Source organism: Mesorhizobium sp. LjNodule214 (assembly GCF_964252735.1).
In the GTDB taxonomy this organism is placed as follows: domain Bacteria; phylum Pseudomonadota; class Alphaproteobacteria; order Rhizobiales; family Rhizobiaceae; genus Mesorhizobium.
This window is the reverse complement of the sequence record NZ_CAXUPE020000002.1, coordinates 1292304-1401851: the sequence shown is the minus strand read 5'-3', so window position 1 is coordinate 1401851 and position 109548 is coordinate 1292304. Positions and strand designations below refer to the sequence as shown.

At 61.5% G+C, this 109548-nt stretch carries 116 protein-coding genes and 3 pseudogenes (2 of these 119 running past the window's edge); 49 read left to right on the top strand and 70 right to left on the bottom strand.

From position 1 onward, the window contains the following. From ACSQ3Z_RS20525 to ACSQ3Z_RS20505, 5 genes are all read right to left on the bottom strand, one after another. A protein-coding gene (locus ACSQ3Z_RS20525; RefSeq protein WP_436173111.1) for a DEAD/DEAH box helicase family protein crosses the window boundary here: on the bottom strand, nt 1–1936 show its 5' portion. Its footprint begins 1493 nt before the window's first position; only the first 1936 of its 3429 coding nucleotides appear in the window; its start codon is at nt 1934–1936; its stop codon lies beyond the left edge, outside the window. After that, entirely contained in the window at nt 1936–2208 is a 273-nt protein-coding gene (locus tag ACSQ3Z_RS20520; protein ID WP_436173110.1) for a hypothetical protein, read from the bottom strand. The genes ACSQ3Z_RS20525 and ACSQ3Z_RS20520 overlap by 1 nt, the downstream gene beginning before the upstream one ends. A 337-nt stretch (nt 2209–2545) precedes the next feature. Next, nucleotides 2546–3379, bottom strand: coding sequence for a DUF3883 domain-containing protein (locus ACSQ3Z_RS20515; protein WP_436173109.1), 834 nt, complete (start codon nt 3377–3379; stop codon nt 2546–2548). A gap of 2 nt (nt 3380–3381) precedes the next feature. Further along, the gene (locus ACSQ3Z_RS20510) at nt 3382–4572 is read right to left on the bottom strand and encodes a restriction endonuclease subunit S (RefSeq protein WP_436173108.1); all 1191 of its coding nucleotides are present in this window, start codon (nt 4570–4572) and stop codon (nt 3382–3384) included. After that, nucleotides 4569–6146 carry a type I restriction-modification system subunit M gene (locus ACSQ3Z_RS20505; RefSeq protein WP_436173107.1) on the bottom strand — a complete coding sequence of 526 codons (1578 nt, stop codon included), beginning with the start codon at nt 6144–6146 and terminating at the stop codon, nt 4569–4571. Before ACSQ3Z_RS20505 ends, ACSQ3Z_RS20510 begins: the two co-directional genes overlap by 4 nt. A 301-nt stretch (nt 6147–6447) precedes the next feature. Here ACSQ3Z_RS20505 and ACSQ3Z_RS20500 point away from each other — a divergent pair, with 301 nt between their 5' ends. After that, the gene (locus ACSQ3Z_RS20500; RefSeq protein ID WP_436173106.1) at nt 6448–6879 is read left to right on the top strand and encodes an XRE family transcriptional regulator; all 432 of its coding nucleotides are present in this window, start codon (nt 6448–6450) and stop codon (nt 6877–6879) included. 193 nt (nt 6880–7072) lie between these two features. Here the strand turns inward: ACSQ3Z_RS20500 and ACSQ3Z_RS20495 are convergent, their stop codons facing one another. Beyond that, nucleotides 7073–8068: a DUF1194 domain-containing protein gene (locus tag ACSQ3Z_RS20495; protein ID WP_436173105.1), complete on the bottom strand. Its 996-nt coding sequence runs from the start codon at nt 8066–8068 to the stop codon at nt 7073–7075. 11 nt (nt 8069–8079) lie between these two features. On the opposite strand from ACSQ3Z_RS20495, the gene ACSQ3Z_RS20490 reads away from it, so the two are divergent. Beyond that, complete coding sequence (locus ACSQ3Z_RS20490; RefSeq protein WP_436173104.1) at nt 8080–9183, top strand: helix-turn-helix transcriptional regulator; 1104 nt, start codon at nt 8080–8082, stop codon at nt 9181–9183. Between the two features lie 43 nt (nt 9184–9226). Here the strand turns inward: ACSQ3Z_RS20490 and ACSQ3Z_RS20485 are convergent, their stop codons facing one another. The 4 genes and pseudogenes from ACSQ3Z_RS20485 to ACSQ3Z_RS20470 form a co-directional block, all read right to left on the bottom strand. After that, on the bottom strand, nt 9227–9724 hold the full coding sequence (locus ACSQ3Z_RS20485) for an N-acetyltransferase family protein (protein WP_436173103.1): 498 nt from the start codon (nt 9722–9724) through the stop codon (nt 9227–9229). A gap of 328 nt (nt 9725–10052) precedes the next feature. Then, nucleotides 10053–11074, bottom strand: a pseudogene (locus ACSQ3Z_RS20480) (LuxR family transcriptional regulator). A gap of 9 nt (nt 11075–11083) precedes the next feature. After that, nucleotides 11084–11269, bottom strand: coding sequence for a hypothetical protein (locus ACSQ3Z_RS20475; protein WP_436173102.1), 186 nt, complete (start codon nt 11267–11269; stop codon nt 11084–11086). Between the two features lie 1799 nt (nt 11270–13068). Then, nucleotides 13069–13815 (bottom strand): NYN domain-containing protein, encoded by a 747-nt coding sequence (locus ACSQ3Z_RS20470; protein WP_436173101.1) that lies wholly within the window; start codon nt 13813–13815, stop codon nt 13069–13071. Between the two features lie 302 nt (nt 13816–14117). Here ACSQ3Z_RS20470 and ACSQ3Z_RS20465 point away from each other — a divergent pair, with 302 nt between their 5' ends. Both ACSQ3Z_RS20465 and ACSQ3Z_RS20460 read left to right on the top strand, forming a co-directional pair. Continuing rightward, nucleotides 14118–14612: a hypothetical protein gene (locus ACSQ3Z_RS20465; RefSeq protein WP_436173100.1), complete on the top strand. Its 495-nt coding sequence runs from the start codon at nt 14118–14120 to the stop codon at nt 14610–14612. A gap of 94 nt (nt 14613–14706) precedes the next feature. Beyond that, nucleotides 14707–15123, top strand: a complete 417-nt coding sequence (locus tag ACSQ3Z_RS20460; RefSeq protein WP_436173099.1) for a hypothetical protein — start codon at nt 14707–14709, stop codon at nt 15121–15123. 305 nt (nt 15124–15428) lie between these two features. Here the strand turns inward: ACSQ3Z_RS20460 and ACSQ3Z_RS20455 are convergent, their stop codons facing one another. After that, nucleotides 15429–16706, bottom strand: coding sequence for a PAN domain-containing protein (locus tag ACSQ3Z_RS20455; protein WP_436173098.1), 1278 nt, complete (start codon nt 16704–16706; stop codon nt 15429–15431). A 204-nt stretch (nt 16707–16910) separates the two neighbouring features. Between ACSQ3Z_RS20455 and ACSQ3Z_RS20450 the strand changes: the two genes are divergently transcribed. The 3 genes and pseudogenes from ACSQ3Z_RS20450 (at nt 16911) to ACSQ3Z_RS20440 (ending at nt 19395) form a co-directional block, all read left to right on the top strand. After that, complete coding sequence (locus tag ACSQ3Z_RS20450; RefSeq protein ID WP_436173097.1) at nt 16911–17339, top strand: MucR family transcriptional regulator; 429 nt, start codon at nt 16911–16913, stop codon at nt 17337–17339. Nucleotides 17340–17680: 341 nt separating this feature from the next. Then, nucleotides 17681–17915: pseudogene (locus ACSQ3Z_RS20445) on the top strand (hypothetical protein). A 1186-nt stretch (nt 17916–19101) separates the two neighbouring features. Continuing rightward, on the top strand, nt 19102–19395 hold the full coding sequence (locus ACSQ3Z_RS20440) for a hypothetical protein (protein WP_436173096.1): 294 nt from the start codon (nt 19102–19104) through the stop codon (nt 19393–19395). A 45-nt stretch (nt 19396–19440) separates the two neighbouring features. On the opposite strand, the gene ACSQ3Z_RS20435 is transcribed toward ACSQ3Z_RS20440, so the two are convergent. From ACSQ3Z_RS20435 to ACSQ3Z_RS20420, 4 genes are all read right to left on the bottom strand, one after another. Further along, nucleotides 19441–19602, bottom strand: a complete 162-nt coding sequence (locus ACSQ3Z_RS20435; protein ID WP_436173095.1) for a hypothetical protein — start codon at nt 19600–19602, stop codon at nt 19441–19443. Continuing rightward, nucleotides 19599–19904 (bottom strand): hypothetical protein, encoded by a 306-nt coding sequence (locus tag ACSQ3Z_RS20430; RefSeq protein WP_436173094.1) that lies wholly within the window; start codon nt 19902–19904, stop codon nt 19599–19601. Before ACSQ3Z_RS20430 ends, ACSQ3Z_RS20435 begins: the two co-directional genes overlap by 4 nt. A 341-nt stretch (nt 19905–20245) precedes the next feature. Then, nucleotides 20246–20437 (bottom strand): hypothetical protein, encoded by a 192-nt coding sequence (locus ACSQ3Z_RS20425; protein ID WP_436173093.1) that lies wholly within the window; start codon nt 20435–20437, stop codon nt 20246–20248. Nucleotides 20438–20953: 516 nt separating this feature from the next. Continuing rightward, nucleotides 20954–21784 carry an ATP-dependent DNA ligase gene (locus ACSQ3Z_RS20420; protein WP_436173092.1) on the bottom strand — a complete coding sequence of 277 codons (831 nt, stop codon included), beginning with the start codon at nt 21782–21784 and terminating at the stop codon, nt 20954–20956. 370 nt (nt 21785–22154) lie between these two features. Between ACSQ3Z_RS20420 and ACSQ3Z_RS20415 the strand changes: the two genes are divergently transcribed. The 4 genes from ACSQ3Z_RS20415 to ACSQ3Z_RS20400 all read left to right on the top strand — a co-directional run bounded on the left by ACSQ3Z_RS20415 (nt 22155) and on the right by ACSQ3Z_RS20400 (nt 24060). Continuing rightward, the gene (locus ACSQ3Z_RS20415; RefSeq protein ID WP_436173091.1) at nt 22155–22487 is read left to right on the top strand and encodes a hypothetical protein; all 333 of its coding nucleotides are present in this window, start codon (nt 22155–22157) and stop codon (nt 22485–22487) included. Between the two features lie 142 nt (nt 22488–22629). After that, nucleotides 22630–23001 carry a sunset domain-containing protein gene (locus ACSQ3Z_RS20410; protein WP_436173090.1) on the top strand — a complete coding sequence of 124 codons (372 nt, stop codon included), beginning with the start codon at nt 22630–22632 and terminating at the stop codon, nt 22999–23001. A 44-nt stretch (nt 23002–23045) separates the two neighbouring features. Further along, nucleotides 23046–23432 (top strand): hypothetical protein, encoded by a 387-nt coding sequence (locus ACSQ3Z_RS20405; RefSeq protein WP_436173089.1) that lies wholly within the window; start codon nt 23046–23048, stop codon nt 23430–23432. Between the two features lie 40 nt (nt 23433–23472). Further along, nucleotides 23473–24060, top strand: coding sequence for a hypothetical protein (locus ACSQ3Z_RS20400; protein ID WP_436173088.1), 588 nt, complete (start codon nt 23473–23475; stop codon nt 24058–24060). A gap of 310 nt (nt 24061–24370) precedes the next feature. On the opposite strand, the gene istB is transcribed toward ACSQ3Z_RS20400, so the two are convergent. The 9 genes from istB to ACSQ3Z_RS20355 form a co-directional block, all read right to left on the bottom strand. Then, on the bottom strand, nt 24371–25105 hold the full coding sequence (gene istB / locus ACSQ3Z_RS20395) for an IS21-like element helper ATPase IstB (protein WP_436173087.1): 735 nt from the start codon (nt 25103–25105) through the stop codon (nt 24371–24373). Beyond that, a complete protein-coding gene (gene istA / locus ACSQ3Z_RS20390) occupies nt 25038–26606 on the bottom strand; it encodes an IS21 family transposase (RefSeq protein WP_436173950.1) in 1569 nt (522 codons plus the stop codon). The genes istB and istA overlap by 68 nt, the downstream gene beginning before the upstream one ends. A gap of 475 nt (nt 26607–27081) precedes the next feature. After that, nucleotides 27082–27447, bottom strand: a complete 366-nt coding sequence (locus ACSQ3Z_RS20385) for a sunset domain-containing protein (protein WP_436173086.1) — start codon at nt 27445–27447, stop codon at nt 27082–27084. 56 nt (nt 27448–27503) lie between these two features. Beyond that, nucleotides 27504–28136 (bottom strand): glutathione S-transferase family protein, encoded by a 633-nt coding sequence (locus tag ACSQ3Z_RS20380; protein WP_436173085.1) that lies wholly within the window; start codon nt 28134–28136, stop codon nt 27504–27506. A gap of 9 nt (nt 28137–28145) precedes the next feature. Next, nucleotides 28146–29471, bottom strand: coding sequence for an MFS transporter (locus ACSQ3Z_RS20375; RefSeq protein WP_436173084.1), 1326 nt, complete (start codon nt 29469–29471; stop codon nt 28146–28148). Nucleotides 29472–29501: 30 nt separating this feature from the next. Next, nucleotides 29502–30248 carry an SDR family NAD(P)-dependent oxidoreductase gene (locus tag ACSQ3Z_RS20370; protein WP_436173083.1) on the bottom strand — a complete coding sequence of 249 codons (747 nt, stop codon included), beginning with the start codon at nt 30246–30248 and terminating at the stop codon, nt 29502–29504. A 138-nt stretch (nt 30249–30386) separates the two neighbouring features. Further along, on the bottom strand, nt 30387–30788 hold the full coding sequence (locus ACSQ3Z_RS20365; RefSeq protein ID WP_436173082.1) for a DUF427 domain-containing protein: 402 nt from the start codon (nt 30786–30788) through the stop codon (nt 30387–30389). Between the two features lie 34 nt (nt 30789–30822). Beyond that, nucleotides 30823–31686 carry an alpha/beta fold hydrolase gene (locus ACSQ3Z_RS20360; RefSeq protein ID WP_436173081.1) on the bottom strand — a complete coding sequence of 288 codons (864 nt, stop codon included), beginning with the start codon at nt 31684–31686 and terminating at the stop codon, nt 30823–30825. Nucleotides 31687–31740: 54 nt separating this feature from the next. Beyond that, the gene (locus ACSQ3Z_RS20355) at nt 31741–32487 is read right to left on the bottom strand and encodes an SDR family NAD(P)-dependent oxidoreductase (protein WP_436173080.1); all 747 of its coding nucleotides are present in this window, start codon (nt 32485–32487) and stop codon (nt 31741–31743) included. 153 nt (nt 32488–32640) lie between these two features. On the opposite strand from ACSQ3Z_RS20355, the gene ACSQ3Z_RS20350 reads away from it, so the two are divergent. Further along, complete coding sequence (locus ACSQ3Z_RS20350; protein ID WP_436173079.1) at nt 32641–33540, top strand: LysR family transcriptional regulator; 900 nt, start codon at nt 32641–32643, stop codon at nt 33538–33540. On the opposite strand, the gene ACSQ3Z_RS20345 is transcribed toward ACSQ3Z_RS20350, so the two are convergent. Together ACSQ3Z_RS20345 and ACSQ3Z_RS20340 are read right to left on the bottom strand one after the other, a co-directional pair. After that, complete coding sequence (locus ACSQ3Z_RS20345; protein WP_436173078.1) at nt 33537–33836, bottom strand: hypothetical protein; 300 nt, start codon at nt 33834–33836, stop codon at nt 33537–33539. The genes ACSQ3Z_RS20350 and ACSQ3Z_RS20345 overlap by 4 nt on opposite strands. Further along, nucleotides 33785–34072, bottom strand: a complete 288-nt coding sequence (locus ACSQ3Z_RS20340; protein ID WP_436173077.1) for a TetR family transcriptional regulator — start codon at nt 34070–34072, stop codon at nt 33785–33787. Before ACSQ3Z_RS20340 ends, ACSQ3Z_RS20345 begins: the two co-directional genes overlap by 52 nt. 307 nt (nt 34073–34379) lie before the next feature. Between ACSQ3Z_RS20340 and ACSQ3Z_RS20335 the strand changes: the two genes are divergently transcribed. Beyond that, nucleotides 34380–35183, top strand: a complete 804-nt coding sequence (locus ACSQ3Z_RS20335; protein WP_436173076.1) for a hypothetical protein — start codon at nt 34380–34382, stop codon at nt 35181–35183. A gap of 8 nt (nt 35184–35191) precedes the next feature. Here ACSQ3Z_RS20335 and ACSQ3Z_RS20330 read toward each other — a convergent pair whose 3' ends face one another. Beyond that, nucleotides 35192–36769: an anti-phage dCTP deaminase gene (locus ACSQ3Z_RS20330; protein WP_436173075.1), complete on the bottom strand. Its 1578-nt coding sequence runs from the start codon at nt 36767–36769 to the stop codon at nt 35192–35194. A 99-nt stretch (nt 36770–36868) separates the two neighbouring features. Here ACSQ3Z_RS20330 and ACSQ3Z_RS20325 point away from each other — a divergent pair, with 99 nt between their 5' ends. Then, on the top strand, nt 36869–37045 hold the full coding sequence (locus tag ACSQ3Z_RS20325; RefSeq protein WP_436173074.1) for a hypothetical protein: 177 nt from the start codon (nt 36869–36871) through the stop codon (nt 37043–37045). A 271-nt stretch (nt 37046–37316) separates the two neighbouring features. Here the strand turns inward: ACSQ3Z_RS20325 and ACSQ3Z_RS20320 are convergent, their stop codons facing one another. From ACSQ3Z_RS20320 to ACSQ3Z_RS20295, 6 genes are all read right to left on the bottom strand, one after another. After that, complete coding sequence (locus ACSQ3Z_RS20320; protein ID WP_436173073.1) at nt 37317–38762, bottom strand: DUF5939 domain-containing protein; 1446 nt, start codon at nt 38760–38762, stop codon at nt 37317–37319. Between the two features lie 282 nt (nt 38763–39044). After that, a complete protein-coding gene (locus tag ACSQ3Z_RS20315) occupies nt 39045–39527 on the bottom strand; it encodes a DoxX family protein (protein ID WP_436173072.1) in 483 nt (160 codons plus the stop codon). Then, complete coding sequence (locus tag ACSQ3Z_RS20310; protein WP_436173071.1) at nt 39527–40315, bottom strand: HvfC/BufC family peptide modification chaperone; 789 nt, start codon at nt 40313–40315, stop codon at nt 39527–39529. Before ACSQ3Z_RS20310 ends, ACSQ3Z_RS20315 begins: the two co-directional genes overlap by 1 nt. After that, nucleotides 40299–41324, bottom strand: coding sequence for an MNIO family bufferin maturase (gene bufB / locus ACSQ3Z_RS20305; protein WP_436173070.1), 1026 nt, complete (start codon nt 41322–41324; stop codon nt 40299–40301). The genes ACSQ3Z_RS20310 and bufB overlap by 17 nt, the downstream gene beginning before the upstream one ends. Before the next feature lie 44 nt (nt 41325–41368). Then, a complete protein-coding gene (locus tag ACSQ3Z_RS20300) occupies nt 41369–41638 on the bottom strand; it encodes a BufA1 family periplasmic bufferin-type metallophore (protein WP_436173069.1) in 270 nt (89 codons plus the stop codon). A gap of 230 nt (nt 41639–41868) precedes the next feature. Further along, nucleotides 41869–42723 carry a patatin-like phospholipase family protein gene (locus tag ACSQ3Z_RS20295; protein WP_436173068.1) on the bottom strand — a complete coding sequence of 285 codons (855 nt, stop codon included), beginning with the start codon at nt 42721–42723 and terminating at the stop codon, nt 41869–41871. Between the two features lie 171 nt (nt 42724–42894). Here ACSQ3Z_RS20295 and ACSQ3Z_RS20290 point away from each other — a divergent pair, with 171 nt between their 5' ends. The 6 genes from ACSQ3Z_RS20290 (at nt 42895) to ACSQ3Z_RS20265 (ending at nt 47326) form a co-directional block, all read left to right on the top strand. Beyond that, nucleotides 42895–43227, top strand: coding sequence for a hypothetical protein (locus tag ACSQ3Z_RS20290; RefSeq protein ID WP_436173067.1), 333 nt, complete (start codon nt 42895–42897; stop codon nt 43225–43227). A 193-nt stretch (nt 43228–43420) separates the two neighbouring features. Beyond that, nucleotides 43421–43696 (top strand): hypothetical protein, encoded by a 276-nt coding sequence (locus tag ACSQ3Z_RS20285; protein ID WP_436173066.1) that lies wholly within the window; start codon nt 43421–43423, stop codon nt 43694–43696. 236 nt (nt 43697–43932) lie between these two features. Further along, nucleotides 43933–44847, top strand: coding sequence for a LysR family transcriptional regulator (locus ACSQ3Z_RS20280; RefSeq protein WP_436173065.1), 915 nt, complete (start codon nt 43933–43935; stop codon nt 44845–44847). A 192-nt stretch (nt 44848–45039) separates the two neighbouring features. After that, nucleotides 45040–45522, top strand: coding sequence for a cupin (locus ACSQ3Z_RS20275; protein ID WP_436173064.1), 483 nt, complete (start codon nt 45040–45042; stop codon nt 45520–45522). 92 nt (nt 45523–45614) lie between these two features. Beyond that, nucleotides 45615–46817 (top strand): MFS transporter, encoded by a 1203-nt coding sequence (locus tag ACSQ3Z_RS20270; RefSeq protein ID WP_436173063.1) that lies wholly within the window; start codon nt 45615–45617, stop codon nt 46815–46817. Between the two features lie 44 nt (nt 46818–46861). Continuing rightward, nucleotides 46862–47326: a DUF302 domain-containing protein gene (locus tag ACSQ3Z_RS20265; RefSeq protein WP_436173062.1), complete on the top strand. Its 465-nt coding sequence runs from the start codon at nt 46862–46864 to the stop codon at nt 47324–47326. Nucleotides 47327–47390: 64 nt separating this feature from the next. Here the strand turns inward: ACSQ3Z_RS20265 and ACSQ3Z_RS20260 are convergent, their stop codons facing one another. Further along, nucleotides 47391–48302, bottom strand: a complete 912-nt coding sequence (locus tag ACSQ3Z_RS20260) for a LysR family transcriptional regulator (protein WP_436173061.1) — start codon at nt 48300–48302, stop codon at nt 47391–47393. Nucleotides 48303–48573: 271 nt separating this feature from the next. Here ACSQ3Z_RS20260 and ACSQ3Z_RS20255 point away from each other — a divergent pair, with 271 nt between their 5' ends. From ACSQ3Z_RS20255 to ACSQ3Z_RS20235, 5 genes are all read left to right on the top strand, one after another. Continuing rightward, nucleotides 48574–49356, top strand: coding sequence for a 3-hydroxybutyrate dehydrogenase (locus ACSQ3Z_RS20255; RefSeq protein ID WP_436173949.1), 783 nt, complete (start codon nt 48574–48576; stop codon nt 49354–49356). 26 nt (nt 49357–49382) lie between these two features. Next, nucleotides 49383–50540, top strand: a complete 1158-nt coding sequence (locus ACSQ3Z_RS20250; RefSeq protein ID WP_436173060.1) for a patatin-like phospholipase family protein — start codon at nt 49383–49385, stop codon at nt 50538–50540. Nucleotides 50541–50585: 45 nt separating this feature from the next. Beyond that, complete coding sequence (locus ACSQ3Z_RS20245; RefSeq protein ID WP_436173059.1) at nt 50586–51980, top strand: NAD(P)/FAD-dependent oxidoreductase; 1395 nt, start codon at nt 50586–50588, stop codon at nt 51978–51980. Between the two features lie 19 nt (nt 51981–51999). Then, entirely contained in the window at nt 52000–53346 is a 1347-nt protein-coding gene (locus tag ACSQ3Z_RS20240) for a dihydrolipoyl dehydrogenase family protein (RefSeq protein ID WP_436173058.1), read from the top strand. A 140-nt stretch (nt 53347–53486) separates the two neighbouring features. Continuing rightward, entirely contained in the window at nt 53487–54191 is a 705-nt protein-coding gene (locus ACSQ3Z_RS20235; RefSeq protein ID WP_436173057.1) for a peroxiredoxin-like family protein, read from the top strand. Here the strand turns inward: ACSQ3Z_RS20235 and ACSQ3Z_RS20230 are convergent. Beyond that, the gene (locus ACSQ3Z_RS20230; RefSeq protein ID WP_436173056.1) at nt 54175–55080 is read right to left on the bottom strand and encodes a LysR family transcriptional regulator; all 906 of its coding nucleotides are present in this window, start codon (nt 55078–55080) and stop codon (nt 54175–54177) included. The two genes, ACSQ3Z_RS20235 and ACSQ3Z_RS20230, sit on opposite strands and share 17 nt — an antisense overlap. Before the next feature lie 210 nt (nt 55081–55290). On the opposite strand from ACSQ3Z_RS20230, the gene ACSQ3Z_RS20225 reads away from it, so the two are divergent. Continuing rightward, a complete protein-coding gene (locus ACSQ3Z_RS20225) occupies nt 55291–55692 on the top strand; it encodes an MAPEG family protein (RefSeq protein ID WP_436173055.1) in 402 nt (133 codons plus the stop codon). A 27-nt stretch (nt 55693–55719) separates the two neighbouring features. On the opposite strand, the gene ACSQ3Z_RS20220 is transcribed toward ACSQ3Z_RS20225, so the two are convergent. Both ACSQ3Z_RS20220 and ACSQ3Z_RS20215 read right to left on the bottom strand, forming a co-directional pair. Further along, nucleotides 55720–57234: an amino acid permease gene (locus tag ACSQ3Z_RS20220; protein WP_436173054.1), complete on the bottom strand. Its 1515-nt coding sequence runs from the start codon at nt 57232–57234 to the stop codon at nt 55720–55722. A gap of 89 nt (nt 57235–57323) precedes the next feature. After that, nucleotides 57324–57668 (bottom strand): hypothetical protein, encoded by a 345-nt coding sequence (locus ACSQ3Z_RS20215; protein ID WP_436173053.1) that lies wholly within the window; start codon nt 57666–57668, stop codon nt 57324–57326. 376 nt (nt 57669–58044) lie between these two features. Here ACSQ3Z_RS20215 and ACSQ3Z_RS20210 point away from each other — a divergent pair, with 376 nt between their 5' ends. Next, the gene (locus ACSQ3Z_RS20210) at nt 58045–58308 is read left to right on the top strand and encodes an XRE family transcriptional regulator (RefSeq protein WP_436173052.1); all 264 of its coding nucleotides are present in this window, start codon (nt 58045–58047) and stop codon (nt 58306–58308) included. Continuing rightward, nucleotides 58305–59399, top strand: coding sequence for a tyrosine-type recombinase/integrase (locus ACSQ3Z_RS20205; protein WP_436173051.1), 1095 nt, complete (start codon nt 58305–58307; stop codon nt 59397–59399). The genes ACSQ3Z_RS20210 and ACSQ3Z_RS20205 overlap by 4 nt, the downstream gene beginning before the upstream one ends. 44 nt (nt 59400–59443) lie before the next feature. On the opposite strand, the gene ACSQ3Z_RS20200 is transcribed toward ACSQ3Z_RS20205, so the two are convergent. Together ACSQ3Z_RS20200 and ACSQ3Z_RS20195 are read right to left on the bottom strand one after the other, a co-directional pair. Then, nucleotides 59444–60163 carry a response regulator gene (locus ACSQ3Z_RS20200; RefSeq protein WP_006202527.1) on the bottom strand — a complete coding sequence of 240 codons (720 nt, stop codon included), beginning with the start codon at nt 60161–60163 and terminating at the stop codon, nt 59444–59446. Further along, nucleotides 60150–60683, bottom strand: coding sequence for a MarR family winged helix-turn-helix transcriptional regulator (locus tag ACSQ3Z_RS20195; protein ID WP_436173050.1), 534 nt, complete (start codon nt 60681–60683; stop codon nt 60150–60152). Before ACSQ3Z_RS20195 ends, ACSQ3Z_RS20200 begins: the two co-directional genes overlap by 14 nt. Before the next feature lie 248 nt (nt 60684–60931). On the opposite strand from ACSQ3Z_RS20195, the gene ACSQ3Z_RS20190 reads away from it, so the two are divergent. The 3 genes from ACSQ3Z_RS20190 (at nt 60932) to ACSQ3Z_RS20180 (ending at nt 63106) form a co-directional block, all read left to right on the top strand. After that, a complete protein-coding gene (locus tag ACSQ3Z_RS20190) occupies nt 60932–61825 on the top strand; it encodes a branched-chain amino acid aminotransferase (protein ID WP_436173049.1) in 894 nt (297 codons plus the stop codon). 145 nt (nt 61826–61970) lie between these two features. Continuing rightward, a complete protein-coding gene (locus tag ACSQ3Z_RS20185) occupies nt 61971–62288 on the top strand; it encodes a hypothetical protein (RefSeq protein WP_436173948.1) in 318 nt (105 codons plus the stop codon). Nucleotides 62289–62464: 176 nt separating this feature from the next. After that, nucleotides 62465–63106: an MBL fold metallo-hydrolase gene (locus tag ACSQ3Z_RS20180; RefSeq protein WP_436173048.1), complete on the top strand. Its 642-nt coding sequence runs from the start codon at nt 62465–62467 to the stop codon at nt 63104–63106. Nucleotides 63107–63194: 88 nt separating this feature from the next. On the opposite strand, the gene ACSQ3Z_RS20175 is transcribed toward ACSQ3Z_RS20180, so the two are convergent. From ACSQ3Z_RS20175 to ACSQ3Z_RS20165, 3 genes are all read right to left on the bottom strand, one after another. Next, nucleotides 63195–63614, bottom strand: a complete 420-nt coding sequence (locus ACSQ3Z_RS20175; RefSeq protein WP_436173047.1) for a BA14K family protein — start codon at nt 63612–63614, stop codon at nt 63195–63197. Nucleotides 63615–63807: 193 nt separating this feature from the next. Further along, a complete protein-coding gene (locus ACSQ3Z_RS20170) occupies nt 63808–64020 on the bottom strand; it encodes a cold-shock protein (protein WP_006202521.1) in 213 nt (70 codons plus the stop codon). 248 nt (nt 64021–64268) lie between these two features. Then, entirely contained in the window at nt 64269–64481 is a 213-nt protein-coding gene (locus ACSQ3Z_RS20165; RefSeq protein ID WP_006202520.1) for a cold-shock protein, read from the bottom strand. A 484-nt stretch (nt 64482–64965) separates the two neighbouring features. Between ACSQ3Z_RS20165 and ACSQ3Z_RS20160 the strand changes: the two genes are divergently transcribed. Together ACSQ3Z_RS20160 and ACSQ3Z_RS20155 are read left to right on the top strand one after the other, a co-directional pair. Continuing rightward, entirely contained in the window at nt 64966–65376 is a 411-nt protein-coding gene (locus ACSQ3Z_RS20160; RefSeq protein WP_436173046.1) for a Kazal-type serine protease inhibitor family protein, read from the top strand. A 274-nt stretch (nt 65377–65650) separates the two neighbouring features. Next, nucleotides 65651–67285, top strand: a complete 1635-nt coding sequence (locus tag ACSQ3Z_RS20155; protein WP_436173947.1) for a tetratricopeptide repeat-containing sulfotransferase family protein — start codon at nt 65651–65653, stop codon at nt 67283–67285. A gap of 57 nt (nt 67286–67342) precedes the next feature. Here ACSQ3Z_RS20155 and ACSQ3Z_RS20150 read toward each other — a convergent pair whose 3' ends face one another. From ACSQ3Z_RS20150 to ACSQ3Z_RS20120, 7 genes are all read right to left on the bottom strand, one after another. Then, entirely contained in the window at nt 67343–67696 is a 354-nt protein-coding gene (locus ACSQ3Z_RS20150; RefSeq protein ID WP_436173045.1) for a DUF1428 domain-containing protein, read from the bottom strand. A gap of 187 nt (nt 67697–67883) precedes the next feature. Beyond that, nucleotides 67884–68309, bottom strand: coding sequence for a VOC family protein (locus ACSQ3Z_RS20145; RefSeq protein WP_436173044.1), 426 nt, complete (start codon nt 68307–68309; stop codon nt 67884–67886). A 191-nt stretch (nt 68310–68500) separates the two neighbouring features. Continuing rightward, a complete protein-coding gene (locus ACSQ3Z_RS20140; protein WP_436173043.1) occupies nt 68501–68674 on the bottom strand; it encodes a hypothetical protein in 174 nt (57 codons plus the stop codon). Nucleotides 68675–68803: 129 nt separating this feature from the next. Continuing rightward, complete coding sequence (locus ACSQ3Z_RS20135; RefSeq protein WP_436173042.1) at nt 68804–70330, bottom strand: ABC-F family ATP-binding cassette domain-containing protein; 1527 nt, start codon at nt 70328–70330, stop codon at nt 68804–68806. A gap of 317 nt (nt 70331–70647) precedes the next feature. Beyond that, entirely contained in the window at nt 70648–70926 is a 279-nt protein-coding gene (locus ACSQ3Z_RS20130) for a hypothetical protein (RefSeq protein WP_436173041.1), read from the bottom strand. A 108-nt stretch (nt 70927–71034) separates the two neighbouring features. Next, nucleotides 71035–74181: an excinuclease ABC subunit UvrB gene (uvrB, locus tag ACSQ3Z_RS20125; RefSeq protein ID WP_436173040.1), complete on the bottom strand. Its 3147-nt coding sequence runs from the start codon at nt 74179–74181 to the stop codon at nt 71035–71037. A 119-nt stretch (nt 74182–74300) separates the two neighbouring features. Next, nucleotides 74301–75551, bottom strand: coding sequence for a hypothetical protein (locus ACSQ3Z_RS20120; RefSeq protein ID WP_436173039.1), 1251 nt, complete (start codon nt 75549–75551; stop codon nt 74301–74303). Nucleotides 75552–75718: 167 nt separating this feature from the next. On the opposite strand from ACSQ3Z_RS20120, the gene ACSQ3Z_RS20115 reads away from it, so the two are divergent. After that, on the top strand, nt 75719–76774 hold the full coding sequence (locus tag ACSQ3Z_RS20115; protein WP_436173038.1) for a CapA family protein: 1056 nt from the start codon (nt 75719–75721) through the stop codon (nt 76772–76774). 75 nt (nt 76775–76849) lie between these two features. After that, nucleotides 76850–77818 (top strand): hypothetical protein, encoded by a 969-nt coding sequence (locus ACSQ3Z_RS20110; RefSeq protein ID WP_436173037.1) that lies wholly within the window; start codon nt 76850–76852, stop codon nt 77816–77818. On the opposite strand, the gene ACSQ3Z_RS20105 is transcribed toward ACSQ3Z_RS20110, so the two are convergent. Then, nucleotides 77815–78114, bottom strand: coding sequence for a SemiSWEET family sugar transporter (locus ACSQ3Z_RS20105; RefSeq protein WP_436173036.1), 300 nt, complete (start codon nt 78112–78114; stop codon nt 77815–77817). The genes ACSQ3Z_RS20110 and ACSQ3Z_RS20105 overlap by 4 nt on opposite strands. A gap of 268 nt (nt 78115–78382) precedes the next feature. Between ACSQ3Z_RS20105 and ACSQ3Z_RS20100 the strand changes: the two genes are divergently transcribed. After that, nucleotides 78383–78571: a hypothetical protein gene (locus tag ACSQ3Z_RS20100; RefSeq protein ID WP_436173035.1), complete on the top strand. Its 189-nt coding sequence runs from the start codon at nt 78383–78385 to the stop codon at nt 78569–78571. After that, the gene (locus tag ACSQ3Z_RS20095; RefSeq protein ID WP_436173034.1) at nt 78528–79010 is read left to right on the top strand and encodes a hypothetical protein; all 483 of its coding nucleotides are present in this window, start codon (nt 78528–78530) and stop codon (nt 79008–79010) included. Before ACSQ3Z_RS20100 ends, ACSQ3Z_RS20095 begins: the two co-directional genes overlap by 44 nt. A gap of 10 nt (nt 79011–79020) precedes the next feature. Here ACSQ3Z_RS20095 and ACSQ3Z_RS20090 read toward each other — a convergent pair whose 3' ends face one another. Continuing rightward, entirely contained in the window at nt 79021–79536 is a 516-nt protein-coding gene (locus tag ACSQ3Z_RS20090; protein WP_436173033.1) for a hypothetical protein, read from the bottom strand. Between the two features lie 913 nt (nt 79537–80449). Here ACSQ3Z_RS20090 and ACSQ3Z_RS20085 point away from each other — a divergent pair. Next, on the top strand, nt 80450–81388 hold the full coding sequence (locus ACSQ3Z_RS20085; protein WP_436173032.1) for a diacylglycerol/lipid kinase family protein: 939 nt from the start codon (nt 80450–80452) through the stop codon (nt 81386–81388). A 92-nt stretch (nt 81389–81480) separates the two neighbouring features. Here the strand turns inward: ACSQ3Z_RS20085 and ACSQ3Z_RS20080 are convergent, their stop codons facing one another. The 3 genes from ACSQ3Z_RS20080 to ACSQ3Z_RS20070 are packed head-to-tail and all read right to left on the bottom strand — an operon-like array spanning nt 81481 to nt 85219. Continuing rightward, a complete protein-coding gene (locus ACSQ3Z_RS20080) occupies nt 81481–82398 on the bottom strand; it encodes an NAD(P)-dependent oxidoreductase (protein ID WP_436173031.1) in 918 nt (305 codons plus the stop codon). Then, nucleotides 82395–83606: a mandelate racemase/muconate lactonizing enzyme family protein gene (locus ACSQ3Z_RS20075; RefSeq protein ID WP_436173030.1), complete on the bottom strand. Its 1212-nt coding sequence runs from the start codon at nt 83604–83606 to the stop codon at nt 82395–82397. Before ACSQ3Z_RS20075 ends, ACSQ3Z_RS20080 begins: the two co-directional genes overlap by 4 nt. Next, nucleotides 83603–85219 (bottom strand): GMC family oxidoreductase, encoded by a 1617-nt coding sequence (locus ACSQ3Z_RS20070; RefSeq protein WP_436173029.1) that lies wholly within the window; start codon nt 85217–85219, stop codon nt 83603–83605. The genes ACSQ3Z_RS20075 and ACSQ3Z_RS20070 overlap by 4 nt, the downstream gene beginning before the upstream one ends. A gap of 212 nt (nt 85220–85431) precedes the next feature. On the opposite strand from ACSQ3Z_RS20070, the gene ACSQ3Z_RS20065 reads away from it, so the two are divergent. After that, a complete protein-coding gene (locus ACSQ3Z_RS20065; protein ID WP_404280287.1) occupies nt 85432–85827 on the top strand; it encodes an acyl-CoA thioesterase in 396 nt (131 codons plus the stop codon). A 502-nt stretch (nt 85828–86329) separates the two neighbouring features. Here the strand turns inward: ACSQ3Z_RS20065 and ACSQ3Z_RS20060 are convergent. Continuing rightward, the gene (locus ACSQ3Z_RS20060; protein WP_436173028.1) at nt 86330–86698 is read right to left on the bottom strand and encodes a winged helix-turn-helix transcriptional regulator; all 369 of its coding nucleotides are present in this window, start codon (nt 86696–86698) and stop codon (nt 86330–86332) included. A 93-nt stretch (nt 86699–86791) separates the two neighbouring features. Between ACSQ3Z_RS20060 and ACSQ3Z_RS20055 the strand changes: the two genes are divergently transcribed. Continuing rightward, complete coding sequence (locus tag ACSQ3Z_RS20055) at nt 86792–87397, top strand: NADPH-dependent FMN reductase (RefSeq protein WP_006202495.1); 606 nt, start codon at nt 86792–86794, stop codon at nt 87395–87397. Nucleotides 87398–87451: 54 nt separating this feature from the next. Here ACSQ3Z_RS20055 and ACSQ3Z_RS20050 read toward each other — a convergent pair whose 3' ends face one another. Further along, complete coding sequence (locus ACSQ3Z_RS20050) at nt 87452–87853, bottom strand: winged helix-turn-helix transcriptional regulator (protein ID WP_436173027.1); 402 nt, start codon at nt 87851–87853, stop codon at nt 87452–87454. Nucleotides 87854–87945: 92 nt separating this feature from the next. Between ACSQ3Z_RS20050 and ACSQ3Z_RS20045 the strand changes: the two genes are divergently transcribed. After that, the gene (locus ACSQ3Z_RS20045) at nt 87946–88926 is read left to right on the top strand and encodes a quinone oxidoreductase family protein (protein ID WP_436173026.1); all 981 of its coding nucleotides are present in this window, start codon (nt 87946–87948) and stop codon (nt 88924–88926) included. 67 nt (nt 88927–88993) lie between these two features. Here the strand turns inward: ACSQ3Z_RS20045 and ACSQ3Z_RS20040 are convergent, their stop codons facing one another. Then, the gene (locus ACSQ3Z_RS20040) at nt 88994–90295 is read right to left on the bottom strand and encodes a glucoamylase family protein (protein ID WP_436173025.1); all 1302 of its coding nucleotides are present in this window, start codon (nt 90293–90295) and stop codon (nt 88994–88996) included. A 348-nt stretch (nt 90296–90643) separates the two neighbouring features. On the opposite strand from ACSQ3Z_RS20040, the gene ACSQ3Z_RS20035 reads away from it, so the two are divergent. Further along, on the top strand, nt 90644–90934 hold the full coding sequence (locus ACSQ3Z_RS20035; RefSeq protein WP_436173024.1) for a hypothetical protein: 291 nt from the start codon (nt 90644–90646) through the stop codon (nt 90932–90934). A gap of 2 nt (nt 90935–90936) precedes the next feature. On the opposite strand, the gene ACSQ3Z_RS20030 is transcribed toward ACSQ3Z_RS20035, so the two are convergent. The 9 genes and pseudogenes from ACSQ3Z_RS20030 to ACSQ3Z_RS19990 all read right to left on the bottom strand — a co-directional run bounded on the left by ACSQ3Z_RS20030 (nt 90937) and on the right by ACSQ3Z_RS19990 (nt 99810). After that, the gene (locus tag ACSQ3Z_RS20030) at nt 90937–91224 is read right to left on the bottom strand and encodes a hypothetical protein (RefSeq protein ID WP_436173023.1); all 288 of its coding nucleotides are present in this window, start codon (nt 91222–91224) and stop codon (nt 90937–90939) included. Nucleotides 91225–91965: 741 nt separating this feature from the next. Continuing rightward, the gene (locus ACSQ3Z_RS20025) at nt 91966–92739 is read right to left on the bottom strand and encodes an HD domain-containing protein (RefSeq protein ID WP_436173022.1); all 774 of its coding nucleotides are present in this window, start codon (nt 92737–92739) and stop codon (nt 91966–91968) included. 131 nt (nt 92740–92870) lie between these two features. Then, on the bottom strand, nt 92871–93479 hold the full coding sequence (locus tag ACSQ3Z_RS20020) for a 2-hydroxychromene-2-carboxylate isomerase (RefSeq protein ID WP_436173021.1): 609 nt from the start codon (nt 93477–93479) through the stop codon (nt 92871–92873). Nucleotides 93480–94034: 555 nt separating this feature from the next. Then, a pseudogene (locus ACSQ3Z_RS20015) lies at nt 94035–95073 on the bottom strand (IS110 family transposase). A 199-nt stretch (nt 95074–95272) separates the two neighbouring features. Beyond that, nucleotides 95273–96583, bottom strand: a complete 1311-nt coding sequence (locus ACSQ3Z_RS20010) for a hemolysin family protein (RefSeq protein WP_436173020.1) — start codon at nt 96581–96583, stop codon at nt 95273–95275. A 102-nt stretch (nt 96584–96685) separates the two neighbouring features. Next, on the bottom strand, nt 96686–97393 hold the full coding sequence (locus tag ACSQ3Z_RS20005; protein ID WP_436173019.1) for an LssY C-terminal domain-containing protein: 708 nt from the start codon (nt 97391–97393) through the stop codon (nt 96686–96688). 74 nt (nt 97394–97467) lie between these two features. Further along, nucleotides 97468–98292 carry an extensin-like domain-containing protein gene (locus tag ACSQ3Z_RS20000; RefSeq protein ID WP_436173018.1) on the bottom strand — a complete coding sequence of 275 codons (825 nt, stop codon included), beginning with the start codon at nt 98290–98292 and terminating at the stop codon, nt 97468–97470. Nucleotides 98293–98405: 113 nt separating this feature from the next. Further along, nucleotides 98406–99308: an extensin family protein gene (locus ACSQ3Z_RS19995; RefSeq protein WP_436173017.1), complete on the bottom strand. Its 903-nt coding sequence runs from the start codon at nt 99306–99308 to the stop codon at nt 98406–98408. A 76-nt stretch (nt 99309–99384) separates the two neighbouring features. Next, nucleotides 99385–99810, bottom strand: coding sequence for a DUF3775 domain-containing protein (locus ACSQ3Z_RS19990; protein WP_006202487.1), 426 nt, complete (start codon nt 99808–99810; stop codon nt 99385–99387). Between the two features lie 180 nt (nt 99811–99990). On the opposite strand from ACSQ3Z_RS19990, the gene ACSQ3Z_RS19985 reads away from it, so the two are divergent. Together ACSQ3Z_RS19985 and greA are read left to right on the top strand one after the other, a co-directional pair. After that, the gene (locus ACSQ3Z_RS19985) at nt 99991–100521 is read left to right on the top strand and encodes a tetratricopeptide repeat protein (protein WP_436173016.1); all 531 of its coding nucleotides are present in this window, start codon (nt 99991–99993) and stop codon (nt 100519–100521) included. A gap of 272 nt (nt 100522–100793) precedes the next feature. Beyond that, on the top strand, nt 100794–101270 hold the full coding sequence (greA, locus tag ACSQ3Z_RS19980) for a transcription elongation factor GreA (RefSeq protein WP_436173015.1): 477 nt from the start codon (nt 100794–100796) through the stop codon (nt 101268–101270). A gap of 255 nt (nt 101271–101525) precedes the next feature. On the opposite strand, the gene waaC is transcribed toward greA, so the two are convergent. From waaC to rfaD, 3 genes are read right to left on the bottom strand one after another with little or no spacing between them, the layout of a single operon-like run. Further along, on the bottom strand, nt 101526–102500 hold the full coding sequence (gene waaC, locus ACSQ3Z_RS19975; protein ID WP_436173014.1) for a lipopolysaccharide heptosyltransferase I: 975 nt from the start codon (nt 102498–102500) through the stop codon (nt 101526–101528). Next, the gene (gene waaF, locus ACSQ3Z_RS19970; protein ID WP_436173013.1) at nt 102497–103504 is read right to left on the bottom strand and encodes a lipopolysaccharide heptosyltransferase II; all 1008 of its coding nucleotides are present in this window, start codon (nt 103502–103504) and stop codon (nt 102497–102499) included. Before waaF ends, waaC begins: the two co-directional genes overlap by 4 nt. Then, the gene (gene rfaD / locus ACSQ3Z_RS19965; RefSeq protein WP_436173012.1) at nt 103477–104427 is read right to left on the bottom strand and encodes an ADP-glyceromanno-heptose 6-epimerase; all 951 of its coding nucleotides are present in this window, start codon (nt 104425–104427) and stop codon (nt 103477–103479) included. The genes waaF and rfaD overlap by 28 nt, the downstream gene beginning before the upstream one ends. A gap of 167 nt (nt 104428–104594) precedes the next feature. Between rfaD and ACSQ3Z_RS19960 the strand changes: the two genes are divergently transcribed. From ACSQ3Z_RS19960 to ACSQ3Z_RS19945, 4 genes are all read left to right on the top strand, one after another. Further along, entirely contained in the window at nt 104595–105227 is a 633-nt protein-coding gene (locus ACSQ3Z_RS19960) for a LysE family translocator (RefSeq protein WP_436173011.1), read from the top strand. Between the two features lie 144 nt (nt 105228–105371). Then, on the top strand, nt 105372–106859 hold the full coding sequence (gene rfaE1 / locus ACSQ3Z_RS19955) for a D-glycero-beta-D-manno-heptose-7-phosphate kinase (RefSeq protein ID WP_436173010.1): 1488 nt from the start codon (nt 105372–105374) through the stop codon (nt 106857–106859). An 8-nt stretch (nt 106860–106867) separates the two neighbouring features. Beyond that, a complete protein-coding gene (locus tag ACSQ3Z_RS19950; RefSeq protein ID WP_436173009.1) occupies nt 106868–107440 on the top strand; it encodes a D-sedoheptulose-7-phosphate isomerase in 573 nt (190 codons plus the stop codon). Next, a complete protein-coding gene (locus ACSQ3Z_RS19945) occupies nt 107433–108083 on the top strand; it encodes a D-glycero-alpha-D-manno-heptose-1,7-bisphosphate 7-phosphatase (protein WP_436173008.1) in 651 nt (216 codons plus the stop codon). Before ACSQ3Z_RS19950 ends, ACSQ3Z_RS19945 begins: the two co-directional genes overlap by 8 nt. On the opposite strand, the gene ACSQ3Z_RS19940 is transcribed toward ACSQ3Z_RS19945, so the two are convergent. Next, on the bottom strand, nt 108070–108549 hold the full coding sequence (locus ACSQ3Z_RS19940) for an Lrp/AsnC family transcriptional regulator (RefSeq protein ID WP_436173007.1): 480 nt from the start codon (nt 108547–108549) through the stop codon (nt 108070–108072). The genes ACSQ3Z_RS19945 and ACSQ3Z_RS19940 overlap by 14 nt on opposite strands. Nucleotides 108550–108793: 244 nt before the next feature. Here ACSQ3Z_RS19940 and trxB point away from each other — a divergent pair, with 244 nt between their 5' ends. Then, nucleotides 108794–109548: the 5' portion of a thioredoxin-disulfide reductase gene (trxB, locus tag ACSQ3Z_RS19935; RefSeq protein ID WP_436173006.1), read on the top strand. It continues 220 nt past the right edge of the window; 755 of the gene's 975 nt are visible here — the first part of the coding sequence; the start codon lies at nt 108794–108796; its stop codon lies off the right edge, out of view.

The window sequence follows — 109548 nt, the reverse complement described above, 5'->3', positions numbered from 1 at the left end:
CCACGGAGGGATACGCTGCGTTGAACCGGGCTTCGATATAGACGGCGTGCGCCTGGTTCTTGGCGAAGACGATAGTCTTGCCGAGCCGATCGCCACCTTCGACCTTCAACCCGTTCTGCATCAGGTGCGCGATAACCTGGTCGACAGTGTCCTGGTTGAATAGCCGCTTGTTGACTTCCGCTGCCTCGACCGTATCGGGGATCTCATCCTCGCCCCATTCCAGCATGTCCCATTGGTCCTTCTCCTCGTCGGAGAGGTCGTCGTAGCGCAGACCGGAGCGCACGATCTTCAAAGGCACGGAGATTGCCACGGGCGGCACGAGATGGCCGTAAGTAACTGCTTCCTCGAGGCTGTAGGCGTCTGTCGGGACGCCGTCTTCCAGGTCGAACAGCGAATAGGTGTTCTTGTCGATCTCATCCTTGGGCGTCGCGGTCAGGCCGACGAGGAAGCTGTCGAAATACTCGAAGATCGCGCGATAGCGCTGGTAGACCGAGCGATGCGCCTCGTCGATGACGATGAGGTCGAAGTGGCCGGGCCCGAACTTCGCGTTGCCCTCCTGCCTGCCATCGATGAGGTTCATCATGGTCGGATAGGTCGAGAGGAACACGCGGCCCTCGCCGGTGCGTTCCGTGACCAGATTGACCGGCGCCGAATCCGGCAAATGCGCCTTGAAGGCGCCGGCGGCCTGGTTCACCAGCGCGACACGGTCGGCGAGGAACAGCATACGTTTGAGCCAGCCGGCGCGCATCAGCAGGTCGACCAGCGCGATCACCGTGCGCGTCTTGCCTGAGCCGGTGGCCATCACCAGTAGAGCCTTGCGCTCGCCCTCGTCCTCGAAGGCCTTGGCGATGGCGCGGATAGCGCGCTGCTGGTAGGGGCGCTTGTCGCCGGCGATCTTCGTGTTGAGCTTCGTCTCCGCAAGCTTCCTTCGGCTCGTGCGGCGCTGAATCAGCAGCTCCAACTCGTCACGCTTGTAGAAGCCGCCTATCTGGCGAGGCGGATAGCGCACATCGTCCCAGATCCAGTGCTCGTAACCGTTTGAGTAGAAAATCACCGGCCGCTGGCCGTAGCGCGCCTGCAGACGGTCGGCATAGAGTTTTGCCTGCTGCTGGCCCTGGCGAGCATCCTTGCGAGTGCGCTTGGCCTCGACCAGGCCGAGCGGCTTGCCGTCCGCGCCCCACAGCACATAGTCGACGAAGCCGACGCCCTGCTCGTTGGGCATGCCCTCGACGCGGAATTCGATGTCTTCCGGCTTGTCCAGCGCCCAGCCCGCCTCACGCAGCAGTAGGTCGATAAAGCGGTCGCGGGTTTCGGCCTCGTTGTAGTCATGCGTGGAAGGCGTCGCCTCGGCGGCATGCCTAGCCGCCGCGACTTCGGCGCGCAGGCTCTGCAATTCGGCATCGAGGTTCTGCCTGTCGGAAAGCAGCTTGGTCAGTTCGCCGTTCTTGGCGTCGAGCTCGGCTTGCTGCGCCTTCAGATGCGCGAAGGCCTTCTTCAGCGTCTCGTCACGGCGCGCCAGCACCGAGGCGTCGAAGGCCAGACCGTCGGGTGGCCTTGCCTTGCGCGCATAAGTGCGCGCCAGCCAGAAACAGACGTGGAACAGTTCCTTGACCGCCCCAGCGGCGTCGCCCGGCCGGATGGTCTTTTCCTCGTGCACAGCGCGATTGCGCAGCGTGTTGATGAATTTCGCCTTGGCGAACACCGCCTCGCCCGCCGCGCGGCGAAAGCTCGGTTCATGCAGCAGGGCGGCGATATTGTCCTGGTAGGGCAGCTTCAGGCCAGGGTCGTTACGGAACGCCCATTTGACCGCGAGCTCAACCGTCTTTCCGGCGAAGAACGCCGCTGCCGTCGGCGACACGCCCGCCTGCCGCTCGGCCTCAACCGCCGCCTCGTGGACGGTTGGAAACTCGGCGGCAAGGAAGGTGAAATTGGACATCACGCTACATCTGCCAGTTTTGGAAAATGTTCCGCAAACGCCGTTCTTACTGGCGGCCAATCGGTCTCGGTAATCGGGGCATTGGCATTGACTGTGTTCATTACCTCGTAGCCAGCACTATGCAGTGCTTCAGCAAGCTTGCGTTCCAGGGCCGCCATTCGATCGCGATAGGGGTTATGAAGGTCGAGTGCCGACTGCCAATGTGGCTCTACTCTGTAACCGAATTCGGGATGCCGTTCGACTTCCGGAAAAATCGGACCGTAGGAGACCATGCGAAAATTCTCGTATGAGTGAATTTAGCGATTCTCGAATCTACCCTTTAAGTGGCGGAGCAAAGCATTGGTGTTATCAGCATCGCCAAGGTGCTGCCCCATCCTACGATACACAGACGAGGCATAAGGACTCGAGTTGTCTCCGGTGCGGCCGACATAAAGAACCTCGTCCGCTTCGACTTTCACTTCCCAGACGTAAAGCCAAAAACCCCTCTCCGTCATACCGCCAGGTAGATCTAGCTCGTAGATCGACGGCATCTTATCCCCTGCCTTTGGTTCTTCCGGAAACAAATCCAAATAGTAGCTATAGTTTCATATCTTCATAGCGCAATCGCGTTCAGAACTGAGCCCGCCAGGTTGCGGCTTTCAACAGCACCGATTTATCCAATGGTGGAGTGAGTTCAAAAGCGCGTGGCGTGCGAGCGAAATCGAAGAGCCGCACTAATCGGAAAGCATCCGGCCGCTCCTCTGAGAAGGATCGTTCATTCTCCGAAAGCAGGAACGGAGTCTGCTTGTGACCCGTGGTGGTCTTCACCTCGATCAGCCGCTCCCGTCCGGCCGGATCGAACGAGCGGATGTCATAGCCGGCGCCATCGCCATCCTCCACTGACACCCAGCGAACCTTCCGGGCAAGATCGTCGCGCCCGGCCACGCGCAGGCCGGACTGCTCGGCAAAGAAGATGAGCTCCTCGCCGCTCTTGCCCAATTGTCGGTTGCGAGCGTCCCGTAGTGCCGGATCAAACTTCCGCACGATCCGTTCCAGCGCGAGCGGCACCGCCTCGAAAGCCGCGACAGGCGGCGCTTCGAAGAACAGGGGCTGGCTTTCTTGCAATTCGGGTGATGGGGCAGCCGAGATCGGGTTCTCGAACAGCGCCGGATTTCGGGCGATATGGCGCTCGACACCGTCGACCAGCGCGTGCTGGAAATTGCGCCGCGGCACGTAGCCTCTCAGCCAAATCATGCCGAGCCGATCTAGCACAGCACTGATGTTGTGGTGCTTGAACTCGATCGAGCCGCGGCTGCGGCCAGTCAATTCCTGAAGCTGCGCGTTGCGCTGCGCCTTGACGAACAGGCGGCCCTCCAATTCCAATGACCGCATGTCGAAATAGTCGGCGACGATCAGGTCGATTTCGCGGTCCGACCAGTCATTGCCGGCTGGCGTGTCGGACATGATCAAAGCTGGTCAGAAAAGGCGTGGGCTTGGAGCGAGGAGAATTGTGCTTCCAGTAGCGCGTTCTGGGCGATTGAAGCACTGGCTCCGTCAGCAATTCGCCGATTAATATCCACGAATCGATCCTGATCAACGCGTGACGGCAATGCGAGTGGTATCTGTAGAACTTTTTCCTTTGAAATGTTCTTCATAGATCCGCTCGTTCCCGTTGCTCTCTTGGAGACCTCTTGGCGGAATCCGGTAGAGCTAAAGAGGGCATGAACAAAGTTTGGGTTTGGCGGGTTTGTCGAACTCCAGATAAATCGCCAGATTTTATCCGGAAGAACCAGCCGATTATAGTCTTGATCAACAATCGCAGTTGCACCTATCAGTTCTGCAGTATTCGCTCTGCTGAAAAGCATGTCACCACGACGCACCAAATGATCTAGAGGTGGCGTATAGGTAAGAGGAAGCGGCTTAGACTCCGAGGGAACAAAGCGGCCGCTGGTAACCGCACTCACCTTCAGAACGCGATAGCCGTCTGACTTGTCATCTGGGTCAGGCGCCAAGTTTTTGCCAGTAGCAAAGTCCGCCACCCAGCTCCTGATTGTTCCGCGAGGATATTGCCTGCCATTGAGTAGATCGCCAAACATCTCCAGAAAGATCGACTGGGTGAGACTGTCGAGCAGTTCGATGGCGCGCTTGCGCTTGCGGCGTAGCGCATCCGCCTTGTCCAGGATCGTCGCAATCCGCAGTTGCTCCGAAAAAGACGGGAGCGGGATAGGTGTTCTGGAAATTTCTCCTGAACGAATCCGCGGCAACTGCCCCGGGGCAGTATTAACTGGCGCGATCCTCAAAAATTCTGCGCTACGCAGAAAATGCGCAACATAGTTTAGGTCAATTCCTTTGCGGACTGAAAAGACATGTTGATCCACTGAGCATAAACCGTCGAATTCGGCGATCCAAACTTTATTGAGATAGGGTCGGAGATATCCATAGACGATATCTCCCTTCTGAAAGCGTGCACGTCGCCCTGTCATCTCCGACAGTTCGATCTCCTCAGCACCAATCCGCATTCCAGTGTGCGGTTCGATATGCTCAAGCCCCACGAAAGTCACTCGTCCGCGCGGCATGTCTCGTGGATGAACAATGTCGTTCCGAAAGTTCAGAACCTCTCCCAATGGCACGGTGGGCTTTCGGCCGGCGACATTCATGACAACATCGCTTCCAACTCCTTCAGCCCTTCAGCTATCTCCTTCTCCAATGCCTTTAATTCTACGATAATTTCCTTCGGCGGGCGGTGCCTCTTTGCCTGATGCACCAGCTCCTTGTAGCGGTTGATAGAAAGATCGTAGCCGGCCGCCACGATATCGGTCTTCGGCACGCTGAAGCTTTGCGCGGTGCGCGGGCGGTCGCGCTCGGTTCCGTTTCGCTCCGCCCAGCGCAAAGCGATATCCGGCAGGTTGTTCTTCGCGAGTTCTTTGTCGGTCAGCGTCAGGTTGACGAGATCTCCTGCCTGGTGGTGGCCCGGCGTTGGCCCGAGCTTTTCGCCCGGCAGCAAGGCATTGCGCTTATCGTCCAGCGAAAAGCCATCGGCCTGGCAGTCGTAGAACCAGACGTGACCCGTGCCACCGGAATTGGTTTTGGTAAAAAGAACGATCGCGGTCGAGACGCCGGCATACGGGCGGAACACGCCGGACGGCAGCTTGACAATACCGTCGAGCCGATGGTCCTCGACCAGCATGCGGCGGACTTCCTTGTGCGCTGTGGAGGAGCCGAACAGCACGCCGTCCGGCACGATCACCGCCGCGCGCCCGCCGGGTTTCAACAGCTTCAGGAACAGCGCCATGAACAGAAGTTCGGTCTTCTTGGTCTTGACGATCGCGAGCAGATCTTTGGCGGTAGTGTCGTAATCGAGCGAGCCGGCGAAGGGCGGATTGGCCAGCACCAGCGAATAGCGGTCCTCGTCGCCGGCATGCTCCCGGCTGAGCGAATCCTTGTAACGGATGTCGGGATTCTCGACGCCGTGCAACGTCATGTTCATCGAGCCGATGCGCAGCATGGTATTGTCGAAGTCGAAGCCGTGGAACATTTCCTCGTTGAAATGGTCGCGGCTCTCCTGGTCGATGAAGAGCTTCGGATGGTTGTCGCGCAGATATTCGCCGGTCGCGACCAGGAAGCCGCAGGTGCCGCAGGCGGGGTCGCAGATGATGTCCTTCGGCGTCGGCGCCGTCATCTCCACCATCAGCGCGATGATGTGGCGCGGGGTGCGAAACTGGCCGTTCTGGCCGGCGCTGGCGATCTTGCTCAGCATGTATTCGTAGAGATCGCCCTTGGTGTCGCGGTCCTGCATCGGCAGCTTGTCGATGAGGTCGACCACCTTCACCAGCAGCGCCGGCGAGGGAATGGTGAAGCGCGCGCCCTTCATGTGGGTGGCATGCGCGGTGCCGTCCTCAGCCATCGTGCGCAGGAACGGGAAGACGTGTTCGGAAACGAGCCCGAACATCGTGCCGGCGTCCTTGTTCTTCAGGCGCGACCAGCGCATCTCCGCATAGGCAACGCCGCCGTTCTTGCCGATGCCATCCTTCCCATCCTTGAAGATGCGGCGGCGCATCGGCTGGCCAGTTCGCGTCGAGCGATTCTCCTCGAGCTGCTCGGCATCGTCCAACCCGCGCATGAACAGCAGGTAGGTGATCTGCTCGATGACTTCGAGCGGATTGGCGATGCCGCCCGCCCAGAAGGCGTTCCAGACGGCATCGATTTTCGAGCGTAGTTCACCGGTGAGCATAGTTACCCTCGTTTAGACAGTTGGGGGCACCATACGGATCAGAGCAACGGCGACAAGTCCAATTGAGCGACCACTCCCACGCTGACGCTGGCAAGCGATACGGTCCGCGTCCGACTTGGAATGCGACCGGTTTGCGAGACGTTCTAATCGATGGTTGATTGTAGATTCGGGGAAGGCAATAGAGGATCAATTTATACTCGCAGAGTGCGATCGCATGCGCTGAGATATGTTTGAGTTTTCCCATGATGTTCTCGCTATATAGAAGACATAGTTTAGATATCTCAAGAAAGCGAGAAATAACATGAAGACACCTTCGGGTCGTCCAAATGCGAATACGGAAATCGCGAAGTTCATAGATGGTCGCGTCGATCAGCTAAAGGGGCGAAAAAGCCAGAAGGACGTTGCCGTTGAAGCTGGGTTCACCAATGTTAATGTCCTCTCGATGATGAAGTCGGGCGCCACCAAGGTCCCATTCGACCGCGTTCCCGGGCTCGCGAAAGCGCTGGAGTGCGACCCGGCGAGGCTCTTTATCATGGCGCTTGAGCAATATTTTGAAAGCAGCGCATTGGTGGCGATCAAGCAAATTTTCGGAACTGTCGTGAGCCAGAATGAGGTTTCATGGATTGAGGCACTTCGCAAAGCTTCGGACAACACTGATCCTCCTTTAACCGCGAAGCGCGCAAAGATCTTGCGCGCGATATTTGGAAAGATCGGACCATACCCGGGGCAATGATAGCTGCTGTGGGAGTGATCCATCGTAGCGGTGTCGAACCCCTGCCCATATGGCCGGCGCGCCAATTGCATGCGAACATGCGAACCGTGGTGCCAATGGTCACAGGTGCCAAGTGTCGAAACCCGATCACTGTGAACGACCGACCAATACAGACCTTCCGCAGTCGGACTATGCGAGGCGGACCGGCGCAGCCCTATCGTCCGGGAGCTGCTCCGATCGTGACGCAATCGACAACAGCTCGTGAGCGGATCTGATAGGCCGCAGGCTGCACACCGGCCGACAGACCGGCTATTTCATTCACGAGCTTCTTCCGAATTGCCTTTGCAAACTCGGCTGTGCTGTCGACGCTGACGATGAAAGCGTCGGAACCGCCGATGACGCAGCTCTCATAATACAGCTCGACATAGCGCGGACCGAAGATGTCGAGCGTGTCGGCCGCGTGCAGCGAGATCGCCAGTCCGTTGATGGTCACGCCGGCGGCAATGAGTGCGTCGCGCACGTCTTGAAGCGGCAGACCGGCATTGTTGGGTCCGTCGCCAGAGACATCGATTACCCTGCGGTCGCTTGCCGGCCCTTCGGCCAGTAGCTTGCCCGCCGCCAGGAGCGCCCCTGAGATTGAGGTGCCGCGTCCTCTCGCGATCGGCCGAGCCCGCAGCACCTCGCCGAAGGCGGCCGCATCTTCGGGCTCATCGAGAACAGTCCATGGTATCAGCACCCTCTGGTGATTTGGGCCTGCCCACTCGACATAGGCTACGGCAATTCTGCCGCGCCGGCCGGATTCAATGGACTGCAACACTGCGGGATCGCGCAACGCGCTGATATATCCTTCCCGCTGCAGCCGTTGTTCGGCCTCGCTCATTGAAGACGATACATCGACGCAAAGAACCAGTTCGAGATCCACTGAGGAAACCTGCTCCGCCGTGGCCGACAGCGACGTTGTCAGGCTCACCGCCAGAGCGAATAGCCCGCCTCGTGCCCGTCCAGGTTCTTCTCGCCCGGCGAAGCGTGGAACGAAGGACCTCATCTCGGCGCGTCCATCTGGTTGGTCGAACGGGAGGATGCTGCCGGCGACTTTGTCTCGCATCACCCGTATGGGTGAACTGGGACTGCGCTTTTGCTGGTAGTGTGCGTCACAGCGCGCTGTCTCCCCGAGGCACAACGTGCTACTGAATCTTGCCTTCCCGACCACGGAGTTGGTCGATGCGTGTGGAACGAACTGAGCGGGCCATCGAGGCCTGTTACGATGCGGTCCTGGCGCCAGCCGAGTGGCCTCGCGCCTTACAATTGCTTGCAGAGTCGCTAGGCGCCGAAAGCTGCACCTTCTTCTCAGACGATGAAGAGGTGCCGCCCAAGATGCCCATCTCCACCGAACACGCCGAATTCCACGAATTGTGGCTGCGCAACGAATGCGATGCTCCGGATCCGCACGTCAGAAGAGCGCCCGCATTCCGCCGGGCAGGCTATACGACGCTCATCGAAGATCAGATCTCCACGAAGGAGGAACGCAGGACGCTGCCCTATTACCAGGAGATTGCTCGTCCCGGGGCACGGGATTGGTATGCGTCAACTCCCTTTATGGTCGATGAAAATCGCTGGAGCATGCCTCTTTATCGTGGCGCGCGCCGTGGCAGATTCTTCCCCGAGGAAACCCGCTGTTTCGCGAAAGTTGGCCCGCATCTTGGCAGGATCGTAAGGCTCGCCAAGCGGTTCGCAACGTTCCAGCAGGCGTCGGAACTCTCCTCGCTTGAACGAGCAAGCTGCGCGGCCATTCTGCTCGACGAAGAGGGCCGCGCGAAGGACTTGAACGTTTCGGCACAGAAGCTGATTGGCGAGGAGTTCTACCTTGTGAGAGGTCGCCCGGCGACCGATGACCCCAGCAGCAACGACCGTCTGCGGCGGCTGCTCCCCGGCGGTCTGCGTGGCCGGCGGGACGGAGCTCCTCCGGCCGCACCGGTGGTCATCAGCCGTGGCGAAAGGCCGTGGCTACTGGCGGAGGTGATGCCGCTGAGCGCGTTCGGCAGTGATCTGTTCACGGCTGGCTGCGCCGTCCTCCTGCTGACCGACCTGAGGTCTCTGGTGCGCCCGGATGCACTGCGCTTGCGCGCCGCATTTGGCTTGACGGCAGCCGAGGCTAGGCTGGCCGCGCGCCTCGCGTCGGGCGATGGCATCAATGCCGCGGCAATTGCACTCGGCATCAGCCGCGAAACGGCGCGCACCCAGCTCAAAGCGGTATTCGCTAAGACCAACACACACCGCCAGGCGGAACTCGCCACGCTCGTCACCCGCCTTCGGCCGAACCCATGACGTCGGCTTCTGGCGAATTGGTGCTTTCGGGCAGACCTAGGCCTCAACCAACATAGGAAAGGACCACGAACTGTGTGCCGTTGTGGTCAAACTCAGCGACTTCGCGCATGCCCATCCTGGCGTGCGCCCGCAGTGAGGCCGCGTTGTCGCACCGGATAAACAGAACGCCTTCGCGCCCTGGTAGCTGCGCCCGGAGTGAAGCAAACATGGCGTTTGCCACACCTTGGCCGCGCTCAATCTCGTCCACGCATATCGGGCCATAGATATAGGCGTCGGATGCGCCGCGATAAGCTTCGAGCATCGCTTGGACGACAGCGACCTCCGTGAATGCAGCGACCGGCGCCGATACCAAATAACCCACCAGCCGGCCAGCGCGCCTAGCCACGACGACGGGCATTGCCGCCATGGCCGTCTCGAACCACCCGCGAGAGAGGCACGCCGACAGAGTCCCGCCTCTCTTGGGCAGATTGCGTTCCTGAAGATCGAGAACGGCGTCAAGGTCATGCTCAGTCGCCAAGGCAATCTCGTAGGGTTCTTCCATAAAGGTCTTCTCTATTGAAATTGGAAAGCCATGGGCTCGTGTAGAATTATCACGGCAGTTGCCTGCTGCGAATTCGTCCGAGCATCCATTAGTCGTGAATGACTCCCATGACGCTACTTGCTCGTTCCGGAAGAAAGCCCGAACGGCAACTTTCCGCCCCAATGCGGTCGCTCAGTTGCGAGCGTCGCATGACGCGATCTGACCCTGAGCCGCCCTTCATCATCACGTTTCGCAACCCGATAGCCGACCTTCGCAGGAACCGGTGGGGTTCGGTGGAGGCCATGGCCTCGGGCGGTGGTGTCGCTCAAAACCTGATGCCGCCACCGTGCTACTTGTTCGGGGCCTCAGCGCTGAGCAGGGAACGCATCAGTGCAGCCTGGCTACGCACCCCGGTTTTGTCGAAAATGCGCTGTAGCTGGGTGCGCAGCGTATTGACGCTGACTGCAAGGAGGTCGGCGGCGCCCGCGAGGTCGTGGCCATCGACGATCAGGCGCGCAAGTCTGACCTGCGCGGGCGAGAGACCATAGATTTCCCGCGCCCCATCGAGCCGGCGTGCGACCGTCGCGGCATCGTCGAACGACACCAGCGCCTTGCCATCCTCGAGAAGGACCCAGCAGTAGAGCGGCACCCCTGCCGCGTCCTCGCCGAGCGCCACCGCCCAGGCCTGCTTCGGCGCGATGTTCAGCGGTCTCTGGCTCTGCAACTCGCGGAAGGCTATGCGCACGGCGTCACGAAGCGCGGCGTCGCGCTCGCGACGCCGGGCGCGCAGGCGGCCGGCAGCGGCAACGAGCCCCGGATGGCCGCGCATCCGCTCCCGCGCCAACCGGTTCGTCCAGAGGATCCGCGCATCCGCGTCGACCTCGATCAGCGGGCAGTTCGCCTGTTCGACGGTGCTCTCCATCAACACCATGCAGCCGATCTTCCAGACACCGTCGACCCGGTGCATGATTTTGAGCAGGCGTTTCAGATCGTCGTCGGTATCGGCGCCGATCTGGTCGTAGGTGACCCAGGCCATATTCCCAGCGACGATGACGTTGACCTTCTCCCACCGAACGCGCTCCGCGAAGGCGTGTTTCTCCGGGAAGCGCTCCACGATCTTCTTAATTCGCGCGGCGATCGCGTCCCAGCCTTCGTCCACCCGGATGCCCAGCGAGGCGAAGGCTTCCATCCGCCGGTCTGCGGCGACTGCACCCAGTGGCTCGCCAAGGCTTCGAAGTCCCGCTGCAGCCAAGCCTCGGTCTCGCCGCGGATCACCGCCAGGATCGCGGCCTTGTCGGCCTCGCTTTCGTCCATCCCGTGATCTCCGGTGACGTCGGGTCTCAGCATAACACGGCTGACATCTCGTCGCATAAGGCAGCCTCAGACCAGGGGTATGCCGAGGATCAGGATTACGCCGGCCGTTATCGCGATCGACCCAAGCAGTCCCGGGCTCAAGTGCGGCAGGGCGATCTGGTTCGAGTAGTAGCGCTCCTCTGCCCGGGCACTCATCGGCGCCGGTCGGGCACCAGCGTGAATGTTTGTGACGGCGACACTGTAGATGTCCATAACGTCCTCCGGTCATGGCGCTCTCATCTCACGCATCCTGGCACGGACAGGCGCCCTGACCTGTCATGCGCGCGGACGACAGCCGACAGGCTTCTGCCGGGCTGGGGGATACGAACGGTCACGGGTGGACATGCCTAGTAGGCGCCTTGCACCCTATCGGCCCCTGGCGGGTCCCCATCGCAAGCGTCCGCTTCTGGCGCTGTGGACGGCTCACTATTTGGGCTCGCCGACAAGATGGCGCGGATGATCTAGGCTATCAGGACGAGCGGCGAACGTTACAGAGAGCCGCAGGTCGCGGAAGCATAGTCCACCGGGAGGCCGTCGGATTTTGAGTTTGGGAAGGGCAAACGCGATGCAATGCGGAGACGGTCGACACTCGGAGATCGGAAAACCCACTTGCGCCAGAGCGCTTTAAAGCGCGCGTCCACACATGGCGCTACTTGCTCCTTCCCATCGACGAGCCGAATAGCAAAATTCCGCCCATCTGAGCCATTGGCAGCAGCCAGCTGATTCTCGACACTATTACCCTCAAGCTCGAGCGCGGACCGGGAGCATGGAGCGCATGTTCGGTCAGTCCCACTAGTCCAGCCGGGTCGGCGAAGTAGGCGCGCGTCAGCGAGTTCACCATCGGGTGCCGATTCTGGATGCCATGGGAGGAGGCTGCAGACGATCGCCGGGGTTCCTAGGAACCAACGGACATTATTTCTAGCCTGGGATGAACCCCATAGATGGAAGTCCTAGGATCGGCGTGGTCAGCCTATGGGGATGGCTCCAGTTGCGGCAGACAAATATCCCTCTATGCACCGCTCCGTGTGGGATCTCAGAGGGACAGATCCTTGACCTCCGTTCTTCACCGGCTAGTTTCAGCCGGCCATGCCTTTCAATTGCGCTGACAAAAAGACCCGCACGTCCTGGTCAGTGACCGTGCGGGTCCATTTCATAGCCCTCTAGGAAACGAGGAGCCTGGGTGAAAGCCCTGGGCCTCCACTCCAGAGTTGAACATAACCCCAGTTGAATATCGCGGCAAGGCTTCGCGCACAGGTAAAACCGAAGGTCTAGGTTGACAATGTCAACTTGACCACTCGCTATCGGCGATCCGCTGCCCAATTCTGTCAACCAGAAACGTGCGTTCTCTTAGGCCGGTAAGAGAGCGCTTTACATTAAGTTTGCCCTAAGTTGACAAAGCGGGCCGAAATTCACTTTTTGGAAGCTGTCAACTTTCGCCCTTGGTTGCGGTCGCGCTGCCCAAGCTGATTGCGGCCCTGGGGCGCTGGAGTCATAGGCCTCGCGCGCCGATGGTCTTCGACAGGCCGGAAAAGCTATTTCCTTGCGCCGTCCAATAGTTGTTCCTGAAACCGCCCAAACCTCTGAAAGAGCATGATTAAATAGCTAATGTCATTGTGAGTCGGAGAGCCTGGGTGCAGGCAACAGATCGGGGGCTAGCCCAGCGCTTTCATCGTCCGTTTCCTTGCCTGGAGACTCGGATAAGTTGCGTTGGGGTCTCCGTGTCCTCTCGTGGCTCTCGCCTTCCATGGCTCATTCATTCGCGGCCAATCGTCTTCAAGAGCCGGCGAACCGCCGTGAACTGACCAATGTCTTAGAAATCGGTGAGGTGTCGCAAGCGTGCATCGGGGCTCAGAGCTCCCGCAATATGCTTGGCGTCGTCAGGGGAGCTCGTCAGAGAGCACCGGAGTGCGCTGGCGATCAAGTCCAACAAGCCGATGCTCGAACTCTCCAGTGTGCGCGCCTGCGAACGCGTCGCTCGTCGTGTCAGACTTCATCCGGCTTCTGCCGAAGGGCTAGTTAGTCGCTCGCATTGTGCCGGAGGTGGTCTTCAGGCGCACGCGGATGTGGCCTGTATCTGATTGGCCGACATCCAGGACTTCTATCTTGCGGACGAGATCGCTGAGCTTTTTATATCCGTAGGTTCGCGGGTCAAAATCAGGCGCGAGATTGGCAAGTAAGTTGCCGAGCTGTCCGAGGCTTACCCAGCCGTCGTCGCTTTCATTCTCTGCCATGATCCTCTTGAGGATACGGGATGCATGAGCCATCGGCTCCAGAGGCTTCTTGGCTTTGACGTTGGCGCCTGTTGTAGTCGTCTCTGGAAGCAGATTCTCGGTGTAGATAAATCGCCGGCAAGCCTGCCGGAAGCTCTCAGGCGTTTTCTGCTCACCGAATCCGAAGACATCTATGCCGTGCTCTCGAATTCGCGCTGCGAGGCGCGTGAAGTCGCTGTCAGACGAGACCAGGCAGAAGCCGTCGAATCGACCACTATGCAGGAGGTCCATTGCGTCGATGACGAGCGTAATGTCGGACGCATTCTTGCCGGTCGTGTAAGCAAACTGTTGCTGAGGCATGATGGCATGCTTGGACAGGACGTCGGCCCAAGCCTTAGAGCGCGGGCTAGAAAAGTCTCCGTAAATTCGCCGAACACTCGCTTCGCCGATCTTGGCGATCTCCTCGAACAGTCCATCGGCGATTTTCGCAGACGCGTTGTCGGCGTCGATCAAGACTGCCAACCGAGGGGAGCGCTGTTCTGTAGGCATGATGGCCTCCAATGCAATGCAACGATGTTTGCCAGTCCAAGCCCTCAGAGAGGGAGATTGTGGCACGATGATCGGGAAATATCCGGGAGGCAAGCTACAACGGCTGCGCTCGCAAAATGCGTCCTTTCGAATTCCCTATCGGATGCGCCGCAGTGGTGCGCGCCCTGGACGCTCAGTGAGAATCTCTCCGCACTGAGATATCCGGCGAGGATCCGGCGGCCTAGAGGCGGCGGGCCTGCTCTGTTTTCTCTTGCTTATTCTTATGTGATAGTGTAAGAGTAAGGAATCACGGAGGTTGACTCATGGCACTCACAAACGCCGAGCATCAGCGGCTCTACCGCGAGCGCAAAAAGCAGAGGCAGAAGGCAGCAGCGGAAGCCACGACAAATTACCTGAAGCTGCCCTTCAGTGACTATTTCTCGAGGGCCGATTGGAGTGTCGGTCAGCAATGCTTGGACGAAGTTGGGGTAGCGCCGCCCACCTTTGACGCCGACGAAGATCCACAGTGGCGCGAAGATTGGAACGAATACGGCGGCATGGAGTATCGCGGGTCCATCGGCCGTGCAGAGCGCATGGTCGGCGCATTTCTTGACGCCGCAACGGACCTCGCCAGGATCATCAACCAATACAAGCTGGAGCAGATTGATCAGGCGATTTCAGAATTAGGCGACCTCGACATCAGCGACTCTGCCCGCCGAAGGAAGGCGTTCGAAGAGGCCGCGCGCCTACACAATATCCGCGACCGCCTCGACAGGACCATTCGATGGTCGTTGCGGGAATACCAGATCAAGGACTGAATCGTCTTTGGGAATGCCCTGACCGGGGAGGCTCGACGGCAAATCAACGCCACCCCGGCAGGTTCAACATCGCCAACCAAAAGGAGATTTTGCGATGACTAATTTTAGCACTACACCGAGAGCGCCGGCAACGGTTTCCGAACAGCAGCTGTTTTCGGAATTTCTAAGAGAGGGGATTACAACGTTCAGTCCTAGCGGTAAGGCAAAATCTTGCCTTTCAGCTGATCAGATGTTCGATCCAGGATTCGAAACTTTAGAGTTTCTTCCGCACTGCCTTGAAGTTTTGCGAGATCAGGCGAGCGCCGACGAATCGCCCTCGATCATGCTCGAATTTGCCGAAGCCGATCTGATGATGGCGGCCAAAACCATCGCGATGATGCGAACGCACTTCGGAGAGATGATGTCAGAGCGGGTTGTCCACAACGACCACGGGGACGAAGACCGCTATCTGGCTGGTGATCCAAATGCCCAACCTGAAGCCGGCGTTGAACCGAAAGCGTTTCAGAAATGACTATGAGTCCCGCATTGCTAAAGCACGTGCAAAAGCCAGGATCGAAATATCCTCCAATTAGCGTTAACGAGGCTCTCGCCCGTGCCTTCGATAAGGAAGCGGATAAGCTGATCGTTCAATGTTATCGTTTGCGTCGAAAGGCCGACGCGTTGGAACGAGTCAAGCTTTCACTTCAAAAAGAAGTTGAAAGCCTACACCCTGGCTACTACAGCCAGTGGCTCTAGTGAAATATTCAACGGGGGCGTGGATTCCACCGCGCCCCCTAGTAACGCGCCCCGTGAGCCGTTCTAAACTCTCCTTCGATGTCATTCGAGGCTGATGATCGACGCGGGCGCAAAGGTCGTCATCTTCTTCAGACCGCTGATCATGCCCTCGCCATAGCGCGGCGCGCCGACTGCGCCTTTGAGCCAGCATTGGCTCTTGCGCTTCATGTAGGTGAATCCAATGCAACGATCGTTTGCGACGCACGCCAACCTGCACTGCGATGCGGTCACTTTCCCCCCGTGGGGCCTCCGTGACAGATCTCCGCCAGGAAGGTCGACGTTTTCGAACAAGGCCGTCTTGGGGTCGATCACACCCATCGAGAATGTGTTGGGATCGGGATCAACGCTGCTCAGAAATTTGCCAGAGATGGCCGCCGAGTTGCCGTCCGCTCTACCTTGGCTGGCCTTCAGGAAGCAGTTTGGACCCGCCCCAACGTGCGGATCGACATTGAATGTGAATGCCTTGCACTGGCCGCCCATGGATAGACATGCTCTCGCGCAATTCGCGGCGTTGTCGGTTCGCTGCGAGCTGATGTCATCTCCGTAAAGGTCCAAGCCGGTAAAGACCGCCATTCGTGTCGGGCGGCGGGTGTATTCCTCGATTGAAGAAAGTTTGGACAGTGACGGGCCGTCGCCTGTATCCGAATTCGGGGCCGGGGCTGCTGTTGGTGCGGTCGCAGCCGAAGGCGGATCCGCGGCTCCTGCCGAACGGATTCCCCCATTCGGGGCGGTGGCTGTCGGACTGTCTCGTCTCCGATCAAGGCCATAGCGTGCGACTTCGTCAGGAGTGAAGATATGCATGTCCTTCGGAGGTGTCTTGAACATCACCGTTAGGACCTCGACCGGGGTATCGAAACGATTGAGAACGTCGATGATGTCCGAGATGGAAAGCTGAGCGCTGACCAGGTCAGTGGAGTCAGACGAGATCTGATGGACGCCCAGTTCACCATCGACTTGGCGCTCTACACCCGCAAGGAAGACAAATGCGCATGCGGAATAGCAGCCTGCTTCTTTGGGAATGTAGGTCGCGAGTTTCCGCTCGTGGACGTCGTCTGCGATCAAAAGTGCGATCTGAACCGCACCGCCAGGACTGTTGAGAACTACCAGTTTGGCATTGGGTGCAGCCTCGGCTGCGCGGCGGAAGTCAAGTGCCGCCCCTGAATCAATCTCACCGTTGAGCGAAATAATATCCGAATGGGCGTCGTCGACCGTAAAGGGGCCAAACGATCGCACTGCGGCGTGGGCGGAACACAGCTGCAACACCAACAGCCAAACGACCGGCAGCAACCGGCTCACGCAATATGAAAAGGAACTCAGCACTTTCGCCCCCCAGCGGCGAATTCTTAGTCTATGAAACACCCAGCAGACCAACAAGCAAGTGTCATCTGAGGACATTTTGATCAACCGGTTAACCGCATGCTCGGCTCTCATCCGACGCCTTGCTCCACCAGCCCTAATAGAACCCTATCGACAACAGGAAAGGGAAGCAGGATGTCCGAGGAAGCTGACCGAAACGCCGATTAGATGAGTTTGACCGCCGATATTGTTGCGGCGTTTGTCCAAAACAATTCGGTCCCCGTGGCTGGGCGGCCGGATCTTATTTCTTCAGTGAACGCCGCTCTGTCGAACCTGGATCAGCCAGCGTTTATCGAACCGCCAGCACAGACGCCAGCGGTCAATCCCAAGCGGTCAGTGTTTCCCGACTTTATCGTTTCGCTGGAAGATGGCCGGAAGTTCAAGTCGATGAAGCGTCACCTCGGCTTGTTGGGTATGACGCCAGATCAGTATCGAGCCAAATGGGGCCTGCCGAGGGACTATCCCATGGTGGCACCAAACTACGCCGCCCAACGATCTGAATTGGCCAAGTCTATCGGGCTGGGCCGAAAGCCTGCCGCGAAAGCCGCTACCAAAAGGGCGCCGGCGAAGAAGGCAACAAAGCGTGCGAAGGCCTGACAGATCGGCGACTGCAATCGGGAGAATTGTGTTCTTTTGGCGCATTGATTGCTTTGCTGACGTCGCCTGCATGCGCACAGTCAACATTCGACGGCGACGATTGCACTGAAGATTGTTCAGGTCACCAAGCTGGCTACGATTGGACGGAGCGGAACGACATCTCTGATGCCAGTGACTGCGACGGCAACAGCCAATCGTTCAACGAGGGCTGCCAAGCCTATGTTGAGGAGCAGTATCCTCCTGAGGATGAAGATAGCGACGAGGACAATCCCGGATAGAATGTGTGACTAGGCGCTTCCTTCGCTGAAGAACTCGAAAGTGCTGCAGACCGCATTGCGGACATGTCGCGCGCGGATCTGCAAATCATCCTTCGTCGCGCGGCCTTAATGCTCAGAAACGTTGCTGGCTTCCCCCCTAGAGCCTCCCACCGCGGATGCACTGGATTCGATCGCTGCCGAGATGGGAATTGTCCGGGCGGACCTTATTCAGATCGTATTGCGGGAGTGGCTGGAGACCAACGCCTATCTGCCGGTGCGCACGATCGATGAAGAAAGCGAGACCGGCGGGAACGCGTAGGCGCAGTCGGCCACGATCAAGAATCCGCTGTTTTGATCTGCCGGCGACATGCGTCCTGACAATCGAAAAACGGCGCGCATTGGACCAAGACGGGATTCCTTATACGAGAGCTTGTGCTAGCCGATGAACGACGAAATGCAAGACTTGAAACAAAAAAGAGCGCGAGGCGTCCAAGCCTCTTCTGGACTCTTCATCGAAACAGTTGCAAAGCTCGACCCGCGAAGACGGGCGGCGTCGAGTTCATCGCCGAGAATGGCGGCGGCGCCGGAGTGAGGCTGCGGAAGGGTGGCGGGATAGACGGTGGCGGCTAGAGGTTCCTAGCGCTTCCGAACCTCGGCTTCTATCTCGCCCAGCGACCGCTCAACGCAGGCCTGCCACTCGGATCTTCTCGCCTCGCGTTGGAGGGGTGGAGCAGGAGCGTCGTCGACTTTCGAGAGCGCCAACTCTGCGGCTAACAGTTCTTCGCACATGTCACGAAAGCACTCGCTCCTCTCCATGAGTTCATGGATTGCGAATTCATGCTGCGGAAGCCGGCGTGCTACCGCCGAAGCCAGCTTTCGTCTATGTGCCCGTTCGCCTTCGAATTCCATCGGATGCATGCCGGAAAAATAATCTGAGGAAGGCGGCCGGCGGAAGGTAATTTACGTGGGATGACGCGTGCAGCGATAGCGCCCTGGCAGCGCGCGTTCCTGCCGGCCGCTGTCCTACGCCGCCGAAGCGAAAGCTATTGTGATCGACATCTCTGCGAAAACAGCTCGGCGGTGATTTCGTCTCTGTCCCCACTATGCCTAGCGATCAAAGCCAGCGCTTCCTGGCGGCCAATGTTGCCGAGCTTCATGAGGTAGGGAACCTCAAACGTTCTCTTTTTGAAGCGCCATTCTGGCACGTAACGTGTTGCTACTTTTCGCGATGTCGTTCCATCTTGACGCATCATTTGACTCCTCTTCCTTGATATGATGATGCAGTCGCAAATTCCGTGCCTCTTGCTCCCGCTTGTCGTGACACTTGCGGGCTATATTAGCATCATCCTAGCGCGGCGGCGGGGCGCGATCGAATGTCGGTTTCCAGTTGCGGTTCCGCTCCCTGCGGTGGCGCCATTTACCGGTGGACGACCACAGAGTGTGATTTGCGCGGCGGCCCATATGCCCGCTTACTCCTTGGAAACCAAAAAGGGGAGGCAGTTCACATGGAGGCATGCCGCAGTTTCGTCGTTGTCCCGCCGCACGGTGCCAAGTTCGACAACTTATCCCTCCAGATGCGTATCGAGGAGGAGCTGATGGTTGAATTCGCCGGCTTCAAATTCGTCGTCACGACCTTTGGACCAGGCCGTTACGAGGATTTCTCTTTGATCCCGATCCTTGGCACGGCCAATGATCCCGCTGGCGCCTCGTTGGCGGCTATTCCTGACTTTCAGGTGTTCTCGGCCATAGCGTTCTTTCTCGCCCGCTACATAGACGAAGAACGTCCCAGGCTGAATTGAGGGGAACCGGCCCTGAGCCCGCCCACGTTTTGATCGTGGCAAAGTTCATTTGTTCGGCTTTGGCGTGATCTCTTCAACCCGCGCCTTGTCGCCGATCTCTCTCGCCCAGGCCAGAGCCTTTGCCTTGTCCTTGGTCGTCAACACGGTGCGCCAATTTGGCTTTTCGAACACGCTCACGATGTAGGTTGTCACCGGCTTGTCGGTCATTGCGTCGCCTTCCGGTAGCCAGTCGGGCTGGTGTCGGGGGTATAGATCAGCCCGACTTTCCTGCCGCCACATCTGCCGCATTTCAGCTTTCGAACGAGGTCTTCGGCCATTGCCGGCGCGTCCGGTCCGAATCGATCGCGAAGCTTCACCAAATCCAGCGGTTTGCTGTTGTTGCAGGGCGCGTAATGGCAATACGCCGTCACCGTCGTCTTCGCGTCGATCAGCGATTGGAACGTCCAGCCCTTACCCATGAGCCGATATAGCGCGACGAGCGTCGCCAGAGTTGGCCGAATTCGACTCACATGCCTCATCCGATTTGAGGGGAGCCGAACACCGTTTTGCCAAGTAGTGGTGCTGCTTGACGGGCCTATAACCTCGCCAGCCGGCGAGCCTGCCGGTTAGGCCCGGCGGTCAAGCCCAAGCGCCCCAGCCCCCAACCGTCGGGCCGCCGGCCGTGGCCGAAACCCCGCTACGGCTGGGCAGCCTGGCTCGCCTTACGTCTTTGTGCCTAGCGACCTTAAGCCTTCGGTCTCATTTTAGAGATTGCTAATCTGCTATAAAATGCGTCCAGAGCGAGGTTGCTAGTCTCGCATGGCCGGTGCAGTTGGGGCTTGGCTAGGGTGCTGCACCGGCCTTTTCTGTCTTAGCGGCCTTTAGCCCGGTCTGGCACATTGGCGAGGCGCTTCGGAGTTCGAGCGTCTTTGAGCATTCTCAAAGCCTCCTCTTTGGTGAGGCCGAACTTGCGGGCATGATAAGCAGCCTCGATCGCCATTTCGCGATCTTCCAAGGGTTCACTAACGCTCTGCTTTGCCTTCTTGCCCACGACGCGAATCATAGCACATCGCGCCATGAAAAGCCCGCCAGCGGCGGGACCACGGGCGGGCTTTCAATTCGAGCGGCTACATTCCTGAGAAATCGACCGCTAGGGATTTATACACCATACGCGCGCCGATTCCAGAGGAATTTTAGAGGTCTCTTATATTCCCAGACCGCGCCTTGGGTGCAGTGGGGCTCTACAGGCCCGGTGAACTAGACCCTTTCGGCCCCGGCGAGCTAGGGCATTCAGTCTTAATTGAGCGCGTTCTAATGTGCCTATAAATTAGTCGGCGCGGGTAATGTTGCCACCACCCGCAGTGGCCGGTGCGGCGAGCCCCTCGAAGGGCGGCCCGACTGCATCGGCCATCTATCTACCGCCGGGTAAGGATGCAGTCTTTGCGGAGGGTAGTGCAGAAACCCGCGCTCGCCTTGAACGGGGATAGCGCGGGCCAGCTGCCACCTGAGATGCAATTCACCAATGGTGAAGGCACGCCGACACAACCATTGACCTGTGCAAATGTCTAGACAGGACTTTTCATTCTTCCCTGAAATCCTGCAGCGACGCATGCCGCAGGTCTTCCTCGCCGCGAAGATGCTTGACCCGGCCGATCAGCCCGGGCTTGACCCATTGCGTGGCCGGTCGCCTCATGCCCTTCGGCCGCGGCCCTGCGTGTTCCTGGACACGTCTCCAGAGGCGTTCCCGCATCTCCCGGTTCAAGGTTATGAAAGCCGAGCCGACATAGCGGCCTGTGCCTCGCTCGGCCATCAGGGCAAAGGCAGGCTTGCCGGCCTCACGCTCGACGCCAAGCAGGTCGTATTCGTCGATCGTGAAGGACTTCGTCTTCAGCCAGGCCTTTGAGGGTCCGCTACGATACTTGCTGTCCCGGCGCTTCGAAACCATGCCCTCGAGCCCGGCCTTGTCGACCAGATGAAAGATCGACTTGGCGTCGCCCGGCAGCGCCTGGCTGAATTGGATGCGACCACCCTCCGGGATCAACTCGTCCAGTATCTCGCGGCGATCCTCCAGCGGCATGTCGCGCAGATCATGGCCGTTGAGGTGGAGGAGATCGAAGTCGACGAAATAGAGGTCGTGCTGCCGCCTGGCGATCGCTTTCCGAAGTTCCCCGAAATCCGACAGGCCAGCGTCGTTCAAGACAACGATCTCGCCGTCCATGATAGCGCTTTTCACCTCTAGCTCAGCGGCGGCCTTGGCGAGGTCACGATATTTCGATGTCCAATCCAGACCGCGGCGGGTGAAGATGCGCACGCCCTCGGCATCCCTGACGATCTGGGATCGGTAGCCGTCGAACTTCACTTCATGAATCCATCCGTCACCTTCCGGAGGCTTCTCCACAAGGGTCGGCATCAACGGCTCAATGAATTCCAACCGGCCAACGCCAGCACTCACTCGTTTACGCATGGAATCAACTCAGGGCGCGGTCTATCTGGCGGCCGTGGCAAGGAACATGGATCATTTTACTAAATTAGCAATGACGCATGAAGGGTTTATAATACGGTCCCAGCCGGCGTCGCTCCTCACGCCACGCCGGTCAGGCCCGGGGCTCCTGCTGGCCTACCCCGCCGCGCGGGTGCCGGGCCGCTACCAGATGTCACGGCACGGGGCCGGTGAATTAGCGGGTAGATGTGCGACGGAAAAACAAAGTGATTTCGGGCGTTGCAAATCGTCCGAAATCGAAGTGTTGTTCGACCGTGACCTTGAGACGATGGAGACCTGAATGAAGCTGCCTGTTTTTGCCTTCGCCGGCGCAATTTTGTCGCTGACCTTCGGCGCCCAAGCAGCGCCGATGACAATTGGCGCGCCGGCCCACCACGGCCTGGTCCAGCAGGCGCGAGTGACATGCGCTTACCTAACCCGGGATGGCTATTGCGTGCGGCCGCACAAAGCGCACAAGAAACATACGAAGCACCGGTATTACTACCAGCGCGCCTATCGGACCTATGAGCCGCAGCCGCCAGATGAATACATCTGGCGCTACGAAGATCGACGGCCGATTGTCCGGATCGTTCCTGACTATCCACCACTTGACGATGATGGTTGGGACGACTGAGCAGCTCTTGCCGTCCCTTCAAGCTCCCCATGGGCGTTGGCCTTGGACTGACACTAGGCCGCTTAGCCGCCTCCTTTAGCCGTAGCTAAGCTCTCTGGACTCTCTCCCGCAATGGAAGCATTCTCCTCTCGGGAGAAGGGGCGTGGGCAAGGTCCAGCGTCATCAAGGTGCCAATCAGGCTGACCGTTGGCGGAAGCATCTCGGGAAGCGACGGCGGAGTTCGTGGCGCCTGCCATATATATTTCCGCTGGTGATGGTTCCCCTCGATGCCTTTTTCACTTTCAGCCCAAGCAGCCTCGAAAGCGTCACCAGCGTAGTGCCCAACGGTTGGCTCGGCAGCGCGGGCGGTTGCGAGATCAAGGGCAATATCAGCATCAACACCGGGGAGCGGATCTACCATGTCCCCGGCCAGGAACATTATTGGGAGACCAAGATCAGCCCTCAGTATGGCGAACGCTGGTTCTGCAGCGAGGCCGAGGCGCGAGCGGCTGGTTGGCGGAAGGCAAGGCGATGAGAGCAACAGAGGGGAGTTTCTATGAAGGGATTTACGGCTGCTGAATGGGAGAGCCTGCGGAGACACATCGAGGACCAACTCCGCACCCAGAAACCGCAGGATGGCGTATCGGATTATCGGGCTCTGATATCGCTAAAACGAAGCAACAGGCCCTTGGCGCCAAGGTGTGGTCGCGTCCGGAAATCTTATCCTTCGCGCAACAGATGGGTTTCGGGGTTGGCCGCCGTCCTGGCGCCAAATACGGTCAAATCTTTTGGCCGAATGGGGGAGAGATGACAGAGAGGACCGACCAAGAGATTATCGCCGAATTCGAGAGGCTTGTTGAGGAATCGGAGAAGTCGCCGGATTTCAAAATCATTGCCAAAGCCGTCATTACCGAAATGCGTTTCTATCGCGCGCGTCAAAACCAGCCGGCCGGCGGAAGCAACTAATTTCAATTCACGGGAGGGATGTCGATCGGGGATAGGGGGCGTGGGTGAAGACCGGGATCATCAAGGCGAGAAAGGTGCTCGCTGGCGAAGACAACTGCGCGCTTTGGCTACCCCGCGCACGGCAATTCCGGTTTACACGCCTAAGGACTATCCCCATATCCGAGAACAGCCTGGCGCCGACGATATGCCCGCGACCTGGGAAGAGTGGGCCGTGCTTTTCGATGCATCGCAGATAAGGCGAGCGAGAGAGGGTCAGTTTTACTACGACAAGGTTCGCATCAGACCCGACCTATTCAAAGCATGGCTGGACGCCAATTCGCTTTCGGCATCGGAGCGCTCGAGACAGCTCTATGCGCAGGAGCTGAATGATGCGCGAGCGGCTCGACGAATAGCTTCGGAACAGGAGAGACTTGCCCGAGAAAAAGCTGAGAGAGTGGCTGTGAACGCACCGCCGCCGCCTGCGCCTTGGTCGCATAGAGCGATCGAGGCGTGCGCGCTGATCCTGTTTGCGACGGCGGTCTCTTCCGACGTGGTCGTTGGCGCGATGCTCGCCACGTCGACGGGGTTCTCTATCACCAAGAAAAAGCGACTGGCGGGGTCGTGTGTCACTATTTCACTGCAACAGTGACGTTCGCGACGCCAAGCTATTCAGTGACCGGCTGCCCGCGGTTTATCAATGTGGATCGGCAGAGGTGGTCGACCGCAGGTCGTCCCCGGGCTCGCCGGAGATCGGCGGGAAGTCCCTCAATCGATCAGGTCGATCTCAAATTCTGGTAACCGCTGCCACTTGTCAATCACCACGGAATCGGGACCCTGGTTTTTCATGTAAAAGGGACCCTGGTTTGGGGTGGTGAAGGGCACGCCGGTTAGCGCCCGATCAGGCGAAGCTGGTCGGGGTTGCACAGCCTGATCGGGTGCGGCTGATTGGCTTTTCGACTTCAGCTTTGAGATCGGCTTTTGAAGCGCCAGGATTCGTTGCCAGTCTCGGCGATCTCGCAGTGATGAGTGAGGCGGTCGAGCAGCGCGGTTGTCATCTTGGCGTCGCCGAAGACGCTTGGCCATTCCCCGAAGGCGAGATTGGTGGTGATGATGACACTGGTGCGTTCGTAAAGCTTTGAGACCAGATGGAAGAGCAACTGCCCGCCGGCCTGGGCGAACGGAAGATAGCCGAGTTCATCGAAGACGACGAAGTCGAGCCGGGTAAGATGATCGGCAATGCGGCCCTGCCGGCCGGCACGGGTCTCGGTCTCGAGCCTGTTGACGAGGTCGACAACGTTGAAGAAGCGCCCGCGTGCGCCGTTGCGGATGAGAGAACGGGCAATGGCGATCGCCAGATGCGACTTGCCGGTGCCTGTCCCGCCGACCAGGACGACATTGCGCTGATCGGCGACGAAGGCGCCGGCGGCGAGGTCGCGGATCAGGCTCTCGTTGACCGGCGTGCCGGCAAAATCGAAGTCCTCGATATCCTTGGCCAGCGGAAGCTTGGCGACGGTGAGCTGGTACTTGATGGAGCGGGCCTGCTTCTCCGATATCTCGGCCTGCAACAGATCGCCGACGATCTTCGGCGGTTCGTGCTGCCGCTTAATGGCGACGCCCATGATCTCGTCATAGGCCGAGCGCATCCCGAAGAGTTTCAACGCCCCCATCAGTTCCAGTACTTCGGTGCGTTCCATGGCTGTTCGTCCTCCTGAGGCTGTCATAACGGGCGCAGTCGGCGATCGGCTCGTGAGCCAGCTTCAGCGCCTGTGGAATGGAAAGGATCGTGCCCGGCGCCGGATCGCGGCTGCGGGCCAGGATGTTGAGGATCACCGCCGCCGACGAGACGCCGTGCTCAATGGCTTCCTGGCAGGCGGCCTCGACCGCGCTCAATCCGTCGGTCAGCACGCAGGTGAGGATCGACACCATCTGCCGGTCGCCGTCATCAACCGCCTTGAGCTTGCGGCGCACCTTCTCCATTGCCGACGGCAGGACCCAGCCAAGGAACGGCGCGCCGTTGCGCAATCCGCCCGGCTTACGGGCCAGCACCGGCACGTAGTGCCAGGGATCGTAGATGACCTCGTTGCGGCCGAAGCAGCGGGCATGCTCGCCCACGACCACGCCGTCCTGGCGGATAATGATCCGGTCGGCATAAGCATGGATCTCGACCGGCCGGCCGACGGCACTCGACAGCACCGAGTATTTGTTGTTGTCGAAGCGCACCGTGCAGGTCTTCGACACCGACGCGGGAATGCAATGGAAGCCGTCGAAGCGACCGGCATAGGGAATGAAGCTGGCGCGCTCTTCTTCGAATACGTCCCAGACCGTGCGCTCGCCCTGTTCGGGATGCCGATGCGCCTTGGCATAGGCAACGCATTTGTCGGCCAGCCAGCCGTTGAGATCCTCCAGCGTCTTGAAGCGCAGCCTCGGTGTGAAGAAGCGCTCGCGCACCAGCCCGACCTGGTTCTCGACTTGCCCCTTCTCCCAGCCGGCCGCCGGCGTGCAGGCCTCCGGCTCGACAAGGTAATGCCCGCACATCTGCGCAAAGCGGCGGTTGTAGCGGCGATCCCTGCCGATGAAGATCGCGTCCACCGCCGTCTTCATGTTGTCGTAGATGCCGCGCGTGCAGGCGCCGCGGAAGAAGCTGAACGCCCGGTCATGGGCGTCGAACACCATCTCCTGCGTTTCGCGCGGATAGGCCCGCACGAAGAACATACGGCTGTGGCAAAGCCGCATGTGCGCCACCTTCACCGTTACCGTCACGCCGTCGAGTAGAACGATCTCGTGGCTCCAGTCGAACTGGTAGGCCTCGCCCGGCGCAAAGCTCAACGGAATGTAGGCTTCGGCCGCGGCGCTGCCGCGATCCGCCTCCCAGCTCTGAGCATGTCGCCACACCGAACTGTAGCTGCCGTCATAGCCGAGGCCGCGAAGCTCCTCAAAGATGCGGATCAGTGTCAGCCGCTCCCGCTGAGACTTGGCCGCATTCGCCGACAGCAGCCGATCCAGCTCGTCACGCCAGGCGCCCATCCGGGGATAAGGCTGATGCTTGCGCTCGTAGCGGAACTCTGTCTCCTCGGAACGCAAAACCTTGCGCACCACCTTCCGGGAGATCTTCAGCTCCCGGCAGATCGCTTTGATCGACTTCCCCTGCACCAGCGACAGCCGGCGTATCTTTGCAATCGTCTCCACAACCAACATCCAAAACACAAATGCCTCCGACCAAACCGGAGGCATCTTGATGACCCCACGTTAAGGGGTCCCGTTTGGACGAAAATCACCCCTTAAACAGGGTCCTCATTCCACGAAAAATCACAGCCACTCCCGCAACGGTGTTTCGCGCCGCCAATATTCCAGCACCCTAATTGCCTCGGCACTCACATCGCCGTTCTCGGCGTGCAGACCTGCTGGTGGATCTCCCACCGGAAGCTATCGGCGCCGGCTCAACAGTTCGGCTCTTTCGAATTGCTCGGTGTAGCCGCATATCAATTGTTGGTATTCGGGACCACCGCGAGCACGAGCCAATACGAGGACGCATTCTCTGCCGGACCCACCTGGACGGAAAGGGGCATAGCGCGGCACGCCGTATCTATCCCACCAAATCGGTTCTCTGTTGATCAACGATTGGATGTCGTCATAGGCGTCGTGGTGCATAAGCCTCTGGCTCCTCGCGCTCTTACACCTTGGCCTTACGCCAGCCGGCCCACCACGCGTCCCACTGGGAGCAAAACCAGCGCTCTCCCCGCGCTGGGTTTATTCGCGTGGCCGAATAATACTCCTGCCCCGGCATATGGTAGATATGCTCGCCCCACTCGTTGATGTTGCCCTTGATATCGCAGCCGGCCTTGTGGACGGCAGCTCTGCTGTTCGATGAACCGCTTGCGTAGTGAACGCGCGGCAGATCGTTCCGATCGTCGACAGCAAAGTAGGCTGCGGACGCGATCCCAAGCATGGCCAGAACGGTCGCGAGACGATGAGCGAGAAGCGAGCGCCACCAAGCACTTCGCCGTTGAATCCTCCCGGCATGAACAATATTGCCCATGATCCCTTCCCCGCAGGAAGAATGCGTCCTTTGAGGACGGGAGTCCAGTTCGACAACTACGCTCTGGCACTCGGACGTGCCGCCACTGTCTCATACCAGCGCTGCACGGCTCGGGAGCCGTCGGGGATGGACATCTTCAATGCCGCCGTTGCGAAATCGACGGTGACAAGGGCGGTGATGTCGGCAGCCGAGAAGGCGGCCCCAGCCACGAAGGGCACTTGCTCAAGGTGTGTGTCGAAGTCCGCATAGAAATCGGCGACACGCCGCTTGCTGCGTTCGACCAACTCGGGGATTTGGTCATAGTCGTGCGGACCTGACAGTGCGCGGCCCTTGAGGCCGGCCGCGGCATTGCGAACCCCTTCCATTGTCGGGGCGAAACCATCGAGTTCAGCCCGGCGCTCCCACATGGTGACGAGAGCCCTGCTGGTTGCGTCGCTCCCCAGCAGCGGATGCTCTGGATAGGTTTCCTCGAGAAAGCGCCAGATTGCCGGGACTTCCGCGACCGTTGTGCCGTCGTCAAGAACGAGCGCCGGCACCTGCCGGCGCGGATTGATCGCCTTGAACCAGTCCGAGAACTGTTCCTTCTCGCCCAGGTTCACGGGCTCGAGCGGGATCGATATCCCTTTCTCAGCTACGAATACCCGGACCCGGCGAGAATTGGGGGACGACGTTGAATGGTAGAGTTTCATGATCTGCTCCTAGGGTTCGATCGATGACTTGTCGCTATCGGTCGTGGTGGCGGTGGCGGAAAATGGTAGCGGCACTGTCGAAGAAGCAGCTGGCGCATTCGCGCCCATAGTCCGGGTCATAACCAAGCCGATCGTGACGAGGCTGAGCAGGGTGATGATGCCGGCTCCAAGGTCGACTGCGAGACCGAGCCCTCGTTGTGAGGCAACAGCGCCCAACACGAGTGCCACGATGCCAAGCGACAGATAGGCGGACAAATAGAGCGCCGAGAGCACACCGCCGCGGTGTTCGGTGGGAATCGCGCGGTTGATCAACGCCAGGCCACCAAGGAAAAGCAGGCTGTAGCCGATGCCGCTCACTGCCGTCGCGGCGAGGAAAAGCGCCAATCCGTGCAGTGCGACGGACAGGGCGAGCAGCCCCATGCCAACGGCCGAGGCTGTCGCCCCCAGCATCATCGCCGGCCTTGGACGAAGGTTACGGGCCATGATCCCGAGAACGCCGGATGTGATTGCGAACAGCGAGAGCGCAGCGCCGTTGACCAGAGCGTTGGGTGAACCGACGAGGTCACGGGCGACCTGCCCGCCGAGCGACAGGATCAGCACGCCATGGGTATAGGCCGTCGTCACGGAGATCGACGCCAGCGCGAACACCGGCCACATACCGGATGGGAGGGATGGAAGCTTCGGACGCCAGCGGCTGGAGACCTGGCCACCGATATGGCGAGGCAGGAACCAGGTCGCGGTGAACAGCAGGGCGAGAAGGGCGAGCAGGGCCCAGAAGCTGAGACGGGTTGGCCACGGCGCGTATTGCGCCAACCCGCCGCCTAGCAGCAGAGCCGCGGCCAGGCCAAAGGCCTGCGCGGCGGCCGTGATGGACGCGGCCCGCTTCGCCTGTCCCTCGGCGCTGAACTCCAGCACTGCCGCAGTCGAAGGTCCGGCGGTCAGGCCGACGCCAACGCCCATGAAGGCACGACCGGCGAAGAGCCAAAGCACGTTGGGCGCGACCGCGAACAGGAACAAGCCGGTGAGCGATGCGCCAAGTCCCAGCAGCATCGTCGTCCGGCGGCCGATATGGTCGGAGATGTCCCCGAAGAGGATAAGGATAGTGACGACGACAACGGGATAGATGGCGAATATTCCCGTCGTCACCGTAAGGGTCAGGTGCCATTCCTCGGCATAGAGTTGGTAGGTCATGGCTGGTGCGGCGCTGGTCCAAAGGGTGTGAGCGACCACGCCTGCCGACACCCAGAAGCTCGCCTGTCGCCCGAGCGTCAGAGGTCCGGACCGCCTTGCGGGACGGTTTGACGACCTCTCTCTTTGGACGACTGACCTCGACATCGGATCGCTCCTGGCGCAGGCCGAAAGACTTCAGAGCTTCGAGCCGCCGTCGACCCGGACGGTATCGCCGCTGATCCAACGCGCGTCGTCGGAGGCGAGGAAGGCGACGACACCGCCGATATCGTCCGGCTGGGCGAGACGCTTCAGCGCCTGGATGCCGAGCGCGAAAGCCTGCCCCGCGTCCGTCTTGGCAAAGTTCGACATGTCGGTTGCGACAATGCCTGGCGCCACCGCGTTAACGCGGATGCCGCGCTCACCGAGCGCGGCGGCGAAATACTTCACCAGCGTGTCGATCGCGCCCTTGGTTGCCGCATAGGCCGCAAGCGTCCCGACGGCGGCATGGGCTGCCAGCGATGAGACGAACACGATGCTGCTGTCCGTGCACATGATTGGCAACAACTGCTGGACGAGGAAGAACGGCGCGCGGACATTGACCGCGAAGAGCTTGTCGAAATCCTCGACCGTGGTTGCCTCGATGGTCGCCGACTTCGAGATTCCGGCGTTGGCGACCAGAATGTCCAGCCGGTCGCCGATCACGGCGCGGACCTGGCTTGCAAGCTTGTGTGCACCGTCCGGCGCTGAAAGATCAGCGGCAACGGTGTCGGCGCGTCCGCCCGCCTTGCGGATCTCGGCGACGACCGCTTCCGCTTCTTTCGCGCCGCTGCTGTAATGGACCAGAACCTGCGCACCCATTCTGGCGAGAGCCAGCGCGCTGGCACGACCCAACCCACGCGAGGCGCCGGTGACAAGAGCGGTCTTTCCTGAAAGCTTGGTCATTGTCGTGTCTCCTTTGTGGCAACTCTTTTCAGGGTTTCCTCGGCACGCGGCCGGGCATTCGCCCCGCGAGCTTGGGGCGGTGATCAGCGGTGAAGATCCGCATTGCTGCTGGCCGCGGCTTTCTTCGGAAGGCAGGGCCTAGCTGTCGGAGCGCTCCTCGATCGCATCCATCCGCTCCGGGTAAAAGGCGAGGTGGTTCCTGATGGCCGCCACCGCGTCGTAGGGAGCCTCGTAGGTCCAGACGGCATTGATGGCGCGCTCCCCGCCTGACGGGATGCTGAAATAGGCGCAGTCGCCCTTGTAGGGGCAGTAGGTCGCATGAGCGCTCCGCTCGAGCAGCGCCATATCGACATCCTCGCGCGGGATGTATTGGACTGCCGGGTAGCCAGCCTCGCGCAAGATCAGCGCATTGCGGCTGTCGGCCAATACTGCGCCGCCGATCGAGACCATGACCCGTTTGAGGTTGCTCTCGATCGTGATGGGATGATCGGGTCCCGGGATCTTGATCGTTCTCGTCGAGGTATTCGTCTGTTCGGACATGGTTCATCTCCTGCAATTGTCGCCGGCACGGTGCTCAAGCACCGCGGCCCTGTTCCTCCAGGAACATCGAGACATGGCGGACGAAGAGTTCGGGATATTGGTAGAGCGAGCCGTGATTGGCGTCGGGGTAGAGGATGAGCTGGGCGTTCGGGATGTTCTGCTGCAGGATGAACGAGTTCACCGTGTAGATGATCACATCAGAGCCGCCATTCACGACCAGTGTCGGCTGAGCGAGCGCCTTCAGATACTCGTGCGGATTCTCTCGCGGCGCCCCCCATTTCATGAGGGCTTCGATCTGCGCCGGAGCGACCTTCTCGCTGACCTCCGGATCGCGGCCTTCACTGCGCAGCCGGAACCGCTTGAGGAAATCGCGGCCGGCGGCCTGGCTGCGCTGCGAGGGCGAGAAGTGCACCCGTAACCAAAGGTGGTCCGGATTTTCATAGGTGGCGCCGAAGATCTCCTGCGCTTCCGGCGTCAGCGTGGCCATGCCTTCGCCGCTGCGCGGGCCGGTGCCGACCAGCACCAGGCGTCGGACCAGTTTCGGTTCGGCAACGGCCAGCGTCTGTGCGACGAGGCCCCCCAGCGAAAAGCCGAGCACATCGACCTCGGTAAGGCCGAGCGCCTTGATGAACGCGGCGGCGTCGGCAGCCATCTCCTCGATGGAGGTCGGGACCTCTCCCGAGCTCGACGAGATGCCAGCATTGTCGAACAGGATGACCTCGCCATTTCTGGCGAATCCATCCGTCACCGCCGGGTCCCAATGATCCATCGTGCCGGTGAAATGCATGTTGAACACGAGCGGCACGCCGCCGGGTTTGCCGAACCTCCGGTAAGCGAACGGGATACCTGCGACGTAGACGAACTGCGTCGGTGCGGAGTGGTGATTGTGTGGCGTCATTGAAATTTCCTCTGCGATGTGGCGGGCGCGGAGCCGAGCCCCGCGCCCAACGGATCAGTTGGCGCTGTGTCCGCCGTCGACGTTGAGGATGTGACCGGTTATGAACCTGGCCTCGTCCGACGCAATGAAGACGATGCCGTCGGCGACCTCTTCGGAGAGGCCGAGTCGACCTAGCGGAACCTGTGCGGCCAGGGCCGCCTTGTTCTCCGCTGTTTCGGTGAAACGAGTAAGCATGCCGGTGTCGGTGGGGCCAGGCGCGACGGCATTCACCCGAATTCCCGACTTGGCGAGTTCGAGTGCCGCCGATTTGGTGATGCCTTCGACGGCGTGCTTGGCGCCGACATAGAGCGAGGCACCTGCCGCACCCTCATGTCCGTAGGTCGAGGAGATGTTGATGATGCTGCCGCTGCCCTGGGCCTTCATGGCGCGCACTTCGTGCTTCATGCTCAGGACCACGCCGAGAACGTTGGTGTCGAACGTCGTGGCAAAGCTTTCGGATGTCTGCTCTGTGATCAGTCCGCGATCACCTTCGGTCGCGGCGTTGTTCACCGCCACATCGAGGCGCCCGAACTGCGCGACGGTCTTGTCGACCATGGCGCGGACGTCGTCCTCCTTGCGGACGTCAGCGTTGATGAACTCTGCCTCCGAACCGAACGAGCGCAGCTCCTTGACGAGCGCCTTGCCGGCCTCATCACGCCGGCCGGCGACGACCACCTTGGCGCCCTTCCTGGCGAAGGCGACGGCGGCGGCGCGCCCGATGCCGGTCAGTCCACCGGTGATCAAAACTACTTGAGTGCTCATGGTTCCAGTCCTTCGACATATGGCTTGCGCCCTTGGCGCGAGCCCGTTGGGGCCAGCGACAGATCATTTCTGCTGCCTTGAGGTAGGTTCGGCTGGCGCCATGGAAAAAGACTTTGTAGGTTGGTCTCCATACCTCAAAGGCATGGGATACCCATGGAGCTGAGACATCTTCGTTATTTCGTCGCCGTCGCCGAGGAGGGCAATCTGACGCTTGCGGCCAAGAAGAGGCTGCACACGGCGCAGCCCTCCCTCAGCCGCCAGATCCGCGATCTCGAATACGAGGTCGGCGTCCCGTTGATGGAGCGCAGCGTGCACGGCATCGAATTGACCGCCGCGGGCAAGGCCTTTCTCGATCATGCTCGGCTGGCGCTGGCGCAGGCCGATGCCGCGGTGGAAGCGGCGCGCAGGGCCGCACAGCCTGCCCGAAAGACATTCGCCATCGGCTTCCAGACCGGTCACGAGATGAACTGGCTGCCGCGTGCCATGCATGTGCTGCGCGACGAGTTGAAGAACATCCAGGTCACGATCTCGAGCGATTATTCACCCGAACTCGCCGAGGCGCTCGTGCGCGGCCGGCTCGACGTGGCTTTTTTGCGCGCCGAGCCGACCTTCGACCTGTGCTACCAGGTCGTGGACCGCGAGCCGCTGATCGTCCTGATGCCAAGTGACCATCGCCTCACCAGCCGCGAAGCAATTCACCCGCGGGAATTGGCCGGCGAGATATTCATCGGCGGTTCGAACAAGGCCACGGTGCTGGCCGCCGTAACCGAGGACTATCTCCGTCGCCGCGGGTTCGACATCAAACTGGATTATGGGGTGGACAATTTGGCAATGGCCATATCGCTGGTTGCCTCCACCCGCGGGTTGGCGCTTATGCCCGCCTACGCGAAGAACCTGCTGCCTTGGTCCGTAGTCAGCCGTCCGCTGGAAGGTGAACCGCCAACGATCGATCTGGTTATCGGCTACAACAAGGCGAACGCATCGCCGACCCTCAAACTATTCCTTTCACGAATGGACGAATTGATCGCTGGCGTATCGGAACAGTCGGGCTAACCAGGCGGATTCCTCTGCGGTTTGGGAACTTGGCTCAAACGCTCATCGAGCGATGCGAGCACATCTCGCTTGGCGTTTTTCAGGATCTCGTTCGAAAGCTCCGGCGCAGCCTGCGCGACGGACCGTGAAAGGACCAGCGCGCCCACCATTTCGCAATGCAAGCTAATTGCCTGTTCGCGCAAGGTCCTACGCCGGCCTGCCGCAGCTGTAGATCCGCTCTCGGCGATCAGCTCAGCCAGAATCGTTATCTGATCGTCCAAACCGTTGGCGAAATGCGACTGTGCGCCGGCGTCCAAGCGGGGAGCATCGCCAGCAAACCCGGCGACAGGGCAGCCGTCATCGATGTTGTCGCGGTGGGCCCGCGATAGATGCGCCGAAGGGCGGTGGTCGATTCATCGACGGGCGCCTTTGCGGTCTTGACGAGCTCGGCATTCTTCGCAGCCATCGCCGAAGCAACCACCTCGGCAACGAGAGCGGCCTTCGATTCAAAGTGGTTGTAGAAGCCGCCTTGCGTGAAGCCGGCATGCTTCATGCCAGTCACCACACAACGTCTCGGTCCCGAACAGGTTTGGACCTAGGACGCCGTCCTTAAGTGGATTCACAAAGCCGCGGGGCGCCTTCAATAGGCAAAGCCACGAATGAACGGATCCTGTCGGCCAACATGGTTTTCAGCCCACTGACCAGTTCCTACGAACCGTTGTCGGGTTGAGGAAGCCCGTTTAGGAGCGAATTCTTATGTCCTGATGGCAGTTGAACCTGTCGGATTCAAATACGGCCGGCTTTTATGCTATTGATGATCTGAGATTCATCGATGGTTGGTTATATTCTAGGGGGGATGCATGGAACCGAACGCGACTACACCCATTGCAGCTTCACATACTAGGCTTCGCATCGCGATTACGGCCGGGGCGTTAATTGCAGTAGTGCTTCGCATAACCTTCCCGGCACTTTTCGAGCGAATAGATTCGGTTAGTGTTGCTCTGATCGTGGTAGCGATTATCCCATGGCTCTCTCCGATCGTTTCCAAGATATCCATTCCAGGCTTGATTGAAACGGAGTTGCGTGAACTCAAGCAAGAGGTTCAAGAGGCGAAAGACGAGGTGGCATCTGCCTCCAAGATTGCCCTTCGGTCGCAAGATATAGCCCTCCTTTCCGGAGCTGAGCGCGGGCTCGGAGCCACAAACCGTGATGGATCCGTCCAAAGCTTGGTGGAATTGGCAAAGGACTATGCCGCAGTTCGAGGAAATATGCCGAGTGGGCCGGCCCGAACAACTGCTATGGATAAATTGTTTGGTCAGATGCTACAGGAAGCGGGCAGGCTTGAGAGGAACTGGCCGCAACACAATGAAGCTCTCCGCAGCAAGGAGGCTGGTGAGCAGCTGGGTGCTATTGCATATGCATTTGCATTTCCAGAGTCCGTTGATTTCAGCGGGCTGATTGAATCCGTCGAAATCGCGAAGCAACCTTTTGTGCAATATTGGGGGTTAAGAGCGATCCAGCGGGCCGTTGATGTGGGTGTTGAATACAGCGTCAAGGACGTAGAGCGGCTTCGAATTCTTGCTTCTGCGTTTCGCTCTGGAACAGATCGATTCCTGATTGCAAGTTCAATTTCCCGAGCATTAGACAAGAAGCTAGCAGACTGATGTTCCAGTTATGCCGGATGGGATGTTTGCTCCCCTGCCTCGCCTGCCGGCGTTGCCTTTTCATCATAAGAGCCGGTCAGTGAGAGAAGTTCTCCTGCCTCCGTGTCCAGATATGTGCCGAGGCCTGCATCAAGCATCGGTGATGGGGCCCCGTTGAGCCAACTCGCGGCAGTGCCGTCGGAATTCTTACGCCGCCCTTTCTGGAAGATATCGCGATAGCGAAACGGCGAGATGCCTATGAATGGCACGAAACTGACCTTATCGAGACTCTCGCTTTCTAGTGAGACCTCGTGTCCGTGCAATTCTTGCGCCCGGCTCTTAGGATACGGCTCGATGTATACGACCCTTCTAATGCCGGACGCGATGATGTGCTTGGTGCAGTTGTGACAGGGGAAGGTGGTGCAAAAAAGGGTTCCCCCTCTAACACTACGCCCGAGGCGGGCGGCGTCGCAGATCGCACACATTTCAGCATGCACGATTCGACCGTATTCGGTCAGATCCATCATAGCGGCGTCCGCCAGGGGACCTTTGGTTACCCCCTGACCATCTTTTTTCTTTGCCGTTAGCGCTGCCACAATCGAGTCCACCGGTCCCAGAGATTTGGCGTTGTCGGATAGCATTCCTGCGTCATGTAGCCTTTCGACCACGTCTTTGAGGAGTTGCTTCTTAAGGGTCTCATTGGGATCATAGCCGAGCTTCACGTCTCTGAAGTCAGGCTGCTCTTGATCCCAGTAGGTGCCACCAAACGCCTTAGGCACCTCGTTACATCCTTGCGTTATAACCTCTCCCGCATCGGAGAAAATGGCTGCGCCCACCTGGCGGGACAAATCGGCTGATCGGAGCGAAGCCGATTTTGCCGCATACATTCCATACTCGTCTTTCGTGGGGGTTACATCCGTCTTCCCGAAAAAGCCTTTGATAAAGCGATCTAGGGTGCGGTCCATGTCTTGCCGGGTGTTCCCGTCGACAAAAACGTCCGCTAGGTGGAACGTATCTCGTATGTGCTGGCCATTAACGTCGTCTTCGTCGGCGTCTCGTTCCAAAATCTTATCGGTTTCGAACTTCACCTCAGCTGTCGTGGCGCGCGTAGAGATCGACCGCTGGATACGCTCGAAAACTCTGTTGAACCGCTCCTCAACGGCTGTGTAGGCCGAAACGAGCACAAACTGCTTTCCGTAGACACGTCTGAGCCGATCGATCTCATCCGGCCGCTTTAGCTGCCGAATTATGTAGGCAGTCGCATCCTTGGGAGTCTTCTTAATTGAACCTGTCAGCTCTCCTCGACGGCGCTGGATCGCGTCGATCGCTATCAGTGCCATCGTTGCTGGGCCACCATATTTACGGCAGAGAGCCGTAGCATAGTCCATTTTAGCTGCGATCAGGTCGTGGTAGGCCGATGACGCTGACGGCGTTGTGTCAGCTGTGTAAGCCTGCATCTCATCTGTTAACTTGATGCTAACCGCGTGGTAGCCTACTGATCTCAGTGATTGCGTGAGGCTGTCGCTGAGCGCATCAAGGTCGACACCAAGCGGTCCGGCGAGTCCGAACACGAGTTCGGGATGTTCAATAAGTGGTGAGTTTGACATCCTCGGGAACCTAAATGGAGTCGGATGATTTCACTAGCCTCGGTGATTCACTGAGAACTATGGTGATGATCAGCGATTCGTAAACTCTGGGAGAGGAGCATGAACCAGCCCATGACCCTACGTGAAGAGCAAGAGTCAGCAATTCGCGAGGCCGCAGAAAGGCTCGCTGAAAGGTTCAATCAGGCGTTTAATTTTGATCCGCAGAAGCTGGAGGACTTTAGAACCTCGAAGAGTGATCGTCAGGTCAGACAGCAGCAGGCGTCTAAAAACCTTTAGACTACGCAGCCCTACCGGCGAGGCGAGAATCCGGGTCCTGCAAGAGGCTCGAGGCACGCTTCAACCGTCGTTGTGTTCTCAGCTGGCGGGACAGAAACACCGGATACCCGTCGGCCCCATAGAACTCAAATGAAAATACCGGTCATTTGGCGGCGCGTCACAATGTTACAAAATGTCACGTAACGCATTGATTTTGTTGGTGTGAGCTAGAGTTCAATCCTCGCGCAGCACCAGCCTATCCATTGAATTGCTCATTGGCAATTAATCGTGCCTATCCCCGCATAATGCGATAGACAGTTGCATCACCTTCGACACCTCGAAGAGGAACGTCAAAAGCTACCACGCGATGGCCGCCAAGCATTTCGCTAACCCCGGGTGCGGAATGGAGGGCCTCGGAAATGCAGACCTGTCCGGCTTCTGCCAAGGACTGCACGCGCGCGGCGACATTCACGGTCTGGCCGAAATAGTCGAGGTTGTCGTTGAGCGTCACGGCGATCGACGGCCCACAGTGGGCACCCATCTTGAGGATGATCCCCGGCCCGTCATGGTCGCCGTTGAAGCGATCGATTTCTTCAAAGATGTGGAGTGCAGCCGAAATCGCATCCGCCGGCTGCGAGAATACAGCCATCACCGCATCCCCAATCGTCTTGACCACCGCTCCGGAATGTTGCCGAACCGCCGCGTTGACCAGAGCGAAATGCTCGCGGACCAAAGCATAGGCGTTGAGGTCACCCAGGCGCTCATACATGGCGGTCGAACCCTTGAGGTCCGTGAACAGGAAGGTGATCTGCCGGATGCCGAGCCCCTCCTTCTCGTCGACACGTTCGGATCGGAAGAGTTGGCGGAAGGTTTGCCGCGCAAGCAGCGCTCCACCGGAAACGTAAGGGTCGAAATCGAGCGCCGGCTTGTTAGACAGTGCGACAAGCTCGGGGGGCCAGTTGATGACAAGCAACGAACCTCGCACTGGCCCCCTATTCGCTACCTCAATGACAACCGGACCAGGTGGCACAGCGGGTAACGCCGGCAAGAAGCGCTTGCCGTCATAATCGATCTTCAGAAGTGTCGGCGCCAACACCGGATCGCCTGATATTGGCACAGCGAATGCGGCCTGCGTCTGCACGTTGACGCCTGAAAGGGCGCCCGGTCCTAGGTCGGCGCGGAGCACTGTGGTCGTGCCGGGCGGCAGAAACGTCATGCCCCGAACGAAGCCGCGCAGAACGTCAAGAAAGCGAACGTCTTGCCCCGGTAGCCGCCCGTCATGTCCGAAGTGGAGTTTCCAATGAAAATCCTCGACAGGGAGCGTCTCGGGGTCATGATACGGCAGGCGCCGTAACTTTGGCGATATCGAGAAGGTGACCTCGATGAAGTCGTCGAGGTCGGTGTCGCCCGATACGTCGCACAGGCCACAGACGTAGTGGGTCTTCAGCGTGCGCAGGGCGCCGAAACTATCGAGCACCATCCCGGACTGGGGACAGAGCACATCCCAGCTCATGTCGAACAAGCCACAGCGCGCGGCATGAAGGAAGAGGTCGATTGCTTCAGGCTCGGCGATTGCGCGGTCGCGGGCGAAGGCCAGCGGATTGACACGATAGAGCGCCTGGTCGTCGGCGCTCTTGATCAGCGTCTCGAACTTCGAGACGACGCGTGGGCTCCAGGCTCGCGCCTGCTCCACCTTGGTCATCTTGCTTTCGAGAAGACGATCGTTGACTGCCGTCACGCCGGATCCTCAACCTTGTCTTGCGACAGCCTACTAAAAAACCAGCGCGATGCGAATGGATTGAATTCCATTGTTGTAGGACAGTCCTGTCTAAGAGGCTCAAAATGGCACGCGGCGCACCAGACGCGCCGAAACGTGATCATTGATGCGCCGTTCGGCAGACTCAAACCGGCTTGGCGTATAGCTCGGCGCTCAGGGCGCCGTTGAAACTGTTGGGCTCGGGATGGGCAAGAACGATGAAGATGCGCACCGGGATTCCTAACTCGGTTGAAATGTTCATTCTCAAGATGCAGAGAAAGTCCGGTCGGCGACATAATCGAGCGAGAAAATGCCCGCACCTCGTGTCAGCACGAGAAGCAGCAACGAGGCCCAGAGCAGATGCTCGGCCCAGTTCTCGGGGAAAACGAAAATCTGGATGACCGACACGACACCGAGGAGCATCAAGGCGCCGAGGCGCGAGAATAGCCCCAGGAAGAGCAGCACCGAGCCGGTGATTTCGGCGGTCGTTGCCAAAGGTGCCGCGATCGACGGATCGATGAACGGTAGATTGTATTCGCTGGCGAACAGCTGCAGCGTTACCGGCCAGGATGCCAGCTTGCTCTGCGCCGATTGCCAGAAGACATGGGCCACCGCCACACGAGCCGCGAGCTGAATCAGCGAGAATGGGATGTTTTCGGGCAATTTGATCACACGTCTATAGGAACCGACTAAACCGGCCTGGCTCGTCGAGGAATGCTCTGAAATTGCGGTCATGACTGTCTCCATCAGTTTGAAAGGGGAGGCACGGTGATGCGCACGTTTGTGACGAACCCGTCGGCGAACAGGCGCACGAGCGCGGAAACGAGGTCGAAGTTAGGTTCGAGCGCATGCGCGCGGCTTGCAGCATGTTCGAGGCCGAGGCCGTGCTTGAGAGAATGGCGGAAGGCGAAGTCTGCGCGGTCGAGAAGAACCAGGCGAACGCTGTTCCCGGCCCGCCACAACGCCACGCGTTCGGGGCGTCTCGTCCAAGTGCAATGCCGGTCGACAGCTGTGCCCTGCTGGTGCGCTGTCCACACCGACAGGATCGACCAGTGTGAAACGATCAGCCTGAGCGATGGCTGCAGCAGGATATCGGGTGAAGGCCCCAGGTCGGTCTTGTCATAGTCCGCAAGGGTGCGGGGTGGCAGCGAAGCAGTATCGAGAGCCTCCGCGATGGCCCATTCGAGCCGAGCCGTTTCGGCGACGATCGGCATGTCGGACAGCGTGTCGATCGTCTTGAGGAAGCGCGGGAAGCCGGCGCCATAGCGCGCAAGGCGCGATTCAACAGGCGGATGGCGTCGAATGAACTCGCTCGCCACATAGCGGAAGTAGCGTTCGTCTACCAGCTGAACCGTGACCGGAAAGACCGCCACCAGCACCGCGGTTAAGGAACTGCGGGTGTTGTTCTGGTAGATGCGCAGGCGGGCCATTGGATCGGCCTTGCCGGCGGTCAGCATTTTTGAGGAGACCGTCGGTTCCATGGCGAGCACCGAGCGCGCCATGGTGGTCTGCAGGTGTTCAAGCGGCAACATCATATCCTCCCTCCATTGGCGTCAACGCCACCGGTTTGGCTGGTCCCGCCTTGGCGGCGGCAAATGCCGCAAGCACGGGCATGCTGGTCCTCACGCTTTCGAAGGGAGTGAGGGACACCGGCCGGGGCTTGGCTGCCGCGGCTTGCCTCGCGGCCTGCTTGCGATTGAACATGATCGAAGCGGTGAGCATGTCGGCCCACATGGCTTCGCCAAGCAGCACGTCGAGAACCGGAACGTCGGTATCCCATTCGATCAGGGTGGGGCGCGGTCCCAGCCGGTTTATGGCGTGCTCATAGAGTGCCCAAACGACCGGCGGGACCCGCGAGCCATGGTCGTCGATGAGCACAGTGTCGGCCCCGACCTGATTGGTCGCATGACCGGCAAGATGGATCTCGCCGATCGCGCCCGCCGGCAGTGCATCGATGAAGGCCTTTGCATCGTATTGCAGGTTGTGTGCCGAGACCTGAACGTTGTTGACGTCCAGCAGCAGGCCACAGCCGGTCCGCGCGACGAGCTCGGCCAGGAATTCGGCCTCGTTCATGGAGGAATCCGCAAAGGCGATATAGGCAGACAGATTTTCGATCAGCACCTGCCGCTTCAGCGTGCCCTGGACAGTCTCGACATTGCGCGCCACGATCGCCAGCGCCTCTTCGTCATAGCGCAGCGGCAGCAGATCGTTCAGGTAGGCGCCGTCGGCGATGCTCCAGGCGAGATGCTCGGAAACGAGATCCGGCTGGAAGCGCTCACAGACCCTGCGCAGTCGCTCCAGATGATCGCGGTCAACTCCACGCGCGCTGCCGAGCGACAAGCCAACGCCATGCACCGAAAGCGGGTAGATCTGGCGTAGCCGTTCCAGCGCCTCGATGCCGGCGCCGTCTCCCATGTAGTTCTCGGCATGAACCTCAAGCCAGCCAGCGGAGGGTCTGCGGGTCAGCATTTCGCTGATGTGAGGAGAGCGAAGACCGATGCCCGCTGATGCAGGGATCGTGAGGGGCTGAAATGCACGGGACATCGGTCTGCTCCTTTCCAAGGGGGTTGGCTCGAAGTCTGGATCGGTCAGGCTTTCGACTTGTCGCTGCCGCCGGTAATCTTGGCGCAGCTGCCGGCAGGCACGTAGAGCCAGGAATCCGGCTGGTTGTCGGCGGTCGAGGTGCCGGCGCAGGAATGCGTCGCGGTCTGGCAATCGTTCTGGCCGGCCTTGACGACGCCGTAGCACTTCTCGAACGAGAAGTTGGGCTGGGCGGCCGGGCCGCTATAGGCCGCCGTGGCGGCCAGCGAAGTGGCGGCCGCGAGGGCCGATCCGATGAGGGTCCTGGTGTTGATCACGGTCGTGTCTCCTGTTTGCGTTTCGAGGGAAAGACTGACCTTGCGGCCTGTCTGCAAGCAGTGTCCCCGATCCGGCCGCCGAGCTGAAATGCTGTCTCGGCATGGATTTGATACGCGGTCACTATGTTGAAGGGCCCTAATGCAAAAAGCCCTCCGGCGGGGAACCGGAGGGCTTGGCGCCTGCGCTCGTTTGCGGGGCGAAGCAGGCGCGGCTAGGCGGGAGGAGGCGCCTAGACGTATCGGGTTTTGCTGTCGACGGCCGAGCAGCCGTCTACAACGTGATGATCGGCCGGAAGCCAATCCTCGGCTCGTTCGCGTCCTCTGTCTCGCATGTCGGTCAACTCACCCCAGTCGGTCCATGGCCGTGTGAACAGCGCCGAGGCGGCCCGATGCTGGCTGTCGAAGATCGTGTGAGTTGGCGTGCACGTCATCGCACAGGGACTGGCGGCGAGACGGCGATCCTGACAAGGCGCCATGAACAATAAGGGCTTGCCGGTGACGATCAGCCGATGGCCGGTTTCAAACGGCTGAACCAGCGGCAAAGCCGAAACGTCGCCATCGCCCCAATACGTGTCACCGTCGATCTCGACGGCCGGGAAGAGGAAGGGGATCGTGGCCGCCGCCAGGACCGCGTCAATCGACAATTGATCGCTGGTGAAAATCTTCATCGCATCGGTGCGGGCATTCGAAGCTTGGATGCTAAGTCTCACGGGGCAGCTTTCCTTGCGGATCTCCGCAATGTCGATCGACTGTTCCAGGATCGATCTCAGCGGATTGGCGGTATCGGCCGCGAACATCGTTGCATGACTGATGCGTCGCCAGAAGTTGGTGAGCGCCGTTCGTGCGCCACGCCGGCCGCCCAGGGCCAGGCCGTAGGCCAGAACCGCCGCCTCCATCGCGCCGAAGCCGGAAGCGGTGATGTTGCCGAAGGAAAGGCCGGGCTCATCGAGCAAGCGGTCGAGCACACCCCAGACAAAGGCGCCGTGTGCGTCGCTTGCCAGGACAATGTCCACGCGTTGCCGCTCTTCCGCTGCAGGTCTTGCAATGACGGCTTGGTCAATTTCGGTTCCGGTCTGGATATGCATCTTTCAGTCTCCATCCCAAACGCCAGGTGGGGCGTTGATGGAGAGACTGCCGCATCATCTCCTGTTGGCGAAATGCCAAGGTGGCATGGAGTCCATAGGCAGATTGCATTGGCTGCGATGCCTCGCGCGTCGCAAGCTTTGCCAGGCAGGCAGGATACTACGATCTTTGCCTTGAACAGCGACGCGACGGTCGCCGGCAAGCCTTCAGCACAGATAGAGGAGCGTGTCATGAGAATACGAACTGTCTGCCTGGGGGCGATCGCTCTCGGTCTTTTGGCTGGGGCTGCCTCCGCCGATGCTTTCAGCGATCTGGCGTCGCTCCCGACATTCTATACGGACGCCAGTATGAAAACGATGAAGCCAATGTCCGGTTTCAAGAAGGCTTGGCTGGCCACGCCCCGGGGTGATCGGGACACGATGATGAAGATGTGCAATGACGCAGCCATGAGCAAACCCCACGCTGCGTTTTGCGCCAATGTATTGGCGCTTGGCGGCGCCAATTGACTGTGGCGCCGGCCAACCCGCGCGGAATGCAGAGCCGGCATAAACTCCATAGGCGGATGGCATTGGCAAGTTGACGGCCGATTGCACCAAAGTTCGTCTCGGCAAGCAGGAACCGCAGAGTTTTAGATTGCTGCCGATTATTTGCCGCAGTCGTCGATGGGACGATTGCTTAACTCCAGAGAAGGATCAAACCATGAACATCAAAGCTATCTGCCTCGGCGCCTTTGCACTCTCCGTTCTGAGTGGCGTTGCGTTCGCCGGTGCGCTCGACGAACCGGACAACATGGCACCCTTCTTCACCGACGCCAGCATGAAGACGATGAAGCCCAAGGCCGAATTCAGGGCCGCCTGGGATGCGATGTCGAAGGACAAGCAGGGCGCGATGATGAAGGAATGCCAGGATGCGGCAATGAGCAAGCCGCATGCCGAATTCTGCGCCAATTTGCAGGCGCTCGGCGGCGCCAACTGAGCTGCCTCGCCCGTCCCAGGCAACACCGGCACGACACGATGGCGAGCGGCCTGCTCGCCATCATCTTTTCGGCGGGTCCCAGCTACCGCGCCGCGCACGATGCGAGCCACGCGCGATCATCGCGCCATGACGGACCGCTATCGACTTTATAGCCGCAGTGCATTGGCGCCGAGACAGGCTTTGCGGCAGGCTCCGATGCTACGAAAAGCCTCGTTTGCAATTCGGGACAAATCGGCATGGACATTCATCACATCCGCTACTTCCTTGCCGTGTGCGAGACGCGAAACTTCACGCGCGCCGGGGAAAAGTGCAATGTCACCCAGCCGGCGCTATCGCGCGCCATCCAGCAGCTCGAGGACGAGGTCGGCGGCCTGCTGTTTCGCCGCGAACGAAACCTGACCCACCTGACCGATCTGGGCGTGCTGTTGCGCCCCCGGTTCCAGCAGATCCTCGACGAGCTGACTGGAGTGCGGCAGGAGGCGTCGCGGTTTTTGTGCCTGGAAAACGCCAACCTCAAGGTCGGCGTCATGTGCACCATCGGTCCGCGCCGCTTCACCGGCCTGCTGACCGACTTCAACCGACGCCAGCAGGGCATCCAGCTGCAACTGGTCGAAGGCGTGCCGGCATCGCTCTCCCAACTGCTCGAGTCAGGTGAGATCGACGTCGCCATCATGGCGTCGAGCGACAGTTTTCCGGACCGGTTCGATGTCACCCCGCTTTATCGCGAACGCTTTGTTCTGGCCTTTCCAAACGGCCATCGGCTGGCCCGCAACGATAATGTCGCCATCTCCGAACTCGACGGTGAAAACTATCTCAGGCGTCTCAACTGCGAGTATCGTGATCACCTCGCGGGCTTGTGCAATGATCGCGGCGTGAAGCTCAGGATCTCCTACGCAAGCGAGCGCGAGGACTGGATCCAGAACATGGTTTCCGGAGGGCTTGGCATCTGCTTCATCCCGGAGTTCAGCGCAGTGATCCCCGGCCTGCAGGTCCGGCCGGTCATCGACCCCGAAGTCTGGCGGGAGGTATCCCTGGTCGTCGTGGCGGGACGCAGGTTCTCGCCCGCGGCCTCGGCCTTCGTCAACAGCGTCAAGGCGCATGGCTGGCCGGAAAGCGCCATAGTCCAAGCGATCCGCAAGACCGCAGCCTGAAGCAAAACGAACAAATTCTGGTAGCGCGCGACAAGTCTTGTCGTGCGTTTTTTTGCAGTTGCGATGGTCGATGATAGTTTTCAGGTATCGAATTGAGAGCCAGTCAGCATTTCTCTTTCCTTGCCGCGCCGGTCACTCTCCTTGCCATGCCCCGCCTCCCGCGTTTGGGCACCGACAAAGGAGAAATACAACATGGCTTCCAAGAAACTCAATCTTGCGCTTGCGGTCGGGCTGCTTTCCGCAACCGCTGCGTTTTCCGCTGCTCCGGCCGTCGCCGGCGACTGCCCTGCCGGCCAGGCTGCCACGACCGACGTCCAGGAACATCCCAGCAAGCCGGTTGGCGTTACCGACACGGTTCTCTCGGCGATCGATCTGAGCAGCAAGGGCGAAGCCTGGAAGGGCAACATGCTGCGCCTTCGCAAGCTCGTCGTTCAGCCCGGCGGCGTCGTGCCGTGGCATGAGCACAATGTCCGCCCCGCCAACATCCTGATCGTCGAGGGTTCCATCACCGAGTATCGCAGCACCTGCAAGGTTGGGATCGAGCATCCGGCCGGCGACGTGACCGCCGAGTTCGGCCAGCTCGCCCATTGGTGGAAGAATAACGGCAAGGTGCCCGCAGTGCTCTATTCGGCCGACGTCCTGCCGCCTGCGATGCCCGACGACCACATGATGTGAACCGCACATCGCGGTGAGCAAATCCCAGCATCAGCAACTGAAAACACGTCCTCAGGCGGTCGCCTGAGGACGTGTGGCCACGGAGCCCTGTCATGACGATGAGTGAACACACGGAACCGACTCGGCTGCGCATGGTGGCTGCCGACAGCTGGCGCTTCGGCCTCGTTGCCCTGATCGCGTTTCTCACACTTGTCGATCTGTTCGCCACCCAGGCCATCCTGCCTTCGCTGGTGATAAAATTCGGCGTCAGCCGCGCCGCCATGGGCTTCGCCGTCAATGCCAGCACGTTCGGCATGGCGGTGGCCGGGATCGCGGTCGCTCTTTTCGGACGCGGCATCGATCGCCGCAATGGCATCTGGATCAGCCTGACCATCCTGGCGATCCCGACGACACTGCTTTCGCAGACGGACAGTATTGTGGTCTTCGCCCTGCTGCGCGTGGCGCAAGGCCTGTGCATGTCGACCGCGTTCACGCTGACGATGGCCTACCTGGCCGAGCATTTTTCGGCGCGGCAGACGACGAGCGCGCTTGCGGCCTATGTGACCGGCAATGTCGCCAGCAACTTTTTCGGGCGGCTGATGTCTGCCGCCGTCGCCGACACGTTCGGCATCTCCACCAACTTCCTGACCTTCGCCGCCCTCAATCTGTTCGGTGCCGCTCTTGTCTGGCTTACGCTGCAAAAGACATCCGCAATGATGCGCGCCGACACGACAGGCGAGCCTGCCCGCGCGGCCTGGAAGGGGCTGCTGGACAACGCCGAGCTGCGCGCCTGCTTCGCGATCGGGTTCCTGATCCTCTTCGTCTTCATCGGCACGTTCACCTATGTGAACTTCCAGCTCGTCGCCGCGCCACTATCGCTGTCGTCGATGGCGCTGGGGCTGGTGTATTTCGTCTTCCTGCCCTCCATGCTGACCACGCCGCTCGCCGGGCGTGTCGCTGCGGGCCTCGGCCCAAGGATCGGCGTCGGCGCAACACTTGCGCTGGCGATCCTCGGTCTGCTGCTGTTGCTCACGACCAGCCTGCCGGTCGTTCTTGCCGGGATGGCGCTGGTCGCCATCGGCACCTTCCTGGCGCAGGCGATAGCCACGGGGCACGTCAGCCGGACAGCCTCGCGCGACCGCGCCGCCGCAAGCGGCATCTACCTCGCCTCCTACTATGCGGGCGGGCTCGCCGGCAGCTTCGTCATCGGCCAGATCTACGACCGGATCGGCTGGGCCGTATGCGTGGCCGTGCTCGTCACGGTCCTCGCCGGCGCGATCGTGGTCGCGCGCGTGCTGCAAACGCCAAAGGCGTGAGATCCAACGACCGAAAATTTGACCATTCAACAAAGGAGACTGACATGACCACCTACCTGAAAACCTTGCTTGCCGGCGCCGCCATGCTGATGGCGATCGTCATCTCGGCCGCCGCATCGGATGGCGTCGTCACGGTCAAGAGCGACTATTCCGTCGCCGAGACCGTTGCCCGCATCAAGAAGGATGTCCTCAAGAAGGGTATCAAGTTCTTCGGCGTCATCGACCAGGCAAGGCTTGGCAACAATGCCGGCAATGATGTCAGGCCGTCGCGGCTGGTGATGTTCGGCAACCCGGCGCTTGGCACGACCTTCATCACGTCCAATCCCGAAGCCGGTCTCGACTGGCCGGTGCGCGTGCTGGTCTATCAGACACCGGATGGTGCGGTTTACGCCGCCTACAGCGATTTCGACTGGATCGCCAAGCGGCATGGCATTGCCGACCGCGCGCCGCAGTTCAAGATGGCGACCGAAGTCATCCAGTCCGTGACCTCGACGATCAAAAAGAACTGAGCGCGGATATGTGCCGGAGTTCCGCCGCTCGGGCGTGCGATGCAGGTTGTTTCGAGCAGCGAGGCTACTCGGCGGCGGACAGTGCCTTCGCCCGCTCGCCGAACCACTTCTTCTGCGTGGCCTCGCGCACCAGTGCGCCAACCGCCGGCGAATGCCTGCGGCCGCGCACGGTGACGAGATTGACCTCGCGCCAGAATTCCGGCTCGGTGATCGGCAAGGCCACCACGCCCGGGTGTTTGGCGGTATGCTCGGGCATGAAACCGAAACCAAGCCCGGCTGCGATCATCGCAAGTGTCCAATCGTCACGATCGCTCCAGTAGACGGGACTGACGGTAACGCCCTGCTCGGCGAGAATAGCATCCGCATAGCCGGCGAACTCGCAGTTGTTGCGGTGGATGTAGCTTTCATTGCTCATGTCCTTCACCCGCACACTGCGCTGGTTGGCCAGACGATGAGCCAGGTGAACAGCCATCACCATCTGCTCTTGAAAAAGCGGCAGAGAGTGCACTTCCTCGTCAGGCACATTCGACGGCAACGCATAGATGGCTGCCTCGAGATCGCCCTCAAGCAACCGTCGCCGCAAGCTCTTGGCGTCCGCGTCGCAAAGATGAAGCTCCACGCCAGGGTGATGGGCGCGGACGGATGAGATGAGCTCGATGATCTCGTCCGGTGCGATGGTGCTCATGATGCCGACCCTGAGCGGCGTCCTCTTCAGATGCACATATTGCTCGGCGATCTGCTTTGCCTGGCGAGAGTTCTCGAAAACACCCTCGAGATAGGTCTCGACCATGCGGCCGAGTTCCGTGAGGTGGGTGAAGCGTCGCTCACGATGAAAAAGCGCACCGCCAAATTCGTCTTCGAGCAGCTTGATCGCGCGTGAGAGCGCCGGCTGCGTGACATTGCACTGCTCGGCCGCCCTGGTGAAGTTCAGTTCCTTGGCAACTGCCAAGAAATATCTGACTTGGCTGATCTCCACTGCCGCTCCCATCGGGCCAACATACGGCACGACCCGTGTTGCGGCGCGATCTTACTAGCTGCCCTAACGTCAAACAAGCCAAGGCGGCTGAAGCGACGGCGTCGAACTGACGATCTGACCGTCGGCTATCGAATCCATGTCTCAACGGCATTTCCGCTGCCTCGAGCGGCTCGCCATACTTGGCCCAGAACTCGAGACCTGGGCGCGGAAGACCGTTGCCAGCAGCCGTGTGCCGGACATTCGGCAGCAGCTCCAACTGAAGGAAACGACGATGCTCAGAGGAAAGACAGCACTCATCACAGGCTCGACCAGCGGCATCGGCCAAGGCATCGCCGAGGCCTTCGCGGCCAAGGGCTGCAACATCGTCCTGAACGGCTTCGGTGATACCGGCGAGATCGAACTGCTGCGGGCCAAGCTCGCCGCCGACCATGGGGTGACCGTTCGCTACGACAATGCCGACATGAGCAAGGGCGGCGCGATCACCGCGATGATGGACAAGGCGATCGCCGAGTTCGGCGCGGTCGACATCCTCGTCAACAATGCCGGCATTCAGCATGTCGCGCCGATCGACGACTTCCCGATAGAGAAATGGGAGGCTGTCGTGGCGATCGATCTGATGTCGTCGTTCTACACGATCCGGCGCGCACTGAAGGCGATGAAGGCGCGCAAATGGGGCCGCATCATCAACGTTGCGTCCGCCCACGCCCTTGTCGCATCGCCATATAAATCCGCCTATGTCGCCGCCAAGCACGGCGTCGCCGGCTTGACCAAGACGGTTGCGCTGGAAGTCGCCGAGCAGGGCATCACCGTTAATGCGGTTTGCCCCGGATACGTGCTCACCCCGCTGGTCGAGAAGCAGATACCGGATACGGCCAAGGCACGCGGGATCACCGAAGAACAGGTCATCAAGGATGTGCTGCTTGCGGCCCAGCCGACCAAGCAGTTCGTGACCGTAGCCCAGGTAGCGGCACTCTGCCTGTTCCTGGCCTCGGATGACGCGGCCTCGATCACCGGCGCAATCATGCCGATCGAAGGCGGCTGGACCGCCCATTGAAACCGGCAACAAGGAGCGCAACGACCATGAACAAGATCACCCGAAATCCTTCGACGTCGGAACCTGCCCCGGAGGCCCGCCACGTCGCCGACGGTTCGGTCCAGCGCCAGACTGTTCTGGTGCTGCAGGGCGGCGGCGCTCTCGGAGCCTATCAGGCCGGCGTCTACCAAGCGCTGGTAGAGGGCGGCATCGAGCCGGATTGGGTCATCGGCACCTCAATTGGCGCCATCAACGCGGCGCTGATTGCCGGAAACGAGGTGCAAGACCGCCTGCCGAGGCTTCAGGAATTTTGGGACGGCGTCAGCCGGAGCAGCCCGCTCGACGAGTTTTTCCGGATGATGGTTCCAAGCAACGTCTTTGCCAATATGGGCACGGTGATGCGCGGCATACCGGGCTTCTTCGAACCGAACCCGAGCGCCATGTTCGGGGTGAACCGCGAAGTGGGTGTCGAGAACGCCTCCTACTACACCACCGATCCGCTCAAGCGGACCCTGAACAACCTGATCGACTTCGACTATCTCAACCGGCGCCATACGCGGCTGACGGTCGGCGCGGTCAACGTCAACACTAGCGAGCTCAAATACTTCGACAGCCGTGAGATGACCCTCTCGCCCGCGCACATCATGGCGTCGGGCGCCCTGCCGCCGGCCTTTCCGGCGGTCTGCATCGACGGCGAGCCCTATTGGGATGGCGGCATCTATTCGAACACGCCGATCGAGGTCGTGCTGGACGAGCGTCCGCGCCGCGACGCGCTGATCTTCGCCGTCAACATGTGGCAGCCCCGCGCCACAGAGCCGAAGTCCATCTGGCAGGTCATGGGGCGGCAAAAGGATCTTCAATACGCCAGCCGCGGCCGCAGCCACGTGGCGCGGCAGGAGCAACTGCATCGTCTGCGGCACGTCGTGCGTGAAATGGGAAGGCTCGTCCCCGAGGAGCGGCGCGAGGATCCGATGTTCAAGGAACTGGCGTCCTATGGCTGCCCGTCGGTCATGCATCTCGTGCGCCTGCTTTCACCGCGGCTCGATGGCGAAGACCACACCAAGGACATCGACTTCACCCGCGCAGGCATCCGCACGCGCTGGCAGGCCGGATACGAGCACGGCCAGCGCGTCCTCGCGGAGAAGCCATGGGAATGCGACGTCGACATGCTGCAGGGCATCGTCATTCACGAATCGCAAGAGTGAGTTGCTCAAACACGGCGATCCTGAGGAAAGAGACGGAGACTAGCGATGCAGATCATCACTCCTGGGATGCGGCTGGTTCCGGAAGCCGTGCTCGCCAACGACGCCGCGCTTTTCCGCACGATACCGGAGACGCCATCCCATGCGGACAGCGCGCTGCATCGCGTGGTCATCGTCGGCGGCGGCGCGGGCGGGCTGGAACTGGCGACGCGCCTTGGCCGCAAGTTCGGCAAGCGGCGGCTATCTGTCACGCTCGTTGACCGCAATCGCACCCATATCTGGAAACCGCTCCTGCACGAGGTCGCCTCGGGCACATTGAGCCCATCGAACGACGCGGTGGAATACATCGCCCATGCCAGTCGCCACCACTATCGATACCGCATCGGTGAGGTCGTCGGCATCGACCGCGCCAAACGTCAAATCTTTGTCGCCCCAAGCTTTGACGACGACGGCAGGCAGATCATCCCGCCACGTGTGCTGGGCTATGACACGCTGGTGCTGGCGGTCGGCAGCGTCAGCAACGATTTCGGCACGCCAGGAGCGGCCCTTCACGCAATTGCGCTCGATACGGCCGATCAGGCCGCCCGATTCAACAGGCGCATGATAGACGCGTGCCTGCGCGCCAATGCGCAATACGAGCAGCTGTCGCCGGGCCAGCTACATTGCGTCATCGTTGGCGCCGGGGCCACCGGTGTCGAGCTGGCTGCCGAGCTGCACAAGTCGATGCGGGAGATTGCCTCGCACAACCTCGACAACATCGATTTCGAAAGGCTGATCCGCATCACCCTCGTCGAGGCCGGGCCGCGCATCCTGCCGGCCTTGCCGGAACACCTCGCACGAGCTTCGGCACGCCTGCTCGTTGATCTGGGCGTTCAAATACGCTGCGGGATCAAGGTTACCGACGTGACGGAGGGCGGCATCAGGCTTGGCGAGAAGCTTTTTGTGCCGGCCGAGCTCGTCGTCTGGTCCGCTGGCATCAAGGCGCCGGATTTCCTGAAACAGCTCAATGGCCTCGAGACGGACCGCATCAATCGCCTGGTCGTTGATGAGACATTGCAAGCCAGAGGGGACGAGAACGTGTTTGCGATCGGCGACTGCGCGAGCTGTGTCCTGCCCGGCGAGGACAATCCCTTACCGCCGCGCGCCCAGACGGCCCATCAGCAGGCTGACCACCTGGTCAAGGTGATCGCCGCGCGTCTCGAGGGACGCGCCGCGCCGGCATTCCGTTACCGCGACTACGGCTCGCTCGTTTCGCTGGCCGACTACGGCTCTTTCGGCAGCCTGATCGGCGGATTGAAGATCGAAGGTCTGCTTGCCCGGCTGATGTATCGCTCGCTCTACAAGATGCACCTCAAGGCAGTGCACGGGACGTTGAAGACCGCGCTGGACACGATCGCCGGGGTCCTGGCGCAGCGCACCAAACCGCGAGTCAAACTGCATTGAATCTCGGGAGGGCAAGACAGTGGAAAAGTATGATGTCGTGATCCTCGGCGGCGGCAATGCCGGGATGGGCGTGACCGTGGCCACGCGCGCCGCCGGGCTGTCGGTGGCCATGGTAGAGGCGCGCGACCTCGGCGGCACCTGCCCCAATCGCGGTTGCACCCCGAAGAAGGTCCTCGTCGCGGCGACCCATGCGCTCCATGAGATCGAACGAGCCGATCGGCTCGACATCACGGTCGATACGCCGAGACTTGACTGGCGGGCTCTGATCGACCGCGAAAAGGATATGATCAGCGACATTCCGTCCCGCCTGTCCGGGTTGATGGCGAAGCGCGGCGTCGATGTCATCGTCGGCGAGGCCGCGTTCATCGGCAGCAATGCCATCAGCGTCGACGGCCGCGAACTCGAAGCCAGGAACATCGTCATCGCAACCGGCTCGAAGCCGCGTCCACTGCCGATTCCGGGCGCGGAGCATATGATCATCTCCGACGATGTCCTGAACGACCCGGTGCTGCCGCGCGCGGCCGTCTTCGTCGGCGGTGGCGTCATTGCCTTCGAACTAGGCCAAGTCTATGCGCGCGCCGGTGTGGCCGTGACAATCCTCGAAGCACTGCCGCATCTGCTTGGAACATTCGACGCCGATGCCGTTGCCCGGATCCGTGGCGAGAGCGAACGCATAGGTATTCGTGTCCGCACCCTGGCTTGGGTCAAGCGGATCGATAAGGCCAACGGACGGTTGCGCGTTAGCTTTGTGGCCGAAGGCGTCGAGTGCGCAGCGGACGCGGACAGGGTTGTCAATTGCGCCGGGCGCGTGGCCAATGTCGAGGGGCTCGATCTTGGCGCCGGCGTCATCGTGCATCGAGAGGGACGTATCGAGATCGATGATCATTTGCGTTCGCGTTCGAACCCGGACGTCTATGTCTGCGGCGACGCAGTGTGGAATTCTCCGCAGCTTTCGCCGGTAGCCACCTATGAGGGCGGCATCGTTGGTCGCAACATCGTCGATGGGCCGAGACACCGGCCGGACTATGGCCAGATACCGGCGTCGCTCTATACGGTCCCGGCCCTGGCCAGCGTCGGCCTGACCGAGGCCAAGGTGAAAGAGCAGGGACTTGGCGTCAAGGTCCATGTGAACGACATGCGGAGCTGGCTGTCCGCGAGGACCTATGCCGAAACCGTGGCGTGGTCGAAGATCATCGTCGAGGAAACGACGGACAGGATCGTCGGCGCCCACATGGTCGGCCATGCCGGCGAAGAGCTGATCCACATCTTCGCGCTCGCCATGAAACATGGCATCACCGCATCGCAGCTGTCCGAAACGGTCTACGGCTTCCCGACCTTCGCCTCTGACATCAGGAACATGATGTAACGAATTGAGGGGAGGCGGCGAACAGAATACGAACCTCTCCTGCGTTAATGCACGTGGGGCATCAAAACCATGCGAGAAAAGCATGGCCTTCGCCGACAGGCTTCGATGATAGGCTGCGTGCAACCCATGAAAGTGCAGAAATGGCCGTCGACGACCAGGCAATGACATTCGAACAGTCCGTCCAGGCTGCCATAGAACTCGACGCACCGCTGAACGAGCGGCTCGCCGTGATTGCGGCCGCTGTGCGCCGCCTGAACTCGGATTTCGCCGACGCAGTGGACCGCCTGGTGGCGCGCCTGGAGCAACAAGGGGCCGGAGCGATGGCGCCGGCTCCCGACGATGTCATGCCGGGGTTCCTGCTGCCTGACGACGAGGGCAGACTGGTTGGCCTACGCGACATCCTCCTCCGGGGTCCGGCCGTGATCACCTTTCAGCGCGGGCACTGGTGTCCTTATTGCCGGTTGAATGCGATTGGCATCGTCGAAGCTCAGCAGGAGATTGCGGCGCTGGGCGGCCAGGTCGTGGCGATCATGCCCGAGCGCCGCAGGTTCGCGAAGGCGATGAAAGCCGCCGTAGGCGCCAAGTTTCCATTCCTGACCGACATGGACAATGGCTACGCCCTCTCGCTCAACCTTGCGATCTGGATAGGGGCCGAGATGGAGCGGTTGATGGGCGTTGCGTATGATCTGCCAAATTACCAAGGCAACGCCAGCTGGTTCTTGCCGATCCCCGCGACTTTCGTCGTCGGCACGGATGGCATCATTACCGATCGCTTTGTCGATCCGGACTACCGCCAGCGGATGGACATCGACGACTTGATCGCGGCGCTCAGGCGGGCTCGCTGACGCCGAAGGTCGACCAGTCGGTCGACCGCAGCAGGTTGAGCAGCGTCGTCGCCACCGGCGAACGATGGCGGCCGGCGACGGCATAGACGGCGACGATCCGCGAAATGTCCAAGTCGCGGAGCTTGAGCCTACGGGTGTTCGGCGAGCGCGGCGCGGTCATCGAGACGAAGCCAACTCCGGCGTTGGCTTCCAGCAGCGCCAGCAGATCATGGTCGGTCTCGACTTCATGCGCGGTCCGCGGCGCCAGACCCTTCGCAGAAAGACAACGCGACAGCTCCTCGCTCGTTTCCCAATCGATCCGGCTGAGCACGGGCTCTGCGGCCAATTGGCTCAAGGCGACATCGGCCTCGTTACGGCGGGCAAGCGGATGATCGGAATTCACGACGAGCTCGATGCCTTCCTGGAACAGCGGCCAGGTGTCGAGCCGATCCCAAGCTTGCCCCAGCGGACCGGCGACGGCCAACTCGACCTCGCCGTTCTTCAGCGCATCGACGACAGCGGTCGGCGAGCCGCGGTTGATCTTGAGATGGACCCCAGGATAGGCCCGGAAAAGCTCCGTAAACGGCGAAACCAGAAGTGCGATGTTGACGCTGTTGGAAATGGTGACGTTGAGCGGTGCCACGTCGCTGCTCTGCACGGCCTTGGCGAGCGACTTGGCGGACGTAGCAGCATCGTAGCACTGCTGCAGCAAGGGCAGCATGCGTCGTCCAAGCTCGGTCAGATGGGAATGCTGGCGCTCGCGCCGAAGGAGTTCTCCACCCAACTCGTCTTCAAGTGTCTTGATCGCGCGCGTCAGCGCAGGCTGCGTGACGTTGCACTCTTCAGCTGCCCTGGTGAAGTTCAAGGTGCTGGACAGGGCCAGGAAATAGCGGACCTGCTGCATCTCCATGAATTTTCGCCCCCTCAGCGAAGTGGTCGGCTATGAATTACGATATGTTCGGAGACTAATGCAATGGAAGGCTTGCGCCGGCCGCGCCTCAGACTGAATGTCGGCAAAGCTTGCGAACTTGCAATGTCGGTTCCCTTTGGTAGATGGGCGGGGCTACGATGCGCCGAATCAAAGTCTTGGGATAAGGCTGCGTCGGTAGGGAGGAGTTAGATGAATTTCGAGCTGGGGATGCTTGTCGCAAGCTGTGTGCTCTTTCTAATCCAAGTTGTTATCGCTTCCCACGCAGCTAGTCTTCAACGAGGTTATCGTTGGACAGCCGGCTCTCGTGACGCCGAAATGCCCCCGCTCACCGGGGTCGCAGGACGGCTGGAACGGGCGCTTCGAAACTTCCTCGAGACATTCCCGGTGTTCGTGGCTGCAGTCCTCCTAGTCCGTGCGCTCGGCCGTGAGAGCGCCCTTAGCGAATGGGGATCTGGCCTCTATTTTTCAGCCAGACTGGTTTACCTTCCACTCTACGCAGCAGGCGTCCCCCTGATCCGCTCGCTCGTCTGGAACGTTGGGTTCCTTGGAATTGCCCTTCTTCTTTTTGCGTCAGCCTGGCCCGACCTATAGCGACGGTTTGCTAACCTTCTTATCCGCCTACTTCGAGGTAGCGCCTTCGCGTTGCTTGACGGCGAATTCCTCCTCCGGCGAATAGACCAGCGTCCTGCGGCCATAGGCGCCGAAATAGACGATCGCCAGAGCATACCAAACCGCTACCCCGATGACGCCCTGGCGGTATAGCGGGTCAGTAAGCTGGAACCCAATGGTGATCAAGGCGATGATCACAGTCAGCCACGCACCGAGCACGCCGAAGGGACTCCTATAGGGCCTTTCGATATTCGTGAAACGGCGGCGCAGTTGCAGGAACGTCAGCCCCTGCAGAAGATATGAGAACATAGCGCCAAACACGGCCATGTTCAGAAGAGTGCCACCGATGTAAGTGCCGGCGGCCCCGCCGCCTTGGGTGAACCAGATCACAACCATCACCAGGAAGCCCACGAGCGATCCTGCGATAAGCGCCACGTTCGGCGTCTTGTGCTCGCCGTGGGTTACGGAGAGGAAATGCGGGAAATAGCCCGCACGGCTCAGCGAATAGATCTGTCGCCCATAGGCGAAGATGATCGCGTGAAAGCTCGCTACTAGTCCGGCGACCGCAAATAGCGCTAGGATCTTAGCCCAGCCCGTTCCGTAAATGACCCTGAAGCCGTCAAGGATCGGCTCGCCGGACGTCCCGTAGGCGAAGGAACCGTCAGGCAATGCCGGGTTAATGATCAGGATTAGGAAACCCGTGGCCAGCAGCGTGAACATGCCGAGCATGATGCCTTTGGGCATATCTCGCTTGGGATCAATCGATTCCTCAGATGCAAGCGGCAACTGTTCAATCGCGAGAAACAGCCAGACTGCGAACGGCATCGCTGCGAAAATGCCCCTGAGGCCGAATGGCAAGAACGGCCCGTGCCCGTCCGGCAGCGCCATCGCGGCCCCGTCTGGTCCGATTCCGATATTCATGGCATTTTTGGCGAAGTCGAACTGTCCCGACGCCAGTGCGCTAACGAAGAAGAAAACCAGGATCGCTAGAGCGATGAGTGTGACGACCACAGTGACTCTAAATGAAAGAGCGACACCGCGCACGTTCAGCCCGACAAAGATCAGGTAGCCGACGAGCCACCAGACCGGCTGCCAGGCGTTTGGGGTGCCAGTGATGGCCGTCATGTAGGTGCCGATGAAATAGACCACGACCGCCGGGGTGAGCACATATTCAATGTTCTCCGCTATGCCAGTGATGAAGCCGCCCCACGGACCGAACGCCGTGCGCGCAAAAGAATAGGCCCCGCCAGTATGCGGCAGCGCCGGGCTCATCTCGGCAATCGAATAGGTCAGGCCAAGATACATGATGGCGATCAAAACGGTCCCGACGAACATGCCGCCCCAACCACCGACGGCAAAGCCAAGGTTCCAGCCCGAAAAGTCGCCCGAGATGACAGCGCCGACGCCAAGTGCCCAAAGCGAGAAGACCCCGGCGTGGCGCTTCAACACACGTTTTTCAAAATATTCCGAACCGGGAATGTGATAGGAGACACCCCCTTCATGTTTCTTGGAATCCCCAGCCATCGTTTGTCCCTCTCTGCTAATTTACAGGTTGTTCCAAATGCAAGGCGATCTGCTAAACAATCCCGTCACTGCCCTTCGACGTCGTAGGCTCACTGGTTGAACCACCAGTTGTGAAAAGTTGATGCTAAGCTGGCCGAGTTACTGCCCCTTCTCCTGACGCGGAGCGATGTGCCTTCCGATCTGTAGATCAGTCCGGGCTCGACGATCCATTCACCAGGGGAGAGCGATTCGACATCGTAACGCCCGTCAGAAAGGCGTGCTGCAAGCCCAACGTAGCGATAGCGGGTGCCGGAGATATCTGTGACTGAGCCGAAGATTGGTCGGTCTGCAAGGTAGCCGACGATCGCGCTTTCTACGCTAGCTTGCGAACCGGCCGGCCCGGCAATCCTAAGTGTGTAGTATTCGATCGGAACGCTTCTCGTGCCGATGCGCATCAGCTTATTCCTCGCTAAAGGAACGCATTCAGTCAGTATGCTCGCGCGAGTTCAATAAATCCATCAATATGAATGGATGGTGGCCAAGCCCTGTTGGCGCCACGCCGTCCTCCGCATACGCAGCATCGCCGAGGGTGATAAAAAGTGACGCGACGCACGCCAACTTCAAATGCGAGCGATGGAGGTCATTTTGACGGGCGTCACAATGTTACAAAATATCTCGTAACATATTGATATTATTATAGTAGTCCAGAGTTCAATCCTCTCTCGCAAACCCTACTCGTCGCATGGCCGTTTTCGGTTCCAACTTTTTTGTCGAACTTCGGCTTCTCGGCGGCAGTTAGCGCTATACGTCAAGCAGAAGGAGCATTCTGCCATGACGATGATCACCTGCGGGCTTATACACGCCTTGCCGCCATCGGACCGCCGCGTCTTTGGCCGTCCCGAAGCCGCCAGCTTTGTGGGTGCTAGTGTCGGTTATTTCGACAAGCTGGTGCGTGCCGGCATCATGCCGCCTCCGTTGCCGCTTCCTGGCGTCAAGCGCTGGGATGTCCGCGCACTCGAGAGGGCGCTTGACGACCTGAGCGGGATTTCCGAGTCTCAAGATTGCGACAACGAGTGGGATCGGCTCGTCCAATGAAGCGTAAGCTGCCGAAGCACGTCAAAGCCTTCATTGATCGAACCGGCCGGCCGCGGCACTATTTCAGACACTCGAACACCGCGTTACCAGGTCTTCCATACTCGACCGAGTTCATGGACGCCTATGGCGCGGCTTTGAAGGCGTGGGAAGCCGGCAGGGCGGCGCCAACAACCGTGATAGGAGCTAGTCGAACCCAGCCCGGCACAATCGCGGCGCTGATCCTCTCCTATTACGGCAGCGCAGATTTCAGAAATCTAGCAAAGGCGAGCCAGAAGACGTATCGAAACGCACTCGAGCGCATTCGGATTGAATACGGCATTGGCTCGGTCGTCACACTCGAGCGCAAGCACGTCCTCAAGATGATGGACAAGAAGGCTGAACATCCTGGCGCGGCCAACGAACTGCTGAAGATGATGAAGCTCCTGATGGGGCGCGCCATCGACATGGGGATGCGAAAGGACGATCCGACGATCCGGATACGACGGATGAAAATCAAGTCGGGTGGATTCATTGCTTGGGAGGAGCAGGACATTGTCGCGTTCTACGCGGCGCACGCAGAGGGCACCCGTGCCCGACTCGCTCTCGATCTACTGTTGTTTACGGGCCAGCGGCGCTCGGATGTGATTTGCATGGGCCGCCAGCACGTCAAGAACGACGTCCTTTCCATTCGGCAGCAAAAGACAGGCACGGCCGTCTCGATCCCGCTTCATGCACACCTCAAAGGCACGCTCGATGCCCGGCCCCAGGACAACCTCACCTTTCTCCTGACGCAATATGACAAGCCGTTCCAGCCCGAATCATTCACAAACTGGTTCCGGGTTTGTGTCCGCGAAGCTGGCTTGCGTGAGGATCTGGCAAGCGGCGCCATGGGGCTTTCACCGCATGGTCTAAGGAAGGCATGTAGCCGACGCCTCGCCCAAGCCGGGTGCACACCCCACCAGATCAAGGCGATCACGGGCCACAAAAAGCTTGATGAGATCGTTCGCTACACCGAGGCCGTCGATCAGATGCGTCTGGCTCATGAAGCGATGAATGCCATCGCCGAGCACGGAGCAGGAACAAAAACTGTCAAACCAAACAGTTTGGTTTGACAGTTTGACCCGTAACGTATTGAAAACGCTTCGTTGAGAAACCGCTATTCCACGCTGAGCCGATACCCAATACCGCGCACCGTCTGCAGCCAGACCGGGTTGGACGGGTCGCGCTCGATCTTGCGGCGCAGGCGGTTGATCTGGACGTCGATGGTGCGCTCGCCGACTTCCGAATCGTCGCCGACCAGTTCGTGGCGCGGGATCGTTTCGCCGGCCCGCGCCGCGAAGATCGCCAGGATCTCCTGCTCGCGGTCGGTCAGTTTCAGCGCCTCGCCGCCACGCTTCAGTTCGCGCCTGGCAATCTGGAACGTATAGGGGCCGAACACCAGCTGCTCGACCTTGGGCGTCGTCGCCGGGCCGCCGCGGCGCAGGATGTTGTTGATGCGCAGGATCAGCTCGCGCGGGTCGAACGGCTTCGGCAGATAGTCGTCGGCGCCGGCCTCGAGCCCGGTGATGCGGCTGTCGGTCTCGGACAGCGCGGTGAGCATGAGGATCGGCACGTTCTTTTCCGCCCGTAGCGCCTTGGTGAGATCGACGCCGGTTTCGCCGGGCATCATGACGTCGAGCACGAGCAGGTCGAAATCGAGACCGGCAAGCTTTCGCCTGGCCTCGCCGGAGTTACCGGCGACGGTGACGCGAAAGCCGTTCTCGGACAGATACTGCTTCAGCAGGTTGCGGATACGGGTGTCGTCATCGACCACAAGCAGATGCGGTGCGTCATCGTCCGGTGCAGTCGGATGATCAACCCTCTCAATGGTCTCCATGGCTCTTCCCCGATATTTTCGCAGGCACAATGTCAATCTGCGCTCTTAGTTCCGGATTGACCATCGCCTCCAGGAAGCGTTCGATCGAGGCACGTTCGGTGGCTCCGGAATCCTCCAATGCAGTACGGATGCGGCGTGACTGTGGCCGCGCCAGTGCCAGCGCCAGGGCGCGGCCCTTGGCCGTCGGGTAAAGTTCACGCTGGCGGCGGTCGCGAGGACCCTGCAACTGGACGATGTGGTCGGTGTCGATCAGCTGCTTGAGCACGCGGGCCAGGCTCTGCTTGGTGATCTTCAGCACGTCGAGCAACTCGGCCACCGTCAGGCCCGGCCTGCGGTTGACGAAGTGCAGGACGCGGTGATGGGCGCGGCCAAAGCCATAGTCGGCCAGGATCTGGTCGGGATCGGAGGTGAAATCGCGATAGGCAAAGAAAAACAGTTCGATGATGGCGAAGTCGATGCCGTCCTCGTCGGTGATCGCCGTCCTGATCGGTTTTCCGGCTGCGGGGCTTCGATCCGTCATCTTGTCTCCATGCAAAGGGGAATTATGTCAGTACTATTGACGCAATTTCCCGGCAATGGTAATTTTTGGCAAGCTTTTCGGCGGATTGCGAACGAAAAGGCAAGGGTGAGCCGTTTTTCCGGAACTTCCTGAGTTTGCCAGAGCTTAAATATCCGCCTACGCTTTGAGAACCCGGTCGCCCGGTGCGGGCCGACACGAAACACACAACGATACAACGATATGCGGGGTGGCACCCGCGGGAGGTTATCATGGCATCCGTTCCTTTCGACCAGTTGGACGGCTTCATCTGGATGAACGGCGAGTTCGTCAAATGGGCCGACGCCAAGATCCATGTGCTGACCCATGGCCTGCATTATGCCAGTGCCGTTTTCGAGGGCGAGCGCGCCTATGGCGGCGAGATATTCAAGCTCACCGAACATACCGAGCGCTTGCATGAATCGGCGCGCCTGCTCGGCTTCAAGATACCCTACTCGGTCGCCGAACTCGACGACGCGTGCCGCACACTCTTGAAGAAGCAGGGGTTCCAGGACGCCTATGTGCGCCCGATCGCCTGGCGCGGCAGCGAGCAGATGGGCGTCTCGGCGCAGAACAACCGCATCAATTGCGCCATCGCCATCTGGCAGTGGCCGAGCTATTTCGATCCGGCGCAGAAGCTGAAGGGCATCCGCCTCGACATGGCGGAGTGGCGTCGTCCCGATCCGCGCACCGCGCCGTCGAAGTCGAAGGCTTCCGGCCTCTACATGATCTGCACCATGTCCAAGCATGCAGCTGAGGCCAAGGGCTATGCCGACGCTATGATGCTCGACTGGCGCGGCCGGGTTGCCGAAGCAACCGGCGCCAACATCTTCTTCGTCAAGGACGGCAAGATCCACACGCCGATGCCCGATTGCTTCCTCGACGGCATCACCCGGCGCACGATCATCGGCCTTGCCAAGGATCGTGGGATCGAGGTGATCGAGCGCGTCATCATGCCGGAAGAACTCGAAGGCTTCGAGCAGTGCTTCCTCACCGGGACGGCGGCTGAAGTGACGCCCGTGGCGGAGATTGGACCCTACCGATTCGAGGTCGGCGAGATCGCCAAGACATTGATGAAAGACTATTCTGTTGCAGTGCAACCGAAGCATGCGATTGCTGCAGAATAACGAAAGTCACAGCTTTTTTGTCAAGCAGGGGCGGTTTTCGAGCCGCCCCTTTTATTTCAGCATCTCTGCATTTGACTTTCACCCATTTCAGCGTCTCATGATGGCGTCGGCCCGGGAGGCTGACAGTCATGGAGGGACTGGAAATATGGACATGAACACGCTTCTTCCGATCATTGTTCAGGTGATTATGGGTGTCATCGGTGGTCAGGCGGTGGGCGCGGCGCTCAAGCAAGCGGCGTTGGGTCAGCTTCCCAAAATCCTGGGCGGCGCCATTGGCGGTGTCGGCGGCGCGGCCATCCTCGGCAGCCTGCTTGGCGGCGGTACGGTCGATCCGGCAGCGGCTGCGGCGGCAGCGGGCGGATTGGGCAGCGCGTTGAACCTGGAGAACATCCTCGGCGGCGCTGGCGGCGGCGCCATCCTGACCGGCATCATCGGCGCGGTCATGAATGCGATGAAGAAGTAAGCCTCGAGACATCGGACTTTTTCGCATGGGCGGCTTCGGCCGCCCATTTGTTTTTCGGCTCATCGAGATGGCCGCCGGCGGTGGACGGCGTTCGCATCTGTCTCTACATCAGGTCGGTTCAAGAGACTGCGCGTTGAGAGATGCGCGCCGCGCCCCAGTACTGCGAAAGGACAATCATGGGTCAGCTCAATGCCGGGATCGTGCCTGTCACGCCCTTCCAGCAGAACTGCACGATCCTGTTCGACATGGACGACAAACAAGGCGTCGTCGTCGATCCGGGCGGCGACATCGACAAGGTGCTGGCGGTGCTGAAGGACAATGCGATCACCGCGGGCGCGATCTGGATCACGCACGGCCATATCGATCATGCCGGCGGTGCGATGGAGCTGAAGGAGGCGCTCGGCGTCGACATCATCGGCCCGCATGAGGCTGACCAGCCGCTGCTCGCAAATCTGGAGAACCAAGCAAAGCGCTTCGGCATCACCGATGCCGTGCGCAATTGCGTTCCCGACCGTTTCCTCACCGAGGGCGAGACCGTGTCATTCGGAGCGCATTCGTTCGAAGTCCTGCACTGTCCGGGTCATGCACCCGGGCACGTCGTCTACTACAACCGGGCGGCCAAGTTCGCCCATGTCGGCGATGTGCTGTTTCGCGGCTCGGTCGGGCGCACCGACCTGCCCGGCGGCGACCATGCGGCGCTGATCGCCTCGATCAAGGAGAAGCTTCTGCCGCTCGGCGACGACATCGGCTTCATCTGTGGCCATGGTCCTGGCGGCCGCTTCGGTGAGGAGCGGAGGACCAACCCGTTCCTGACCTGACGGCAGGCCTGCTCACACGGCACCATCACCTCAAACAAAAAAGCGCCACCCGTGGGCGGCACTTTTGGTATGAAACAGAAAATCCGCCTCAGTTGGCGACGCAGAAGTGCTGGTCGCCGTCATTGCCCGTAAACGTGCCGGTACGGGCGTTGAAGGTCCGGTAGCGGTCCGAGCAGTATTCGTACCAGGCGCGGGTCCACGGTTCGGCGTAGCGGTCGGCATAGACGACACGCGGCTGCTCCACATAGTAGCGGCGAACCGGCGCCGGCCGCACATAACGATAGTCATAGTCGTCATCGTAGTAGCTGTAGCGGGGCTGCGGATTGCTCAGCGCGCCGGCGATCAAGGCGCCGGCCGCGAGGCCGACAACGCCGGCGGCGAGGGCGTCGCCATTGTCGTGGTGGTGACGGCGCCAGCGCCAGTCATCGGCATTGGCCGCCGGCAAGGTGGCCAACGTGGTCGCGGCGATACCCGCGGACAGGATGGCGGTCTTGAGAATTCGGTTCATTCGGTCTCCTTCGTGCCGGTCCGGGGTAGTTTCAGGGGATACGGACCGGTTTTAGCGAAGGTTAATAGGAGACCGTGGCTGAACGGGGGCTGAACGAAAATTCGCCGGATGGATCAAACGCACGCGGCATACCATAGGTCGGGCGGGAGTGGACCCGCCTCATCGGCCTCCGTCCGATCTGTCTTGAGCCGGCTTAGCCGATCGACAGATTGACGGCCTTCGGACCCTTGCCGCGCTTGTCCGGCTCGGTGTCGAATGTCACTTTCTGCCCATCCTCCAGACCGGGAAGACCCGACGCCTGCACGGCCGAAATATGGACGAAGACATCCTTCGCGCCATCGTCCGGCGTGATGAAGCCGAAGCCTTTGGCATGATTGAAGAATTTGACGGTGCCGGTCTGCGGCATGGGAAGCTCCCTTTGATCCCATAAATTCCAGTCTCGGGCCGGCAAATGCCCGAGTGGAAATTTGTCCTTTATTTTAGCGCTATCGGCAAGAGAAAGTTTTTGCACGCCCCGGCAAGCATTTAGGGGCATGGAAAAGGCGCGACGGGTGACCGTCGCGCCTTTGAAAAACTCAATCCCGGCCTGGAAGCCGGTTCATGATCTCGCAATATGCCTGGCTGGTCCGCGTGGACGAACGCGGGTCAGACGGATCAGGCCGCGCGGAGATTGACCGCCTTGGGGCCCTTGCCCATGCGGTCGGGCTCGACGTCGAAGGTGACCTTCTGGCCGTCGACCAGCGTGCGCAGGCCCGAAGCCTCGATCGCGGAAATGTGGACGAACACGTCCTTGGCGCCGCCATCGGGCGTGATGAAGCCGAAGCCTTTGGTCGCGTTGAAGAATTTAACGGTGCCGGTCTGGGCCATTGGGGAAACTCCTTCACCCGTGTCAGTCTTGTGGTTTGCCCGCCGCCTGGCGCCGTGGGCAAGTCCCGGTGGTTGCTTCGGCAGTCATGCATTGGCGCATGGTCAAACCCCCCGCCGAAAACGGGGCCGTCAGAGATTCACAGTATCGGGGAAAGGTCGTCCAAAACGTTCCGCTCTCCGGGTCGCAAATGCCCGAACACAAAATTTATCGCACGGAAACGTGATGGTTGCAAGACAGGCGCCGCGGGGCGCCCCGATCGGCGCATCCCGACGCATGGCTTCGATAGACCTGGCTTCCGGTCCGGTCATCGGCCAGAGCCTGTTCGCGCATCGTCCAGCGCGCATGCCCGCGCTGCTATTCGAGGCGCGGGCGGCGGTATGATGCGCCTCCGGTCTTCCGCAAACGGCGGTTGCATTTGGCAAGGGATTAGCGAGGATCGGCAGGCGTGTTTTGCGCCGAGGCGGGGGCTCGAGGGAGATATTCATGAAATTTCTTGTGACGCTTTTCTCGCGGCAGGGTTTTGCTCTCCTGTTGCTGTCGGCACTTCTGGCAGCTTGCACCGTGGTGGTGGACGAGGGGCCCGGTCCGCGCCCGCGCCCACCAAGGCCGGAGCCGCAATTCTGCACCAGGGAGTATGAGCCGGTCTGCGCCCGTCGAGGCAGCGACCGCCAGACCTTCGCCAATGCCTGCCTTGCCGATCGGGCCGGATACCGCATCGTGCGAGATGGCCCGTGCCGCGACGGTGGCGGCGGCGGCGGTGGCGAGGAGCAGACCTTCTGCACGCGCGAATACGCTCCGGTCTGCGCCCGCCGCCACGGCGAGTTGCGCACCTTCCCGAACGAATGCGAGGCCCGCGCCGCGGACTATCGCATCGTCGGCGACGGACCGTGCTGAACGAGGCAGGACCTTGCCATCCTGCCATGGCAAGGATCTGCAACAGGCGTCCCATCTCTCCGTTTTGGCGGGGAAGTGGGCGCGACGTTGCCTGCCAGGTTCCATAACCGCGTGGCGATGCCCAGTGCGTCTTGAAACTGCCGGCCGTATGGCTTAGGTCCGGCTGGCGGACAAACACGGCAGGTTTCCCATCAACAGAGATCAAAGAAGAGCGGCGGGCGCGGGCGCCAGATCGGGTTCCGGAGGGCCGCCGCCCACGGTGCTCGACCGGTATGTGCAGCAGGCGCTGCAGCTGCACCAGACCGGGCGCCGGCAAGAGGCCGAGACGCTCTACCGGCAAGTGCTGGCGCAGAAGCCGAACCATGCCGCCGCGCTGCATTTCCTCGGGCTTTTGCTGCATCAGACCGGGCGAAGCGAGGAAGGGCTCGACCTCATCGAGCAGTCGGTGACCCTGCAGCCGAAGAATGCCGACTTCCTCAACAATTTCGGCACGGTCATGCGCGATCTCGGTCGCGTCGCTGCTGCCGTCGATTTCTTCCGCGGCGCGGTGGAGATTCGGCCGGACCAGCTTGCGGCGCGCGACAATCTCGGCTCGGCGCTGAAGCAGCTCGGCCAGTTCGAGGGCGCCGAAGAGATTTATCGCGGCACGATCGGCCGCAATCCGTTCCACGTGCGTGCCCGGATCGGGCTTGCCGAAACGCTGCAGGAAGCGGGCCGGCTGGACGGGGCGCTCGCCGTCTTCCGCGAGGCGCTGACGATCCGGCCGAAGGATGCGGAACTCCTGTACGGACTGGGCGTCGGCATGATGGAAAAAGGCAGGCTTGGCGAGTCTGCCGATCTCGCCCGGCAGGCGCTGGCGATCGATCCCGCTATGGCGAAGGCCTGGCTGCTGCTGACGCAGGTCAAGCGTCAGCAGGAGCGCGACGCCGAGCTTGCCGGCATGGAGGCCCAGCATGCCAAGGCGCCGGAAGGCAGCCTGGCGCGCATGCAGCTTTCGTTCGGCCTCGGCAAGGCGAATGACGATTTGAAGGATTATGGCCGCGCCTTCGACTATTTCGCCGAAGGCAATGCCATCCGACGCCAAGGCATCGACTACGATGCGGCGAGGACGCGCGACGAATTCGAAGCGATGAAGGCGGTCTTCGACAAGGCCTTCTTCGAAAAGCACAAGCCGAGCGCGATCGCCGACGATACGCCGATCTTCGTCGTCGGCATGCCGCGCTCGGGCACGACGCTGGTCGAGCAGATCATCGCCAGCCACCCCCAGGTCTATGGCGCCGGCGAGCTCAGCATTCTGAAGACGGCGGTCGGCAAGCAGTTCCCGATGAGCATGCACGGCGGCTTTCCCGGGGGGATCGCCGACATGCCCGACAAGGCCTTCGCCGAGGCGGGGCAGGCCTATCTCGACATGCTGCATGCCCGCTATCCCGGCTTCCGGCACGTTACCGACAAGATGCCCGGCAACTTCCTGCTGGTCGGCTTCATCCATCTGATGCTGCCGAAGGCAAAGATCATCCATTGCGCGCGCGACGCGGCGGCGACCTGCCTGTCGATCTACAAGGTGCATTTCCGCGGCGACAGCCATCGCTACGGCTACGATCTCGGCGAGCTTGCCGACTTCCACAATCTCTACACCGACATCATGGCGCATTGGCGCGCCGTGCTGCCCGGCGTCGTGCATGATGTGCGCTATGAGGATTTCGTCGCCGACCAGGAAGGCCAGACGCGGGCGCTGATCGCCCATCTCGGCCTGCCGTGGGACGATGCGGTGCTGTCGTTCCACGAGACCGACCGTCCCGTGCGCACGGCCTCGGCCGCGCAGGTGCGCCAGCCGATGTACCAGGGGTCAGTCGACCTGTGGAAGCGCTATGGTGATCGGCTGAAGCCGCTGCTGGACAAGCTGGTGTAGGTCAAAATTGAGGTGAGGCTCCGCCTGACCTCAATATTGACCTACCCTGTGAGATGCCTAGAGTTCTATGAAGGGCTGGAAGCCGCCGAAGATCATGCGCTTGCCGTCGAAGGGCATGGTCGACCAGTCACCCTTCAGCCGCTCATCGGCCATCACCTTGGCCATCACTGCGTCGCGGCTCTGCCTGGATTCATAGACGACCCATGCGAAGATAACGATCTCGTCGTCCGTGGCCTGCACGGCGCGCGGGAACGAGGTAAGTTCGCCATAGGGCACGTCGTCGCCGACGCATTCGACATAGGCAAGCGCGCCATGCTCCTTCCAGACGACGCCGCCGGTGTTGGCCAGCTTCTTGTAGTCGTCGAGTCTTGCTTTGGGTACGGCAAGCAAGAAACCATCGACATAGGACATGGGGTTCTCCTGATTTGAGAGCGATCTCCCTTCTCCCCTTGTGGAGAAGGTGGCCGAGCGAAGCTCAGTCGGATGAGGGTGTTCCAGCCTGACGCCGACTTACCCCTCACCCGGATTGCCAGCCGAATTGCGAAGGGCAATTCGGGGCAATCCGGCCTCTCCCACAAGGGGAAGAGGCAAAAAGGGATCAGGCCTTCACCGGCGCATTCATCGCCCATTCGACGCCGAAGGGATCGCGCATATTGCCCCAGCGATCGCCCCAGAACATCACTTGCAACGGCATGACAACTTCGCAGCCGGCATCGACGGCGCGCTGCCACCAGGCTTCGATGTCGTCGCTGGCGAGATGGAGCTGCATGGTGTAGCCCTGCGGCTTGACCGGGGACATGCCGTGCTCGGGATAGAAATCGGAAATCATCAGCGTCGAGCCGTTGATGTGAAGGTGGATGTGCATGGTGCGGCCCTGCTCATCCGGCGGATAGAAGAAGACCTGCTCGGCGCCGAAGGCCTTCTGGTAGAATTCGGCGGCCTTGAAGGCGCCGTCCAATTGAAGGTAGGGCGTCAAGCCGCCGAGGACTTTCGCGGCAGGCTGGGTTTGCGGCTGATCGTTCATCTTTTGCTCCTCTTTGCGTTTGATTGGCCTTGCGAACCGTAGGACGAATGAAGTGGCGGCGATCCTACATGGCTGACGAGATCTTTTTAGTGCCGCGACCGAGGCGCCGGTCGTCGGCGGTTGAAGTGGCCCTGGAGCCTGTCAATGGCGCCTGCCGCAATGGGCCGGGCAGCCGCTTTCATCTCGCTCGCTCAGGGAGCCCTGCAAATCCGAGGGCCGTTTTGAGCGTCGATGATGATTTCCGGCCAGCCGATATCCTTGCGCAATTCGATCGGCAGTGAAAGGAGCGCGCGCTCGCTGCGGTAACGGGCGCGGTTCGCCGCGTAGCGGGCCGCTATGCGGCTTACGGATGACAGAATGGACATGATGCTTTCTCCTCGATTGAAGCCGGCATCATCGTGTCGGCATCCCAAGGACGTGGCGCGCGGCCACGATCCGACAGACCGCCGAAACTTTTTGGCCGGCCCACGACAGGCCGGCCCCTGGGCTTGTCCTCAGCCCACTGTCTCGGCCACCGAGCGGAAGAAGTCCTCCGGGCCGTCGACCTCGGTCAGCCGGTGCCTCTCGATCAGCCAGAAGCGGTTGCCGATGGCGCGGATGAAGGAGCGGTCGTGCGAGGCGAGCACGCAGCTTGCCTGATGCGCCAGCAGTTCCGCTTCCAGCGCTTGCTGGCCGTCGATGTCGAGATGGTTGGTCGGCTCGTCGAGCAGATAGAAGTTGGGATTGGCAAGCCGAAGCGCCAGCATCATCAGCCGCGCCTTCTGGCCGCCGGACAGCATGCCGATCTTGCGCTCCTGCATGTCGATGGCGACGCCGGCACCTGCGAGCAGCGAGCGGGCGCGCTGCTCGCCGACATCGAATTTTCGCGAGACCATCGCCAGCGGCGTGTCATCGCCGCTCATCCCGGACAGAGCCTGGTCGCTGTAGCCGAGCACCGTGGACGGCGTCACCTTCACGCTCTGCACGGTTTCAGGTTCGACAATGGCATTCCTGATCAAGGTGACAAAGCGCGATTTGCCGACGCCGTTGCGGCCGAGCAGCACGATCCGGTCACCCTGACAGATGTGGCGCTTGCCGGTGCGAAACAGCAGCGACCCGTCGGGCGTTTCGACCGCTGCGTCGTCGAGCGTGATCAGCACTTTTGCGTGCGTTCCACGATTGGCGAGCCTGATCGCGCCTGCCGAATTCTCGCGATGCGCGGGTGCTGCCGCCTCTTCCAGGCGTTCGGCCCGCTGGTTGAGCTGCTTGGTCTTGACCGTCAGCAGGTCGCTGCCCGAATTGATGCCGATATTGTTCAGCTTTGCCGCCTGCCGGCGCAACTGTTGCGCCACCTTCATGTCGCGCTGGAATTTGCGCTCCGTCGAGGCATCGACTTCGTCCAGCGCGTCGCGTGCCCGCGAATAGGGCAAGGAAAACACCGGCGACTGTTCCGGTCGCAGGAACAGTGTCCGGTTGGTGGTGGCGTCGAGAAAGGCGCGGTCATGGCTGGCGATGACGACAGGCACTTCGCGCGGCAGCGCATTGAGCCAAGTTTCCAGCTGGCTGATCCGGGCAAGGTCGAGGTGGTTGGTCGGCTCGTCGAGCAGCAACACATCCGGGTTGGTGACCCAGACGCTGGCGATCAGCGCGAGCCTCTGCCATCCGCCGCTCAAGGCGCGCATCTCTCGCTCGCGCATCGGCTCGGGCACGTCGAGCGAATCTAGCACCACGTCGACACGCCAGAGTTCGCTTTCGGCCTGATCGGCCGGCAAGGCATCGGCCACGACCTGATGAAAGCTGCTGCCGAGGAGCGCAGGCGGAACGGACTGTTCGACATGGCCGACACGCAGGCCGCGCGTGCGAGTGATGTCGCCGGATGTCGCTTCCATCTCGCCGGTCAGGCATTTGAGCAAGGTGGACTTGCCGCGGCCATTGGCGGCAACGATGCCGAGCCGGTCGCTGGCGCCGATGGTGAGGTCGAGATTGGAGAACAGCGGCGCACTCATGGTGACGCCGAGGGATTTGAGGCTGATCAGGGCCATGTCGATTTCTCTGGTCTTGCCGGAAGAAACTCCGGTCGATGCACTTTGACGGTGCGCGGGCAGGCCATCAGGCCAAGCATTGCGGCACCACGAAGAGCAGACCAAAAATCGAAGCGGGAAAAACCCGGACCGTCCTGGTCAGCCCTGCAAGCTAGCTCGCAGGGCAGAAATCGGGCCACGCTGACGATGGTGACGAAAAAACGTAAACACGTGAGCCCTCCTTTCAAGACAACACGTTGAGTGTGCGGAGCGATTACACCAAAGGCGGGGTGGGTGGCAATTGGCTGCCAAGGACGGTGGGCAACCGGCGGCGATTGTCACACGGACCTCAAGTGGCCTCCGCTTACTCCGTACTCTTTATTCAGATCCAGCAGGAAATGGCCGAAAACCGCGCTTTTGCGAAGATCAACAACGATAACAAGAAGGGCGTTGAACCTGCCGGTGCCAATCAAAACCTGGTCAAACCGGTTTTGGGCGTCTCGGTAGACATAGTGGACGTCGTTCAAATAGGGCAGCCCGATCTCATCCAGATCCAGCGCTTCGACATATGGCCATATGTCTACTGCAGCCTCTGCTGTGGCGATGACGTTCGTCATAGGCTCCGCAAAGCAAGCCTTGAATTCGTCTTCCTGAAGTCTGCGAGTGACGACCATTACGCATTCTAGACGCCGGTTGAGAATGCCCGCAATAGGTATGCAGCCCGCTTACCTTCCCGGCCTGCCCGTTTTGCCTGGCCGTCGTTTCTCGCGGCGGGCGTCGCCCGGGTCTTCGTAGGAGCCGATGCCGGTGCGTTGACGGACGATGGGTTTGCTGGAATCGTCGCGATCCTTCGCGCCCCCCTCTCCCCTGCCGGGCATCTCCCCCACACGGGGGGAGATTGGCTGTGGCTTCGCCGGCACTTTTCCTTCGACCGGTGTCTCCGTCCGCCGCACCGTCATCTCGTCCAGCGAGTTCTTCTTGAACAGCGGCTTGGTGGGCTCGCCCGGGATGCCGAAGTCGGAGCCGTGCGCTTCCTGCGCCGACTGTTTCTTGAACAGCGAACGGGACACCGCGCCTGATGGCGTCGGCATGTCGGTGCCAGGCCCCATATCGTCCAGCGACGGCTTGGCGAACAGCGGCTTCTTCACCGGCACCGCGCCGTCGGCGCCCATTTCGTCGAGCGCCGGCTTGCGGAAGAGGTTGGACCGGGCAGCCTTGGCCGCCTCTTCGGCGGCACGCGCTTCGTCGAACTTGCGGAAACGCTCCTGTTCCTCCGATGTACGATGTTTGGCCACGCCCTTGTTGTGCTTGCCCTTCTCGCGACCCGAGACCGGGCTTTCCATGTCGGCATATTTGGCCAGCGGATCATCGGAGATCGACAGTTCCATCTCGCGCAGCCGCTTGATCTCGTCGCGGATACGCGCCGCCTTCTCGAAGTCGAGATTGGCGGCGGCGTCGCGCATCTGCTTGTCCATGGCGTCGAGATGGGCTTTCAGATTGTTGCCCATCATGGCGCCGGCGCTGTCGGTGAATTGCGAGATGTCGGCGCGGACATGGTCCTTCTCGTAGACCGAATCCAGAATGTCGGAGATGCGCGACTTGACCGATTCCGGCGTGATGCCGTTGGCCGCGTTCCACTCCATCTGCTTCTCGCGGCGGCGGTTGGTCTCGGCCATCGCCCGCTCCATCGAGCCGGTGACCTGGTCGGCATAGAGGATGACCTTGCCGTCGACGTTGCGGGCGGCGCGACCGATGGTCTGGATCAGCGACGTCTCGGAGCGCAGGAAGCCCTCCTTGTCGGCGTCGAGGATGGCGACGAAGCCGCATTCGGGAATGTCGAGGCCTTCGCGCAAAAGGTTGATGCCGACGAGCACGTCGAAGGCGCCGAGGCGCAGGTCGCGCAGGATCTCGATGCGCTCCAGCGTGTCGATGTCGGAATGCATGTAGCGGACGCGGATGCCCTGTTCGTGCAGGTACTCGGTCAGGTCCTCGGCCATGCGCTTGGTCAGCACAGTAACCAAAGTGCGGTAGCCGGCCCGGGTGGTTTCGCGGATCTCGCCGACGACATCGTCGACCTGGGACTTGGCCGGACGCACTTCGACCGGCGGATCGATCAGGCCAGTCGGGCGGATGACCTGCTCGGCGAACACGCCGCCGGACTGTTCCATCTCCCACCCGCCCGGCGTTGCCGAGACGGCGACGGAAAGCGGACGCATGGCGTCCCATTCTTCGAAGCGCAGGGGCCGGTTGTCCATGCAGGACGGCAGGCGGAAACCATATTCGGCCAGCGTCGCCTTGCGGCGAAAGTCGCCGCGATACATGCCGCCGATCTGCGGCACGGTAACGTGGCTTTCATCGATGAAGACCAGCGCATTGTCGGGGATGTATTCGAACAGGGTTGGCGGCGGATCGCCTGGCTGGCGGCCAGTGAGATAGCGCGAATAGTTCTCGATGCCGGCGCAGGAGCCGGTCGCCTCCAGCATCTCCAGGTCGAAACGGGTGCGCTGCTCCAGCCGCTGCGCCTCAAGCAGACGCCCAGCCTTTTCAAGCTCTTGCAGGCGGTGCTTGAGTTCTTCCTTGATCGACTTGATGGCTTGATTCAAGGTCGGGCGCGGCGTTACATAGTGCGAGTTGGCGTAGATCTTGACGCTCTTCAGCTCGCCGGTCTTCTGGCCAGTCAGCGGGTCGAACTCGGTGATCGACTCGATCTCGTCGCCGAACATCGAGATGCGCCAGGCGCGGTCTTCCAAGTGGGCCGGAAAGATCTCGATCGTATCGCCGCGCACGCGGAACGAGCCACGGACGAAATTGATGTCCTGTCGCTTGTACTGCTGGGCGACGAGGTCGGCGAGCAGCGCGCGCTGGTCGAGTCGATCTCCGATCTGCATCTGGAAAGTCATCGCCGTGTAGGTCTCGACCGAACCGATACCGTAGATGCAGGAGACCGAGGCGACGATGATGACGTCGTCGCGTTCGAGCAGCGAGCGCGTCGCCGAATGGCGCATGCGATCGATCTGCTCGTTGATCGAGGATTCCTTCTCGATGAAGGTGTCGGTACGCGGGACGTAGGCTTCCGGCTGATAGTAGTCGTAGTAGGAGACGAAATACTCGACGGCGTTTTCCGGGAAGAATTTCTTGAACTCGGAATAGAGCTGCGCGGCCAGCGTCTTGTTGGGCGCCAGGATCAAGGCAGGGCGCTGCGTCTCCTCGATCACCTTGGCCATGGTGAAGGTCTTGCCGGAACCAGTGACGCCGAGCAGCACCTGGGTGCGGTCGTTGCCGTCGACGCCCTCGACGAGATCCTTGATCGCCGTCGGCTGATCGCCTGCCGGCTCGAAATCCGACACCATCTTGATGGCGATGCCGCCCTCGGATTTTTCCGGGCGCGCAGGGCGGTGCGGCGTCCAGAGCACGCCGTCCTTGTGGAGGGGATTGCCGGATTCAATGAGCGCGGAGAGCGCGGCCACCGTGGCGGTGACGCCGCTGGACGTCATCGTCTCGGCTTCTTCCAGCGAGATGTCGAGCCCGGCAACCGGGTTGAGACCGGCCGCGGTGCGCTCTCTGGCCGTCGCCGCGCCACCCATCGAGGTGCCACGCGCCGTCCGGCCAGGAGAGGCGGAGCGCTCGGGGATCTTCTTTGCAGCTTTCGGCTTCGGCTGCTGCTCGGCCTCGCGCTCGATCTGTTCGGCCCAGTCGGCGATCGAGCCGGTCAGCGGCGTACCGGAGAATTCGGCCTGCGGCGCCTCGGCAAAGCCGCCCTTGTGCAGCGGCGCCTCGGCATCGAGGAAATCGGTCAACGGGCTGCGCCGCTTCGGCGCGCCACGGTCGTCTTGCGCCGCCGAGGGCGTTTTCTTGTCGGGAAGTTTGGCCATGACCCGAATATGGGAGGACTCGGCCAAAATGGAAAGAGCGGAGTGAAGAGGGCTGCACGGCCAGGCCAAGCTGCTGACAGAAGGCTGTCAGGAGCGGTGGCGTGCCAAGACGTACCCGCTCAATTGAACCACAGCGCGAAAGTCAAAAAGCCGGCGCCGCCGAACTGGCGCTGGATCTGGTCGAATTCCTCGCCGGTCAGGATCTTGCCGCTTTCGAGATAGGGGGCGATGGCCGGGCCGGTGATCGACAGCACCAGGTCGAAGGGTTTCGGCTCGTCGAAGAAGCGCTTCATGTTGATGCCCTTGTCGGCGATGCGGAAATGCGGCAGCAGCGTGCGGCCTTCGAGCAGGTCCTCGGCCATGGTAAGCGCGGCGAGCCAGGCCTGGACCTGCTCCTCGCCGACCTCGAGGCCGGTCAGTAGATTGGCGCCCTTCTGCTGCGGGCCGGGCAGCCATTCGCGGTCATTGTCGGTCTCGGCGCGGATCGCCTTCCAGTCCTCGCGCGACAGCCGGATCATCTCGATCAGGTGACGGCGCGCCGCTTGCCGGCGCTCCGGCTCGACCACCGGCCAGTTGATGAGATGCACCAGCGAGATGAAGTCGGCAAAGCGCCATTCGGACGAAAAGATGCTGCCGTTCATGCCGCCGTCGAGCGGGACGAGCGTGTCCTGCAGCGGCAGTTTGGCGCGCGGGAACAGCATGTGGAACGAGCCGTCGAAAGTGTTTTTGAAATCATGCGCCAACCAGAAATCGGCCTGCGCCATCAGGAATTCGGCATAGCCCCGCAGCCAGTAGCCGTCGGCACGATCGAAGCGGAAGGCGAGGGTGGGAGCGGCGGTGTCCTGCACGCTGCCGCGCGACAGGGCCGCCATGATGGCGACGGCGCTTTCGTCCGGTGCGATCTGGCCATCCTCGTTGAGATCGATGCCGAGACGGCCGAGGTCTATGACCATTCCGATATCGGCATCGGCAGGCACCGAGCCCAGCGTGGCGGCGGATTTTTCGAGCCGGTCGCGAAAGGCGGTCAGGATGGCGCGGAATTGCTCGTAGGTTAGGGGCTCGGGATTGGGGTTGTCGGGCACGGGAAGCCGCATCAGCGGCAGCATGAAGGATTGCGGGCTGTCGAAACCGTGGCGGTGCAGGCCGCCTGCCAGGATCTCCAGCGCGGTGAAGAATTCACCGGCGCCGGCGGCATAGGCCGACGCCGGATCGCTGGCGGCGGCGGCTTCGAGCGCGGCGAGCGCGCCATCGCGATCTGCCACGGTCCTGGCCTCGAACAGGGCGGCCGGATCGGGGGCCGCGGCACTGGCGGAAGCAAGCGGCAGCAGCAGGAAGACGGCGGAGACGACCAGTCTCGACAATCGCTTCATTTGGATACCTCTCTTTTGCAAGCTGCCGCAAATATACACGCATTCGGATCGCCGCGCCTGCCGGTCCTCATGCCGCGACAGCGCGACAGCCGCGGCGCCAATTGCCGACAGATACGCTTCAACCGATCGGGCAGACAGTCTACACAAGGCAAACAACTGGGCGCCGCGTGTCGAACTATCCGCTCTCCTACAAATTGTCCTGGCTGCCGCGCTTCCTCCGGCCGTCGCTCAGTGGCGACGTGCGCGGATTCGCGCCGCCGGCCGGAATGCTGATCGAACCGCCGCCTGCGCGCACGGTGCGGCTGGCCTTCGTCGGCGATATCTCGGCCGTCGCCAACCGCGGCGCGCCGGACTGCGATCCGGCGATCAAGGCATTGCTTGCCTCCGCCGATCTGGTGGTCGGCAATTGTGAAAGCCCTGTCGTCGAGCGGCCGAGCGCGGTGATGGGCACGCGGCTCGGCACGCATCATGCGATGGACGAACGCTTTCTCGTCGCGGCATTGGCGGCGGTCGGTATTGCGCGCGAAAAGCTCGTTCTGTCGCTGGCCAACAACCATGTGCTCGACCAGGGCGTCGCTGGTTTCGATGAGACGGTCGCGGCGTTGAAGCGGCTTGGCATCCGTACCATAGGTACCGCCGCGAAGGGGCCGGTCGAGCGGCTTGCGGTCGGGCCGCTGACCATAGGCTTCGCCGCCTTCACGCTATGGCGCAATGCCGATGCCACAAAATTCTCGGGCCGCGTGTCCATGCAAGGCGACCCGGCGCAGTGGCCGCCAGCTGCGGCCAAGGGCTTCGATCTTGTCTGCGCGGTGCCGCATTGGGACTGGGAGTTTCGGCATTATCCACGCGCCGAAACGCGGGCGCTGGCCAGGCAGTTGGCCGGGCACGGCGTCGGACTGATCGCCGGCCATCACGCCCATGTCGTGCAGCCGGTCGAGCGGATCGACAAGACGCTTGTCGCCTACGGGCTTGGCGATTTTCTCGGCACCGCCTTTGCCCGCCAGCCATGGCCGGGCCGTATCAGCTCCATCCTCGCCGTCGATGTCAGCGCGGACCTCGGTATGCGTGGAAAGATCGTCGCCTATCGAATGCATCCGTTCATGCGGCTGCGAGCCGGCGATCATGAGCGGCTGGTTTCGGTGGAGGCGCTGGAGGGTGGCATGCGCGACAAGGTCGATGCCCGGCTGAAGGCGATTTTTGGCGGACAGTTCGCAAGTGCGTGAAGCCGCAGGCTGGCTACTTTCCGGCAAAAGCGGCTATCATGCGACGGCAGAGGCAGGCTTGCGGCGGGGGTGGCGATGGAAACGGCGGATTTCATGCCGAGCGAGGCGGTGATCGCCGGCATCCGGAGGGACATCGAGGCCTATGAGGCCAAGCGGGCGTCGGCCTACCGGCAGGTGCGCTGGCGGGTGCCGGTGTTCATCGGTCTGGTGCTGGTCTTCATGGTGCTTGTCGCCTGGCTCTTCAACAAGGTCGCCGACCCCTACGAGCAATGGTTCTCGACGCCGCACGTCTTCCTTTATGTCGGCAGCTTCATTGCGGCGCTGCTGCTCTACTTCCAGGCGGTGAAGCCGGCGACCAGATTGCAGCAATCCTCCCGCGAGACGCTGCTGCCGATGATCTTCGGCTTCATCCAGGACATACGCTACCAGCACGGCGTTCGCCCGAATTCGTTCGACCGGTTGCCCCGTGAGACGGTTGGTCCCTTCAACCGGCAATCGTTCGACGATGTCTTTTCCGGCCGCTACGAGGGGTTTGCGTTCGAGCTTTATGAGGCAGAGTTGCGCGAAGGGACGGGCAAGGGCTCGTCCACGGCTTTCAGAGGCGTCATCGTCGCTTTCGAGACGATCACACCATTTGCCGGCACGCTGGTGGCGACGCGCCGGGCCAATGTGGTCGTCGGCTTTTTCCGCGGCATTTTCGCCAGCAGGATGGAAGAGCTGTCCTCCGGCGTTCCGGAACTCGATGCCGCCTACGAATTCCGCACCGACAATGTCGAAGCGGCGCGGCCGCTGGTCAGCGGCCGCCTGGCGCAGGCACTGAAATGGCTCGGCGAAACCTGGCCCGACGATCCGGCGCGCGTGGCGCTCAATGGCAGCGACGGGTTCCTGCTGCTGCCGCAGCCTAAGGATTTCTTCGAGTTGCCCGATATTTCGGTGTCGCTCGACTACCAGACCCATGTCGCGCCGATGATTGCGGACATGGGCGCGATGCTGGCGACGGCGGCACTGGTGCGCAAGATCGGCGCGACGGATGAAGAGGCTTAACCGAAGCGCAGCTTCATGCCGAGGATGGCGACCACGAACAGGAAGGTGACGCCGTTGGCCAGGATGACCGGCCAGGAGCCGATCAACAGGCCGTAGAGCGTCCACAGGAAAACGCCGGTGGCGATCGAGCCGGTGGCGAACAGCGAGATGTCGCCGGCCCGGCGCTCGCGCGCCACCTTGGCGACCTGCGGAATCCAGCCAAGCGTGGTGATAAGCGCGGCAAACGCGCCGATGATTTCGATCGTGGGATGCAAGATGGCGACTTTCGAAGGAGCAGCGATTGTGCGGTGCACCATATGCCAGATCGGGTCAGCCCTGGGAAGCGGGCAGATCGGCTGGACCAATGAACAGACCAATCCGGGTCGATCGCATCGCGGATCACCTCCGGGCTACCGGTTCTGGGCATGCCGTTCCCGCAGCGGCCTGTGCTTTTCGCGAAGCGGCCACGTTATCCGTCACGAGGGGATGGTATGTAGTTGAACGAAGGCGGCTTCGGCTGTCGCGATGTTGGGCTCGGCGATCGAAGGCGTTCAGCGAAACCGCTTGAAGAGGATAGGACAAGCCATGCGAACGAGACTTGCGGCTGCAGCGCTTGCCGTGACTGTGTTTTGCGCGGTTCTGGCCCGCGCCGATGACCTGAAAGCTTTCAAGCTGACGATCGATGGCGTGGTGGTCGACATCGACCCAGGCGAGGACATGGACGTGGACCTTGCCCGGCGGCAAGACGAGCAAGGTGCGGATCGACCGCAATGACTTCGCCACCTTCTCCGGCGCCACTTTTTCCTTCGTTCATCCAAGCAACATTTCGATCACCAAGAGTGATCTCAGCGACAGCATCACCCAGTATCTCATGGCTTCGGCCCTTGGCACGATCGTCCTGGTGCAGGAATACGACAAGATGAACCCGGTGTCTCTCAACCAGCTGATGCTGCAGGAGATGACGAAGGAATCCGTTCAGGCGGGTGGAACGCTGACGCAGGAGCCGACGACCCGCAAGCTCGCCGACGGCAAGGAACTGACGGGTATCAAGGCCACCGTGAAGACACGTACCGACGGTGCCGACTTCGAGATCGTCGGCTTCGGCCTTGCCGATCAGGGGCTGCTGTTCATCACGCGAATAGGCGATCAGGACGTTGCAACCGAAAAGCCGCTGATCGACAAGTTCTGGGAGAACCTCAAGGTCAAGCTGTAGGAAAGTTGGATTACAGTCCGCTCGGCATCATCCCCGCCAGCCAGTTGGCCGACCGTTTCGCCAGGCCGACCGTCGCGGAAGCGGCACGGCTGAGATCGGTCTTGACAACGGCGTAGCCGGCCTTGGTGCGGTACAGCACGGCGCGGCCGCCATCGACCGCCGCTTCATAGGCGACGGGTCTTGCGGCTTCCGTTTCCATCGCTGTCGCCGGCGATCCGACGGGAATGCTCGGCCTGTGGCTGAGTTCAGGCGGCAGCGGATCGCTCGCGGCTTGCCTCGGCGTCGTCAACTCGGGTGCCGAGGCTATCGCCGCCAGTTGGGAGGACGACACCGAACCCTTGGTGCGGCAAATGCCGGAGACCAGCGGATAGTTGAAATTCTTCTGGTGCAGCATCTGGCTTTTCATTGCCGCCTCGCAGTCGGCGATGGTCGCCCACTTGGCCGGCGTCTCGCCGATATATTCGCAAAGCTTGGCGTCGCAATCGCAGCCGACGATGGTCATGGCGACAAGGGCGGTCTTGATCACGGTCTTGTCCCTTTATGTTGCCTCTCACCAGCACCAATCGCTGCGGAACAAGGCGGGATTTGGCCGCGATTGTGAAATGTGCGTGACGGAATGTTTCTGAGATGCCGGCTGTGACCGAAAAACGTCAGTCGTCGTAGACGCGCTCCTGGCGCCGGCCTCGATCAGCGCCGACAGAACCGTGTGAAGCTTGCGCACGGCGACGGTTAGCCCGGTGCGGCGAATGGCCGGGTCGGCCGGCAGCGGGTGGCTGAACAATGTGCGTGGGGGTGGCCCAAAAACAGTCGGCGCTGGGATTTCTCCCAGCGCCTCCCTGTCAGATCAGGACACGGTCACGGCAGCAACTTCCGCAAAGTCGTCGCGCCAAGCCGGCCTTGATTTTGACGGTCCTGCCAGTCACCGCCCGAAAGCAGTGTCCGTTCCGGACCACGCCGATCTCCACCCTTGCGAGCTTCGCTCAGCGTACCATCGAAGGTGTTTGCCGTCCTTCATGGCAGCATCGGTCCGCCGTCGGCGTTCGCACGCTTTCCGCGGCCCCGTAGGTCTCGGCTTCCGTCCCTCTAGCAGGCAAGCCTGCTATCGCTCAGGGCCGTACGGGCCTCAGGAAATCCGCCTTTTCGCTTTGCCTTTCGGCTTGGCGATCGGTAGCCGCCTGAGATGGGTTCAATGTACGCCGGGTAAGTGTCCGGGGGAACCGCCCCGGGCCTGTGGATAGCGGGATTATCGGGGACCAAGCCGGTGGCAAGGCATTTCTTCGACGGAGCGCCCTGATCGGCTAGCTGAAGTAATCCGGCCTTGTCTGCCGCAATCGCGCGTTGCCGGACAATCGGCGCTTGCTCCGCAAGGCAGCGCGGGCTTCAATGCCGGCAAAGTAGTTGAGACGCAAGCGTTTCCGAAAGCCTTTGGGGGAGGTTGCTTGAAAGTCGGGGTGGTTCTCAATCCGATTGCCGGCGGCGGCAGGCTGAAGCGGCACTGGCCGGAGGTCGCGGCATCGCTGAAAAAGCATTTCGGCGATTTCGAGATGCGTGAAACCCAGGCCGAGGGCGACGCCGAAAGGCTGGCGCTCGACCTCGCCGCCAGCGGCTTCGATCTGGTGATCGCGGCGGGCGGCGACGGCACCGCCAGCGAAGTCGCCGACGGCCTGCTGCAGGCGTTCGATGAAACCGGCCGCACGACCGAGCTTGGCCTGCTGCCCTGCGGCACCGGCATCGATTTCGCCCGCGGGCTCGGCCCGGTGCGCGAGGTCGATGCCACACTCAAGCATATTGCCGAAGCCAAGCCGCGCAAGGTCGATGCCGGGCGCATCTGCTACATCGACGATCATGGCGCGCTGGCCAGCCGCCATTTCATCAACATCGCCAGCCTCGGCATGTCGGGCGCTACCGACCGCGCGGTCAACGCCGACAAGCGCAAGGGCAAGGTCTCGGCCAAGGCGCTGTTCTTCTGGCGCACCGTGGTGGAGTTCGTCCGCTATCGGTTCCAGGACGTCAGGATCACCGTCGACGATGGTCCCCCGGTCGAGGCGCGTATGGCGCTGGTGGCGGTGGCCAACGGCAAGTTCTTCGGTGGCGGGATGATGATCGCGCCGGATGCCGAACTGGACGATGCGCAGTTCGACATCGTCATCCTGCGCGCGGCGAGCAAGCTGCAGCTGATCCGGGATCTCAGGCTGCTCTATGGCGGGCGGCACCGCAACCATCCGGCAATCACCATCCTGCGCGGCAAGAAAGTGGTTGTGGAACCGCTCGGCGATGTGGAAAAGAACGGTGCGCTGGTCGACATTGACGGTGAGTCGCCAGGGCGCATACCCGCCACCTTCGAGATCCTGCCCGGCGCGCTGACCTTAAGGTATTGATTCAGGCGGTTAAGGAATTGATTCAGGCAGTTGCGGACATGAGTCCGCTGGTCCGCTCAATGATCTGAAATCGTTTGTAAAATTTAGCCGTCTCAGATTTCCAGCTTGGCCGGAAAACCGGGGGCGCGCAGGTCGGTGCCGACCGCATCCTCGAGCAGTTTGACGATCTGGGTCGACCAGGCGTCGCCGCCATAGGCGTCTTTGCCTTGCTGAAAGATCGCTTTTACCCGCGACGCGAGATCGAGCGGCACGCCGAATGTCTCACCCATGCCCAATGCGAAGCCGAGATCTTTCAGCGCCAGGTCCATGGTGAAGCCGATGTCGTAGGAGCCGTTCAGGACGAGCTGGCTTTCGGTCTCGTGGACGAAGCTGTTGCCGGAGGAGGCGACGATGGCGTGATAGGACTGGGCGAGGTCGAGCCCGCCTTTTTTGGCCAGCATCAGCGCTTCGCCGGCGGCGACAAGATGGATGAAGGCCAGCATGTTGGTGATGACCTTGATGACCGCCGCCGAGCCGATCGGCCCCATCAGAAACGACTTCGCGCACATCGCCTCTATGGCTGGGCGATGGCGTGCGTAGAGTGCTGGATCGCCGCCGACCAGCGCCGTGATCTTGCCGACGGCCGCCAGATGGACGCCGCCGGTCACCGGGCACTCCAGCGTCTCGACGCCCTTTGCCGAAGCGAGGGCTGCGAGCCGCAGAATCTCGTCACGGCCATTGGTCGACATCTCGATCCAGGTGCCGCCTTCGGGCAGGCCTTCGAGCAATCCCTCGGGGCCGGACAGCACGGCTTCGCTGACCATCGGCGACGGCAGGCATGTGATGGCATTGCCGGCGCGGGCGGCGGCCTCTGCGGGGCTCTTGGCGGCAACAGCGCCGAGCGCTACCAGGCGATCGACGGCGGCCGGGTCGCGGTCGAAGACGGTGACGGCGAAGCCGTTGCGGACCAGGCTGGCGGCTTGGTTGCCGCCGAGATGGCCAAGGCCGATGAAGGCGTAGTTTTCGCTCACGGCATCAACGGCGTCTGCATCATCTGCAGATGCAATTCCTTGCCGTTCCAGGGATGCGCCTCGCAGACGGCCTCATTGAGCTCGACACCGAGACCGGGCTCCTTTGACGGGATGACGTTGCCGTCCTGCCATTCGATCTTCTTCTTGAGCAGCGTCGCGTGAAAACCGTCCCACTGCTTCAGCGATTCGAGGATCAGGAAGTTGGGCAGCGTCACGGCCAGCTGGATGTTGGCGGCGCCGACGATCGGCCCGCAATAGCAATGCGGCGCGACCTGGATGTGGTAGGCCTCGGCCATGGCGGCGATCTTCTTGGTCTCGAGAATGCCGCCGGAGCGGCCGAGGTCCGGCTGCAAGATGGTGGCGGCGCGGTTCTCGATGACGCGGGCGAATTCGAACTTGGTCGTCAGCCGTTCGCCGGTGGCGATCGGGATCGACGTGCCGCGAGCGACCTGCGCCATCACCTCGGGCATGTCGGGCGGCACCGGCTCCTCGAACCACAGTGGATCGTAAGGCTCGATGGCGCGGGCGAGCCGCAGCGCGCCCGAAGCGGTGAACTGGCCGTGGGTGCCGAACAGGATGTCGGCGCGCGTGCCGACCGCCTCGCGGATCGCCTTGATCATGCGGGCGGAGAGGTCGATGTCGATGAGACGCGGCTGGTGGCCGTCGAAGGCGGTGTAGGGGCCGGCCGGGTCGAGCTTGACCGCATTGAAACCCTGCTCGACATATTCGAGCGCGCAGGCAGCCGCCAAGTCCGGATCGTTGTAGACATTCTTGCCGTGCGCGTCCTCGGAATGGACGCTGCCCGTATGCGGATAGAGATAGGTGTAGGAGCGCAGCGTCTCGTGCACCTGGCCGCCGAGCAGCTTGTAGACCGGCTTGTCGGCCTGCTTGCCGATAATGTCCCAGCAGGCCATTTCGAGCGCCGAGAAACAGCCCATGCCTGACACGTCGGGGCGCTGGGTGAAGCCGGACGAATAGGCGCGGCGGAAGAAATTCTCGATGTCGTGCGGATCGCGGCCGACGAGATAGCGCTCGGCCATGTCCTCGATCATCCTGGCGGTGACATGGCCGGAGAAGGTGGCGTTGTAGGCCTCGCCATAGCCGACCACGCCACCATCGGTGGTGAGCTTGACGAAGATGAAATATTTGCCGCCGATGCCGGGCGGCGGGTTGCCGACAACCCAGGTCTTGACGTCGGTGATCTTCATTTCTGATCCTCCAGAACCAGTTCGGCGCCCTTCCATCCGGTCAGGATCGAAGCGGCGTTGGTGTTGCCGGTGATGTTGTCGGGAAAGATCGAGGCGTCGATGACGCGAAGTCCTTCGAGACCATGCACCTTGAGGCGCGGGTCGACCACGGCGCGCGCGGCATCCGGCCCCATGCGGCAGGTCGAGACCGGATGATAGACGGTGCCCGAGCGCTTCCGGAAATCCGCAATCAGATCGGCGTCCGAAGTGATTGATGGACCGGGCAAAACCTCTTCCTCGATGATCTCGGCCATCGCCGGCATCGAGGCGATCTTGCGCACGAACTTCACCGCTGCCAGCATTTCGTCGACATCGGCGTTGGTCGAATAGGCGTTGGCCGTGATCCGCGGATAGTCGCGCGGATTCTTCGAACGGATCATGATCTCGCCGCGGCTCGATGGGCGGCAGTTGGACAGGCCGATGGAAAAGCCCGGCCACGGATCGGGCGTCAGGATCGGGCGCTCGCCGCTCTTCGGAATGACGGTCGAGAAAGCCTGGAAATAGAGCTGCATGTTGGGGCGAGCAGCGGTCGGGTCGGTGCGGAAGAAGCCGCCGGCATTGTTCATCGACAGCGACAACGGACCGGAGCGCAGCAGGATGTATTGCATGCCGACCATGAGCTTGCCCCACCATGGGCGCAGGACCTGGTTGAGCGTCGGCAGCCTGCCCTTGAAGGTGTAGTTGATGCCGACATGGTCCTGCAGGTTCGCGCCGACATTCTCGTTGGCGCGAACGACCGGAATGCCCAGCCCCTTGAGCAGCGCTGAGGGGCCGATGCCGGAGAGCTGCAGAAGTTGCGGGGAGTTGATCGAACCGCCCGACAGGATCACTTCGCGGCCGGCGCGGGCGGTCTTCGTCTCGCCATTCTGCAGATATTCGACGCCGACGGCGCGCTTGCCCTCGAACAGGATTCTTGTGGCCAGCGCATTCGTCTCGACGCGGATGTTCTTTCGCTTCATCGCCGGGCGCAGGAAGGCGCGGGCGGCCGACATGCGGCGGCCGTTCCTCGTGGTGATCTGGTAGATGCCGACGCCTTCCTGGGAGGCGCCGTTGAAATCGGGATTGAGCGGCAGGCCGGCCTGCTGGCCAGCGGCGAGATAGCGCCGGGTCAGTGGGTGGACGGCGCTCGTGCAGTCGGTGATATGCAAGGGACCGCCGACGCCGCGCCATTTGTCCGCGCCGGCCTCATTGTCTTCCAGCGCCTTGAAGGCCGGCAGCAGATCGTCATGGCCCCAGCCGGGGTTGCCGGCGGCCGCCCAGGCGTCGAAATCCTCGCGAGCGCCCCTGATATACACCATGGCGTTGATCGAGCTGGAACCACCGAGCAGCTTGCCGCGCGGCCAGTGGTCGGCATTGCCGGCAAGGCCGGGGTCCGGCTCGGCTTTGTAGTTCCAGTTGACCGCGGGATCGAAGAAGGTCTTGCCGTAGCCAAGCGGCATCTGCACATAGAAGCGCCGATCGGTGCCGCCGGCTTCCAGAACCAGAATCGAGAAGCGCCCCGAAGCCGACAGTTTGTCCGCCAGGACCGAGCCGGCCGAGCCGGAGCCGACGATGATGAAATCAAAACTCTGCATGATGGGTTGGGCGGCTCCGGAAACTCAGGCCGCAGCCTAGACGCCGCAGGCTTCTCAAGTCGCCGTGCCTTCCGGCATTCCTTGTGAAAAAAGCGACCGCTACCGGGACGCGCTTTTCGCAATGACCGGCACTTGCGACATTTCGAGCGCGTTGACGCCTCGACGGCATGCCGATACGGGATTGGACCTGTCGATCTTGAGGGGATTTCCGCATGGTGCACTACGCTGAAGGACGGCCGATCGGCGATCTGACGCTGCGGACGCTGGCTATGCCTTCGGACGCCAATGCGGCGGGCGACATTTTTGGCGGCTGGGTGATGGCGCAGATGGACCTTGCCTGCGGCATCCGCGCGGCCGAGCGCGCCAAGGGCCGCGTGGTGACGGCGGCGGTGAAGGAGATGTCGTTCGCCAAGCCAATGAAGATCGGCGACACGCTGTGCATCTACACCCATGTCGAACGTGTCGGCCGCACCTCGATGACGCTCAAGGTCGAGGCCTGGGCGCAGCGCTACCTTTCCGACCTTATGGAGAAGGTCACCCATGCCGATTTCGTCATGGTGGCGCTGGACGGCGAGGGCAAGCCGAAGGCGGTTCCGGCGGAAGGCTGATCGGCGCAATTTTCGCAGATTCCCGACGACGGAAAGCTCCTGCCGGGCATCACCAATGGCGACCTCGGCGCAGGTCCTTGGCGCGCTGCCCGTGAATGCGGCGAGAGCAGGGCGGCACGGCCGGAAGACAATGCGTCAACACATGCTGAACGGTGCTGTGATGGGTGCCTTTGCGACCCTGGTCTGACAGCCTGGTGCGATCTCTGTTGGCGAGGTCCAGGGAGGCATTGCGGGGCGCAAATTGGGCATCGGAAATCAGCGCCACATTCGGTAGCCGGCCAAGTGTCGGATCTCCATCCCTGACGTCGCGTATGTACCAGCTGAACTGCTGTGCAGTCGCCGTGATCTGACACCATGCATGCCGACCTGCAGAAATTGCTTCATCCGAAATCGATCCGAAATCGAACCGGGTCAGGAACCTTCCGCAGCGCTTGACGCGACCACGTCAGCAGAAAAGCACCGATCGATGCGCGGTGGGAAAAGACCTTGCAATGCAAGGGTTTCAGGCGTGCATCCCGTCGAACTTTTCGCGTGCCGCCCTGACGCGTTCGGTGTTCTTGCGCGCCCATTCGCCGAGCGCGCTGACTGGGATAAGCAGCTCGTGGCCAAGCTCGGTCAGCTCATAGTCGACGCGCGGCGGGATGGTCGGAAACACGGTGCGGGTGACGAAGCCGTCGCGCTCCAGCCCGCGCAGAGTGGTGGTCAGCATCTTCTGCGAAATGCCGCCCACGGCGCTGCGCAATTCGTTGAAGCGCAGCGGTCCGTCGCCGAGCTTGCCGACGACGAGCACGGTCCATTTGTCGCCGACACGCTGCAGGATTTCCGAGATGGCGCGGCAATCCTCGGAGCGGTGTGGGTGCCTCAGTAACAAAAAAGTGCCTCCTTGCGCTTCGCGCGGACAGTCACTCATATATCTCAGGTATCTAAACGATACCACCATTTCCTGACATGGAGAGCCTCCCAGATGTCCAAGCCCAAAATCGCTATTGTCGTCGGTTCGACCCGCGCCGCGCGTTTCGCCGATGTGCCCACTCAGTGGATCGCCAAGATCGCCAAGTCGCATGCCGACATCGACGTCGAAGTCGTCGATCTGCGCGATTTCCCACTGCCGTTCTTCGACGAGGTCGCGTCCTCCGCCTGGGCACCGTCGCAGAACGAAGTGGCGCAGCGTTGGCAGAAGAAGGTCGCCGAGTTCGACGGCTTCATCTTCACCGCCGCCGAGTACAATCATGGCCCGACGGCCGTGCTGAAGAACGCCATCGATTATGCCGCCAATGAGTGGAACAAGAAGCCGGCCGGCTTCGTCGGCTATGGCAGCGTCGGCGGCGCCCGCGCCGTCGAGCAGCTGCGCCTGCATGCCGTCGAACTGCAGATGGCGCCGGTCAAATCGGCGGTCCATATCGCCTGGGGCGATTTCCTCGCCGTCCGCCAGGGCGAGAAGAAGCTCGAGGAGCTCGAGCACCTGAACCAGGCCGCCACCGCGCTCGTCAACGACGTTGCCTGGTGGGCCAAGGTCCTGAAGGCAGCGCGCAACGCCGATGCGATCGACCAGGAAGCCAAGGCGGCCTGATCGCCTCTCGAATTATCCTCCGAAGGATATGGGGCGGCGCTTGCGCCGCCCTTTTCAATTTCCGGACGCTGCCGGAGCGTGCTGCGCCTGTCTTGGCCTGATGATACAATCGGCCAAACGTTCCCGCTCGTTCAGCTCGTCGGCATGGTGCTGCCCCCATTCGCAGAGCGCCAGCAGGATGGGTTCGAGGCTGAAGCCAAGCGGCGTCGCGGAATATTCGACGCGCGAGGGGATTTCGGCAAAGATTTCACGGCTGACGAGGCCGTGCTCCTCCATTTCGCGAAGCTGCTGGATCAGCACTTTTTGGGTAATGGCGGGCACCTGTGACTTCAGCGCCGACAGCCGCCTGGGTCCATCGAAGAGATGATAGAGGATGACCGCCTTCCAGCGGCCAGAGATCACTTTCAAGGCGCGTTCGGCCGGCAGCATCGGCAGTCTCTTGATAGGGCCGGTCATGGTCACCTCTTGGTCAGCAGGGGACAAATGAGTTTGTAGTCCGAGCCTCGCAGATAGTGGCAAACAGCTGCTGTTGCCATAGCGAGGTTGCCATGCGTGCCATTCAACTCAACCGTTTCGGCGGTCCCGATATTCTTGATGTCGTGGAGATGCCCAAGCCCGAGCCGCAGGCCGGCGAGGTGCTGGTCCGCGTTCATGCGGCCGGCGTGAATTTCTTCGAGGCGCTGATGCGCGCCGACCGCTACGCGGTCACGCCGCGACTACCTCTCATCCTCGGCGTGGAGGCTGCAGGGATCGCCGAGGCCATTGGGCAGGGCGTGGACGCAAAGCTGCTTGGCGCACGCGTCGCGGCGCCGCTGTTTGCGTCAACCCACCCCTTTGGCGGCTACGCCGACTATGTGACGATCGATGCCGGCCTTGCCGTATCCTTGCCGGATGCGCTCTCTTTCGAGGATGCGACGGCCTTGATGGTGCAGGGGCTGACGGCCCTGCATCTGCTGCGACAGAGCCCGCCAGCCGGCAAATCGGTGCTGGTTGGCGCTGCCGCCGGCGGTGTCGGGTCACTGCTCGTCCAGCTTGCCAAACGAAGCGGCGCCAGCACTGTGATCGCTGCCGCCGGCAGCAGGGCCAAGCTCGATCTTGCGATGTCGCTCGGAGCCGATGCCGCGACCGATTACGGCCGGACGGCTTGGGCCGCCCAGGTCCGGGAAGTGACAGGCGGGGTTGGCGTTGACATCGTCTACGACACCGTGGGCGGTGCGATGACGGCAACGGCGCTAGAGGCGCTGGCACCTTGCGGCGAGCTGGTGTTTGCCGCGCTTGGCAGATACGCACTGAGTGCGGCGGAGATGGAAGCGATGATCGGCCGCAACCAGTCGCTCAGGGGGTTTGCCCTGCTGCCGCTGCTTACGCCCGCCGGGCTGCGTGAAAACCTGTCGGAGCTCTTCCAGCTCGCCGCTAGCGCCGCGCTTGTCGTGACCACTGGCGCACGCTTCCCAATCGCCCAGGCGGGCGACGCGCATCGCCTGCTGGAGGATCGTCGCTCCACAGGCAAGGTCGTGCTGGTGCCTTGAGTATCGCCGATCAAATCGTCCCGAGTCCGGTCGCGGAATCTGATCTCCGTCACCAGAAGTGGACTTGCTATAGCCAACCGCCCGAAAATCCGGCTCGGCGAAGTCCCGCGGCGATGGCCGGCACGCGGCGCATCAGTCGCCATAGGAAGTCCGATCGGTAGTTCTCGATCATCAGGGCGATCGGCCCCTGATTGATGCCGACATGGTCCGGCGATACCCAACCGCAGGAGCGGCCGTCGGCGGCGGCGATTGTCGGATTGAAGCTTGCGGTGAAACCGTAAGGGTTGCCCTGGTGCAGGTCGATCTCGTGGAAATGGCGCAGCGCCGGCAGAACGATCTCCGGCGCAAAGGGCAGTGAAGTAATCGCCGCCCACGGCGACAGCGTGCCGTCATCCGGGCCGAAAGGCGCGCCGCGCGCCAGATAGCTGTAGAAGCGGCGGCCACTAACCGTCTTCTGACGTTTTGTCGGGCCCGGGCCGTCGCTGGCGGTGATGCCCCAGCAAGTCTCGCCATAACCACTAAAACCCTTCGGATTGCGGATGGCGTAGTCGCGCTGCAGATAGGTCGCCTGGCGGCTGTTCTCGAAATAGTCGCTGCCGTGATTGCGCATGAACGCATCGCGGATGCCGCGAAAATCGATCCAGATATGCGAGAACTGGTGGACGAACAGAGGACCAGCATAAACCAGTTCCTGGCCATAGATCTTCTTCCACTTGTAGGTGGACAGCCAGGCCGCGTAGCTCTCGGGTGGCAGCGGATGGGTCGGCGAGCCGAGACCTAGCACATAAAGGATCACCGCCTCGTCGTAGCCTTGCCAGCGGTAGCGCAGGAAGCCTTTCTCAGGCCGCCAGCCATGGGTGACGGTGGCGCCGCCGTTCTGCGCCCAGCGCCAGTCGACGCGGCGGTAGAGCGCATCGGCGAGCCGGCGGATTTCCAGTTCGGATTCGTCGTCCGCATCAAAATAGGCGCCGGCTGCCAGCATACCGGCGAGCAGAAGCGCGGTGTCGACCGTCGACAACTCACACTTCCAGACGCGGCGGCCGGTCTCCATGTCGAGGAAATGATAGTAGAAGCCCTTGTAGCCGGTGGCGTCGGGTTCTGGTCCGTGCGGCGCGTTCCAGAAGAAACGAAGCGTTGCGAGCGTCCGTGCAGCGGCGGCGGCGCGCGTCATGAAACCGCGCTCGACACCAACAGGATAGGCCGACAAAGCGAGCCCGACGGCGGCTATGCTGGCGGGCGACGCTTGCGTGTTGCGGTCGGCGACCAGGCCATTGGCCGGGTTGGCCTCCTTGAGGAAATAATCGAAGGACAGGCGCTGGGTGTTCGAGAGAAGCTCGTCATTTAGCTTGTGGTCGCTCGATGCATCCATGGCTGCCGATATAGAGGTTTTCGCTGCGCTTCCCACCTTTTTCGGTGATCAATCATAGGTGAGGAAGGCGAAGGCGGATAGCGATAGGCGTCAACCGCGCCAAAATTCAGGCTGAGACACTATGCCTTCAATCGGCAAACCTTGCCGAGGCCAATCATCGCTGCCGAACACTCGGCAATGAGCGTCTGTGGCGCGAGCACGCCGCGGTTTGAAAATCAGACAAGCGCCAGGAGCGGACATCAGGAGTAGACGTACCGAACGTCCTGTTTTCGGCCGGAAGCGGAACGTCCGCTTCGGGATGATGGGGCTAGAAAGCCGACCGTTTCATCCAGGGTAGTGCCGACCGCTTTGCGCCAGAAGCTGGCCTTCGTGATTTCATGTCCAAATATCGCGTTTCAGATCGTACTCGGACACTCGGAGAACGCCATTCACGAGATTAGCGAAGCATCGACAACGATGGAGACGGCGAAATCGACGAGGAAGATCAAGGCTGAGCAGTCAGCGACATCGGCAGCGTCGGCCGTCCCTTCCCGACGTTTGATGGCAACGGATGACGTTCAGGGCGCTCACCACGGCGGCGGCGAGCCCGACACCATACCGCAGGCGATCGACGCGACGGGCGCCGAGGGCCGTACCTGACTCTATGTTCCCTTCACGATTCTCGGTTTAGTCGGTCGGCGGGATTGAGCCGCGCTCTCGAGGGCCAAGGCCAACCGCTTCTCGTCTTCGATGGCGCGATCGACTGCCTCAATTTCCTCTTGGAGCGCCTTCAGCTCGGCTCCGTAGCTGGAGCCGTCGCTGTCCCCGATCTGAAAGCCACTTGCCCGCATTGCGTCGCGGGTATGGTGGACGTTACGGACTCCTTCGCGTCGAGTCGCGACCAGGATTTCCCTGAATTCTCCAAGACGTTCAGCGTGATTGCGAGTCATTGCGTTCTCCTATTTCGTCGTCATCGTCGCCGACGGCGATTCAGAACGGCTAAATCTTACGGCGCAGAAGGTTTAAGGAGATACTCTCGACAAAGCATGAGTGCGGAAGCTCAAATTTGAACGTCTTGCAATAACGTGGAGCGCGGCAGGCGGAAACAGGCTTGGGACCCGACCGATCACCGACCAGGTAGTACTAGACTCTTCGGCCGAGCGCGCCTGCTGCTCGGCGCGCTTGCTCGTTGGCGCGCTTGCTGGTCCATCCAGCTGCCGATTCTGGATCGCAAGGGTCCGTTTCTGAGCGCACAGCGCTGGTCTCAATGGCCGATAAGCGGCGCAAAGCTGCCGTTCGCGTTGTGGAAGACATACGTCCGCTTCGGGTGGCGGATTCAACTGATCGGCCTCGGTCCGTTGACGGTCGGCCGGGCGAATGCCACCGGTTGGTGAGATCACCGAAAAGATCGATGAAGACTCTCGATCAAACCGTCGGCCGATCGAACTCATCGACTCGCCAGCCCGCCAGCGATCCCAAATCTCAGACCGCTGAGTTGACGAGTAGTAAATGCGACGTCGCTGCTTCATGCCCCACACTCCATCTTTGACAAAAGACTAGTGTGTTGCATTCACCTGTTGAGCCCACCAACGATAGCGGACAATCAAACTCCAAGGTTTGATGCTCGATCTGTTCAAAGCGGACGTGGAGGCTAGCTGATTATTCATCAGCGCACGCGAATTGCCCCGCCATCATATCTTCGCCCCGCTTTGGGCTGCCAGTTCGCCGTCCAGCCAAGGATCGCTTTCAGCTAGCTGCCCCCCAGCGTCCGCCACGCGCCAGAAAGTGTAGTCAGCTTGGTGCAGGATGGTGTTCTCGAGGCTGCGCTGCACCAACTCGCCTTCGCCCGAATGAGCTGCGGCACAATGGGCGATCCCCTCCGGCAGTCCCATTGCCAAGCAGATGTAGAGGCCGAAGGCCGGATGGCGGATCGACGGCCTGCCGTTTGCGCGCGGATCGGCGTTCCACCGCCGCACGTTTTCGGGATCGAACTCCCACACCTTGCCTATATCGTGGCAGAGGCAGCCGCCGATCAGGACGTCGCGGTCATAGCGGTAGCTGGGAAACAGCGCCGCTATCTCTTCGGCGATCTTTACCGCCATGCGGGTGACCGAGCGAAAATGGTCAGCCTGGGTTCCGTGGCGAAGCGGGCGCGTGTCGTAATTGCCAGAGGGCTTCATTTCTGAAATGCGAGAGAAAGGGCTGGCGGCCAACGCCGCAGCCCAGGCGTCCGTGACGTTCTGGCGCAACGTCGAGTCGGAGATCCATTCTATCTCGGGAAGCTCAGCCACGACGTCAGCACGCATTGTATCGGTGATCGTAATGCGCTTCCCGATCAACTCAACCACACGTGGTTCGGTCATAGGATCATCCTCGCCGCGGAAGCAGAGCAAAGGTTGCTCCAGACATACTGAGCTGCTCGTGTTCTCGCACACGAGCAGTTTCAAATAGACTACCACATCCACGCGAGGAACGCGCTCCGTCCGGTTCGGCGAACCTAGGGTCCGCTGATGGTGCTGTGGACCGTACTCCGACAACCGTTCATTCTGTTTGGCTGAAGAGGATGGAGGAGCCATGTAGCCTCCTCGAGTGCTCGCTAGCTTTCGGCTTGCAAACGATGGCTGCCGTTGGCCCAAGCCAGAGCTTCTTCCAAACGGTCGTCTCCCCAAAACGTCTCATTATCAACGACGAAAGCAGGTGAGCCGAAGATGCCATATTCACGAGCAGCATCCGTTTCCGACTTAAGGCGTTCGTGCGCGGCGGGTCCATTTGCCTCGGCAATTACGGTGTCGGCATCCTTTCCGAGTGAATGCAGCACGTGATCGAGCTGACGTCTATCCCCAAGCGCCATCCCTTCCAGGTACCACGACCTGAAGCTCGCAACGGTGTAGGCCTCACACCAGCCGCCTTCGGCCGCCACCATCGCGACCCGATTGGCCAACAGGTCAGGGTCGGTCGGCCAGATTGGCGGCTTCACGAAGGGAACCCCGTCAATCGAGGCACGTCTTTCGATGTCGCGCCACATGTATTTGATCTTCGCGGTCTGGGTACGAAGCGCGATGTTGTTCTCGGCCATCACGGTACGGACGTTGAAGGGGCGCCAACTCACGGTGACGCCGACCTCTTTCGCCAGGGCTCCGATCCGCATCACCGAGAGGTACGCGTACCCGCTGCCGAAGAAATAGAAGAAGTCGACATGCTTCATCAACTGCCCCACCGCCATTCAATGGACGCTTGCGGAATTTATCATGCAAGGCGTGGAGTTCATAACATTTCGCTGCAAAACGCGGTGAGCATCGCCAATCACGACAGGTTCGTTGGTGACTGGAAGGCGCGCCAAATTTATGCCGGAGACGCTGACGAGGGCTATTGGAGATGTTTCCGATACAAGGTTTCCTTCCCGTCGCGGATTTTCGCGCCAATTTTATCGGGCGCCCCGAAGCTGCGGCCGAAACGGTAGCGATGTCCTCTGTGGATGGCTCCCGTATTGCAAGAGGTAATTCGTTGTTCTGGCGCATTGGTCGGGTGCAGTCTTCTGTCCGGCCTGTTCATGCAGCCGTTCGAAGCTGCTGGCCCTGATGGGTCGGCGAACAAGGTCCCAATCTGCTTTGCAGGCTATGATGCCTCCGACATCGCATGGGTTATCCCTGTTCCCGGCCTGACCGGTCTCGCCATCACATCGCGTCGCTCTTACAACCTCATAGAGCCGATTGATCGGCTCGATCTGATTTCTGCTTCAGTGTCTCATCTTCTGCGCAACTTACGCTGCAAGGTTCGGAGCATGACGCGCTTGATAGGTTTCGCCGCGCGCCATGATAGCCCACACCACGCGGGCCATCTTGTTTGCCATGGCTACGCTCGCCACGCGCGCTGGCTTCCTGGCGAGCAACGCGAGGAGGCGCGGATCCGCAGCCTCGGGCTTATGCCTTGCCCGTCGGATCAGAGAGGTCGCGCCGATCACAAGGAGCTTTCTCAGGTACCGGTCGCCCATCTTGGTGATGTGCCCGAGACGGTCCTTTCCGCCGCTCGAGTTTTGCGAAGGTGTCAGCCCGAGCCAGGCGGCAAACTCTCGACCCGAGCGGAACCGACTCGGATCAGCAACCGAGGCCGCCAACGCAGTGGCACCGATCGGGCCAATGCCAGGTATGGTCGATAGACGCCGTGCCACTTCATTCGTTCTTTGCTGGGCAAGGATCGACCGGTCAATGGTCTGGAGCCGGGCATGGGTGTCGAGCACCTGCTCGCACAGGAGACACAGAATCTGCAGTGCCATTGCCGGTACGTCCAATGTGGATTTCTTCGCGGCTATCTGGCGCGCCAGCCTAAGCGCCCGCTCCAAACCTTCGGGAATATCGATGCCGAACTCGGCCAACAGGCCGCGGATCATATTCACCAGTTGCGTACGCTGCTTGACCAGAAGATTACGGGCGCGGTGAAGCGATAGGGCCGCTTGCTGCTCGGCTGACTTCATCACGACGAAAACGCATGGTCGGGCGTGTCACCGCTTCGCAAATCGCTTCCGCGTCCACCGCATCATTCTTTCCGCGCTTCACATAGGGCTTCACGTAGGACGGTGGCATCAGGCGGACTTCATGGCCGAGCTCCGTCAACTCTCGAGCCCAATGATGCGATGTGCCGCACGCCTCCATGCCGATCAGTGAGGGCGGCAACTTGGTGAAGAACGGCAGAACTTGCGATCGGCGCAGTGCCTTGCGAACAACAACGTCTCCAGACGCGTCGACGGCGTGAACTTGAAAAATGCGCTTGGCCAGATCAAGGCCCACGGTGGCAATCTGCATGGCGGATGGCTCCTTAGCTCGGGTTGCCTGACAGCAAACCCACTGTGGCACTGTGATGCCGGGAGCGGGAGCCATCCACCTCATCTGCTTTTGGCGGACGGACCGGATCGTTGGAATGACCGACATGCGGCGCAAAGCTGCCGTTCGCGTTGTGGAAGACGTACGTCCGCTTCGGGTCAAAAAGCCGACATTCCGAAAGTCAGCGCGCCAGCTCGCGGTGGCCGCTTGCAAGTCGGGTGGCGATGAGCTTGTCGATGCGGCGGCCGTCGAGGTCGACGACCTCGAAGCGCCAGCCTTGTGCGTCGACGCATTCGCCGGTCGCCGGCAGGTGATGCATGTGCGACAGCACATAGCCGGCGACGGTCTCGTAATCGCGGTTCTCCGGCAGGTCGATGCCCAGAATGTCCGCCATCTCGTCGGCCTGCATGTAGCCTGCAAGCAGCCATGAGCCGTCCTCGCGCTTGACGGCGTTTTCCTCCTCGCCGGCATCGAGATCCGCGCGGAAGACACCGGTGATGGCTTCCAGGATGTCGGCCGGCGTGACGATGCCTTCGAAATGGCCGTATTCGTCATGGACCAGGGCCATCGGCACATCCGATTCCTTCAGCTTCGACAGCACGTCGAGCGCATCGGCCTGGTCATGGACGATGGGGGCGGCGCGCACGTGCCGGCGCGGCTCCAGCGCCCTGCCGCCGAGGATCGCCGCCAGCACGTCGCGGGTCTGGACAACGCCGATCATGGCATCGACGCCGCCGTCGCCGGCCGGCAGGCGCGAATGCTGGGTCTCCACCAAGAGCTTGCGGATGGTGGTCTCGTCGGACTGCAGGTTGATCCAGTCGACTTCGGTGCGCGGCGTCATCACCGCGCGCACGGCGCGGTCGCCAAGCCGCATGACGCCGGCGATCATTCGCCGCTCGTCGGATTCGATGGTGCCGTGATGCTCGGCCTCGGCGACCAGCATCTTGATCTCCTCGTCGGTGACCTTGTCCTCGCTCTCGCCGCGCTGGCCAAGCAGCCACAATATGGCGCGACCGGAAATGTCGAGCAGGAAGACGAGCGGTGCCGCGACGGTGGCAAGGATGGTCATCGCCGGCGCGACCCTCGCGGCAACGCGTTCTGGATCGCGTAGCGCGATCTGCTTGGGCACCAACTCTCCGACGATCAGCGAGCCATAGGTGATGGCGGCAACGACAATGCCGACGCCGAGCGGGTCGGCAACGGTTTCACGAATACCGGTCGATGCCAGGAACTGCGCCAGCCGCGCGCCGAGCGTGGCGCCCGAGAAGGCGCCGGACAGAACGCCGACCAGGGTGATGCCGATCTGCACCGAGGACAGGAATTTGCCGGGATTGGCGCCAAGCGCCAGCGCGCGGCCGGCACCCTTGACGTTGCGGTCGATCATCGTCTTGAGGCGGGCCGGCCGTGACGAGACGATGGCAAGTTCCGACATCGACAGAAGGCCGTTCACACAGATGAGGACGACCACGGTGGCGATTTCAACGTAAAGCATGCGCGGTCAATAGCATTGCGGCGCGGTCTTCGAAAATAGTCAGCCATGATTTTTAGAAGATCACGCTCACGACCATTTCAATCCGATCCAGGACCTATGATCTCAAGGCAATTGACTGAGCACGCCGATCACTGCCTTGCCGTCGGTGAAATAGGGATCGCCGCCGCCATTGCGCCCGGTTTTTGTCGCGCCGACACCTTGTATCTCGCTGGTCGAAATCAGCATGCGGGCGGCGCGGAGGTCGCCGATCAGGAAGTTACGCTCGGCATCGATGTCGGGACCGATATGGTGGGTTATGGCGCCGGTGTCGTGGCTGAGGCCGACACCGCGATCGAAACTGGCGGATCCGAGCCAGAGCGGTCGACCGTCGTCACCGCGGGCGTCGGCCTGCCAGAAGCGGACGTGGTGACGCCGGTCGGCGCTGTCGCCGACCGGATTCTCAAAGGCCAGATCCTGGGCGCGGCCCTCGAACAGCAGCCGGCTGACCGGCGCATCGGGGTAGGGGCGTCCAAACAGCACACTTTCGCCGATTTCGATCGCGGTCTTCAGCGTGACGGCGTCTGCCGTGTCCCAACCGGCGGCGCCGAAGGCGTGGACGACCTCCTTCTCAGTGCCGACAAGGCCGATATTGATCGGGTCGCCCGGGATGCCTTGCGGCGTGTGCGTGATCATCTCGAAGTGCTGCGTGCGGAAGCCGCGGTCCCGCCACGTCCAGAATTCGGGCGCTGCGAAATAGGCGAACGCCAGATAGAAGGCGCAGAACGCCGCCAGCCAGATCGTTGCGCGTCGTCGAAGGGTGCGTTGGCTCATCCGATACCGCCAAACATGTACGGCATCATTCTATGCGGCGTTGCCAACCTTGGGCAAAGGGCATCCGCCTGGGATCAACGGCAGGCGCGGTAGCCGCTCTTGCGGTTCTTGATGTCGAAATGGAAATGGTTGCGGTGGTCGTAATTGTAGCCGGGGCCGAGCACGGTGGTGAAATACTGGCAGCCGTCGGCGCGCACGGTGTTGAGGAAGCCGCGGGTGCGGAAGGCGAACAGGCCGGGCTTGCGCACGTCGATGTCGTCGCCATTGTTGAGCTCGATGCTCATGACGTCGAGCGCATTGCCCTTGCCGTGCTCGGACAACACACCTTCGCCGGCGATGTTGCGGCAGGAATAGCTGGAGCCCTGATGGATGGTCTTGACGCCGGAGAAATAGCGCCAGCGGGCGGATGGCACGAGTTCGTTCTTCGTCCAGCCGGCGAAGGTGGCGGCCATGTCGCAGGTCAGCGTCGCGGCGGGTTTCATCTGAATGCTGCCGATGGCCGAGACCTTGACCGGATAGTCGATGCCGCATTGTCCTTCATGGATCTGCGCAACTTCGGTGTATGCGACGCGGAGGCGCTTGAGCTCGCTGCGGCAATCGATCTCGCTGGCCGGCATCTGTTCGAGCGGCGACATCGGCTCGTCCATGCGCGGATAGGCGGCGGTCATATAGGGGTTGGAGGGAACGAGGCGCTGCATGCCCTGGTATTGCGGGACGGCGGCGGGCACCGCGGCGGTCTGGCTGCCGACATCGACGGCGGGCTGGAGCGAGAAGACATCTCCGGTGGTGCAGGCCGACACCGCCGCAATCGCAAGCACTGTCGCCAGCCGCCCGACGGCGATGCGCGCATGTTTCTTGTACCGTGCCATGGCAAACATGGCGCCAGATCTTCCGGCCATTGAAAGGCATCCCTGTCCCCGGATGGCACAAGTCTAGTCGCCAAGAGTAAAGGAAAAATCAGCGCCGGCGTTCATCCCTGCGGCCGAATTGCGGCTTCAACGATGGGGAAGCGTTACTGGCAGAAAGTGCCGCCGTGGCGGCGCGGCTCGAGATCGAGATGAAAGTGCAGCGAATGGTCGGCGTCGCTGCCCGGGCCAAGCACGGTCTTGAACGGCCCGCAGGCCGCCTTGCGTACCGCGTTCAGGAATTTCCCCTCCTTTTCGGGCGGCGCCGGGCCAACTTCGATCTTCTTGCCGTCCGAGAGCGTGAAGCTGGTAATGTCGAGCGCATTGCCGAAGGCGTGCTCCGACAGCTTTCCACCGTTATGGCGCGGCCGGCAGACGAAGGCGGAAGCCTGCCCGATCGACTTCAGGTCGGCACCGAATTCGGCTTTCGCGGCGGACTGGATCACATCGGCGACAAAGCGCGCCGACGCCTCGGCCATGGCGCAATTGAGCTCGGTGGCGGGGGCGATCGTGACGGATTTGCCGAGCGTCCTCAGGGTGATCGGGTAGGGGATCGAGCAGCCGATCGCTTGATCGTGCTCGGCCTTGTGTTCCTCGAAGTCGACGCCCATCGATTTCAGCCTTCTGCGGCAGGCGAGCTCCTCCTCCGGCATTTCCGGGGCGGGAACGGAAGCCGATCTCGGGTCCGGAAGGGGCTTTTTCTCCTGCGGCGGTTTCTCCGGCGGGCTCGGCGGGCTAGCCGGCGGCACTGCCTGCGACGGCTTTTCGGCAGGCATGGGTGCCGTTGCCGGCGGTTCGGACGTGCCGGACGGCGCGTTGGTTGGGCGCGGCTCGGGAACCGGAACGTCCGCCGGCGCTGGTTCCGGCGTTGGTCCAGGCTGGTTGAGTTCAGGCACCGGCACGGTTTCAGGAAGTTTCGGAGCCTTGGCGAGCGCTGGCCCCGCCAATAGCATCGCCGCCGCCAAAGGCAGCGCCAATCTGTAAAATCCTGGGAGGGTCAGCGCCGCCATCGCCCCCAAACGGCGGGGCCGTACGGAAGTTGCCTCGGAAAGCGCATTCGGCCGATCACGATCGGTAACCGCAATGTCACGCGCCGATCACTTCCAGTCCTTCTTCCAGCCAATCGGCGAGTTGCGGCATGCCGAGCAGATATTTCGCGGTACGCTTGTTGGCACGCTCGCGCGCCGCCGCCAGCGCGTCGGCCCATTCCGAGGCGTCGTAGTCGCCCCGGCCGACCCAGGCGAGCGCTACCAGTTCGGCCGCCTCGTCGACATTGAGGTCGTTGATCAGTTCGCGAAATTCCTCCTCGGTCAGGTTTTCCGAACTTTCCTCGGCGAGACCGTCATGGTGATGGTTGTCGTGCGACTGGCCGTCGAGCTCGATCTCATGCTCGGCTCCGTCGGCATAGTCCTCATTGACGGCAGCGCTCAGCGCCTTCGCCTTGAGGATGAACAGGCGCACGGTGTCCGGGCCGATCGAAAGCTCCCATTCCCTTTCGAGGCGCTGCTGCACGGGCCTTCTCCGCATGCTCCATTGGCCGTTTGCCGGATGATAGCGGATTTACAGCATTCGTCACGTCATCTTCGGTTAGCGGGCGTCAAGCTGCAAATGTTGGCGGCCGCTGTTTCTTTCCGGGATGAAACGGCATGGCACCTGCGTTAGTATCGCATTGTCATTCTCAAGGAGGCTTCGATGCGCAGACGTTTGTTGATTCAGGTCATGGCTGTTGCCGCCCTGCCGCTGTTTGCGGCGCCCGCATTCACGGCTGGTGAAGGCGGTGGCGGTGGCGACACCCCCAAGTGCAAAAAGGGTGAGGTCTGGGACAAGAAGCTGAAGAAGTGTGTCACGCCGAAATACGGCATGCTCGACGACGACAACATCTATGAAGCGGGCCACGATTTGGCGATGGCCGGGCGCTATGACGAGGCGATCGCCGTGCTTAGCCTTGCCGCCAACAAGCAGGATCCGCGCATCCTCAACTATCTCGGCTATTCGCATCGCCATTCCGGCCGCATCACTGTCGGCCTCGGCTATTACGAGGAAGCGCTGCGCATCAACCCCGACTATACGCTGGTGCGCGAATATCTCGGCGAGGCGCATCTGCAGATGGGCGATCTCGCCGGCGCCCGCGAACAGCTCAGCGAGATCGAAAAGCGCACCGGCAAGGGTTCGCGTGAATACGGCATGCTGGCCGACCAGATCGACCATTTCATGCGGAGCTGATTCGACCGCGACGAATGCTTTGGGCCGGCTGCGGGCGATCGCAGCCGGTTTTTTGTTGCCTCCTGCACACTTGCCGCAGCGTCAGGTGCGGAATCAGCGGGGGATTTTTCAAAAACCCATTTTTGGGCGTGAAAAACGTGCGAAGATTGCTATATTCAGCCAAATTGCGGTGAAACGGTTCCGTTAGCCCGAGGCTGCCGGACCGTTTTCTTTTTGTACCCATCGACAAGGCTATCCCCGAAACGCGGGGCTAGCGGCAGGAAAGGTCAGGCATGATGAACATGGTCCCGATGACAGGCGAGGGGTTCGCGTCATTGAAGGAAGAACTGCGCTGGCGCCAGCAGGAAGAGCGGCCGCGCATCATCGAGGCGATCTCCGAAGCGCGCTCGCATGGCGACCTTTCCGAAAACGCCGAATACCATGCGGCGAAAGAGTCGCAGAGCCACAATGAGGGTCGCGTCAACGAGCTCGAAGACCTGATTGCGCGGGCCGAGGTGATCGACGTCACCAAGCTCAGCGGCGACAAGGTCAAGTTCGGCGCCACGGTGGTGCTGGTCGACGAGGACACCGAAGAGAAGAAGACCTACCAGATCGTCGGCGACCAGGAAGCCGACGTGAAGTCGGGCCGCATCTCGATCTCCTCGCCGATTGCCCGCGCGCTCATCGGCAAGGAAGTCGGCGACGCCATAGAGGTCAACGCGCCCGGTGGTGCCAGGGGGTACGAGATCGTCCAGGTGCAGTTCATCTAGGGAATTTGAGGGGCAGGATTTGTTTCTGAATTGCGCTATTCGGCGCCGCCCCTCATCGCCCTGCCGGGCACTTCTCCCCGTATAGTGGCGGGGAGAAGGACGCCTTCACCGATGATTTCGCCAAATCTTTCAACGTTGCAGTGGAGAGCGCCGGAGCTGCGCGTAGCTCCCTTCTCCCCGTCACTACGGGGAGAACGTGCCGGCAGGCGGATGAGGGGCAGAGCCGACCTTTCAGATTGAATTGATTGAACAAAATCAATGCGTATCGAGTGCCTGTCGCTCCATTAGCCGCTCAGCCTCCGCCATCACCTCTCCCGGCTCAACACGTCCGCCGGGCGCGGCCAGTAGCGTCGATGCGTATGGCCCGCGCGGGCCGGTCAGGCCGGGCTCGGTCGCCAGGAACACCGCGACCGTCGGCAGGCCGAAGGCGCTGGCGAGGTGGGTGAGGCCGGTGTCGGCGCCGATGACGAAGGCCGATCGGCCGATGATCGCGGCGATGACGGCGAGCGGCGATTTCGGCACCAGCACGGTCTTTGGAACAGCCTTGGCGATCGCCTCGGCCACAGCCTTTTCCGGCTCGTTCGACCAGGTGACGACCGGCGTCATCCTCTTTTCGACCACCAGCCGGGCGGTTTCGATCCAGTCCGCTACCGGCCATTTCTTGTCCTCGCGGCTGGTGCCGTGCAGCAGGACGGCGGTTCTGCCGCTGACGCCAGTCAGACCGTCGGCCGGCGGCACGATGCCGGAGCCGAGTTCGGAAAGATCTGGCTGGTAGCCGAGCGCTATTCCGAAGAGCCGCCTTGTCCGTTCTATGGCGTGCAGGTCGCGCGGCACGGCGTAGCGGCGGTCGTAGAACCAGGTAGCCGAAGGTTCGCGCGCGCTCGAGCGGTCGAAGCCGGCGATCGGAGCCGCGGCCTGCTTCGCCACCAAGGCCGACTTGAGCAAGCCCTGCGCATCGATGACGAGGTCGTAACGGCAGGCCCGCAAGGCGCCACGCAGGTTTGAGGCCTCGCGCCAGGTGCCGCTGTTGAAAAGCCGCTTGCGCCAGCGCCTGATGGCGACAGTGTGAATCCTGCCGATCGCAGGATGCAGGCCAACTATGCCGGCAAAAGCCTCTTCCACGCACCAGTCGAACGACACGTCCGGGCGGTGACGGCGGGCATCCTCGACGGCCGGGAAGGTGTGGATGACATCGCCCATCGAAGAGGTCTTGACGATCAGCACCTTCATGCGGCGGCCGGAAGTTCCAGCAGCCGGTCCGCCGCCGCCACGACCTGTCCGACCTCAAGCGTCTTCAGGCAATTGAGGTGGCCGAGCGGGCAGATCTTCTGGTGGCAAGGCGAGCACGACAGGCCGAGCCAAACCAGTTCGGAATGTTCCGCCAGCGGCGGCGTATTCCTGGGCGACGTCGAGCCGTAGACGGCGACGATCGGCGTGCCGACGGCGGCCGCGACATGCATCAGGCCGCTGTCGTTCGACACCGCGAGCTTCGCCGCTGATATCAGGTCGATGGCGTCCTCCAGCCGCGTTTTGCCGGCCAGGTCGACAGTGCCTGGTGCAAGTGCTGCGATTTCGGCGGTCACGTCGGCGTCATTCTTCGAGCCGAACAACGCCACCTTCAGGCCCTTGGCCATCATCTCGCGGGCGAGGCCGGCATAGCTTTCGCTCGGCCAACGCTTGGCAGGTCCGAACTCGGCGCCGGGCATCAGTGCCACGAATTTCTCCGCCTTCAGCCCGAAGCGTTCGAGCAGGGCCGCCTGGTTGCCCGCGTCCACGGTGAGCCTGGGCGCCTGGAACCTACCGCCCCTGGCAAGGCTGAAATAGGCCTGTGCCGTGCGCCGCTTCACCGCGGCGGGCAGCGGCACGATGTCGGTGAGCAGGCCGTAGCGCATTTCCCTGAGGTGGCCGGTGCGGCGCGGGATGCGGGCAAAGAACGGGATCAGCGCCGATTTCCAGCTGCCCGGCAGGACATAGGCCATGTCGTAGCGGCCGCGCAGCAGGCGGCCGAAGCGCCGGCGGATGCGGAATTCGAGCGCGCCGGGTTTCAGCGGAAAGTCGATCTGCTGGCGGATTTCAGGCATGCGCTTGACCAGCGCCGCCGCCCAGGCCGGCGCCAGCACGTCGATCGCGGCGTTCGGATATTGCTCTCTCAGCGCCGAGAACAGGCACTGCGCCATCACCATATCACCCACCCAGCGTGGGCCGATCACGAGGATCGTTGGGCTTTCAGCCATTCGACATAGTCTCTGACGCCGGTTTCGACGGTGCGGAATTGGCCATTGTAGCCGGCTGCGCGCAAGCGGGACATATCAGCTTGCGTAAAACTCTGGTAGCTGCCCTTGAGATGGTCGGGAAATTCGATGAACTCGATCTCGCCCTTGCCCAGCGTGTCGATCACCGTTTCGGCTATGGCGCGGAACGGCTGGGCGCGGCCGGTACCGCAATTGAAGATGCCGCTTGAGCCCCGCTTCCACAGCCACAGATTGACGTCGGCGACATCGCCGACATGGATGAAGTCGCGGCTCTGCTCGCCGGGTCCGAAACCGCCATAGGCGCCGAACAGCTTTGGGTTCTGTCCCCGCTCGACCTGATGGAACAGATGGAAGGCGACCGAGGCCATAGCGCCCTTGTGCGCCTCGCGCGGCCCGTAGACGTTGAAATAACGCAGACCGGCCACCGGCGAATGGTCGGTGTCGAAGACCGTGCGGCGGACATAATCGTCGAACAGCTTCTTGGAATAGGCGTAGACGTTGAGCGGCCGCTCACATTGCGGCTCCTCGCGGAATTCGGCGCCGCCGCCATAGACCGAAGCCGAGGAGGCGTAGAGGAAGGGCACGCGCAGCGCCAGGCAGGCATGCAGCAGCCGCTTCGAATAGGCGTAGTTCACATCCATCATGTATTTGCCGTTCCACTCGGTGGTGGTCGAGCAGGCGCCCTGGTGGAAGACGGCCTCGATGCGACCGAGCCCGCCATCTTCGAGGCGGGTCAGGAAATCGTCCTTGTCGAGATAGTCGGCGATCTGCAAGTCGGCGAGGTTGACGATCTTGTGGCCGTCGGTGAGGTCGTCGACGACGAGGATGTCGTCATGACCTTCGGCGTTGAGCGCGGCAACGATGTTCGAGCCGATCATGCCGGCGCCGCCCGTGACGATGATCATGCTGTTGGACCCGATGCTGGTTTCGTTCGCCGATTCCGGCCCTTATAAGGGAGGCACGTTGGGCTGTCGATAAAGCAGGCGGCCGCGGGCGTATGTCACAGTGAGGCCGCAAAGCTCCCGCTTCAGTCGGTTTCGCGCCACCCGTCGGGATCGTAGGGGACAAAAGCATGCCGTCGACCGAACTGCTTATCGCCTTTTTCGCCACCACGGCGATCTTCGCCTATATCCCCGGTCCGGCCATGCTCTATGCCGCGGCGCAGACCATGGCGCGTGGGCGCTGGTCCGGGCTGACGGCGGCGCTCGGCATCCATCTCGGCGGTTATGTGCATGTCATTGCCGCCGCTGCTGGCCTGTCGGTGCTGTTCCACGCCGTGCCGCCGCTTTACATGGCTGTCAAGCTCATCGGCGCGCTCTATCTGATCTGGCTCGGCGTTTCGCTGTTTCGCGCCAGGGCGCAAGGCGATGCGGCGTTGCCGCTCATCGAGCGGAAATCGGCCCGCCGCGCCTTCTTCGAGAGCATCACCGTCGAGGTGCTCAATCCGAAGACCGCGATCTTCTTCATGGCGTTCCTGCCGCAGTTCATCGATGCTTCGGCGGCGTTTCCGGTCTGGCTGCAGTTCGTCGTGCTCGGAACCATCGTCAACCTGATGTTCTCGTCCGCCGACATCATGTGCGTGTTCCTGGCCGGTGCGATGATTGCGCGGCTGCGGCGTTCAGACCGCGCGCAGCGCATGATGCAGCGAGCGGGCGGCGCCGTCCTGGTCGGGCTGGGCGTGCACGTCGCCCTGCAGAAGAGTTGACCCATCAGCCACACTTGACCGTGACCCGGCCGCCGTTGCGCTGGCTCGAATTGCGGTATATCGGCTTCGCCATGAACGACCGGCCCTGCCAATCGAATTCCGAAACGTTTTCCAAACAGGCTTTTTCCGCGCGTTGCCCGTAACATGATCAAGCACAATCCGCCTTCTCCCGAACCGCTGCACCGCGCCATCGCGCGCTTTGGTGACGTCACCGTTCTGGTGGTCGGCGACTTCATCCTCGACCGTTTCGTCAGCGGCGTCATCGAGCGTATCTCGCCCGAAGCACCGATCCCCGTGCTGCACGGGCGCGGCGAGATGCTGGCGATGGGCGGTGCCGGCAATGTCGTCGCCAACATCGTTTCGCTGGGTGCCGCCGCGATCCCCGTTTCGGTCATCGGCACCGATGCGGCCGGCGACAATCTGATGCGGATGCTGGGCGAACTTGGCGCTGAGACCGGTGGCCTGGCGCGGGACCGCGACCGCATGACCTCGTCGAAGAGCCGCTTCAGCGCGCTCAACCAGCAGGTGCTGCGTTTCGATGAGGAGGAAGTGAAGCCGCTGGCCGACGCCGAGCGGGCGACGCTGATTAGGCATTTCCGCGCCGCGCTTGCGCGGGCCGACATCGTCATCCTGTCCGACTATGGCAAGGGCATGCTGCTCGACGGCGTCGCCGGCGAACTGATCTCGATCTGCCGCGAGGCGGGAAGACCGGTTCTGGTCGATCCGAAGGGCCGCGACTATGCGCGCTACGCCGGCGCGACCGCGATCACGCCCAACCGCAAGGAACTCGGCGAGGCCGTCGGCCACGCGGTGTTTGCCGATGACGAGATCGTCACCGCCGCGCGAGAATTGATCTCGGCCAACGGCTTCGACTTCGTCGTGGCGACGCGCAGTGAAAAGGGCATGAGCGTCGTCGGCCCGGACGATGCCCGCCACATCGCCACGCAGGCGCGGGAAGTGTTCGACGTTTCGGGCGCCGGCGACACCGTCATCGCGACATTTGCGCTGGCGCTCGCGGCCGGCGCCGATCGTGTCACGGCCGCCTCCATCGCCAATGCGGCGGGCGGGGTGGTGGTGGGCAAGCGCGGCACCGCCAGGCTGACTGTCGAGGAGCTTACCGGCGCGCTGTTTCGTTCGCACGGACCGACCGCCCACAAGGATGCCATCCTCGATGCCACATCGGCCGCACGCATGGTGGCGGCGTGGAAGGACGAGGGCCTGAGCGTCGGTTTCACCAATGGCTGCTTCGACATCCTGCATGCCGGCCATGTCAGCCTGCTGCATGCGGCGCGCAGCCAGTGCGACCGGCTGGTGCTTGGCCTGAACAGTGATGCCTCGGTGCGGCGGCTGAAGGGCTCGGGACGCCCGGTCAACGACCAGCACGACCGCGCCTGCGTGCTCGCGGCCCTCGCGTCGGTCGATGCCGTCGTCGTCTTCGAGGAGGACACGCCGCTGGCGCTGATCGAAGCCTTGCTGCCCGACATACTGGTCAAGGGTGCCGACTATACGGTCGATACCGTGGTTGGCGCCGACGTGGTGCAGAAGGCGGGCGGGCGCGTGGTGCTGGTCGATCTCGTCGCCGGCAAGAGCACCACCGGCACCATCGGCAGACTGCGCGCCAGTACAAACTGAGGGTATCCATGTCCGAATTGAACGACTACCTGGTCCGCTCGGCGGCCGCGATATCGGCGATGGCCGAGCGCGACCTGACCGGCGAGATGGAACGTGCGGTGACAGCCGTTGTTGCAGCACTTTCGCAGGGCAAGGCCTTGCTGATCTGTGGCAATGGCGGCTCGGCCAGCGATGCCATCCATATCGCCGGCGAACTGGTCGGCCGCTTCTTGAAAGAGCGCAAGGCCTACAACGTCATCGCGTTGCCGGCCAATACGGCGGTGCTGACCGCCTGGGGCAATGATTACGGCTTCGACACGGTCTTCTCGCGCCAGGTCGAGGCGCATGGTTCGGCGGGCGCGGTGCTGCTCGCCATCTCGACCAGCGGCAATTCGCCGAGCATCCTTGCCGCCGCCGAGCAGGCGCGCAAGATGGGCATGACGGTGATCAGCATGACCGGCGATACCGGCGGCAAGCTGAAGCCGCTGACGGACATACTGCTCACCGTGCCCTCGACCTCGACGCCGATCATCCAGCAAGGGCATCTGTGCCTCTACCATCATCTGTGCGAGGTGGTCGAAGCCCGCCTCAGCAATGGCTGAGGCCGCCGTGAATCCCTATCCGCTGGCGGAGCCGGGGCTTTGGGTGGAGCGGATCGGCAGCAATGTCTTTGCCAAGGATATGCCGGCGCTGTTTCTCGACCGCGACGGCACAATCAACATCGATACCGACTATCCCGGTGATCCAGCCGAGATCGTGCTGCGCGACGACATCGTGCCTGTCATCGAGGCGGCCAACCGCGGTGGGATTCCAATTGTTGTCGTCACCAACCAGTCCGGTATCGCGCGCGGCTATTTCGGCTGGAGCGAGTTCGCCGCCGTCAACGGCCGTGTGCTCGACCTGCTTCGCGAAAGAGGCGTTTTCGTCGATATGGTCATTGCCTGCGCCTATCACGACGCGGGCGTCGGGCCGCTCGCCATCGCCGGCCATCCGATGCGCAAGCCCAATCCGGGCATGCTGATCGAGGCGGCGAAGCGCCTTGACCTCGATCTCGGCCGTTCGCTGATCGTCGGCGACAAGCCGGCCGACATGGAAGCAGGCCGCTGCGCCGGCCTGTCGCGTGGCTGGCTGGTGGACGGCGAGGCGTCAGACCAGGCGGGGTTCAAGGTTTCGCCGCTGCGGGACCGCAATGACCTAGGCGGGCTGCTGACCGCCATCGAGACGCTTGGCATCAAGACGCACTGAACGCCACCAGACCCTCATCCTTGACCCGGCGGATGGTGAGCGCGGTGCGCACCGTGTCGACATTCGGCGCCGAGGCCAGTTCCTCGATGACGAAGGTCTGGAAGGTGCCGAGGTCGCTTGCCACGCAATGCAGCAGGAAATCGGATTCGCCCGACACCATCCAGGCGTCGCGCACGATCGGCCAGCCGCGCGTGCGCTCGGCAAAGGTCTTGAGCTCGGCGTCTGCCTGGTGATGCAGGCCGATCAGGCAGAAGGCGACGACATCCATGCCGAGCGCCGGGGCATTGAGCAAAGCGCGGTAGCCGCGGATGATGCCGGACTCTTCCAGCCGCCGGACGCGGCGCAGGCAGGGCGGCGCCGAAATGCCGACACGGCTCGACAGTTCGACATTGGTCATGCGTCCGTCGTTTTGAAGTTCGCGCAGGATTTTCCAGTCGATGGCGTCGAGGTCGGCTTTGAGCGGCATTGTCGGCTTTCCCCGCGCGCAAGAATCTTTCGTGATTTCTAATTAGACTCCGGGATGCATTCCATCCCTCTGCCGACGATTTTTGATCCGGACACGGATATTGCCGGATATGCCGGCGCCGAAGCTTTCCGGGGACGAAGGCCAACTTGCCTTGCTGGCGTCGCGGGCAGCACTTACATTACGCGCGACATCAGGCGTGATTTCCATGCCGCAATCCCTGGCTGCCCTCCCATAGAGGCTTTTCATGACTACCAAACACGCGCCTGTTCTTATCATTGGTTCCGGACCCGCAGGCTATACGGCGGCCATCTATGCCGCCCGTGCCATGCTGAAACCCATGCTGGTCGCCGGCCTGCAGCAGGGCGGTCAGCTGATGATCACCACCGATGTCGAAAACTATCCGGGCTTTGGCGATCCGATCCAGGGCCCGTGGCTGATGGAACAGATGCTGAAGCAGGCCGAGCATGTCGGCACCGATGTCATCAACGACATCATCACCGAGGTCGATCTCAATGTGCGGCCGTTCCGCGCCAAGGGCGATTCCGGCACCACCTACACCGCCGATACCCTGATCATCGCCACCGGCGCGCAGGCCAAATGGCTGGGTATCCCGACCGAACAGACCTTCATGGGCTTCGGCGTGTCGGCCTGCGCCACATGCGACGGCTTCTTCTATCGCGGCAAGGATGTCGCGGTGATCGGCGGCGGCAATTCGGCGGTCGAGGAGGCGCTCTATCTCTCCAACCTGGCGAAGAGTGTGACGGTCATTCACCGGCGCGGCGATTTCCGCGCCGAGCGCATCCTGCGCGAGCGGCTGTTCAAAAAGGAAAATGTCCGCGTCATCTGGGACACGATCGTCGACGAGATCACCGGCCAGCCCGGCAAGGCGCCGCTGCCGCCTTCGGTGGAAGGGCTGAAGCTGCGCAACATCGCGACCGGCGAGGTCACGCAGCTGAAGGTCGATGGCGTGTTCGTGGCGATCGGCCATGCGCCGGCGGT

Bases quoted from the DNA above. Each gene is read 5' to 3' on its own strand.
- ACSQ3Z_RS20520 (WP_436173110.1), bottom strand. From the start codon at position 2,208: ATGGTCTCCTACGGTCCGATTTTTCCGGAAGTCGAACGGCATCCCGAA.
- ACSQ3Z_RS20515 (WP_436173109.1), bottom strand. From the start codon at position 3,379: ATGTCCGACACGCCAGCCGGCAATGACTGGTCGGACCGCGAAATCGAC.
- ACSQ3Z_RS20510 (WP_436173108.1), bottom strand. From the start codon at position 4,572: ATGAATGTCGCCGGCCGAAAGCCCACCGTGCCATTGGGAGAGGTTCTG.
- ACSQ3Z_RS20505 (WP_436173107.1), bottom strand. From the start codon at position 6,146: ATGCTCACCGGTGAACTACGCTCGAAAATCGATGCCGTCTGGAACGCC.
- ACSQ3Z_RS20500 (WP_436173106.1), top strand. From the start codon at position 6,448: ATGAAGACACCTTCGGGTCGTCCAAATGCGAATACGGAAATCGCGAAG.
- ACSQ3Z_RS20490 (WP_436173104.1), top strand. From the start codon at position 8,080: ATGCGTGTGGAACGAACTGAGCGGGCCATCGAGGCCTGTTACGATGCG.
- ACSQ3Z_RS20485 (WP_436173103.1), bottom strand. From the start codon at position 9,724: ATGGAAGAACCCTACGAGATTGCCTTGGCGACTGAGCATGACCTTGAC.
- ACSQ3Z_RS20475 (WP_436173102.1), bottom strand. From the start codon at position 11,269: ATGGACATCTACAGTGTCGCCGTCACAAACATTCACGCTGGTGCCCGA.
- ACSQ3Z_RS20470 (WP_436173101.1), bottom strand. From the start codon at position 13,815: ATGCCTACAGAACAGCGCTCCCCTCGGTTGGCAGTCTTGATCGACGCC.
- ACSQ3Z_RS20465 (WP_436173100.1), top strand. From the start codon at position 14,118: ATGGCACTCACAAACGCCGAGCATCAGCGGCTCTACCGCGAGCGCAAA.
- ACSQ3Z_RS20460 (WP_436173099.1), top strand. From the start codon at position 14,707: ATGACTAATTTTAGCACTACACCGAGAGCGCCGGCAACGGTTTCCGAA.
- ACSQ3Z_RS20450 (WP_436173097.1), top strand. From the start codon at position 16,911: ATGAGTTTGACCGCCGATATTGTTGCGGCGTTTGTCCAAAACAATTCG.
- ACSQ3Z_RS20440 (WP_436173096.1), top strand. From the start codon at position 19,102: ATGGAGGCATGCCGCAGTTTCGTCGTTGTCCCGCCGCACGGTGCCAAG.
- ACSQ3Z_RS20435 (WP_436173095.1), bottom strand. From the start codon at position 19,602: ATGACCGACAAGCCGGTGACAACCTACATCGTGAGCGTGTTCGAAAAG.
- ACSQ3Z_RS20425 (WP_436173093.1), bottom strand. From the start codon at position 20,437: ATGATTCGCGTCGTGGGCAAGAAGGCAAAGCAGAGCGTTAGTGAACCC.
- ACSQ3Z_RS20420 (WP_436173092.1), bottom strand. From the start codon at position 21,784: ATGCCGACCCTTGTGGAGAAGCCTCCGGAAGGTGACGGATGGATTCAT.
- ACSQ3Z_RS20415 (WP_436173091.1), top strand. From the start codon at position 22,155: ATGAAGCTGCCTGTTTTTGCCTTCGCCGGCGCAATTTTGTCGCTGACC.
- ACSQ3Z_RS20405 (WP_436173089.1), top strand. From the start codon at position 23,046: ATGGGAGAGCCTGCGGAGACACATCGAGGACCAACTCCGCACCCAGAA.
- istB (WP_436173087.1), bottom strand. From the start codon at position 25,105: ATGGAACGCACCGAAGTACTGGAACTGATGGGGGCGTTGAAACTCTTC.
- istA (WP_436173950.1), bottom strand. From the start codon at position 26,606: ATGTTGGTTGTGGAGACGATTGCAAAGATACGCCGGCTGTCGCTGGTG.
- ACSQ3Z_RS20385 (WP_436173086.1), bottom strand. From the start codon at position 27,447: ATGGGCAATATTGTTCATGCCGGGAGGATTCAACGGCGAAGTGCTTGG.
- ACSQ3Z_RS20380 (WP_436173085.1), bottom strand. From the start codon at position 28,136: ATGAAACTCTACCATTCAACGTCGTCCCCCAATTCTCGCCGGGTCCGG.
- ACSQ3Z_RS20375 (WP_436173084.1), bottom strand. From the start codon at position 29,471: ATGTCGAGGTCAGTCGTCCAAAGAGAGAGGTCGTCAAACCGTCCCGCA.
- ACSQ3Z_RS20370 (WP_436173083.1), bottom strand. From the start codon at position 30,248: ATGACCAAGCTTTCAGGAAAGACCGCTCTTGTCACCGGCGCCTCGCGT.
- ACSQ3Z_RS20365 (WP_436173082.1), bottom strand. From the start codon at position 30,788: ATGTCCGAACAGACGAATACCTCGACGAGAACGATCAAGATCCCGGGA.
- ACSQ3Z_RS20360 (WP_436173081.1), bottom strand. From the start codon at position 31,686: ATGACGCCACACAATCACCACTCCGCACCGACGCAGTTCGTCTACGTC.
- ACSQ3Z_RS20355 (WP_436173080.1), bottom strand. From the start codon at position 32,487: ATGAGCACTCAAGTAGTTTTGATCACCGGTGGACTGACCGGCATCGGG.
- ACSQ3Z_RS20350 (WP_436173079.1), top strand. From the start codon at position 32,641: ATGGAGCTGAGACATCTTCGTTATTTCGTCGCCGTCGCCGAGGAGGGC.
- ACSQ3Z_RS20340 (WP_436173077.1), bottom strand. From the start codon at position 34,072: ATGAAGCATGCCGGCTTCACGCAAGGCGGCTTCTACAACCACTTTGAA.
- ACSQ3Z_RS20335 (WP_436173076.1), top strand. From the start codon at position 34,380: ATGGAACCGAACGCGACTACACCCATTGCAGCTTCACATACTAGGCTT.
- ACSQ3Z_RS20330 (WP_436173075.1), bottom strand. From the start codon at position 36,769: ATGTCAAACTCACCACTTATTGAACATCCCGAACTCGTGTTCGGACTC.
- ACSQ3Z_RS20325 (WP_436173074.1), top strand. From the start codon at position 36,869: ATGAACCAGCCCATGACCCTACGTGAAGAGCAAGAGTCAGCAATTCGC.
- ACSQ3Z_RS20315 (WP_436173072.1), bottom strand. From the start codon at position 39,527: ATGGAGACAGTCATGACCGCAATTTCAGAGCATTCCTCGACGAGCCAG.
- ACSQ3Z_RS20310 (WP_436173071.1), bottom strand. From the start codon at position 40,315: ATGATGTTGCCGCTTGAACACCTGCAGACCACCATGGCGCGCTCGGTG.
- bufB (WP_436173070.1), bottom strand. From the start codon at position 41,324: ATGTCCCGTGCATTTCAGCCCCTCACGATCCCTGCATCAGCGGGCATC.
- ACSQ3Z_RS20295 (WP_436173068.1), bottom strand. From the start codon at position 42,723: ATGCATATCCAGACCGGAACCGAAATTGACCAAGCCGTCATTGCAAGA.
- ACSQ3Z_RS20285 (WP_436173066.1), top strand. From the start codon at position 43,421: ATGAACATCAAAGCTATCTGCCTCGGCGCCTTTGCACTCTCCGTTCTG.
- ACSQ3Z_RS20280 (WP_436173065.1), top strand. From the start codon at position 43,933: ATGGACATTCATCACATCCGCTACTTCCTTGCCGTGTGCGAGACGCGA.
- ACSQ3Z_RS20275 (WP_436173064.1), top strand. From the start codon at position 45,040: ATGGCTTCCAAGAAACTCAATCTTGCGCTTGCGGTCGGGCTGCTTTCC.
- ACSQ3Z_RS20270 (WP_436173063.1), top strand. From the start codon at position 45,615: ATGACGATGAGTGAACACACGGAACCGACTCGGCTGCGCATGGTGGCT.
- ACSQ3Z_RS20265 (WP_436173062.1), top strand. From the start codon at position 46,862: ATGACCACCTACCTGAAAACCTTGCTTGCCGGCGCCGCCATGCTGATG.
- ACSQ3Z_RS20255 (WP_436173949.1), top strand. From the start codon at position 48,574: ATGCTCAGAGGAAAGACAGCACTCATCACAGGCTCGACCAGCGGCATC.
- ACSQ3Z_RS20250 (WP_436173060.1), top strand. From the start codon at position 49,383: ATGAACAAGATCACCCGAAATCCTTCGACGTCGGAACCTGCCCCGGAG.
- ACSQ3Z_RS20245 (WP_436173059.1), top strand. From the start codon at position 50,586: ATGCAGATCATCACTCCTGGGATGCGGCTGGTTCCGGAAGCCGTGCTC.
- ACSQ3Z_RS20235 (WP_436173057.1), top strand. From the start codon at position 53,487: ATGGCCGTCGACGACCAGGCAATGACATTCGAACAGTCCGTCCAGGCT.
- ACSQ3Z_RS20230 (WP_436173056.1), bottom strand. From the start codon at position 55,080: ATGGAGATGCAGCAGGTCCGCTATTTCCTGGCCCTGTCCAGCACCTTG.
- ACSQ3Z_RS20225 (WP_436173055.1), top strand. From the start codon at position 55,291: ATGAATTTCGAGCTGGGGATGCTTGTCGCAAGCTGTGTGCTCTTTCTA.
- ACSQ3Z_RS20220 (WP_436173054.1), bottom strand. From the start codon at position 57,234: ATGGCTGGGGATTCCAAGAAACATGAAGGGGGTGTCTCCTATCACATT.
- ACSQ3Z_RS20215 (WP_436173053.1), bottom strand. From the start codon at position 57,668: ATGCGCATCGGCACGAGAAGCGTTCCGATCGAATACTACACACTTAGG.
- ACSQ3Z_RS20210 (WP_436173052.1), top strand. From the start codon at position 58,045: ATGACGATGATCACCTGCGGGCTTATACACGCCTTGCCGCCATCGGAC.
- ACSQ3Z_RS20205 (WP_436173051.1), top strand. From the start codon at position 58,305: ATGAAGCGTAAGCTGCCGAAGCACGTCAAAGCCTTCATTGATCGAACC.
- ACSQ3Z_RS20200 (WP_006202527.1), bottom strand. From the start codon at position 60,163: ATGGAGACCATTGAGAGGGTTGATCATCCGACTGCACCGGACGATGAC.
- ACSQ3Z_RS20195 (WP_436173050.1), bottom strand. From the start codon at position 60,683: ATGACGGATCGAAGCCCCGCAGCCGGAAAACCGATCAGGACGGCGATC.
- ACSQ3Z_RS20190 (WP_436173049.1), top strand. From the start codon at position 60,932: ATGGCATCCGTTCCTTTCGACCAGTTGGACGGCTTCATCTGGATGAAC.
- ACSQ3Z_RS20185 (WP_436173948.1), top strand. From the start codon at position 61,971: ATGGACATGAACACGCTTCTTCCGATCATTGTTCAGGTGATTATGGGT.
- ACSQ3Z_RS20180 (WP_436173048.1), top strand. From the start codon at position 62,465: ATGGGTCAGCTCAATGCCGGGATCGTGCCTGTCACGCCCTTCCAGCAG.
- ACSQ3Z_RS20175 (WP_436173047.1), bottom strand. From the start codon at position 63,614: ATGAACCGAATTCTCAAGACCGCCATCCTGTCCGCGGGTATCGCCGCG.
- ACSQ3Z_RS20170 (WP_006202521.1), bottom strand. From the start codon at position 64,020: ATGCCGCAGACCGGCACCGTCAAATTCTTCAATCATGCCAAAGGCTTC.
- ACSQ3Z_RS20165 (WP_006202520.1), bottom strand. From the start codon at position 64,481: ATGGCCCAGACCGGCACCGTTAAATTCTTCAACGCGACCAAAGGCTTC.
- ACSQ3Z_RS20160 (WP_436173046.1), top strand. From the start codon at position 64,966: ATGAAATTTCTTGTGACGCTTTTCTCGCGGCAGGGTTTTGCTCTCCTG.
- ACSQ3Z_RS20150 (WP_436173045.1), bottom strand. From the start codon at position 67,696: ATGTCCTATGTCGATGGTTTCTTGCTTGCCGTACCCAAAGCAAGACTC.
- ACSQ3Z_RS20145 (WP_436173044.1), bottom strand. From the start codon at position 68,309: ATGAACGATCAGCCGCAAACCCAGCCTGCCGCGAAAGTCCTCGGCGGC.
- ACSQ3Z_RS20140 (WP_436173043.1), bottom strand. From the start codon at position 68,674: ATGTCCATTCTGTCATCCGTAAGCCGCATAGCGGCCCGCTACGCGGCG.
- ACSQ3Z_RS20135 (WP_436173042.1), bottom strand. From the start codon at position 70,330: ATGGCCCTGATCAGCCTCAAATCCCTCGGCGTCACCATGAGTGCGCCG.
- ACSQ3Z_RS20130 (WP_436173041.1), bottom strand. From the start codon at position 70,926: ATGACGAACGTCATCGCCACAGCAGAGGCTGCAGTAGACATATGGCCA.
- uvrB (WP_436173040.1), bottom strand. From the start codon at position 74,181: ATGGCCAAACTTCCCGACAAGAAAACGCCCTCGGCGGCGCAAGACGAC.
- ACSQ3Z_RS20120 (WP_436173039.1), bottom strand. From the start codon at position 75,551: ATGAAGCGATTGTCGAGACTGGTCGTCTCCGCCGTCTTCCTGCTGCTG.
- ACSQ3Z_RS20110 (WP_436173037.1), top strand. From the start codon at position 76,850: ATGGAAACGGCGGATTTCATGCCGAGCGAGGCGGTGATCGCCGGCATC.
- ACSQ3Z_RS20105 (WP_436173036.1), bottom strand. From the start codon at position 78,114: ATGGTGCACCGCACAATCGCTGCTCCTTCGAAAGTCGCCATCTTGCAT.
- ACSQ3Z_RS20100 (WP_436173035.1), top strand. From the start codon at position 78,383: ATGCGAACGAGACTTGCGGCTGCAGCGCTTGCCGTGACTGTGTTTTGC.
- ACSQ3Z_RS20075 (WP_436173030.1), bottom strand. From the start codon at position 83,606: ATGAAGATCACCGACGTCAAGACCTGGGTTGTCGGCAACCCGCCGCCC.
- ACSQ3Z_RS20070 (WP_436173029.1), bottom strand. From the start codon at position 85,219: ATGCAGAGTTTTGATTTCATCATCGTCGGCTCCGGCTCGGCCGGCTCG.
- ACSQ3Z_RS20065 (WP_404280287.1), top strand. From the start codon at position 85,432: ATGGTGCACTACGCTGAAGGACGGCCGATCGGCGATCTGACGCTGCGG.
- ACSQ3Z_RS20055 (WP_006202495.1), top strand. From the start codon at position 86,792: ATGTCCAAGCCCAAAATCGCTATTGTCGTCGGTTCGACCCGCGCCGCG.
- ACSQ3Z_RS20050 (WP_436173027.1), bottom strand. From the start codon at position 87,853: ATGACCGGCCCTATCAAGAGACTGCCGATGCTGCCGGCCGAACGCGCC.
- ACSQ3Z_RS20045 (WP_436173026.1), top strand. From the start codon at position 87,946: ATGCGTGCCATTCAACTCAACCGTTTCGGCGGTCCCGATATTCTTGAT.
- ACSQ3Z_RS20040 (WP_436173025.1), bottom strand. From the start codon at position 90,295: ATGGATGCATCGAGCGACCACAAGCTAAATGACGAGCTTCTCTCGAAC.
- ACSQ3Z_RS20030 (WP_436173023.1), bottom strand. From the start codon at position 91,224: ATGACTCGCAATCACGCTGAACGTCTTGGAGAATTCAGGGAAATCCTG.
- ACSQ3Z_RS20020 (WP_436173021.1), bottom strand. From the start codon at position 93,479: ATGAAGCATGTCGACTTCTTCTATTTCTTCGGCAGCGGGTACGCGTAC.
- ACSQ3Z_RS20010 (WP_436173020.1), bottom strand. From the start codon at position 96,583: ATGCTTTACGTTGAAATCGCCACCGTGGTCGTCCTCATCTGTGTGAAC.
- ACSQ3Z_RS20005 (WP_436173019.1), bottom strand. From the start codon at position 97,393: ATGAGCCAACGCACCCTTCGACGACGCGCAACGATCTGGCTGGCGGCG.
- ACSQ3Z_RS20000 (WP_436173018.1), bottom strand. From the start codon at position 98,292: ATGGCCGGAAGATCTGGCGCCATGTTTGCCATGGCACGGTACAAGAAA.
- ACSQ3Z_RS19995 (WP_436173017.1), bottom strand. From the start codon at position 99,308: ATGGCGGCGCTGACCCTCCCAGGATTTTACAGATTGGCGCTGCCTTTG.
- ACSQ3Z_RS19985 (WP_436173016.1), top strand. From the start codon at position 99,991: ATGCGCAGACGTTTGTTGATTCAGGTCATGGCTGTTGCCGCCCTGCCG.
- greA (WP_436173015.1), top strand. From the start codon at position 100,794: ATGATGAACATGGTCCCGATGACAGGCGAGGGGTTCGCGTCATTGAAG.
- waaC (WP_436173014.1), bottom strand. From the start codon at position 102,500: ATGAAGGTGCTGATCGTCAAGACCTCTTCGATGGGCGATGTCATCCAC.
- waaF (WP_436173013.1), bottom strand. From the start codon at position 103,504: ATGGCTGAAAGCCCAACGATCCTCGTGATCGGCCCACGCTGGGTGGGT.
- rfaD (WP_436173012.1), bottom strand. From the start codon at position 104,427: ATGATCATCGTCACGGGCGGCGCCGGCATGATCGGCTCGAACATCGTT.
- ACSQ3Z_RS19960 (WP_436173011.1), top strand. From the start codon at position 104,595: ATGCCGTCGACCGAACTGCTTATCGCCTTTTTCGCCACCACGGCGATC.
- rfaE1 (WP_436173010.1), top strand. From the start codon at position 105,372: ATGATCAAGCACAATCCGCCTTCTCCCGAACCGCTGCACCGCGCCATC.
- ACSQ3Z_RS19950 (WP_436173009.1), top strand. From the start codon at position 106,868: ATGTCCGAATTGAACGACTACCTGGTCCGCTCGGCGGCCGCGATATCG.
- ACSQ3Z_RS19945 (WP_436173008.1), top strand. From the start codon at position 107,433: ATGGCTGAGGCCGCCGTGAATCCCTATCCGCTGGCGGAGCCGGGGCTT.
- ACSQ3Z_RS19940 (WP_436173007.1), bottom strand. From the start codon at position 108,549: ATGCCGCTCAAAGCCGACCTCGACGCCATCGACTGGAAAATCCTGCGC.